Annotated in this window: 111 protein-coding genes and 4 tRNA genes (1 of these 115 only partly in view); 96 read left to right on the top strand and 19 right to left on the bottom strand. The window is 68.7% G+C overall.

From position 1 onward, the window contains the following. The 3 genes from ACO0LV_RS03000 to ACO0LV_RS02990 all read left to right on the top strand — a co-directional run. Positions 1-514 carry the end of an acetoin utilization protein AcuC gene (locus ACO0LV_RS03000; protein ID WP_424786384.1) on the top strand. It extends 668 nt beyond the left edge of the window, so only the last 514 of its 1,182 coding nucleotides appear in the window; its start codon lies beyond the left edge, outside the window; the stop codon is at positions 512-514. 180 nt (positions 515-694) lie between these two features. Continuing rightward, positions 695-907 (top strand): helix-turn-helix domain-containing protein, encoded by a 213-nt coding sequence (locus tag ACO0LV_RS02995; protein WP_424786383.1) that lies wholly within the window; start codon positions 695-697, stop codon positions 905-907. A gap of 103 nt (positions 908-1,010) precedes the next feature. After that, positions 1,011-1,109 carry a 30S ribosomal protein bS22 gene (locus tag ACO0LV_RS02990; protein WP_005504750.1) on the top strand — a complete coding sequence of 33 codons (99 nt, stop codon included), beginning with the start codon at positions 1,011-1,013 and terminating at the stop codon, positions 1,107-1,109. 33 nt (positions 1,110-1,142) lie between these two features. Here ACO0LV_RS02990 and ACO0LV_RS02985 read toward each other — a convergent pair whose 3' ends face one another. Next, a complete protein-coding gene (locus ACO0LV_RS02985) occupies positions 1,143-1,940 on the bottom strand; it encodes an HAD family hydrolase (protein ID WP_424786382.1) in 798 nt (265 codons plus the stop codon). A 174-nt stretch (positions 1,941-2,114) separates the two neighbouring features. Here ACO0LV_RS02985 and ACO0LV_RS02980 point away from each other — a divergent pair, with 174 nt between their 5' ends. Beyond that, positions 2,115-2,420, top strand: a complete 306-nt coding sequence (locus ACO0LV_RS02980; protein WP_424786381.1) for a glutaredoxin family protein — start codon at positions 2,115-2,117, stop codon at positions 2,418-2,420. Positions 2,421-2,535: 115 nt separating this feature from the next. On the opposite strand, the gene ACO0LV_RS02975 is transcribed toward ACO0LV_RS02980, so the two are convergent. Continuing rightward, positions 2,536-3,072: a YceI family protein gene (locus ACO0LV_RS02975; protein WP_424786380.1), complete on the bottom strand. Its 537-nt coding sequence runs from the start codon at positions 3,070-3,072 to the stop codon at positions 2,536-2,538. An 83-nt stretch (positions 3,073-3,155) separates the two neighbouring features. Between ACO0LV_RS02975 and ACO0LV_RS02970 the strand changes: the two genes are divergently transcribed. From ACO0LV_RS02970 to ACO0LV_RS02940, 7 genes are all read left to right on the top strand, one after another. After that, on the top strand, positions 3,156-3,677 hold the full coding sequence (locus ACO0LV_RS02970; protein ID WP_424786379.1) for a MarR family winged helix-turn-helix transcriptional regulator: 522 nt from the start codon (positions 3,156-3,158) through the stop codon (positions 3,675-3,677). A gap of 49 nt (positions 3,678-3,726) precedes the next feature. Further along, the gene (locus ACO0LV_RS02965; RefSeq protein WP_424786378.1) at positions 3,727-4,371 is read left to right on the top strand and encodes a histidine phosphatase family protein; all 645 of its coding nucleotides are present in this window, start codon (positions 3,727-3,729) and stop codon (positions 4,369-4,371) included. 16 nt (positions 4,372-4,387) lie between these two features. Continuing rightward, complete coding sequence (locus ACO0LV_RS02960; protein ID WP_424786377.1) at positions 4,388-4,972, top strand: TlpA family protein disulfide reductase; 585 nt, start codon at positions 4,388-4,390, stop codon at positions 4,970-4,972. Next, a complete protein-coding gene (locus tag ACO0LV_RS02955) occupies positions 4,972-5,751 on the top strand; it encodes a cytochrome c biogenesis CcdA family protein (protein ID WP_424786652.1) in 780 nt (259 codons plus the stop codon). Before ACO0LV_RS02960 ends, ACO0LV_RS02955 begins: the two co-directional genes overlap by 1 nt. Then, positions 5,751-7,478, top strand: a complete 1,728-nt coding sequence (gene resB, locus ACO0LV_RS02950; RefSeq protein WP_424786376.1) for a cytochrome c biogenesis protein ResB — start codon at positions 5,751-5,753, stop codon at positions 7,476-7,478. The genes ACO0LV_RS02955 and resB overlap by 1 nt, the downstream gene beginning before the upstream one ends. Further along, a complete protein-coding gene (ccsB, locus tag ACO0LV_RS02945; RefSeq protein ID WP_424786375.1) occupies positions 7,478-8,551 on the top strand; it encodes a c-type cytochrome biogenesis protein CcsB in 1,074 nt (357 codons plus the stop codon). The genes resB and ccsB overlap by 1 nt, the downstream gene beginning before the upstream one ends. 155 nt (positions 8,552-8,706) lie before the next feature. Next, positions 8,707-9,234 carry a DUF2087 domain-containing protein gene (locus tag ACO0LV_RS02940; RefSeq protein WP_424786374.1) on the top strand — a complete coding sequence of 176 codons (528 nt, stop codon included), beginning with the start codon at positions 8,707-8,709 and terminating at the stop codon, positions 9,232-9,234. Positions 9,235-9,265: 31 nt separating this feature from the next. On the opposite strand, the gene ACO0LV_RS02935 is transcribed toward ACO0LV_RS02940, so the two are convergent. Continuing rightward, complete coding sequence (locus ACO0LV_RS02935; RefSeq protein WP_424786373.1) at positions 9,266-9,934, bottom strand: PLDc N-terminal domain-containing protein; 669 nt, start codon at positions 9,932-9,934, stop codon at positions 9,266-9,268. A gap of 23 nt (positions 9,935-9,957) precedes the next feature. Between ACO0LV_RS02935 and ACO0LV_RS02930 the strand changes: the two genes are divergently transcribed. Beyond that, a complete protein-coding gene (locus ACO0LV_RS02930; protein ID WP_424786372.1) occupies positions 9,958-10,368 on the top strand; it encodes a DUF4229 domain-containing protein in 411 nt (136 codons plus the stop codon). A 65-nt stretch (positions 10,369-10,433) separates the two neighbouring features. Here the strand turns inward: ACO0LV_RS02930 and ACO0LV_RS02925 are convergent, their stop codons facing one another. Together ACO0LV_RS02925 and menE are read right to left on the bottom strand one after the other, a co-directional pair. Beyond that, complete coding sequence (locus ACO0LV_RS02925; protein ID WP_424786371.1) at positions 10,434-11,309, bottom strand: 1,4-dihydroxy-2-naphthoate polyprenyltransferase; 876 nt, start codon at positions 11,307-11,309, stop codon at positions 10,434-10,436. A 164-nt stretch (positions 11,310-11,473) separates the two neighbouring features. Further along, on the bottom strand, positions 11,474-12,619 hold the full coding sequence (gene menE / locus ACO0LV_RS02920) for an o-succinylbenzoate--CoA ligase (RefSeq protein ID WP_424786370.1): 1,146 nt from the start codon (positions 12,617-12,619) through the stop codon (positions 11,474-11,476). 33 nt (positions 12,620-12,652) lie between these two features. On the opposite strand from menE, the gene ACO0LV_RS02915 reads away from it, so the two are divergent. Both ACO0LV_RS02915 and ACO0LV_RS02910 read left to right on the top strand, forming a co-directional pair. Further along, a complete protein-coding gene (locus ACO0LV_RS02915; protein ID WP_424786369.1) occupies positions 12,653-13,714 on the top strand; it encodes a DUF3048 domain-containing protein in 1,062 nt (353 codons plus the stop codon). Between the two features lie 137 nt (positions 13,715-13,851). After that, positions 13,852-14,064, top strand: a complete 213-nt coding sequence (locus tag ACO0LV_RS02910) for a hypothetical protein (RefSeq protein WP_424786368.1) — start codon at positions 13,852-13,854, stop codon at positions 14,062-14,064. 16 nt (positions 14,065-14,080) lie between these two features. Here the strand turns inward: ACO0LV_RS02910 and ACO0LV_RS02905 are convergent, their stop codons facing one another. Then, complete coding sequence (locus ACO0LV_RS02905) at positions 14,081-15,043, bottom strand: 1,4-dihydroxy-2-naphthoyl-CoA synthase (protein ID WP_424786367.1); 963 nt, start codon at positions 15,041-15,043, stop codon at positions 14,081-14,083. A 152-nt stretch (positions 15,044-15,195) separates the two neighbouring features. On the opposite strand from ACO0LV_RS02905, the gene ACO0LV_RS02900 reads away from it, so the two are divergent. The 4 genes from ACO0LV_RS02900 (at position 15,196) to ACO0LV_RS02885 (ending at position 20,519) form a co-directional block, all read left to right on the top strand. Then, entirely contained in the window at positions 15,196-16,155 is a 960-nt protein-coding gene (locus ACO0LV_RS02900; RefSeq protein WP_424786366.1) for an o-succinylbenzoate synthase, read from the top strand. Beyond that, positions 16,152-17,828 carry a 2-succinyl-5-enolpyruvyl-6-hydroxy-3-cyclohexene-1-carboxylic-acid synthase gene (gene menD, locus ACO0LV_RS02895; protein ID WP_424786365.1) on the top strand — a complete coding sequence of 559 codons (1,677 nt, stop codon included), beginning with the start codon at positions 16,152-16,154 and terminating at the stop codon, positions 17,826-17,828. Before ACO0LV_RS02900 ends, menD begins: the two co-directional genes overlap by 4 nt. A gap of 59 nt (positions 17,829-17,887) precedes the next feature. Beyond that, a complete protein-coding gene (locus ACO0LV_RS02890; RefSeq protein ID WP_424786364.1) occupies positions 17,888-19,279 on the top strand; it encodes a UTP--glucose-1-phosphate uridylyltransferase in 1,392 nt (463 codons plus the stop codon). 334 nt (positions 19,280-19,613) lie between these two features. Continuing rightward, the gene (locus ACO0LV_RS02885; RefSeq protein WP_424786363.1) at positions 19,614-20,519 is read left to right on the top strand and encodes an endonuclease domain-containing protein; all 906 of its coding nucleotides are present in this window, start codon (positions 19,614-19,616) and stop codon (positions 20,517-20,519) included. A 150-nt stretch (positions 20,520-20,669) separates the two neighbouring features. On the opposite strand, the gene ACO0LV_RS02880 is transcribed toward ACO0LV_RS02885, so the two are convergent. Next, positions 20,670-22,016, bottom strand: a complete 1,347-nt coding sequence (locus ACO0LV_RS02880; RefSeq protein WP_424786362.1) for an isochorismate synthase — start codon at positions 22,014-22,016, stop codon at positions 20,670-20,672. 99 nt (positions 22,017-22,115) lie between these two features. Here ACO0LV_RS02880 and ACO0LV_RS02875 point away from each other — a divergent pair, with 99 nt between their 5' ends. The 17 genes from ACO0LV_RS02875 to ACO0LV_RS02795 all read left to right on the top strand — a co-directional run bounded on the left by ACO0LV_RS02875 (position 22,116) and on the right by ACO0LV_RS02795 (position 41,982). Further along, a complete protein-coding gene (locus ACO0LV_RS02875) occupies positions 22,116-22,811 on the top strand; it encodes a demethylmenaquinone methyltransferase (protein WP_424786361.1) in 696 nt (231 codons plus the stop codon). Positions 22,812-23,234: 423 nt separating this feature from the next. Next, positions 23,235-24,545, top strand: a complete 1,311-nt coding sequence (locus tag ACO0LV_RS02870) for a geranylgeranyl reductase family protein (RefSeq protein ID WP_424786360.1) — start codon at positions 23,235-23,237, stop codon at positions 24,543-24,545. Positions 24,546-24,558: 13 nt separating this feature from the next. After that, on the top strand, positions 24,559-24,921 hold the full coding sequence (locus tag ACO0LV_RS02865) for an NADH-quinone oxidoreductase subunit A (protein ID WP_424786359.1): 363 nt from the start codon (positions 24,559-24,561) through the stop codon (positions 24,919-24,921). 12 nt (positions 24,922-24,933) lie between these two features. Continuing rightward, entirely contained in the window at positions 24,934-25,491 is a 558-nt protein-coding gene (locus ACO0LV_RS02860) for an NADH-quinone oxidoreductase subunit B (protein ID WP_424786358.1), read from the top strand. Then, positions 25,488-26,312, top strand: a complete 825-nt coding sequence (locus ACO0LV_RS02855; protein ID WP_424786357.1) for an NADH-quinone oxidoreductase subunit C — start codon at positions 25,488-25,490, stop codon at positions 26,310-26,312. The genes ACO0LV_RS02860 and ACO0LV_RS02855 overlap by 4 nt, the downstream gene beginning before the upstream one ends. Continuing rightward, complete coding sequence (locus ACO0LV_RS02850) at positions 26,312-27,658, top strand: NADH-quinone oxidoreductase subunit D (protein ID WP_424786356.1); 1,347 nt, start codon at positions 26,312-26,314, stop codon at positions 27,656-27,658. Before ACO0LV_RS02855 ends, ACO0LV_RS02850 begins: the two co-directional genes overlap by 1 nt. Continuing rightward, positions 27,658-28,560, top strand: coding sequence for an NADH-quinone oxidoreductase subunit NuoE (nuoE, locus tag ACO0LV_RS02845; protein ID WP_424786355.1), 903 nt, complete (start codon positions 27,658-27,660; stop codon positions 28,558-28,560). The genes ACO0LV_RS02850 and nuoE overlap by 1 nt, the downstream gene beginning before the upstream one ends. Then, on the top strand, positions 28,557-29,864 hold the full coding sequence (gene nuoF / locus ACO0LV_RS02840; protein WP_424786354.1) for an NADH-quinone oxidoreductase subunit NuoF: 1,308 nt from the start codon (positions 28,557-28,559) through the stop codon (positions 29,862-29,864). Before nuoE ends, nuoF begins: the two co-directional genes overlap by 4 nt. Then, positions 29,861-32,533, top strand: a complete 2,673-nt coding sequence (locus ACO0LV_RS02835; RefSeq protein WP_424786353.1) for an NADH-quinone oxidoreductase subunit G — start codon at positions 29,861-29,863, stop codon at positions 32,531-32,533. Before nuoF ends, ACO0LV_RS02835 begins: the two co-directional genes overlap by 4 nt. Then, complete coding sequence (gene nuoH / locus ACO0LV_RS02830) at positions 32,530-33,993, top strand: NADH-quinone oxidoreductase subunit NuoH (protein WP_424786352.1); 1,464 nt, start codon at positions 32,530-32,532, stop codon at positions 33,991-33,993. The genes ACO0LV_RS02835 and nuoH overlap by 4 nt, the downstream gene beginning before the upstream one ends. Continuing rightward, positions 33,986-34,768, top strand: a complete 783-nt coding sequence (nuoI, locus tag ACO0LV_RS02825; protein ID WP_424786351.1) for an NADH-quinone oxidoreductase subunit NuoI — start codon at positions 33,986-33,988, stop codon at positions 34,766-34,768. The genes nuoH and nuoI overlap by 8 nt, the downstream gene beginning before the upstream one ends. Further along, positions 34,765-35,577, top strand: coding sequence for an NADH-quinone oxidoreductase subunit J (locus ACO0LV_RS02820; protein ID WP_424786350.1), 813 nt, complete (start codon positions 34,765-34,767; stop codon positions 35,575-35,577). The genes nuoI and ACO0LV_RS02820 overlap by 4 nt, the downstream gene beginning before the upstream one ends. Beyond that, complete coding sequence (gene nuoK, locus ACO0LV_RS02815) at positions 35,574-35,873, top strand: NADH-quinone oxidoreductase subunit NuoK (protein ID WP_424786349.1); 300 nt, start codon at positions 35,574-35,576, stop codon at positions 35,871-35,873. Before ACO0LV_RS02820 ends, nuoK begins: the two co-directional genes overlap by 4 nt. A 12-nt stretch (positions 35,874-35,885) precedes the next feature. Then, a complete protein-coding gene (gene nuoL, locus ACO0LV_RS02810) occupies positions 35,886-37,796 on the top strand; it encodes an NADH-quinone oxidoreductase subunit L (RefSeq protein WP_424786348.1) in 1,911 nt (636 codons plus the stop codon). A 15-nt stretch (positions 37,797-37,811) separates the two neighbouring features. Continuing rightward, positions 37,812-39,416 carry an NADH-quinone oxidoreductase subunit M gene (locus ACO0LV_RS02805; RefSeq protein ID WP_424786347.1) on the top strand — a complete coding sequence of 535 codons (1,605 nt, stop codon included), beginning with the start codon at positions 37,812-37,814 and terminating at the stop codon, positions 39,414-39,416. After that, complete coding sequence (gene nuoN, locus ACO0LV_RS02800) at positions 39,416-40,987, top strand: NADH-quinone oxidoreductase subunit NuoN (protein WP_424786346.1); 1,572 nt, start codon at positions 39,416-39,418, stop codon at positions 40,985-40,987. Before ACO0LV_RS02805 ends, nuoN begins: the two co-directional genes overlap by 1 nt. Beyond that, positions 40,984-41,982 (top strand): polyprenyl synthetase family protein, encoded by a 999-nt coding sequence (locus ACO0LV_RS02795; RefSeq protein ID WP_424786345.1) that lies wholly within the window; start codon positions 40,984-40,986, stop codon positions 41,980-41,982. The genes nuoN and ACO0LV_RS02795 overlap by 4 nt, the downstream gene beginning before the upstream one ends. 65 nt (positions 41,983-42,047) lie before the next feature. On the opposite strand, the gene eccCa is transcribed toward ACO0LV_RS02795, so the two are convergent. Next, positions 42,048-46,028, bottom strand: a complete 3,981-nt coding sequence (eccCa, locus tag ACO0LV_RS02790) for a type VII secretion protein EccCa (RefSeq protein WP_424786344.1) — start codon at positions 46,026-46,028, stop codon at positions 42,048-42,050. Positions 46,029-46,121: 93 nt separating this feature from the next. On the opposite strand from eccCa, the gene ACO0LV_RS02785 reads away from it, so the two are divergent. Together ACO0LV_RS02785 and ACO0LV_RS02780 are read left to right on the top strand one after the other, a co-directional pair. After that, a complete protein-coding gene (locus tag ACO0LV_RS02785) occupies positions 46,122-47,603 on the top strand; it encodes a hypothetical protein (RefSeq protein ID WP_424786343.1) in 1,482 nt (493 codons plus the stop codon). A 45-nt stretch (positions 47,604-47,648) separates the two neighbouring features. Beyond that, the gene (locus tag ACO0LV_RS02780; protein WP_424786342.1) at positions 47,649-49,109 is read left to right on the top strand and encodes an RDD family protein; all 1,461 of its coding nucleotides are present in this window, start codon (positions 47,649-47,651) and stop codon (positions 49,107-49,109) included. A gap of 133 nt (positions 49,110-49,242) precedes the next feature. On the opposite strand, the gene ACO0LV_RS02775 is transcribed toward ACO0LV_RS02780, so the two are convergent. The 4 genes from ACO0LV_RS02775 to ACO0LV_RS02760 form a co-directional block, all read right to left on the bottom strand. Beyond that, entirely contained in the window at positions 49,243-50,730 is a 1,488-nt protein-coding gene (locus ACO0LV_RS02775; protein ID WP_424786341.1) for a hypothetical protein, read from the bottom strand. A 13-nt stretch (positions 50,731-50,743) separates the two neighbouring features. Continuing rightward, entirely contained in the window at positions 50,744-51,127 is a 384-nt protein-coding gene (locus ACO0LV_RS02770) for a hypothetical protein (protein ID WP_424786340.1), read from the bottom strand. 115 nt (positions 51,128-51,242) lie between these two features. Next, positions 51,243-51,524 (bottom strand): WXG100 family type VII secretion target, encoded by a 282-nt coding sequence (locus ACO0LV_RS02765; protein WP_424786339.1) that lies wholly within the window; start codon positions 51,522-51,524, stop codon positions 51,243-51,245. A gap of 15 nt (positions 51,525-51,539) precedes the next feature. Continuing rightward, entirely contained in the window at positions 51,540-51,980 is a 441-nt protein-coding gene (locus ACO0LV_RS02760) for a WXG100 family type VII secretion target (protein ID WP_424786338.1), read from the bottom strand. Between the two features lie 65 nt (positions 51,981-52,045). Here ACO0LV_RS02760 and ACO0LV_RS02755 point away from each other — a divergent pair, with 65 nt between their 5' ends. From ACO0LV_RS02755 to ACO0LV_RS02740, 4 genes are all read left to right on the top strand, one after another. Further along, entirely contained in the window at positions 52,046-52,924 is an 879-nt protein-coding gene (locus ACO0LV_RS02755) for a hypothetical protein (protein WP_424786337.1), read from the top strand. 142 nt (positions 52,925-53,066) lie between these two features. Next, positions 53,067-54,422, top strand: coding sequence for an EsaB/YukD family protein (locus ACO0LV_RS02750; RefSeq protein WP_424786336.1), 1,356 nt, complete (start codon positions 53,067-53,069; stop codon positions 54,420-54,422). Positions 54,423-54,425: 3 nt separating this feature from the next. Next, complete coding sequence (gene eccB / locus ACO0LV_RS02745) at positions 54,426-55,844, top strand: type VII secretion protein EccB (RefSeq protein ID WP_424786335.1); 1,419 nt, start codon at positions 54,426-54,428, stop codon at positions 55,842-55,844. A gap of 20 nt (positions 55,845-55,864) precedes the next feature. Then, complete coding sequence (locus ACO0LV_RS02740) at positions 55,865-57,109, top strand: S8 family serine peptidase (RefSeq protein WP_424786334.1); 1,245 nt, start codon at positions 55,865-55,867, stop codon at positions 57,107-57,109. A gap of 64 nt (positions 57,110-57,173) precedes the next feature. On the opposite strand, the gene rarD is transcribed toward ACO0LV_RS02740, so the two are convergent. Then, positions 57,174-58,127 (bottom strand): EamA family transporter RarD, encoded by a 954-nt coding sequence (gene rarD, locus ACO0LV_RS02735; RefSeq protein ID WP_424786333.1) that lies wholly within the window; start codon positions 58,125-58,127, stop codon positions 57,174-57,176. A 133-nt stretch (positions 58,128-58,260) separates the two neighbouring features. Here rarD and ACO0LV_RS02730 point away from each other — a divergent pair, with 133 nt between their 5' ends. Then, positions 58,261-59,676 carry an FAD-dependent oxidoreductase gene (locus ACO0LV_RS02730; protein WP_424786651.1) on the top strand — a complete coding sequence of 472 codons (1,416 nt, stop codon included), beginning with the start codon at positions 58,261-58,263 and terminating at the stop codon, positions 59,674-59,676. A gap of 12 nt (positions 59,677-59,688) precedes the next feature. Further along, positions 59,689-60,570 (top strand): zinc metalloprotease HtpX, encoded by an 882-nt coding sequence (htpX, locus tag ACO0LV_RS02725; protein WP_424786332.1) that lies wholly within the window; start codon positions 59,689-59,691, stop codon positions 60,568-60,570. A gap of 143 nt (positions 60,571-60,713) precedes the next feature. On the opposite strand, the gene ACO0LV_RS02720 is transcribed toward htpX, so the two are convergent. After that, positions 60,714-60,798, bottom strand: a tRNA-Tyr gene (locus tag ACO0LV_RS02720). Between the two features lie 111 nt (positions 60,799-60,909). On the opposite strand from ACO0LV_RS02720, the gene ACO0LV_RS02715 reads away from it, so the two are divergent. The 7 genes from ACO0LV_RS02715 (at position 60,910) to ACO0LV_RS02685 (ending at position 63,880) form a co-directional block, all read left to right on the top strand. Next, a complete protein-coding gene (locus ACO0LV_RS02715; protein ID WP_424786331.1) occupies positions 60,910-61,413 on the top strand; it encodes a YajQ family cyclic di-GMP-binding protein in 504 nt (167 codons plus the stop codon). 81 nt (positions 61,414-61,494) lie between these two features. Next, positions 61,495-61,567, top strand: a tRNA-Thr gene (locus ACO0LV_RS02710). Between the two features lie 42 nt (positions 61,568-61,609). Beyond that, a tRNA-Met gene (locus ACO0LV_RS02705) sits at positions 61,610-61,683 on the top strand. Between the two features lie 70 nt (positions 61,684-61,753). Beyond that, a complete protein-coding gene (gene rpmG, locus ACO0LV_RS02700; RefSeq protein ID WP_424786330.1) occupies positions 61,754-61,924 on the top strand; it encodes a 50S ribosomal protein L33 in 171 nt (56 codons plus the stop codon). Positions 61,925-61,945: 21 nt separating this feature from the next. Continuing rightward, entirely contained in the window at positions 61,946-62,398 is a 453-nt protein-coding gene (locus tag ACO0LV_RS02695) for an FAS1-like dehydratase domain-containing protein (protein WP_424786329.1), read from the top strand. Beyond that, positions 62,395-62,811: a MaoC/PaaZ C-terminal domain-containing protein gene (locus ACO0LV_RS02690; RefSeq protein WP_424786328.1), complete on the top strand. Its 417-nt coding sequence runs from the start codon at positions 62,395-62,397 to the stop codon at positions 62,809-62,811. The genes ACO0LV_RS02695 and ACO0LV_RS02690 overlap by 4 nt, the downstream gene beginning before the upstream one ends. Position 62,812: 1 nt before the next feature. After that, positions 62,813-63,880, top strand: a complete 1,068-nt coding sequence (locus ACO0LV_RS02685; protein WP_424786327.1) for a UDP-N-acetylmuramate dehydrogenase — start codon at positions 62,813-62,815, stop codon at positions 63,878-63,880. A gap of 61 nt (positions 63,881-63,941) precedes the next feature. Here ACO0LV_RS02685 and ACO0LV_RS02680 read toward each other — a convergent pair whose 3' ends face one another. After that, positions 63,942-64,976: an adenosine deaminase gene (locus tag ACO0LV_RS02680; protein WP_424786326.1), complete on the bottom strand. Its 1,035-nt coding sequence runs from the start codon at positions 64,974-64,976 to the stop codon at positions 63,942-63,944. 189 nt (positions 64,977-65,165) lie between these two features. On the opposite strand from ACO0LV_RS02680, the gene ACO0LV_RS02675 reads away from it, so the two are divergent. Both ACO0LV_RS02675 and ACO0LV_RS02670 read left to right on the top strand, forming a co-directional pair. Continuing rightward, positions 65,166-66,518 carry a phosphotransferase gene (locus ACO0LV_RS02675; RefSeq protein ID WP_424786325.1) on the top strand — a complete coding sequence of 451 codons (1,353 nt, stop codon included), beginning with the start codon at positions 65,166-65,168 and terminating at the stop codon, positions 66,516-66,518. Beyond that, complete coding sequence (locus ACO0LV_RS02670; protein ID WP_424786324.1) at positions 66,518-66,934, top strand: hypothetical protein; 417 nt, start codon at positions 66,518-66,520, stop codon at positions 66,932-66,934. Before ACO0LV_RS02675 ends, ACO0LV_RS02670 begins: the two co-directional genes overlap by 1 nt. Positions 66,935-66,961: 27 nt before the next feature. On the opposite strand, the gene ACO0LV_RS02665 is transcribed toward ACO0LV_RS02670, so the two are convergent. Beyond that, a complete protein-coding gene (locus tag ACO0LV_RS02665) occupies positions 66,962-67,627 on the bottom strand; it encodes a response regulator transcription factor (RefSeq protein WP_424786323.1) in 666 nt (221 codons plus the stop codon). Beyond that, positions 67,624-69,105, bottom strand: a complete 1,482-nt coding sequence (locus ACO0LV_RS02660; RefSeq protein WP_424786322.1) for a sensor histidine kinase — start codon at positions 69,103-69,105, stop codon at positions 67,624-67,626. The genes ACO0LV_RS02665 and ACO0LV_RS02660 overlap by 4 nt, the downstream gene beginning before the upstream one ends. A 203-nt stretch (positions 69,106-69,308) precedes the next feature. On the opposite strand from ACO0LV_RS02660, the gene ACO0LV_RS02655 reads away from it, so the two are divergent. From ACO0LV_RS02655 to ACO0LV_RS02615, 9 genes are all read left to right on the top strand, one after another. After that, positions 69,309-69,381: transfer RNA gene (locus tag ACO0LV_RS02655), tRNA-Trp, on the top strand. A gap of 94 nt (positions 69,382-69,475) precedes the next feature. Then, positions 69,476-69,988 (top strand): preprotein translocase subunit SecE, encoded by a 513-nt coding sequence (gene secE, locus ACO0LV_RS02650; protein WP_424786321.1) that lies wholly within the window; start codon positions 69,476-69,478, stop codon positions 69,986-69,988. A gap of 57 nt (positions 69,989-70,045) precedes the next feature. Next, positions 70,046-70,891, top strand: coding sequence for a transcription termination/antitermination protein NusG (nusG, locus tag ACO0LV_RS02645; protein ID WP_424786320.1), 846 nt, complete (start codon positions 70,046-70,048; stop codon positions 70,889-70,891). Positions 70,892-70,999: 108 nt separating this feature from the next. After that, positions 71,000-71,431 carry a 50S ribosomal protein L11 gene (gene rplK, locus ACO0LV_RS02640; RefSeq protein WP_424786319.1) on the top strand — a complete coding sequence of 144 codons (432 nt, stop codon included), beginning with the start codon at positions 71,000-71,002 and terminating at the stop codon, positions 71,429-71,431. 64 nt (positions 71,432-71,495) lie between these two features. Beyond that, positions 71,496-72,209: a 50S ribosomal protein L1 gene (gene rplA, locus ACO0LV_RS02635; protein WP_424786318.1), complete on the top strand. Its 714-nt coding sequence runs from the start codon at positions 71,496-71,498 to the stop codon at positions 72,207-72,209. Between the two features lie 308 nt (positions 72,210-72,517). Beyond that, positions 72,518-73,054, top strand: coding sequence for a 50S ribosomal protein L10 (gene rplJ, locus ACO0LV_RS02630; RefSeq protein ID WP_424786317.1), 537 nt, complete (start codon positions 72,518-72,520; stop codon positions 73,052-73,054). 68 nt (positions 73,055-73,122) lie between these two features. Then, complete coding sequence (gene rplL / locus ACO0LV_RS02625; protein ID WP_424786316.1) at positions 73,123-73,512, top strand: 50S ribosomal protein L7/L12; 390 nt, start codon at positions 73,123-73,125, stop codon at positions 73,510-73,512. Between the two features lie 378 nt (positions 73,513-73,890). Next, a complete protein-coding gene (gene rpoB, locus ACO0LV_RS02620) occupies positions 73,891-77,394 on the top strand; it encodes a DNA-directed RNA polymerase subunit beta (protein ID WP_424786315.1) in 3,504 nt (1,167 codons plus the stop codon). Positions 77,395-77,492: 98 nt separating this feature from the next. Continuing rightward, on the top strand, positions 77,493-81,383 hold the full coding sequence (locus tag ACO0LV_RS02615; protein ID WP_424786314.1) for a DNA-directed RNA polymerase subunit beta': 3,891 nt from the start codon (positions 77,493-77,495) through the stop codon (positions 81,381-81,383). 77 nt (positions 81,384-81,460) lie between these two features. On the opposite strand, the gene ACO0LV_RS02610 is transcribed toward ACO0LV_RS02615, so the two are convergent. Together ACO0LV_RS02610 and ACO0LV_RS02605 are read right to left on the bottom strand one after the other, a co-directional pair. Next, the gene (locus ACO0LV_RS02610) at positions 81,461-82,384 is read right to left on the bottom strand and encodes a ChbG/HpnK family deacetylase (RefSeq protein WP_424786313.1); all 924 of its coding nucleotides are present in this window, start codon (positions 82,382-82,384) and stop codon (positions 81,461-81,463) included. Further along, the gene (locus ACO0LV_RS02605) at positions 82,381-83,811 is read right to left on the bottom strand and encodes an MFS transporter (protein ID WP_424786312.1); all 1,431 of its coding nucleotides are present in this window, start codon (positions 83,809-83,811) and stop codon (positions 82,381-82,383) included. Before ACO0LV_RS02605 ends, ACO0LV_RS02610 begins: the two co-directional genes overlap by 4 nt. 557 nt (positions 83,812-84,368) lie before the next feature. On the opposite strand from ACO0LV_RS02605, the gene rpsL reads away from it, so the two are divergent. The 35 genes from rpsL to ACO0LV_RS02430 all read left to right on the top strand — a co-directional run. Continuing rightward, positions 84,369-84,743, top strand: coding sequence for a 30S ribosomal protein S12 (gene rpsL, locus ACO0LV_RS02600; RefSeq protein WP_424786311.1), 375 nt, complete (start codon positions 84,369-84,371; stop codon positions 84,741-84,743). Further along, positions 84,743-85,213 (top strand): 30S ribosomal protein S7, encoded by a 471-nt coding sequence (gene rpsG / locus ACO0LV_RS02595; protein WP_424786310.1) that lies wholly within the window; start codon positions 84,743-84,745, stop codon positions 85,211-85,213. Before rpsL ends, rpsG begins: the two co-directional genes overlap by 1 nt. A gap of 72 nt (positions 85,214-85,285) precedes the next feature. Further along, positions 85,286-87,388, top strand: coding sequence for an elongation factor G (gene fusA / locus ACO0LV_RS02590; RefSeq protein WP_424786309.1), 2,103 nt, complete (start codon positions 85,286-85,288; stop codon positions 87,386-87,388). Positions 87,389-87,510: 122 nt separating this feature from the next. Beyond that, positions 87,511-88,701: an elongation factor Tu gene (gene tuf / locus ACO0LV_RS02585; RefSeq protein WP_424786308.1), complete on the top strand. Its 1,191-nt coding sequence runs from the start codon at positions 87,511-87,513 to the stop codon at positions 88,699-88,701. A 150-nt stretch (positions 88,702-88,851) separates the two neighbouring features. After that, positions 88,852-89,220 carry a hypothetical protein gene (locus tag ACO0LV_RS02580; protein ID WP_424786307.1) on the top strand — a complete coding sequence of 123 codons (369 nt, stop codon included), beginning with the start codon at positions 88,852-88,854 and terminating at the stop codon, positions 89,218-89,220. 338 nt (positions 89,221-89,558) lie between these two features. Then, positions 89,559-89,867 carry a 30S ribosomal protein S10 gene (gene rpsJ / locus ACO0LV_RS02575; protein WP_424786306.1) on the top strand — a complete coding sequence of 103 codons (309 nt, stop codon included), beginning with the start codon at positions 89,559-89,561 and terminating at the stop codon, positions 89,865-89,867. A gap of 10 nt (positions 89,868-89,877) precedes the next feature. Next, positions 89,878-90,543, top strand: a complete 666-nt coding sequence (gene rplC / locus ACO0LV_RS02570; protein WP_424786305.1) for a 50S ribosomal protein L3 — start codon at positions 89,878-89,880, stop codon at positions 90,541-90,543. Between the two features lie 5 nt (positions 90,544-90,548). Then, on the top strand, positions 90,549-91,232 hold the full coding sequence (rplD, locus tag ACO0LV_RS02565; protein ID WP_424786304.1) for a 50S ribosomal protein L4: 684 nt from the start codon (positions 90,549-90,551) through the stop codon (positions 91,230-91,232). Positions 91,233-91,243: 11 nt separating this feature from the next. Further along, positions 91,244-91,534: a 50S ribosomal protein L23 gene (gene rplW / locus ACO0LV_RS02560; RefSeq protein WP_424786650.1), complete on the top strand. Its 291-nt coding sequence runs from the start codon at positions 91,244-91,246 to the stop codon at positions 91,532-91,534. A 39-nt stretch (positions 91,535-91,573) separates the two neighbouring features. Continuing rightward, positions 91,574-92,410, top strand: coding sequence for a 50S ribosomal protein L2 (gene rplB, locus ACO0LV_RS02555; protein ID WP_424786303.1), 837 nt, complete (start codon positions 91,574-91,576; stop codon positions 92,408-92,410). Positions 92,411-92,425: 15 nt separating this feature from the next. Beyond that, positions 92,426-92,707, top strand: a complete 282-nt coding sequence (rpsS, locus tag ACO0LV_RS02550) for a 30S ribosomal protein S19 (RefSeq protein ID WP_424786302.1) — start codon at positions 92,426-92,428, stop codon at positions 92,705-92,707. A gap of 52 nt (positions 92,708-92,759) precedes the next feature. Next, positions 92,760-93,131: a 50S ribosomal protein L22 gene (gene rplV, locus ACO0LV_RS02545; protein WP_424786301.1), complete on the top strand. Its 372-nt coding sequence runs from the start codon at positions 92,760-92,762 to the stop codon at positions 93,129-93,131. After that, a complete protein-coding gene (gene rpsC / locus ACO0LV_RS02540) occupies positions 93,131-93,988 on the top strand; it encodes a 30S ribosomal protein S3 (protein ID WP_424786300.1) in 858 nt (285 codons plus the stop codon). The genes rplV and rpsC overlap by 1 nt, the downstream gene beginning before the upstream one ends. Before the next feature lie 3 nt (positions 93,989-93,991). After that, entirely contained in the window at positions 93,992-94,411 is a 420-nt protein-coding gene (rplP, locus tag ACO0LV_RS02535; RefSeq protein ID WP_424786299.1) for a 50S ribosomal protein L16, read from the top strand. Beyond that, complete coding sequence (gene rpmC, locus ACO0LV_RS02530; protein WP_424786298.1) at positions 94,411-94,653, top strand: 50S ribosomal protein L29; 243 nt, start codon at positions 94,411-94,413, stop codon at positions 94,651-94,653. Before rplP ends, rpmC begins: the two co-directional genes overlap by 1 nt. 14 nt (positions 94,654-94,667) lie before the next feature. Next, on the top strand, positions 94,668-94,976 hold the full coding sequence (gene rpsQ / locus ACO0LV_RS02525) for a 30S ribosomal protein S17 (RefSeq protein WP_424786297.1): 309 nt from the start codon (positions 94,668-94,670) through the stop codon (positions 94,974-94,976). A gap of 91 nt (positions 94,977-95,067) precedes the next feature. Continuing rightward, complete coding sequence (gene rplN, locus ACO0LV_RS02520; protein ID WP_424786296.1) at positions 95,068-95,436, top strand: 50S ribosomal protein L14; 369 nt, start codon at positions 95,068-95,070, stop codon at positions 95,434-95,436. A 3-nt stretch (positions 95,437-95,439) separates the two neighbouring features. After that, the gene (rplX, locus tag ACO0LV_RS02515) at positions 95,440-95,787 is read left to right on the top strand and encodes a 50S ribosomal protein L24 (protein ID WP_424786295.1); all 348 of its coding nucleotides are present in this window, start codon (positions 95,440-95,442) and stop codon (positions 95,785-95,787) included. Further along, the gene (gene rplE / locus ACO0LV_RS02510; RefSeq protein WP_424786294.1) at positions 95,784-96,368 is read left to right on the top strand and encodes a 50S ribosomal protein L5; all 585 of its coding nucleotides are present in this window, start codon (positions 95,784-95,786) and stop codon (positions 96,366-96,368) included. The genes rplX and rplE overlap by 4 nt, the downstream gene beginning before the upstream one ends. Before the next feature lies 1 nt (position 96,369). Continuing rightward, entirely contained in the window at positions 96,370-96,555 is a 186-nt protein-coding gene (locus ACO0LV_RS02505; RefSeq protein WP_424786293.1) for a type Z 30S ribosomal protein S14, read from the top strand. A 56-nt stretch (positions 96,556-96,611) separates the two neighbouring features. Then, positions 96,612-97,010 carry a 30S ribosomal protein S8 gene (rpsH, locus tag ACO0LV_RS02500; protein ID WP_424786292.1) on the top strand — a complete coding sequence of 133 codons (399 nt, stop codon included), beginning with the start codon at positions 96,612-96,614 and terminating at the stop codon, positions 97,008-97,010. Positions 97,011-97,026: 16 nt separating this feature from the next. Beyond that, complete coding sequence (gene rplF, locus ACO0LV_RS02495) at positions 97,027-97,566, top strand: 50S ribosomal protein L6 (protein WP_424786291.1); 540 nt, start codon at positions 97,027-97,029, stop codon at positions 97,564-97,566. 3 nt (positions 97,567-97,569) lie between these two features. Further along, positions 97,570-97,941, top strand: coding sequence for a 50S ribosomal protein L18 (rplR, locus tag ACO0LV_RS02490; protein WP_424786290.1), 372 nt, complete (start codon positions 97,570-97,572; stop codon positions 97,939-97,941). Between the two features lie 37 nt (positions 97,942-97,978). Continuing rightward, positions 97,979-98,707: a 30S ribosomal protein S5 gene (gene rpsE, locus ACO0LV_RS02485; RefSeq protein ID WP_424786289.1), complete on the top strand. Its 729-nt coding sequence runs from the start codon at positions 97,979-97,981 to the stop codon at positions 98,705-98,707. Then, complete coding sequence (gene rpmD, locus ACO0LV_RS02480; protein ID WP_424786288.1) at positions 98,704-98,886, top strand: 50S ribosomal protein L30; 183 nt, start codon at positions 98,704-98,706, stop codon at positions 98,884-98,886. The genes rpsE and rpmD overlap by 4 nt, the downstream gene beginning before the upstream one ends. 3 nt (positions 98,887-98,889) lie before the next feature. Continuing rightward, positions 98,890-99,384 (top strand): 50S ribosomal protein L15, encoded by a 495-nt coding sequence (rplO, locus tag ACO0LV_RS02475; protein ID WP_424786287.1) that lies wholly within the window; start codon positions 98,890-98,892, stop codon positions 99,382-99,384. Positions 99,385-99,566: 182 nt separating this feature from the next. Further along, positions 99,567-100,871, top strand: a complete 1,305-nt coding sequence (secY, locus tag ACO0LV_RS02470) for a preprotein translocase subunit SecY (protein ID WP_424786286.1) — start codon at positions 99,567-99,569, stop codon at positions 100,869-100,871. Then, on the top strand, positions 100,868-101,482 hold the full coding sequence (locus ACO0LV_RS02465) for an adenylate kinase (RefSeq protein ID WP_424786285.1): 615 nt from the start codon (positions 100,868-100,870) through the stop codon (positions 101,480-101,482). Before secY ends, ACO0LV_RS02465 begins: the two co-directional genes overlap by 4 nt. Before the next feature lie 11 nt (positions 101,483-101,493). Further along, a complete protein-coding gene (map, locus tag ACO0LV_RS02460) occupies positions 101,494-102,336 on the top strand; it encodes a type I methionyl aminopeptidase (protein ID WP_424786284.1) in 843 nt (280 codons plus the stop codon). 636 nt (positions 102,337-102,972) lie between these two features. After that, positions 102,973-104,409, top strand: coding sequence for a sugar transferase (locus tag ACO0LV_RS02455; RefSeq protein ID WP_424786283.1), 1,437 nt, complete (start codon positions 102,973-102,975; stop codon positions 104,407-104,409). A 123-nt stretch (positions 104,410-104,532) separates the two neighbouring features. Then, positions 104,533-104,964 carry an adenylyltransferase/cytidyltransferase family protein gene (locus tag ACO0LV_RS02450; RefSeq protein ID WP_424786282.1) on the top strand — a complete coding sequence of 144 codons (432 nt, stop codon included), beginning with the start codon at positions 104,533-104,535 and terminating at the stop codon, positions 104,962-104,964. A 155-nt stretch (positions 104,965-105,119) separates the two neighbouring features. Further along, positions 105,120-105,788: a hypothetical protein gene (locus ACO0LV_RS02445; RefSeq protein ID WP_424786281.1), complete on the top strand. Its 669-nt coding sequence runs from the start codon at positions 105,120-105,122 to the stop codon at positions 105,786-105,788. 9 nt (positions 105,789-105,797) lie between these two features. Next, positions 105,798-111,944 (top strand): PKD domain-containing protein, encoded by a 6,147-nt coding sequence (locus ACO0LV_RS02440; protein ID WP_424786280.1) that lies wholly within the window; start codon positions 105,798-105,800, stop codon positions 111,942-111,944. Then, entirely contained in the window at positions 111,941-113,236 is a 1,296-nt protein-coding gene (locus tag ACO0LV_RS02435) for a hypothetical protein (RefSeq protein WP_424786279.1), read from the top strand. Before ACO0LV_RS02440 ends, ACO0LV_RS02435 begins: the two co-directional genes overlap by 4 nt. 206 nt (positions 113,237-113,442) lie before the next feature. Then, positions 113,443-114,078: transposase family protein (locus ACO0LV_RS02430; protein WP_424786278.1), on the top strand; the 636-nt coding region annotated here is incomplete at its 3' end.

The raw sequence follows: 114,078 nt of genomic DNA, 5'->3' as shown, positions 1-114,078 counted from the left end.
AGGGGTCGATGACAAGCCGTGGTTGCGGGCCGTGGAGGCGGTACTGGTACCCGTGGCCAAGGAGTTCGGGCCCCAGGTGATCGTCAGTCAGCACGGGGCCGATGCCCACCGGCACGACCCGCTGACGCAGATGGACGTCTCGGTCGACGCCCAGGTTGCGGCCGCGCAGATGATCGCGCAGGTGGCTGCTGAGCACGCCCAGGACCGGTGGGTGGCCACCGGCGGTGGCGGATACGACGTGGCCGCCACGGTGCCGCGGGTGTGGGCCCGGTTGGTGGCTGCGGCAGCCGGGGTGGACATTCGCGCCGATACACCCACGCCGCAGGCCTGGCGGGACCTGGTCGCCGAGCTGGGGCTGGGCCCGGCACCGGAGACGATGGGTGAGGGCATGGACACCGGCATCCGCTCCTGGGTGGATGGATACGACCCTGCCGACTCGGTGGACCGGGCCATCATGGCCACCCGCCGCAGCGCGTTCCCGGCACTGGGGCTGGACCCGCTGACCGCCTGGTGAACACCGGGCCGAGCCGCAGGTGGCACGGGATCAGAGCAACCGGGATCTCGATCGTCACACCGTCCACTTCCTTCCCAGGCCGTTCTCCCATAGGATGCTGAACTGTCCGGCACCGCGACAACGATGACGGATGCCTCGATACCCGACCCCATGGCGGGTCCGAACCGGAAGGAACAGCCGATGGCAGATGCCCAGGCACCAAAGTTCCTGACGGTGGCCGAGGTCGCCGACATGGCTCGGGTCTCCCGGATGACCGTGTACCGGATGGTGCACTCCGGTGAGTTGCCGGCGGTCCGGGTGGGCAAGTCCTACCGGGTACCCCAGGCCGCGGTCGAGGAGATGCTGTCCGAGGGCCTGGACTGGCCCGGATCGGCATCGGCGTCCGGTCGCTGATCGAGCGCGTAGACTACCTCCGCAGTACCCACCGCCGCTGCGGCTGACGCAGGGGTGGTGCGCTTTGAACCTGTTTCTGTCTGTTCCAACTGTGTGAGGTCCCGTGGGCTCGGTAATCAAGAAGCGTCGCAAGCGGATGTCGAAGAAGAAGCACCGCAAACTGCTCCGCAAGACGCGCCACCAGCGCCGCAACAAGAAGTAGCCACCGACTGGGGGCCCGCCCCGGTGCGGTCCCTCAGCCCTGGCGGTGGCCCACGAGCCGGCGCAGCAGTGCCCTGCTCAGGGCGCGCAGACCGGTGGCCACGGCCCAGACGGCACCGGCCTGGCCCGCGGTGCGTAGCCCACTTCGCACGTTGCGGCGCCGCCGGCGGAAGTCCCGTACCGGCCAGCCGATATCGGCGGCGAACAGGCGCAGCCGTGGGTCGGGATTGATCGCGCACGGCTCACCCACGGTGCGCAGCATCGGGATGTCGTGGCTGGAGTCGCCGTAGGCGGCGCACTCGGCCAGGTCCAGCCCCTCCCGTTCGGCGATCTCGCGTACTGCGGCGGCCTTGTGCTGCCCGTGCATCATGTCTCCGACCAGCCGCCCGGTGTAGACCCCGTCCTGCTCCTCGGCCACCGTTCCCAGCACCCCGGTCAGGTTCAGCCGCCTGGCCACCAGTTCGCCCACCTCTCGGGGTGCGGCGGTGACGATCCAGACCTGGTCGCCCTGCGCCAGGTGATCGTTGAGCAGGTCCCGGGCGCCCGGGAAGATGCGGTGGGTCAGGACCTGTTCGTAGAGTTCTTCGGCCACCGCGAGCATCTCGGCCACCGAGTGCCCCTCGATGGTGGCCAGCGCGCGGGCCCGGACCCTGGCGATGTGCTTCTTGTTCTCCCCGAACAGGAAGTAGTAGAAGGCGTGCGCGGCGAAGAAGACGATGTCACGGCGCCGGAACATGCCCCGGCGATGCAGTTCTCTGGCCAGGTGGTAGGAGGACGCGCCCCGGACGATCGTGTTGTCGACGTCGAAGAACGCTGCGGACCCGGATGTCACGGGCCCACCCTAACCATGCCCGCCGCGTTCCCACGAACACTCACGGCCCGGAGCCGCGGAGATTTCCGGACGCGGCGGGGCGCGCCAACGCGGCCGGTCCCGGTGCGCGCCGGCCGCGTGGACCGGTGCCGCGGCGGCCGGAAGGGTACCGGCGCGGGCCGGTATCGTGAATGCGTGGATGAGTCGATGGTGCGGGTCGAACTCGTGGTGCGGGAGCAGTGCCACCTGTGTGAGCAGGCGCGCCGGGTGGTGCGCTCGGTCTGTGAGCCGGCGGCCGTGGACTGGGTCGAGGTGGATGTCGACGAGGACCATGCACGGCAGCGTCGGTACGGCGAACTCGTGCCGGTGGTGCTGGTCGACGGGGTTCAGGTGGACTACTGGCAGATCGACCCGGGCCGGCTGCGGGCGGCCGTGCAGGGAGCGGGCACACCCGGGCGGCGTGGGCTTCGCGATCTGCTGCGCCGGCGCCGGCAGCAGTAGCGGCAGCCCGCCGGGCCCATGACGGGCGGGCAGGCGGGGGAGCGAGCGAGCGCCCGGGCCGCGGCCCGGGCGCTCGCCTTCGGTCTGGGCAGCGATGCTGCCGGCAGTGCCGGTGTCAGCCCTGCAGGATGCCCACGACCTCCAACTCGATGGCGACCTTGTCGCCCACCAGGACGCCGCCGCCCTCGAGGGCCACGTTCCAGGTCAGCTCGAAGTCCTTGCGGGAGATCGAGGTGGTCCCGGAGAACGCGGCACGGGTCTCCTGCTCCGGGCCGGTGCCCACGCCGTCGAGTGCGGCGTTCAGGGTGACCGGCTTCGTGACGCCATTGATGGTCAGGTCGCCGGAGACCTCCAGGTCGTCGGCGGTGCCGCTGACCGAGGTGGAGGTGAAGTTCCAGGTCGGGTTCTGCTCGGCGTTCCAGAAGTCAGGGCTGGTCAGGTGCTGGTCTCGCTGCTCGTTGCCGGTGTCCACGCTGGCTGCGTCGATCTGCACGCTCGCCGAGGACTCGGTGATCGGATCGCCGACGGTCAGTGAGCCGGAGAAGACGGCCATCGAGCCGCGCACCTTGGCGATGCCGGCGTGGCGGACCGAGAAGCCCAGGTTGGAGTGGGCGGCATCGATCTCGTAGGTACCGGGGGTGAGGGTGGACATGCAGTGGCTCCTTGAGTGGTAGGTAGTTCAACGTTCAAGGATGTAGTTGAACATAGAACTACCCGTGTGTCAAGATGGTGCCCATGAACGAGTCCGGAACCCGCTGGCTGACCCCGCATCAGCAGCAGCAGTGGCGCGCGATCCAACGCGGTATGGCATTGGTCACCGATCACCTCGACCGTGACCTGGTGGCGGCCGAGGGGCTGAGCCTGCATGAGTACGAGGTGATGGTGCGCCTGTCGGAGGTCCCGGATCGCCGGCTGCGGATGTCCACGCTGGCCGATCAGCTTGTCCACTCCCGCTCGCGCCTGACCCACACCGTGGGCCGGATGGAGGCCAAGGGCCTGGTCAGCCGGTGCAAGGCGGACGGCGACGGGCGGGGGGTGCAGTGCGTGCTGACCGACGCCGGATTCGAGCGGCTGGCCGCAGCAGCACCCACCCACGTTGCTTCGGTCCGGCGGCGTCTGGTCGATGTGCTCGACGACGACCAGCTGGACGCACTCGGCGCTGCCTTCACCCGGATCGCCGCGGTGATCGAGGAGTCGACGACGACGCAGCCCAAGCCCGCCCTGGCGGCACCGGCCGAAGGGGTCGCCCGGGGCTGAGCCGGCACCGCTGGCGCAGAAGGCCGTGGAAGTTTGCGAGACTGGTGCCATGCGTCGAACCGTCGTCCATCTCCTGCGTCATGGTGAGGTCTACAATCCGGCCGGGGTCCTCTACGGCCGTGCCCCCGGCTACCACCTGTCCGAGCGCGGAGAGGCGATGGCCGAGCGGATCGCACAGACCTTCATCGACCGGGGGGCCGACGTCACCCACGTGGTGGCCTCACCGCTGTTGCGGGCCCAGCAGACCGCGACGCCGCTGGCCCGGGCCTACGACCTGGGCATCCACACCGATGCGCGCGTGATCGAGGCGCGTAACCACTTCGAGGGGCTGGCGCTGAACTCCAACCCTCGCGAACTGCTCAAGCCGGTGCACTGGCCGTTCCTGCTCAACCCGTTCCGGCCTTCCTGGGGCGAGCCCTACACCTCCCAGGTTCGCCGGATGTTCGCCGCGATCCGCCAGGCCCGCAGCGCAGCCGTCGGCCATGAGGCGGTCATCACCGCGCACCAGCTCCCCATCTGGCTGACCCGCCTCGAGGTGGAGGGCCGGCCCAAGTATCACGACCCGCGCAAGCGCGAGTGCGCGCTTGCCTCCCTGACCAGCCTCACCTTCGACGGCGCCACCCTGGTGGACCTGACGTATACCGAGCCGGCTGCCGACCTGCTCGACCCCGCCTCGGCGAGCGTCGGTGCGTGAGAGCGAGCGTGGGCGCATGAGGAGGACCGTCCAGGCCGCCGTGGCGGCCCTTGCCGCGTTGGCGCTGCTGGCCGGCTGCGCAGGGTCCGACGGCGGCGCTGGCGCCACCGCGGACGTGCCGGGGTCCGGATATGTCTCCGGGGACGGCAGCGTGGAGACGTGGGCGCCGAGTGAGCGGGGTGAGGCGGTCGAACTGGCCGGAGCCTCCTACGGCGGGGAGGACATCGATCTGGCCGACCTGCACGGCCAGGTGGTGGTGGTCAACTTCTGGTACGCCAACTGTCCGCCGTGCCGTAAGGAGGCCCCGGACCTGGCGGCACTGTCGGAGCAGTATGGGCCCGATGGCGTGCAGTTCCTGGGGGTCAACCACACCGACGCTCCGGGCACGGCACAGGCCTTCGAACGCCGCTTCGGCATCCCCTACCCCTCGTTGCACGATCGCGAGTCCGCCGGGGTGGCGGCGTTCCAAGGGGTGGTGCCGTTGCGCGCGATGCCCACGACCGTGGTGCTGGACACGGAGGGACGCGTCGCCGCGCGGGTCCTGGGACTGGCCGAGCGCAGCATGCTGTCCACCTTGATCGACGAGACCCTCGCCGAGTGATGGGCTGGCTGGAGCAGGTGGGCGAGAGTTTCGCCCAGGCCATCTACAGCGGCCCGATGCTGGCTGCGTTGCCGATCGCACTGCTGGCGGGGTTCATCTCGTTCGCCTCGCCGTGTGTGCTGCCCCTGGTGCCCGGCTACCTCGGCTACATCTCCGCCATGAGCGGGGCCGACGCCGGCGGCAAGGGTGCCGCACGCGGATCGCGGCTACGACTGGTCGCGGGCGTGGGATTGTTCATCCTGGGCTTCACTGCGGTGTTCGTGCTGCTGACCATGGCGCTCAGTACCGCCGGGTTGTTCCTGGTGCGATGGCAGGACCTGATCACCCGGCTGCTCGGCGTGCTGGTCGTGGTGCTCGGTCTGGCCTTCATCGGGCGGATCCCGTTCCTGCAGCGCCAGCGCCGTCTGCAGGTCAACCCGAAGGCCGGGGTGTTCGGCGCGCCGGTGTTGGGTGTGGTGTTCGGCTTGGGCTGGACCCCGTGCATCGGCCCGACCCTGGCTGCTGTCCTCGCCCTGGCGCACGAGGCCGCTGCCCCGGGCCGGGCGCTGGCGTTGGTGATCGCCTACTGCCTGGGGCTGGGGGTGCCGTTCATCATGGTGGCCATGGGGCTGAAGTCCTCCGAGCGCATGATGGGCTTCCTGCGCCGCCACCGGGTGGTCATCATGCGGATCGGCGGGGTGATGCTCGTGCTGATCGGTCTGGCCCTGGTCACCGGCCTGTGGGGTGCCCTCACCCAGTGGATGCAGGGCTACATCGCCGACTTCGAGACCATCATCTGATGGCTCGGTACACCCCCGAGGGGTTGCGCGGTGCGCAGGAAGACGACGCCGGCACTGCTGCCGGTCCCGGAAGTGCAGCGGGCCGGAAACAGCCCGCTGCGGCAGTGGGCGCGGCGGGCAACAGGGGCGTTGCGTCGTCCTCGGGCCCGACCAAGGGGCTGGGCGTGCGCGGTTGGGCGCGCTGGATGTGGCGCCAGCTGACGAGCATGCGGGTGGCACTGCTGCTGCTCCTGCTGCTATCCGTGGTCGCGATGCCGGGGGCGTTCTTCCCCCAGCGCCGGGTGAACCCGCACCTGGTGGCCCAGTACTACGAGGACAACCCCACCATGGCGCCCTGGCTGGACCGGGCGTACATGTTCGACGTGTTCTCCTCCCCGTGGTTCTCCGCCGTCTACCTGCTGCTGTTCACCTCCCTGATCGGGTGCATAGTGCCGCGCACGATCACCCACGTACGGGGCCTGCGTGCCCAGCCCACCCGGGTCCCCTCCCGGTTCACCCGGTTCCCGGTGCGCTCCGAGCGTCCGGTACGAGCCCCCGCCGCCAAGGTGGCCCAACGCCTGCACACCTCGTTCGGGTGGCGGTACCGCACCACCGCGGCCACCGAGGAGGGGCGGGGGGCGGGCAGTGCCGGGGAGGCCGTGCACACCATCTCCGCCGAGCGCGGCTACGGCAAGGAGACCGGCAACATCGTCTTCCACCTGGCCCTGGTGGGGCTGTTGGTGGTCACCGCCTGGGGCGAACTGGTGCATTACCGCGGGCAGGCCATGGTCATCGAGGGCACCACGTTCGTCAACTCCGCCCTGGACTACGACTCGTTCGAGTCCGGATCGCTGTTCGATGCGGACTCGGTGGACCCCTACCGGATCCGGCTGGATGAGTTCGTACCGGATTTCACCGCCGACGCCCAGCCCCGTGACTTCACCGCCCACGTGACCTTGATGCAGACCGATGGGACCACCACCGACGAGACGATCAGGGTGAACCATCCCCTCGGGGTATCGGGATCCCGGGTGTACCTGATGGGCAACGGCTTCGCGCCGGATCTGACCATCACCGACGCAGCCGGCGAGATCGCGCACGACGGCCCGGTGCCGTTCCTGCCGGCCGACAATGACCCCGGATACACCTCCACCGGGGTGGTGATGGTGCCGGATGCCAATGAGGGACAGCCGCAGTTGGCCTTCAACGGCTCCCTGCTGCCCACCGCACTGGAGGGGGAGGACGGGACCTACCTGGGCTCGGCGTACCCCCAGCCGCTGGACCCGGTGATGATCCTGCAGATGTACGTCGGTGACCTGGGCCTGGACGAGGGCTTCCCCCGCAGCCAGTTCGTGCTCGACACCACCGGCCTGGACCAGGCCACCACCACCGGGGAGGACGGCCAGGAGCGCCCGGTGCAGTTGGAACTGCGTCCCGGAGAGAGCGTGGACCTGCCCGACGGGCACGGCACGCTGACCTTCAACGGGTTGCCGCGGTTCGTGGCACTGGATCTGCGATACGATCCCGCACCGATCTGGCAGGGCCTGTTCGCCACGTTGGCCTTCGGCGGCCTGATCGCCTCCTTGTTCCTGCCCCGGCGGCGGGTCTGGGTGCGTGTGGTTCCCGGCTCCGACGGGACTAGTGTGGTGCACGCTGCGGCGCTGGCCCGTCACGACGATCCCGGGTTGCGCTCCGAGCTGGATCGCATCCTGGGTGTGCTGCCCGACCCGGGCTCGAAGGAGAAATGATGTACGAACTGGAGACCCTCAGCACGCTGCTGGTCTACGGCACAATCGTCAGTTACGTCGTGGCCATGGTGTCCTTCGCCATCGACCTGTCCGGCTTCGGCAGGGATGCCGATCCGAACCGTTCCCGGCGCGCGGCCGGTATCGCGATGAGCACCAGTTGGATGGGCCTGGTCTTCCATGTGCTGGCCGTGCTGCTGCGCGGGATCGCCGCCGAGCGGGTCCCGTGGGCGAACATGTACGAGTTCACGCTGATGTCCACCATGTTCACCATGGCGGTGTTCCTGGTCATCAACCGGTTCACCGACATCCGTTACCTCGGGGTGCTGATCAGCCTGGTCAACGTGACCGGCCTGTTCGTGGCGATCCTGTTGCTGTACGTGGGGGCCGAGGGCGTGCAGCCGGCACTGCAGTCCTACTGGCTCGTGGTCCACGTCTCGGTCGCCACGCTGGCGACCGGGCTGTTCTGCGTCGCCGCGGCGTTGTCGGTGCTGCAGTTGGTACGCGGTCGCGACGAGGCGCAGCGCACGGCAGCCGCGGACCGGACGGCGGAGCCGGACGGCCCCGGTCCCGAGCCCGGTTCCGGGGGTGCGGGCGTCGCGGATGAGGCATCCGGCGACACACTGGTGGCGGCGCCGGCAGCGAAACGGACGGAGGTCGAGGCGCAATCCCAGGATGGCGTTGCGGTGGACCTGGACGTCCAGGAGCCGGCGATGCCCCCGGCGCGGGACACGTTCTTCTCCCGGTTGCTCGATGCCTTCCCGTCCGCCCAGTCCCTGGAGCGGCTGTCCTACCGGCTCAACGCGGTGGCGTTGGTGGGATGGACCTTCGTGCTGATCACCGGGTCGATCTGGGCCGAGTACGCCTGGGGCCGTGCCTGGAACTGGGACCCCAAGGAAGTGGTCACGCTGGTGGTCTGGCTGATCTACGCCGCCTACTGCCACGTGCGCCTGACCACCGGCTGGGACAAGAAGACGTTCGCCTACTTCTCCCTGGCCGGGTTCGCGGCGCTGATGTTCAACTACTACGGCGTGAACATCTTCATCAACTCCCTGCACTCCTACTCCGGCATCTAAGGGGTACCGCCCAAGGACCGGCGCGCCGAAGGCATCCAGCATCCGGGTTCGTGCATCGCCGAGCCCATCGCTCCGCGCGCCGGGTGCGCCCAGGGCGCCGGATGTGTCATGAAAATCTCGTGCCCCCGGTCAGGGACGACGACTAGCCTGCTCTGGTGGATGACAGGCATGACCACCTCGACTGGCGGCCAGTGGTGGCGGCGTTGGCCAATCCGCACAGCCGCCGGATGTTCGCTCACATCGTCCTGGGTGACGATCCCGCAGCAGCCGGTCGCGAACTGAGCCCCTCACGCAGGAGCCACGCGCTCGAGGTGCTGCGCCGCGCGGGCCTCATTCGGGCAGTCGACGGCGGCTACATCGAGCAGAGCGACGTCTTCGGGCGGCTGCTGGCCGCAGCGCCCGGGCCGGAGCGCCCCAAGGGCGTGGAGCGCTTCCTCACCGGGGCGGGAAAGATCGATCGGTATCCCTCGGACGCCCAGGAGCGCCGGGAACTGCTGGAACTCCTCGCGCGGCGCGCCGTCGAAGAGGGAGAAGTCGTACCCGAAGCCGTCCTCAACGACCGGCTCAGCGCGTTCAGCGACGACACCGCGACGCTCCGGCGCTACCTGGTGGACCTTGAGATTCTCGAGCGCACCCCATCCGGCTCGGAGTACGCCCGAGTCGTAGGCAACCGTGCGGGTTGAACCGGAACTGCGCCGAGCCGGGTGAGGCGCCTCAGCGGCGCCCGTTCTCGTCCTCCTCGGGATGGCGTTTCTCCGCCCTGCTCCCGGAGCGCCCGTCCCGCTCGGGGGTCTCGTCCTCATCCGCCGGGCCGGGGTCGTCGTCCTGACCATCACCGGATCCGCTGCGGTCGTGGTCGCCGCCGGCCGGGTGATCCTCGCCGAGCAGGTCCGGCACCTGGAACTCCTCGGGAACATACAACGGTTCGTCGTCGCCGCCGGCCCCGGAAGACACCGGCCGGTCAGCCCCGGGCGTGCTACCACCCGCGCCGCGATCGCCGTCGGCCGCTCCTGGCTCATCGGTCGGCTCCGGGTCCGGGGTCCCGGAGTCCGCGGGCCGGGGAGGCGCAGCGTCGCGTCGCTGCTGGGCCCGGCGCCGGTCCCGTTCCAGGCGGAACAAGAAGTCCGGGTCATCGTCGGGCGCGAGCGGACCCCGGGGGCGGCGTTGCGGGCCCGAGGAGGGACCGTCGTCGTACTTCCGTCGCATCACCGCGGACACGATCAGCCAGGTCAGGGCACCGGCAAAGGGCAACAGGATGATGATGGCCACCCAGAACCAGTGCGGCAGCCCGAGCCGGATCCGGCTGTCCTGGGTACGCACAGAGTCGATGACGGCGTACGTCATCATCCCGATAGTGATCAGACCGAGGAGTACGTAACGCATTCAAAGAGCCTACGCTGGGAATCATGCCGCTGCTCACTTACACGTTGCTCCGCGTCGCCCTGGTGGTGGGCGCCGGGGCGCTGCTCTATGTGCTGGGTGTGCGGAGCTGGCTGTTGGTGGTCCTCGCGGTGCTCATCGGTGCCGGGCTCTCCTATGTGCTGCTGGCCGGGCCGCGGCAGGAAGCGGCCGACGACCTGGAACGGCGCACCGGTGGGCGCCCCACCAATCTGGAGAAGTCGTTGGCCCGCGACGGTGACGACGAGGACGCCCAGTTCGACGCCCTGGGGCAGGACTACGCCTCCGTGGTCGAGGGCGAGGAGGCGGAGGCGGATGCCGCCCCGCAGGATGCTGAGCACACCGATCGAGGCGCCGCCGAGCACGGCGGTGCCCCTACCGGGGACGACACCGACGGTCCGGCCTCTCCCCGCGTGTGACCGGGCTCGGACGCGGGGGAGCGGGGCTCGGATGTGATGAGCGCACAGATGTGACCAAGACCACGTCAGGCCAGCGTCAACACCCCGCCGAGGAGCAGACCCATGCCCAGCACCACGAAGCCGCTGTCGCGCAGCGTGAGGATCAACGCACCTGTCTGCGCCCCGCGCACCACCCGGCGGGACAGCGCCACCGCCGGCCCTGCCAATACGGTCACCAGCAGCGCCCACGGCTCCCAGAGGGCCACCGTCACGCCGGAGAGCACACCCAGTGCCATCATCGCGGCGTAGGCACGCCGTGCCCACACCTGGCCCAGGCGCACCGCCAGGGTGCGTTTGCCGGCCGGGGCGTCGGTGCCGATGTCCCGGATGTTGTTCACCATCAGGATCGCGCAACTGAGCAGGCCCACCGCGAACGCACCCAGCACGGCGGGGGCGTTGATCGCCCCGGCCTGTGTGTAGGTGGTGCCGAGCGTGGCCACCAGACCGAAGAACACCAGCACGGCCACCTCGCCCAGCCCGGCGTAACCGTAGGGGGAGGAGCCGCCGGTGTAGTACCAGGCCGCGAGTACGGCTACCGCTCCCACCCCGATCAACCACCAGGCTCCGGCCAGCGCGCACAGCACCAGGCCCAGGACCGCGGCCACCGCGAAGGAGGCGAATGCGGCCCGCTTGACCGTGGCCGGTCGAACGGCCCCGGTGGCGGTCAGTCGCATCGGTCCCACCCGCTGGTCGTCGGTGCCGCGGACGCCGTCAGAGTAGTCGTTGGAGAAGTTCACCCCGATCTGCAGGGCCAGGGCCACGCCGGTGGCGAGCAGCGCACGGGGCACCGAGGCCGCGCCGGCCCAGGCGGCGGCCCCGGTCCCGATCAGCACCGGGGCGATCGCTGCCGGCAGGGTCCGGACCCTGGCGCCGTGCACCCACGCTGCGAGTGTGGTGGCCATGGTTCTCCGTTCCGACTGACGCGGCGCGACGCGTCGCGGCGAGGCTGGCTGGCGCAAGAGCGTGCGTTCCGAGCGATCCGATCGGCGGGATCGGATCTGCCGGGCGCTCCTGAGCAGCGGGACCGATCGAGGATACCCCCGCCCCTCCGGTGCACCCGGCCGTCTCAGTCGGGGTGGCGCTGCCCCGCGCCGCGGGCCAGGGCCGCGGCGGCCCCGCGGGCCACCGCTCGCCGGTCCACCTTGCCCGGTCCGCGCAGGGGCACCTCATCCAGCGCCACGGCCGCTCGCGGCACCTGCGGCCCGGACCCGAGTTCGGCGGCCACCACCGAGCGGATCTCGGCCAGATCAGGTGCCTGCGGGCCGGGGCCGTGCAGCACCGCGGTCACCAGCTGCCCCCACTGCGGGTCATCCACCCCGACGACGGCCACCTCGGTGCCGTGGGCCCAGGTGCTCAGCACCCGCTCGATGGGCCCGGGGTGGACATTCACCCCGCCGGTGACGATCACCTCATCCAGACGGCCCAGGACCCGCAACCGGCCCTCGGTGAGGGTTCCGGCGTCCGGGGTGCGCAGCCACCGCACCCCTCCGGCGAGCACGAACGGATCGTCCTGTCCCGGTTCCTCGCCCAGGTACCCGGTGGCCAGGACGGGCCCGGCGATCAGCACCCGCCCCTCCTCGATCCGTACCTGCACCCCGTTCAACGGCACCCCGTCATAGACGCACCCACCGCTGGTCTCGGTCATGCCGTAGGTGCGCACCACACGGATCCCGGCGCCAGTGGCCTCGCGGAGCAGGGCCGGCGGTAGCGCGGCCCCGCCCACCAGGATCGCACTGCAGGTGGCCAGCGCGGCTCTGACCTGCGGCCCGGCCGTCATCGCGCGGTGCAACTGGGTGGGCACCAGGGACAGGTAGCGCGGCACGTCAGCGCGCATCGAGTCGATCGCCCGCGCCAGCGCATGGGGGTCGAAGTGTCCCGGCGCCAGCACCACCGGATCGTGCCCGGCCAGGATCGAGCGGACCAGCACCTGCAGGCCGGCGATGTGTGCACCCGGCACCGCCAGCAGCCACTGCCCCGGGCCGCCCAGTCGCTCGTGGGTGGCCGTGGCCGAATGCCGCAGCGCCGCCGCCGCCAGGGCCACCGCCCGTCCGGTCCCGGTGGTGCTGCCCGAGGTGCGCACCACCACCGCGGTGCCCGGTGGAGCCGGCGCCGGGCGCGCGGCGCCGGTCAGGTCCAACCGCACCGGCTCCCCGCCGGCCAGGGCGGTGCGCAGCCGGGCCAGCAGGCTCATCGCGGTGCCCGGGTTCGTCATGACGATAAGGGTAGTTCGCCTAGAGTGGGCCGGGTGAGGTTGAGGTTCCGGGCGTCCCGCAGCGCCGTCGTCGTGCTCGCCGCCGCAGCGATCGGCCTGGCCGGGTGTGCCGGGTCCGAGCCGGAGCCGCTCGAGCCCGAGGTCGTCACCGAAACCCCCGAGCAGTCGGTGGACAAGACACACGCCCCCGACCCGCAGATCGAGGAGGCCTGGCCACTGACCGGGGTCGCCGGTGAGGTCGCCGCCCGGGACGTGATGTCGGTGAAGGTGGAGAACTCGGTGGCCGCCCGGCCGCAGACGGGCCTGCAGAGCGCCGACATCGTGTGGGAGGAGATGATCGAGGGCGGGGAGACCCGGTTACTGGCGGTGTACCACTCCACGGTGCCGGAGACCATCGGCCCGATCCGCTCCCTGCGCCCGATGGACATCCCGCTGGCCACCCCGTTCGGGGGGCAGCTGATCTTCTCCGGTGCCCAGCGCGCGTTCCTCGACGCCGCGCACGCCTCCCCGCTGCAGATCCTGACCAACGATGCCGGTGCGGCCGGCTTCTACAGGTCCGCGGACCGGCGTGCCCCCCACAACGTCTACGGCAACACCGCCGACTTCATCGCCCAGGGCTCGGGGGACGAGGACGTGGAGGCAGCGTTCTCCTATGCCCCCGAACCCGAGTTCGCCACCGCCGTGGCCGAGGGCGAGCCCACCGGGTCGCTGCAGTTGAGTTTCCCGAACACCTCACCGAGTTGGACCTGGGCCACCGATGCCGATGCCTGGCTTCGCAGTGAGGCCGGGGCCGATGCGATGACCACCGACGAGGGCAGGGTGTCCGCGGTGAACGTGCTGGTGCTGCGGGTGGAGGTGCGCACCACCTCCTACACCGACCCCTCCGGCTCCCCGGTGCCCGAGTCCGTTGTGACCGGTTCGGGCGAGGCGATCATCGCCACCGGCGGGCACACCGTCAGCGGCACCTGGAGCAAGGACGCCGACGATGCCCATGTCCAACTGCGCACCGAGGATGGCGATGAGGTGCTGCTCGCCGCGGGTAACACCTGGGTGGAACTGCTGCCCGTCTCGGGCTCCTCGGTCTCCCTGAACTGACGGTGCCGCTGCGGCTTCGGCCCCGCCGGACTGCGACCAGGGTCTGACCCGGCGCACCCCCGTAGGTGGAACCCGGCACCCCGGCTCGATCCCGTCGGGGGACGCGGCGGGAGGCTGCCGCGGCGCACGATCGGGGTATGACCACTCCTACCCCACCACAGCAGAGCACCGCGCATGGAATCGCCATCCCGCCCGGCCGGGCAACCCTGGGTCGGGCCGGCCGCGACTCGCTGCGGCACGACCTGGTGCCGGCCGCGGTGGCCATGCTGATCGTGGTCGTGGTGGTGAGTGCGATCGGGATGGGACTGACCGCGCTGATCACCGGGGTGGCAGGCTTCTTCGGCGGATGAGTCCGTCGTTGCGGACTCAGTAGTAGTACGGGAAGGCGGACCAATCCGGCTCGCGGCGCTGCAGGAACGCATCGCGTCCCTCGACGGCCTCATCGGTCATGTACGCCAAGCGCGTCGCTTCCCCGGCGAACACCTGTTGCCCGGCCAGGCCGTCGTCGGCGAGGTTGAAGGCGAACTTCAGCATCCGGATCGCCTGCGGGGACTTGGTGGCGATGATCCGGGCGTACTCCAGTGCCCGGTCCTCCAGTTCGGCGTGCGGGACCGCCTCGTTGATCGCTCCCCAGGACTCGGCCTGCGCGGCGGAGTACTCCCGGGCCAGGAAGAAGATCTCCCGGGCCCGTTTGTCCCCGACCTGGCGGGCCAGCAGCGCCGAACCGTACCCGCCGTCGAAGGAGCCGACGTTGGCATCGGTCTGCATGAACTTGGCGTGCTCCGCCGAGGCGATGGTCAGGTCCGCCACCACGTGCAGGCTGTGCCCGCCGCCGGCGGCCCACCCCGGGACGACGGCGATGATCACCTTGGGCATGGTGCGCATCAGTCGCTGCACCTCCAGGATGTGCAGCCGGCCGGCCCGGGCCGGATCCACGGTCTCCGCGCCCGCGCCGTCGGCGTAGCGATAGCCGTCCCGGCCTCGGATGCGCTGGTCCCCGCCGGAGCAGAACGCCCAGCCGCCGTCGGAGGGGCTGGGTCCGTTCCCGGTCAGGAGCACGGCGGCCACGTCCGGGCTCATCCGGGCGTGGTCCAGGGCGCGGTAGAGCTCATCGACGGTGTGCGGGCGGAAGGCGTTGCGCACTTCCGGCCGGTCGAACGCGATGCGCACCACGGGCAGCTCCGCGGTGTGCTCGCCGCTGCGGTCCACGCCCCGGTGGTAGGTGATGTCGGTGAAATCCATCCCCGGCACCTCGCGCCAGCGGGCGGGGTCGAAGGTCTGGGAGACCTGGCGGGGCAGTTCGGCACTGGCACGGGGCTGATCGTTCACGCCGTCCACCCTACGGCGCCCCGCGTCATCCTGCGGCGGCGCGCGCCCCCCGGACCGTCAGCACCGGCGTACGTCTGATCGGGCCCTGCCGATGCCTGCCCGGCGAGCGGGCTCGGGGGAGCGGGTACGCACGGCGGGCCTATCCTGGCCAGGTGCCTACGCCGTCGCCCTTCACCTACTCCGTGGGCCTGCGAACCCGTTTCCGCGGTCTGACTGTTCGAGACGGCGTGCTGCTGCGCGGCGAGGCGGGGTGGGCGGAGTTCTCCCCGTTCTGGGACTACGACGACGACGAGGCCCGTACGTGGTGGCGCGCCGCCCGCGCCAGTGCCGACGACCCGTGGCCGGAGCCACGGCGGCACTGGATCCCGATCAACGTGACCGTGCCTGCGGTCGGCCCCGAACGCGCCGCTCAGATCGTGCGCGAGGGCGGGGGGTGCCGCACCGCGAAGGTGAAGGTGGCCGAGCCCGGCCAGGGGGTGGAAGCCGAGCAGGCCCGGCTGGAGGCGGTCCGCGACGCCCTGGGCCCCACCGGGCGGATCCGCATCGACGCCAACGGCGCCTGGGACGTGCCCACCGCACTGGACCGGCTACGACTGCTGGATCGGGCCGCCGGGGGGCTGGAGTACGTTGAGCAGCCCTGTGCCACCGTGCCCGACCTGGCCACGGTGCGCCGACGCAGCAACGTCCCGGTGGCGGCCGATGAGTCGATCCGCCGGGCCGCGGACCCGATGCAGGTGGCCCGGGCCGGCGCCGCCGATGTGGTGGTGCTCAAGGTGCAGCCCCTCGGCGGCGTGAGCGCGGCGCTGCGCATCGCGGAGGACGTGGGCCTGCCGGTGGTGGTCTCCTCGGCATTGGAGACCTCGGTCGGAATCGCGGCCGGGCTGGCGCTCGCGGCCGCCCTACCGGACCTGCCCTACGCCTGCGGTCTGGGCACGGTGAACCTGTTCACCGAGGATGTGGCGGCCCGGCCGCTGATCCCCACTGACGGGGTGCTGCCCGTGGGCCGGGTGGAACCGGATCCGGACCGTCTGGCACGTTGCGGCGCCGATGAGCCGACAAGGCGCCGGTGGCAGGGGAGAATGGCGGCCATGGACGAATCGGCACCGGAGTGAACCTACCCGACCATCCAGCGGCGCTGACCGCCCGGGAGATCGTACGCGCCCTGGTCGCGGCCGGGGTGGATGAGGTGGTCCTGGCGCCCGGTTCGCGCAGCGCCCCGCTGGCGTATGCCCTGCACAGTGCCGAGGCGGCCGGCTGGTTGAACATGACCGTCTGCGTCGATGAGCGCAGTGCCGCCTTCGTGGCCGTGGGCATCGCCCGGCACCGTCCCGTCGCGGTGGTGACCACGTCCGGCACGGCGGTGGCGAACCTGCACCCGGCGGTATTGGAGGCCTCCCACGCAGGGTTGCCGCTGGTGGTCCTCAGCGCCGACAGGCCGCATGAGTTGCGCGGCGTGGGAGCGAACCAGACCACGAACCAGGTGGGCATCTTCGCCACGGCGGTGCGCTGGCAGGGGGAGATCCCGGCGGCGGACACCGCGACCTCGGCGGTCGTGGGCGTGAACGTCGCGGTGCTGCGTGCGGTCACCGCCGCGCGCGGCTCACGAAGCGCCCATCCCGGGCCGGTCCACCTGAACGTGGCGTTCCGCGACCCACTCGTTCCGGCCGCGGTGTGGGAGCCGGAAGACCGGCCGGTGGATCAGGTGGTCTCCACCGGTGACGGCACCGAGGTGATGCCGACCCTGCTGCCCCGTGGGCCCCGCACCGTGATCGTGGCCGGGGACGGCGCGGGCGCGGCGGCGGTGGAACTGGCGCGGGCCGGGGGTTGGCCGGTGCTGGCCGAACCCACCTCCGGGGCCCGGTCCGCGGCGCAGGCCGTAGCCGCACCCGCTGTGCTCGCTGAGATCCTGGGCGATGAGGTCCAGCGGGTGGTGGTGCTGGGACGGCCCACGCTGAGCCGGCAGGTCAGCGCCCTGCTGGCGCGCCGGGAGGTGGAGGTCGTGGTGGCCGCACCCGGGCCGGACTGGGTGGATGTGGCCGGCTCGGCCGCGCTGGTCACCCGGGCCGTGACGGTGCTGGATGAGCCGGAGGCGAGCGAGGTCGCCTGGTTGGACCGGTGGCTCCGCGCCTCCGACCAGGCGCACCAGGTGCTGGAGACCCTGGCTGCCGAGCGCCTCGGCGGCCCGCAGGTGGCGAGGGCTCTGCTCGGTCCGCGCAACACGGCCGGCACCGTGGTGCTGGGGTCCTCGATGTCGGTGCGCGATGCTGATCTGGCCGCCGGCGTGGGGGCTGGATTCACCCGCGTTCCGGTGCTCGCCAACCGGGGGCTGAGCGGGATCGACGGCACGATCTCCACCGCGACGGGCGTGGCGGTGGCCACCGGTGAACCGGTGCGCGCGCTGATCGGTGACCTGAGCTTCCAGCACGATGTGGGCGGCTTGGCCCGGGGCCGGCTGGAACGGGAGGTGAACGCGCAGGTGATCGTGCTCAACGACGACGGCGGGTCGATCTTCGCCACCCTCGAGCACGGTCGTCCCGAGCTCGCCGAGATCTATCCCAGGGTGTTCGGCACCCCGCAGGGACTGGACATCGAGGCCCTCGCCCGCGGGTTCGGCGCTGCGTATCGCAGCGTGGAGGATGCCGGGGAGCTGGCGGCGGTGCTGGCCGAGCCGGTGCGCGGGCGCTCGGTGGTGGAGGTCAGGCTCGACGGTGCCGCGGCACGCGAGCGGGCCCTGGACCTGCAGGCCCGGATCCGGGACCACGTGGTGGGCGCCGGCGACGGTTGAGGTCACCGGGCCGGTGGTCGCGGAATGCCGCTTCGTCCTCGACCAGTACCGTTGGATCCATGAGTCTCGAGGATGCCCAGCAGAAGATGCGCGACGCCGGCGTGCACGATCGCGCAATCGATGTCTTCACGCACTACTACGGCGAACTGGCCTCCGGTTCGACCGGCATGATCGCCGAGGCCGACATCGCACCCCTGACCGACGTGCCCCGGATTGATTCGGTCGAGGTCGCCGCCGAACCGGCCCGCGACGCGCTCGCGCACACGGCGATGATCAAGTTGAACGGCGGGCTCGGCACCTCGATGGGCATGGACCGGGCCAAGTCGCTGCTGCCGGTGCGTCCGAAGATGAGCTTTCTGGACGTGATCGTGGGACAGGTTCGCCACGCCCGGAAGCGCTACGACGTGCCGCTGCCGCTGTTGTTCATGAACTCCTTCCGCACCCGGGCCGACACCCTCGCGGCGCTCGCGGCCTACCCGGACCTGGAGGTTGGGGATCTGGGCCTGGACTTCCTGCAGAACCAGGAGCCGAAACTGCTGGTGGAGGACCTGTCCCCGGTGAGCTGGCCGGCCGATCCTGCTCTGGAGTGGTGCCCGCCCGGGCACGGAGACCTGTACACCGCCCTGGAGGTCTCCGGAACACTCGAACGCCTGCTCGCTGCCGGGTTCCGATACGCGGCGATCTCCAACTCCGACAACCTCGGCTCGGCGCCTGATGCCCGCATCGCGGGCTGGTTCGCCGCTTCCGGGGCCCCGTACGCCGCCGAGGTGTGCCGGCGCACGCCGGCCGACGTCAAGGGTGGTTACCTGGTGCGCCGGCGCAGTGACGACCGGTTGGTGCTGCGCGAGACGGCGCAGACGCGTGAGGAGGACCTGGCCGAGGCGATGGACATCGGCAAGCACGCCTACTTCCACACCAACAACCTCTGGTTCGACCTGCGGGTGCTGCAGCGCACGCTGACCGAGCGTCAGGGGGTGCTCGGTCTCCCGCTGATCCGCAACCTCAAGACAGTTGACCCCACGGACAAGACCTCGCCGCGGGTGTACCAGATCGAAACGGCGATGGGTGCGGCGGTGCAGGTGTTCGAGGGCGCCCGATCCATCGAGGTCGAGCGCAGCCGGTTCCGTCCGGTCAAGACCACCAACGATCTGCTCGTGCTCCGCTCCGACACCTACGAGTTGGGCGAGGACTTCGTCCTCACCGACCGTGCCGAGACCCCACTGGTGAATCTCGACGAGGAGTACTACAAGAAGATCGCCGACTTCGATGCGCGCATTCCTGATGCGCCCTCCCTGGTCGGTGCCGAGGCCCTGACCGTGACCGGGGACTGGACGTTCGAACCGGACGTGACCGTGCGCGGGCGGGTGCACCTGCGCGGTGATGCCGAACCACGCACCATCCCCTCCGGCACGGTGTACGACGACGTGGACCTGGACGCCACCGCGGACTGACGCCCGCGGCTCACCCCCGCCCGCCCCGCCGCTCCCGCTCCCGCTCCCGCTCCCGGCCCCGCCGCTCCCACTCCCGCGCCGGCCCCGCCGCTCCCACTCCCGCCGCTCCCGCGCCGGCCCCGCCGCGCCGGAACCATCCAATTGGATGATTCGGGCGCGATTGGCCGGTTGGGCCCCGCCCGAACCAACCAATTGAACCCTTCGGGCGAATTGGTCGAGCGTGGTAGGTGGGCAGGGGCAGGTGGCTGGTGCCGACCCGGCACCTGGTGAGCGGAGCGGTCGCGGCTGTGGATAAGTCCGGGGTCGCGCGTCCGCGGTCTGCCAGGGTCGTGTCATGGCCAGCCTCGACCGGACACGTCCGTTCACGGTCCGCCAGGCCCTGGCGGCAGGGGTCACGCCTGCGAGTCTGAAGAACCCGCGCCACTACCGGAGGCTGTTCCGGGGTGTGTATGTCGGCGCAGAGGCGAACGTGGACCTGCAGACTCGCGCTCGCGCCGCGCTCCTGTTGCACCCATCCGGAGCGGTCGCCTCGCACACCACGGCAGCCGCGTTGCAGCGGATCCCGGTGCCGATCGACGCCGATGTCCATGTGACTGTCCTCAAGGAGTCGCATCGGCGCCGTCGCCCGGGCTTGCACAGCCACCTCCGGACGGAAGCGCGCGGACGCGTCGTCGACGGTGTCCCATGTTCCTGGGGTGCCCAACTGTTCACCGAACTCGCCCAGAAACTGCAACTCGTCGACCTGGTGATCGCAGGCGATGCCATGGTCAGGATCGAACGTGTTGCGCCGTCAGTCTTGGTGCCGGCAACCGGTCCGGGCCTGGGGCGGGCCCGCCGTGCGGCAGCCCTGGTGCGTTCCGGGGTGGAGTCCCCGATGGAGACCAGAGTGCGGTTGCTCCTGATCTGGGCCGGCTTTCCGGAGCCGATGATCAATCTGGCACTCAGGCACAGTGCAGGCACCTACCGTCCCGACCTGTGCTGGCCGGACCTCCGACTGGCCGTGGAGTACGACGGGCAGCACCACCGCACCGATCTCGACCAGTGGGAGTCCGACATCCGCCGGCGGGAATGGTTTCAGAGTCAGGGTTGGACGATCCTGACCCTGATTTCGCGGGATGTGTTCCGGCAGCAACAGGAGACGATCCATCGGGTCCACGAGGCGTGGAAAGCGTGCGGCGGCGCGCCCTTCGCGCTCCAGGCGCACTGGCAGGTGCCTTTCGGGCTGGCTGCCGTCGCCTGAACACCGCCGAAACCATCCAATTGGTGCGCTTCAGCGAGGTCAGAGGTCGCAGCCCCGCCGGAATTGTCCAATTGGATGGTTAGGGCGCGTGGGGCTGGGGGTGAGGGGGCGGACGGGACGGATCAGTGCGGGCAGGGCGAACCGCGCGGGTCAGATCCGCAGCGCTGCGCGCATCGGGGCCAGCTTCGCCTCCGCCTCGCCCAGTTCCGCCACCGGGTCGGACGCCGCGACGATGCCGCAGCCGGCAAACAACCGCAACTCCCGCCCGGACGGCTCCACCTGCGCACACCGCAGCGCGATCCCCCACTCGCCGTCGCCGTCGGCGCCGATCCATCCGACCGGGCCGGCATAGCGACCCCGGTCCATCTGCTCGTGCTCGGCGATCATCTCGGCGGCTTCGGGCGTCGGGGTGCCGCACACCGCGGCTGTGGGGTGCAGGCGCGCGGCGAGATCGAGAGAACTGAGGTCGGCGTGCTCGGTGGCCAGGACCGCAGTGACGTCGGTGGCCAGGTGCATCACGTTCGGAAGGTGCAGGACGAACGGCGCGTCCTGGGCATTGGTGGAGGCAGCCACCGGGCGCAGGGAGTCCATCAGCGACTGCACCGCGAACTCGTGCTCCTCCAGGTCTTTGGAGGAGCGGGCCAGGGACGCCGCATGGGTCAGATCCGCCTCATCATCCCCGGTGCGCGGGATCGTGCCGGCCAGTACCCGGGACGAGACCAGGCCACGCTCACGGCGGACCAGCAACTCCGGGGTCGCCCCGATCAGACCGTCGACGGCGAAGGTCCAGGTAGTGGGATAGGCGTGCGCCAGTTGTGTCAGCACCGGGCGGATGTCCAACTCCTCGGCGACCTGGACGTGCTCCTCCCGAGCCATCACCACCTTGGCCACCTCCCCACCGCGGATCCGGGCGATCACGCGCTCGACCTGTTCCACCCACTCATCGGGGTCCAGCGCGCCGGGCAGGATCTGGACACCCCGGTGCGGTCGCAACGGACTGACCTGCTCGCGCAACTGCGCCAGCGTCGGAGCCGGGCCGAGCGGGGGCAGCGAGGGCTCCTCATCCACCGGGTCCACCGGGCTCACCGTGGTGATCCAGGTGCGCCCGTCCCGCGAACCCAGCACCACCTCCGGAACCAGCAGCACGCTCGGGGCGCTGGTGGCGGGCGCGAACGTGAACGCCCCGAACGCCACCGGCCCGCTACCGGGCAGGCCCACCTCATCACGGACCACCAGGTGCTCGGTGAACTCGCGCCAGGCGCCCATCGCGTCGGCGAACCGGTCCGGCCCACTGGAGGTGAATCGGGCAACCTGCCCCCAGCCCACCAGACCCGCACCGCGCCGCAACCACAGGTGCGCGGCGTCGGCGCGGGGGCGGGGCAACAGCCCGATCAGATCCCCGTCCGACAGCGTCTCACCGCCGGTGTCGAGTTCACGGGTGCGGACCAACAGCGATGGGGAACCCTTGGAAGCGGGCTGCGGAACGGAGGCGGACATCCCGGTCACCTTAATGTGCCCGGCCATGATTCAGCGCATCGGAGCAGATCGCCCTCCGGGCGTTCCCCGCGCGGCCCGGAGTGCGCGAGGATGGTCCCCATGTCACGCGCATCCCTGGCCAAGGACCCACGCGACGTTGCAGGAATGTTCGACGGCGTCGCACGCAACTACGACCTGACCAACGACGTGTTGTCGATGGGGATGGACCGGTTGTGGCGCCGCTCCACGTTCCGGGCGGTCGGCGCCGGACCGGGTCAGCGGGTGCTCGACCTGGCCGCCGGCACCGGCACCTCCAGCGAGGACTACGCCGACGCCGGGATCGACGTGGTCTCCTGCGACTTCTCGCCCGGCATGGTCGCCGTAGGAAAGGCCCGCCGCCCGGATCTGGCGTTCGTGGTGGCCGACGCCCTCCAGTTGCCCTTCGTTGATGCCAGTTTCGATGCGGTGACGATCTCGTTCGCGCTGCGCAACCTCGTGGACCCGGTGGCCGGCATGCGGGAGATGGCCCGCGTGACCCGGCCCGGCGGGCGGCTGGTGGTGTGCGAGTTCTCCACCCCGCCCAATGTGGCCTGGCGGGGCCTCTACGGGTTCTACCGCGATCAGGTGCTCCCCCGGATGGCGCAGGTGGTGGGCTCCAACAGCGAGGCGTATGAGTACCTCTCGGAGTCGATCGCGGACTGGCCCGACCAGGACGCGCTGGCCGTGCTGATGCACCAGGCAGGGTGGCGCAGTGTGGCCTACCGCAACCTGTCCGGTGGGATCGTGGCCCTGCATCGGGCGACCAAGCCGGTATAGCAACGAGCATGCGGCCCGGGCGCTGGTGATGTCTGTCACAGGGGGTGGCGGCAGGTGGGGCCGGCCGACGACGACGCCGGCCCGGCCGGGCCGGGCGCGCGGCCTGCGGCGGGGCTCGGCGGACAGTGGGAACGCGCATAACCGCTTGCCGGTGACGGTTGAGACCGCCTCGTCCAAATGGCGACAAGCACCATGAATTAAGCAAGCCGCCCGTCATAGAAATTAGCGGATTTGCACCGCATTCCGGCGCAGGGCAGGCTTGCGATTACCGACCGCCCCGGGCGGGGTAGCCTACCTGTGGGAGCGATCCGCGAACGCGCGGCACTAGTTTGGACAAGGACGAGGAAGAGTCCCGGAACCGACCGGGAGCCATCGCAACCCCACCCCGAACCCCAGACCCTGAGAACGAGGAAGCCGAAAGCCGTGGCCACCGTGGCATACACCCCCGATGCGGACGCCATCGTTGTCGGTGCCGGACCAGCGGGATCTGCCACGGCGCACTACCTGGCCAGTGCGGGCCTGGAAGTACGGCTGCTGGAGAAGGCCACCTTCCCGCGGGACAAGATCTGCGGGGACGGTCTGACGCCGCGTGCGGTCAGCGAACTCGTGCGCATGGGCGTGCCCACCCCGGCCCAGGACGGCTGGATGCGTAACAAGGGCTTGCGGGTGCACGGAGGCGGGCACGTGGTGCACCTGCCCTGGCCCGAGATCCAGCGCTACCCCAACTTCGGCATGGCCAAAGCCCGCGGCTCCCTCGATATGACCCTGGCCCATCACGCCCGCGCCACCGGGGCCAAACTGATGGAGGGCATGAACGTCACCGGCCCGGTGCTGCACGAACGCACCGGCCGGATCATCGGGGTGCGCGTGCGCCAGGTGGACGCGAAGGGCAAGCGACTCCCGGAGGAGGCGGGGGCCGAACGAGTCCTGCACGCTCCCGTCGTCGTCGCAGCGGACGGGGTCTCCTCCCGCCTGGCCACCCAGATGGGTCTGGCCAAGCGTGACGACCGGCCCATGGGAGTGGCGGTGCGCACCTACTTCCGCACACCCCGTCACGACGACGAGTGGATGGAATCGCACCTGGAACTGTGGGAAGGGGAACCGAACGCCTCCCCGCTGCTGCCCGGGTACGGGTGGGTCTTCCCCCTTGGTGACGGCACCGCGAACGTGGGGCTCGGATCGGTCTCCTCCACCGGACGCGCGACCAAACTCGACTACCGCTCCCTGATGGCCACCTGGATGAAGAACGCGCCGGCCGAGTGGGAGTTCACCAAGGAGAACCAGATCGGGCCAGTGCGTGGTGCGGCGCTGCCGATGGCGTTCAACCGGGCGCCGATGTACTACCGCGGGATGCTCATCGTGGGTGATGCGGGCGGCATGGTCTCCCCGTTCAACGGGGAGGGCATCGCCTACGGGCTCCAGGCCGGCCGGATCGCGGCCGACGTGATCGCCCAGGCCCACGTGCGCACCAACGACCTCGCCCGCGAACGCACCCTGGCCAGTTACGCCAGCCGCATGCGAGAGGATCTGGGCGGGTACTTCACGCTGGGCCGGGCGTTCGTCAGCCTGATCGAGCGTCCCGAGATCATGCGCATCTGCACCAAGTACGGTCTGCCCAGGCCATTGTTGATGCAGTTCGTGCTGAAGTTGCTATCGGACAGTTACGACACCCGTGGCGGGGACGCCATGGATCGTGTCATCACCGCTCTGACCCGTATCGTCCGGGCTGCGTGAGAGAAGGTCGACTATGTACAGCCCCTTTATCCCGATCCTGATCATGGCGGGCCTGGCAGTGCTGCTGGGTTTGGGTGGTCTGCTCGCCAGCCGGGTCATCGGGCCGCAGCGTTACAACAAGATCAAGGTCGACGCCTACGAGTGCGGCATCCAGCCGACCGAGAACGCGCGCGGGACGGGCCGGTTCCCGGTGAAGTACTACCTGGTGGCGATGACCTTCATCATCTTCGACATCGAGGTGGTGTTCCTGTACCCGTGGGCCGTGGCGTTCAGTGAACTCGCGGTGTTCGGACTGATCGCGATGATCACGTTCGTGTTCCTCATCACGGTGCCCTTCATCTACGAGTGGCGCCGCGGCGGACTGGATTGGGACTGAGAGGCGATACACATGGGACTTGAAGAGAAACTTCCCGCCGGCTACGGCCTGGGCAAGGTGGAAGACCTCGTCGGGTGGGTGCGCTCCTCGTCGATGTGGCCGGTCACGATGGGACTGGCCTGTTGCGCGATCGAGATGATGGCCGCCGGTACGCCACGCTTCGACATCGCCCGGTGGGGCATGGAGGTGTTCCGCGCCTCCCCGCGCCAGGCGGACCTGATGATCGTCTCCGGCCGGGTCAGCCAGAAGATGGCGCCGGTGCTGCGTACGGTCTACGACCAGATGTCGGACCCCAAGTGGGTGATCTCCATGGGCGTGTGCGCCTCCTCGGGCGGGATGTTCAACAACTACGCGATCGTCCAGGGCGTGGACCACATCCTGCCGGTGGACATCTACCTGCCCGGCTGCCCCCCGCGCCCGGAGATGTTGATCAACTCGATCCTGGAACTGCACAACCAGGTGATCAAGGGGGCCCCGCTGGGCGCGCACCGCGCCGAGACCGTCCGCAAGGTGGAGGAGGCGGCGCTGAACGCGGTGCCCACCGAGGAGATGAAGGGGTTGTTGGCGTGAGCGACAGCACCGAGGCCGGCAAGCCGGACAGCGACAGCACCGAGGCCGGCACCCCGGACAGCGGCACCACCGGCGCCGGCACCGAGGCCACCCGGCACGTGGCGCACGAGGCCCAGGAGGCCGGTGCCCAGCAGGTGGTCCAGCCGGAGGGCCGGACCCCGCTCGATGTGATCAAGGTCCGCGAGGGACTGTTCGGTGTCACCGGCTCGGGGGACACCTCCGGTTTCGGGCGGCTGGTGCGCCCGGTGTTCATGCCGGGACCGACCGAACGGCCCTACGGGTCCTATTTCGATGAGATCGTGGACATCCTCACCGAGGTCCTGGCCGAGGCCGGAGTGGACTTCGACGACGCGATCGAGAAGGTCGTCGTCTTCCGCGCCGAGCTGACCCTGTACACCCGCCGCGAGTACCTGCATCTGGTCGCCAGGAGCCTGCGCGATGACCAGGACCTGAGGTTCGAGATCTGCCACGGCGTCTCCGGCGTGCACTACCCGGAGGACACCGGGCGGGAACTGCACGCGGTCTACCCGTTGTACTCCATCACCCACAACCGCACCATGCGCCTGGAGGTGGCGGTGGCCGACGCGGACCCGCACATCCCCTCGCTGACGGCGATCTACCCGGCCAACGATTGGCACGAGCGGGAGGCATGGGACCTGCTCGGCATCATCTTCGACGGACACCCGGGCCTGTCCCGGATCCAGATGCCCGACGACTGGCCCGGGCACCCGCAGCGCAAGGACTACCCGCTGGGCGGGATCGAAGTCGAGTACAAGGGCGCGACAATCCCGGCCCCGGACGAGCGGAGGGCGTACAACTGATGTCTGCGACAGCAACGGGAGCGGCCTCCGACTTCGCCGAGGACGCCCGCGAGTACTCCGCCTCCGGTGGCGACTGGGACGAGATCGTCGATGCGGCCCAGCGCGCCGGGGACGAGCGGATCGTGGTCAACATGGGCCCGCAGCACCCCTCCACACACGGCGTGCTGCGGCTCGTCCTGGAGATCGAGGGGGAGACGGTCACCGAGATCCGCGGTGGGATCGGATTCCTGCACACCGGGATCGAGAAGAACATGGAGTTCCGCACCTGGACCCAGGGCGTGACCTTCTGCACCCGGATGGACTACGTGGCCCCGTTCTTCCAGGAGGTGGGCTACTGCCTGGCGGTGGAGAAGCTCCTGGGTATCACCGACCAGGTCCCGGAGCGGGCGAGCCTGATCCGGGTCCTGCTGATGGAACTGAACCGGGTGGCTTCCCACCTGATCGCGATCGGCACCGGCGGTAACGAACTGGGCGCCACCACGATGATGACCGTCGGCTTCCGGGGCCGGGAGGAGATCCTGCGGATCTTCGAGGCGATCACCGGCCTGCGGATGAACCACGCCTACGTGCGTCCCGGCGGCGTGGTCCAGGACCTGCCCGGCGGACTGCCCGCCCTGGTGCGGGAGAAGATCCCCGAGATCCACCGCTCGATCGCCGAGCAGGAGAAACTGGTCCTGAAGAACCCGATCTTCATCGGCCGTTCCCAGGGCGTGGGTGTGCTGCCGCTGGCCGGCGCCGTCGCGCTGGGCACCACCGGGCCGCTGCTGCGCTCGGCCGGTGTGCCCTTCGACCTGCGCCGGGCCCAGCCCTACTGCGGATACGAGACCTACGACTTCGAGGTCCCCACCTCCACCGACGCCGACGCCTACTCCCGCACGGTGCTGCGGTTCGCCGAGATGCGCGAGTCGCTGAAGATCGTCCAGCAGGTCCTGGACCGTCTGGAGGCCCAGGACCGCCAGGGCAAGCACCCGGTGATGGTGGCGGACAAGAAGATCGCCTGGCCCGCCCAGCTCTCCGTCGGCAGTGACGGGCAGGGCAACTCCATGGATCACATTCGCCACATCATGGGCACCTCGATGGAGGCCCTGATCCACCACTTCAAACTGGTCACCGAGGGCTTCCGGGTCCCAGCCGGTCAGGTGTACAGCCAGATCGAGCACCCCAAGGGCACCCTGGGCGTGCATCTGGTCTCCGACGGCGGCACCCGGCCCTACCGGGCGCACTTCCGTGATCCCTCGTTCAACAACCTGCAGGCGCTGGGCATGATGTGCGAAGGCGGCAGCATCGCCGACGTCGTCATCGCGGTGGCCTCCATCGACCCCGTGATGGGAGGGGTGGACCGTTGATGACTCCGCACAAGGGTGAGTACCCCGCGGACGTGCGGGCGCGGCTGGACGCCGACGCACGCGAGATCGTCTCGCGCTATCCGCAGGCCCGCTCCGCGCTGCTCCCGCTGCTGCACCTGGTGCAGTCCGAGGACGGCTACATCAGCCCGGCCGGCATCCACTTCTGCGCCGAGGTGCTGGGCCTGGCCCAGTCGTCGGTCTCGGCCGTGGCCACGTTCTACTCCCAGTACAAGCGCCGTCCCAACGGCGACTACACCGTCGGGGTGTGCACCAACACGCTGTGCGCGGTGATGGGTGGGGACATCATCTTCGACCGGCTCTCGGAGCACCTGGACATCGGTCACGACGAGACCACCGAGGACGGCAAGATCACGCTGGAGCGCCTGGAGTGCAATGCCGCGTGCGACTTCGCCCCGGTGATGATGATCAACTGGGAGTTCTTCGACAACCAGACACCAGCCTCGGCGGTGGAGGTCGTCGACGCGATCCTGGCCGGTGAGGACGTACGCCCCACCCGCGGCTCCGACCGGGTGGCCACCTTCAAGGAGACCTCCCGGGTGCTGGCCGGTTTCGACGACGGTCGCGCCAACGAGGGCACTGCGGGCGGCCCGGCCACGATGGTCGGCCTGGAACTCGCCCGTAGCGAGGGTTGGCACGCCCCCGGTTACAGCGCCAGCGGAGGGACGAGGCGGCCGGAGACCGACGACGGCGAGCCCGACGTGGGCGAGGCCGGCTCCAGTGCGGATCGCCCCCCGGTGTCCGCAGGCGACGTCAGCGCCAGCGGTCCTGGCGACCCGGAACCCCGCGGTGCCGGTGCGGACCTGGACGACGGCGCGGTGGAACCGGCGGCCGACGGGCGGAGCCCGGAACGTGACCAGGCTCAGGAGGGAACAGAACAATGACCACTCTCGCCCCCGTCCTCTCCGACATCTGGGACGCCGAACGCCCCTGGACGATGAACTCCTACAACGAGAACGCTCATGGCTACGAGGCCTGGCGCACCGCGTTGAAGACCGATCCGGCCGACCTGATCAGCATGGTCAAGGACTCCGGCCTGCGTGGTCGCGGTGGTGCCGGATTCCCCACCGGTATGAAGTGGGGCTTCCTGCCCGAGCCCGATGGCGGCCCTCGCTACCTGGTGGTCAACGCCGACGAGTCCGAGCCGGGCACCTGCAAGGACATCCCGTTGATGATGGCCAACCCGCACTCCCTGATCGAGGGAGTGGCGATCACCTCCTTCGCCATCGGGTGCCATCACGCCTTCATCTACGTCCGTGGTGAGGTGGTCCACGTGTACCGCCGCCTGATGGCTGCCGTGGCCGAGGCTCGCGCGGCCGGGCTGCTCGGCACGAACATCCTGGGCACGGGCTTCGACTTGGAGGTCACCGTGCACGCCGGTGCCGGCGCCTACATCTGTGGTGAGGAGACCGCGCTGCTGGACTCCCTGGAAGGCCGTCGCGGTCAGCCCCGGCTGAAGCCCCCGTTCCCCGCCGTGGCCGGTCTGTACGCGCGTCCCACGGTGGTCAACAACGTGGAGTCGATCGCCTCGGTGCCCGGGATCGTGCGTAACGGTGGCGACTGGTTCGCCTCGATGGGAACCGAGCGCTCCAAGGGGCACGGCCTGTTCTCCCTGTCCGGTCACGTCACGAGACCCGGCCAGTACGAGGCGCCGCTGGGTATCACGCTGCGGGAACTGCTGGAGATGGCCGGCGGTATCCGGGACGGGCACAGGTTGAAGTTCTGGACCCCCGGGGGATCCTCCACGCCGATCCTCACCGATGAGCACCTCGACATCCCACTGGACTTCGAGGAGGTCGGTGGGGCCGGGTCGATGCTGGGTACCCGGGCGTTGATGATCTTCGACGAGACCACCTCGGTGGTCCGGGCGGTGTCGCGCTGGACCGACTTCTACGCCCACGAGTCGTGCGGCAAGTGCACCCCGTGCCGCGAGGGCACCTTCTGGATGAAGGCCATCCTGCACCGTCTCGAGGCCGGTCAGGGCACCGAGGCCGACGTGGACACCCTGCTCGATGTGGCCCACGAGATCGACGGCCGGTCCTTCTGCGCCCTGGGTGACGGTGCCGCGCAACCGATCAAGAGCGGGATCAAGTACTTCCGCGAGGAGTTCGAGCAGGGGGTGCACACCCCCGCCTGGGAGTTGTTCCCCTACGAAGCCAACGCTGTGTTCTCAGGAGTCACCCGATGACGGCAACCACGTCCAGTTCCGCCTCCGGCGACGTTGCTCCGGAGCCGGAGGTCACCTTCACCATCGACGGTGTCGAGGTCGGTGTGCCCAAGGGCACCCTGGTGATCCGCGCCGCTGAGCAGGTGGGGATCCAGATCCCCCGGTTCTGCGACCACCCGCTGCTCAAGCCTGCCGGCGCCTGCCGCCAGTGCCTGGTGGAGGTCTCGGCGCCGGACCGGGAGGGCAACCTGCGGCCGATGCCCAAGCCGCAGACCTCCTGCACCCTGGAGGCCACGCCCGGCATGGTGGTCTCCACCCAGCACTCCTCCCCGGTGGCGGACAAGGCCCAGCACGCCCAGATCGAGTTCCTGCTGGTCAACCACCCGCTGGACTGCCCGGTCTGTGACAAGGGCGGTGAGTGCCCGCTGCAGAACCAGGCGATGAGCAACGGAGCGCCGGAGTCGCGGTTCCTGGACATCAAGCGCACATTCCCCAAGCCGATCAAGATCTCCACCGAGATCCTGTTGGACCGGGACCGGTGCATCCTGTGCCAGCGGTGCACCCGGTTCCAGGACGAGATCGCCGGCGACCCCTTCATCGAACTGCAGGGCCGCGGCGGCGGTGCACCCGGGATGGAAGTGCACTCGCTGCACGGACAGCAGATCGGCACCTTCGACGAGGCCGTGCTCGGGTTCATCCCGCGCGGTGAGGATGAGGCACCGGACTACGCCGACGGCACCGATCTGGCCGGACCCGGCGGGGCCGCGGGCGTTCGCGGTGGAGCGGTGCGGTCGGTGGGCGCTGCGGCGACCGATGTCTCCGGCCGACCCTTCTCCTCCTACTTCTCCGGCAACACCATCCAGATCTGCCCGGTGGGTGCGCTGACCTCAGCCACCTACCGGTTCCGTTCGCGCCCATTCGACCTGGTCTCGAGCCCTTCGATCGGTGAGCACGACGCGTGTGGTTCGGCGATCCGGGTCGACCATCGGCGTGGCGTGGTGCTACGCCGTCTCGCCGGTGATGACCCGGTGGTGAACGAGGAGTGGATCACCGACAAGGACCGCTTCGCCTTCACCTGGCAGAACGCCCCGGACGTGCTCGAGGCACCGATGGTGCGCGATGAGGAGACCGGGGAACTGGTCGCCACCAGTTGGTCCGAGGCGCTGGCGGTAGCCGCCGAAGGGCTGCAGCGTGCCCGCAGCGCCGGGGGCGTGGGCGTACTGCCCGGCGGTCGGCTGACCCTCGAGGACGGCTACGCCTGGTCCAAGTTCGCCCGGGTGGTGCTGGGCACCAACGATGTGGACTTCCGCGCCCGCGTGCACAGCGACGAAGAGGTACAGTTCCTCGGCCACCACGTGGCGGGCTCGGAGATGGACGTGACCTTCTCCGACCTGGAGCGCGTACCCAGGGTGCTGCTGGTGGGTCTGGAGCCGGAGGACGAGGCCGGCACCATCTTCCTGCGCCTGCGCAAGGGAATGCTGGCCGGGAGGGTCCACGTGACCACTATCGCGCCGCTGGCCTCCCGCGGTACCACGAAGATGCGCGCCGACCTGATCTCCACCACTCCCGGTGGGGAGGCTCAGGTGCTCGACGCCCTGGCCGGTACCGTCGGCCTCGATGAGGCCGGTTCGGAGATCCCCGCCGATCTCGCCGAGGCCCTGGCCGAGCCGGGCGTGGTGGTCCTGGCGGGTGAACGACTCGCCGCGAGCCCCGGTGCACTGAGTGCGCTGCTGCGTTACTCCCGGGCGCGTCAGGCCCGGCTGGCCTGGGTGCCACGGCGTGCAGGTGACCGTGCGGCTGTCGAGGCGGGCCTCCTGCCCACACTGCTGCCGGGGGGGCGTCCGGTGACCGACGCCGAGGCCCGGGTCGACCTGGCCGCGCTGTGGGGGTCGGACTCCCTGCCCCAGACCCTCGGACGTGACCACACCCAGATCCTTGCCGCCGCCGGTTCCGGCGAACTGGGCGGCCTGCTGGTCGGGGGCGTGGACCTGTCCGACCTGCCCGATCCTGCCGGGTCGGAGCGAGCCATCCGGGACGCCGGTTTCGTCGTCCAGCTCGAGGTCCGGCACTCCCTGGTGACCCCCCACGCCGATGTGGTGCTGCCGGTGGCGCCGCCGACGCGCAAGTCCGGCACCTTCCTGACCTGGGAAGGCCGCCCGCGTCCGTTCGAGGAGGTCTTCACCTCTCACGACATCTCTGATGCCCGGGCGCTGGACCTGCTGGCCCGCCACTACGGTGTCGAACTCGGCACCGGATCGGTGACCGAGATCCACCATGAACTCGCCGAACTCGGAGGCTGGTCCGGAGCCCGGATCCCGGCTCCGGACACCGCGGCCGACACCACGCGGGTGCCGGGCGCCGGTAACGAGGTTGTCCTGGCCACCTGGCGGTTGATGCTCGACGCCGCTCGCGGTCAGGACGGCGAGCCGCACCTGGCCGGAACGGCCCACCGGCCGGTGGTGCGGATGTCGGCCCGGACCGCCGAGGCCGCAGGTGTGGCCGGAGCGGGCAAGGTGACGGTAGCCGGCCCGAAGGGGTCGATCACGCTGCCACTGGTCATCACACCGATGCCGGACCAGGTGCTGTGGTTGCCGCAGCATTCCCCGGGTTCCTCGGTACACCGGATGCTCGGCGTGACCGCCGGTCAGTCGGTCACCGTCAGTGCCGTTACTGCGGAGGTCAGGTCATGAGCCCCGTCCAACTCCTCGCCCAGTCCGCGCCGGCGGCCCCGGCGTCGGACTTCAGCAACGACTCGATCGGGCTGATGATCGGCAAGGCCGTGGCGATCCTGCTGTTCCTGCTGCTCTCGGTGCTCTTCGCGCTGTGGTTCGAGCGCCGCGTCATCGCCCGTATGCAGCAGCGCCTGGGCCCGAACGTGCGCGGGCCCTGGGGCCTGGTGCAGTCCATCCCGGACGCGCTGAAGCTGGTGCTGAAGGAGGACATCACCGTCAAGGGCGCAGACAAGGTGATCTACTTCATCGCGCCGCTGATCTCGGTGGTCACCGCGTTCCTGGTCTTCGCCGTGATCCCCTTCGGGCCCGAGGCGCGGATCCCGTTCACCGACATCGTCACCCCGCTCCAGTTGACCGACCTGCCGGTCGCGGTGCTGTACTTCTTGGGCGTGACGGCCCTGGGTGTGTACGGCATCGTGCTGGGCGGCTGGTCGTCCGGGTCGACCTACCCGCTGCTGGGCTCGGTGCGCTCCACCGCCCAGGTGATCTCGTACGAACTGAGCATGTCGCTGGCCCTGGTCAGCGTGCTGATCGTGTCCGGTTCGATGGCCACCTCCCAGATCGTGGCCGCGCAGGAGACCACCTGGTGGGCCTTCGCCCTGCTGCCCGCCTTCGTCGTGTACTTCATCTCGATGGTCGGCGAGGTCAACCGGCTACCGTTCGACCTGCCCGAGGCCGAGGGGGAACTGGTCGCCGGTTACCAGACCGAGTACTCCTCGATGAAGTTCGCCTGGTTCTACCTGGCCGAGTACATCAACATGCTGAACGTCTCGGCAATCATGGTCACCGTCTTCTTCGGGGGCTGGCGGGCGCCCTGGCCGCTCTCCCAGATCAACGACGGCATGTTCAACGAGGGCTGGTGGCCGGTCCTGACCTTCGTCATCAAACTGTGGATGGCGATGTTCGTGTTCGTGTGGCTGCGCGGGACACTGCTGCGCTTCCGGTACGACCAGTTCATGCACTTCGGCTGGAAGGTGCTGATCCCGGTCTCCCTCGTCTGGGTGATCGTGGTCGCCGTGTGGCAGGCCGTCCAGCAGTTCACCGTGGTGGGCACCTACGACCTGCGCACCTGGTTGTTCGCCGGAGCCGGCGTGCTGCTGGCGATCGCGCTGGTCCTGGCGCTGCTGCCGGAGAAGAAGAAGGACGAGGAGGACTCCTCCGGTCCCGAACTCACCGACGCCGCGCGGCGCAAGCAGGTAGCCACCACCGCTGAGGGCGAGACGGAGGGGGAGTACTTCGACGCGTTCGCCGGGGGCTTCCCGGTGCCGCCGCTGCCCGGGCAGAAACTCCCGCCGTCGCCACGCAAGATCAAGGTCGCCACGCCGGCCGGTGAGACCGACGGTGGCGCGCAAGCCTCCACCGCCGGCACGGACCCGGACGACCAAGCCCCCGACAGCAAGGAGAGCAACGATGGCTGAGCAGGGCAAGGACAAGGAAGTTGCACGGGATGAAGCGGCCGGACGCGGTCAGGACGTGGACCGCGCGGGCGGCAAACCGGCGGCGCAGCAGTTCGACGTCGACGCCGACCTGGACAAGAACGCCCTCCAGGAGCTGTTCGCCCCCGTGGCCGGCTTCGGGGTCAGCCTGTCGACCATCTTCCGTCCCACCGCTACCGAGCAGTACCCGTTCGAGAAGGTCGGCACCTTCCCGCGGTACCACGGCCGCCACCAGTTGAACCGGTACGCCGACGGACTGGAGAAGTGCATCGGGTGCGAACTGTGTGCCTGGGCCTGCCCGGCGGACGCGATCTACGTCGAGGCCGCCAACAACGCACCCGGCGCCCAGTACTCGCCCGGGGAACGGTACGGGCGGGTCTACCAGATCAACTACCTGCGCTGCATCTTCTGCGGCTACTGCATCGAGGCCTGCCCCACCCGGGCGCTGACCATGACGAACGAGTTCGAACTGGCCAGCACCAACCGGGCGGACATGATCTACGAACGTCAGGACCTGCTCGCACCGGTGGCCGACGGGATGCTCTCCGCGCCGCACCCGATGGCACCCGGCACCACCGACGTCGACTACTACCAGGAGAAGATCACCGGACCCACCACCGAACAGGTGGACTGGGTCCGGGAGCACCGGCCCGACGACCCGTCGCTGGAGGGCGCCGCCAAAGCCGCCGGCGCGGGGACCGGCGAACGGGACGAGGACCCCGCCGCCAGCCGCTCGAAGAAGGGATCCGGGCGATGAACCTGATCGCACAGACCGGGCTGGAGATCTCCACCGGTGAGGCTGTGCTGTTCTGGGTGCTGGGTCCGTTCTCGGTGCTGGCTGCCCTGAGCCTGGTGTTCAGCCGCCGCCCCGTGCGGATCGCGGTGGCGATGGCCGGGGTGCTGGTCAGCCTGGCCATCTTCTACATCATGAACGAGGCGTTCTTCCTGGGCGTGGCCCAGATCGTGGTCTACACCGGCGCCATCATGATGCTGTTCCTGTTCGTGATCATGCTCGTGGGTGTGGACGCCTCGGAATCGCGCAAGGAACCGCTGGTCGGTCAGCGCTGGATGGCCGGGGCGGTCGCGCTGGGCCTGCTCCTGCTGCTGGTGGCGATCGGCGCCCGGGTCGCGATTCCCGCCGGCGCCGGGTTGGCCGAGGCCAACGCCGAGACGAACGCGGTGGGCGTGGCCAAGTTGATCTTCGGACAGTACGTCTACGTCTTCGAGCTCACCGCGGCGCTGCTCATCACCGCCGCGGTCGGGGCGATCATCTACACCCACCGGCAGCGCGTGGAGCCCAAGGTCGGACAGGCCGAGCTCGCCGAGCGTCGCCTGGCCGCCTTCGCCGCGGGCACTGGTACGGTCGCACCGCGGCCGTCGCCGGGTGTCTACGCACGCCACAACTCTGCGGACATGCCGGCACTGGATGCCAGCGGTGAGCCGATCGAGGACTCGGTGACCACGGTGCTGCGCATCCGCGGCCAGAGCGCACAGGTCGACATCTCCGAGATGGATGAGATCGAGGCCACGGCGGAGACCACCAGCACCAGGGAGATTGACGGATGAGCCTGACCCATTACCTGGTCCTGGCCGGGATCCTGTTCGTCGTCGGCGGTGTGGCCGTGATGGTTCGCCGCAACGCCTTGGTGGCGTTCATGGGCGTGGAGTTGATGCTCAACGCCGGAAACCTGGTCCTGGTCACCTTCGCCCGGATGCACGGCAACCTGCACGGACAGGTGTTGGCATTCTTCGTCATGGTCGTAGCCGCCGCCGAGGTGGTCATCGGGTTGGCGATCATCGTGGCCATCTTCCGAACACGCGGGTCGGCGTCGATCGATGACGCCGCCCTGCTGAAGAACTAAGGGGTCTGCGGCGTGGACATTCTGAACCTTGCCTGGCTGCTGGTGGCGATCCCGCTGGTCAGCTCCACTGTGCTGCTGCTCCTGGGGCGCCGGTCCGACGGCTGGGGCCACTGGTTGGGCGTGCTGTCCTCAGCGGTTCCGGCGGTGCTGGCGATCTGGATGCTGGCGGAGATGCTGGGCGCCTCGGCGACCGAGCGCAGTACCCGCGTGCACCTGTTCGACTGGATCAACGCCGGGGACTTCACCGTGCAGGCCGGGTTGCTGGTCGACCCGCTCTCGGTGACCTTCGCCCTGCTGATCACCTTCGTGGGCACCCTGATCCACATCTACTCGGTGGGCTACATGGCCGCCGACCCCGATCGGCGGCGCTTCTTCGCCTACCTGAACCTGTTCATCGCCGCGATGCTGCTGCTGGTCCTCGGGGACTCCTTCGCCCTGCTCTTCGTGGGCTGGGAGGGCGTGGGCCTGGCCTCCTACCTGCTCATCGGCTTCTGGAACGCCCGCACCGAGTACGCGGTCGCGGCGAAGAAGGCCTTCGTGATGAACCGCGTGGGTGACATGGGCCTCCTGGTGGCGATGATGGCGATGTTCGCCACCTTCGGCTCGGTGGACTATGAGACGGTCTTCGGCGCCGTGGAGGGCGCGAACGAGGGTGTGCTGACCGCGATCGGGCTGCTGCTGCTGCTGGGCGCTTGCGGCAAGTCCGCACAGGTTCCGCTGCAGGCCTGGCTCGGGGACGCGATGGCCGGCCCCACCCCGGTGTCGGCGTTGATTCACGCCGCCACCATGGTCACCGCCGGTGTGTACCTGATCGTGCGCGCCGGGGCGATCTTCGAGGCCGCCCCCGTCGCCCAACTCGTCGTGGTCATCGTGGGTGCCGTCACGCTCCTCTTCGGAGCGATCGTCGGTTGCGCCAAGGACGACATCAAGAAGGTCCTGGCGGCCTCCACGATGTCCCAGATCGGGTACATGATGCTGGCGGCCGGACTGGGCCCGGTGGGGTACGCGTTCGCGATCTTCCACCTCATCACGCACGGATTCTTCAAGGCCGGGCTGTTCCTGGGCGCCGGGTCGGTCATGCACGGCATGAACGACGACGTGAACATGCGTCACTTCGGTGCGTTGCGCACCTCGATGAAGATCACCTGGGCCACCTTCGCGCTGGGCTGGCTGGCCATTCTCGGCATCCCGCCGTTCTCCGGCTTCTGGTCCAAGGACAAGATCATCGAGGCTGCGTTCACCGGATCGGGCTGGCAGCCCTGGGTGTTCGGCATCGTGACGTTGCTCGGGGCCGGGATCACCGCCTTCTACATGTCCCGGTTGTACTTCATGACCTTCCACGGCAAGGGTCGCTGGCACGAGCCCGGGCAGGACGGCCCGGGCCCCGAGCGGAAGCCGCACGAGTCCGGTGCGCTGATGACGGTGCCGATGATCATCCTGGCCGCTGGGTCGGTGGGCCTGGGCCTGGCGCTGTACCAGGGCGTGCCGTTCCTGGAGTTCCTGGCGCCCGTGACCTCCGACCCGGGTCACCTGGAGCCGGTGCTGCCGGTATGGCTGCTGATCACGCTCACCCTGGTGCTGGTCGCGGTCGGTGTGGCGATCGCCTGGTTGCAGTTCGGTGCCCGGGACGTCCCGCTCGAGGCGCCGGAGGGTTCGGTGCTCACCCGCGCGGCCCGGGCAGACCTGTACGGCGACGCGATCAACGAGACCCTGGCGATGCGCCCCGGCCAGGCACTGACCCGCACCTTGGTGGCGACCGACCGGGACGTCATCGACGGTGCGGTGCACCGCCTTGCCGGCGACACCACCGGGCTGGGGCAGTGGTTGCGACGGTTGCAGAGCGGTTACGCGCGCAGTTACGCCGTCACCATGACGATCGGTGTGATCGTGGTCCTTGTCCTCGTCCTCGCCACGCGAGTCTGAGCCGGAGGAAGATACATGTTCGGACTTGAAGACTTCCCCTGGCTGACGGCGATGATCGCCGTGCCGGCGGTGGCAGGTGTGGCGGTGTGGCTGCTCAAGCCGCTGCGCCGGATCGCCCGCCCGATCGGCCTGGTGGTCAGCCTGGCGGTGCTCGGGGGTGGGGTGGTGATGGCCACCGGCTTCGATGTCGGCTCGGCCGACCAGGTGCAGATGAGCACCACCGCCTCGTGGATCCCGGCGCTGGGGATCAGTTACGACGTCGGCGTGAACGGGATGGGCCTGTCCCTGGTGCTGCTGGCGGCCCTGCTGGTGCCCATCGTGCTGGTGGCCGCCTGGAACGAGGTACGCGCACCCGAACGGGTGGCCGTGACCACTTCCGGCGGCGACTCCGTCGAGGCGACCGGGGATGCGGTCGACACCGAGGCGCTGGAGAGCCGGCAGGCCACGTTCGTCGGCCTGATCCTGATCCTGCTCGCGCTGATGGTGCTGGTGTTCGCCGCGCGTGACCTGTTCCTGTTCTATCTCGCCTTCGAGGCGATGCTGATCCCGGTGTACTTCCTGATCGGCGTCTTCGGTGGCCCCGACCGCCGTGCGGCGGCGGTGAAGTTCCTCATCTACTCCCTGGCCGGTGGGCTGATCATGCTCGCCGGGTTGGTCGTGGTCTTCGCCCAGACCTGGGGTGACGCCGAGGGGATGCGGATGGACAACCTCTCCGACGTCTTCGCGGACAACCCGACGATGGGCATGTGGGTCTTCCTGTCCTTCTTCGTGGCCTTCGCCGTCAAGGCGCCGATGGTGCCGGTGCACACGTGGCTGCCCGACTCGGCCGCGCAGGCGACGCCGGGGACCTCCACCCTGCTGGTCGGTGTACTCGACAAGGTCGGGACCTTCGGGATGATCGCGATCCTGCTGCCGATTTTCCCCGGTGCAGCCGCCCAGGCGGCGCCGGTGATCATGGTGCTGGCGGTGATCTCGATCATCTACGGCGCGTTGCTGGCCCTGGGGCAGAACGACCTGATGCGGATGATCGCCTTCACCTCGGTGTCTCACTTCGGGTTCATCGTGCTGGGCATCTTCGCCGGCACCCAGACCGCCATGGTCGGTTCGATGCTCTACATGCTCGCGCACGGGCTGTCCACAGCCGCGATGTTCCTCATCGCCGGGTTCCTCATCCAGCGCGGCTACAGCGCGGACATGCGGACCTACTCCGGGATGCAGCGCGTCACCCCGGTCCTGGCCGGTACCTTCCTGTTCGCCGGGCTGAGCACCTTGGCCCTGCCGGGACTGAGCGGGTTCATCCCCGAGTACCTGGTGCTGATCGGCAGCTACGAGGCACACCCGGCCTGGGGTGCCGCAGCGGTGATCGGTGTGGTCCTGGCTGCGCTGTACATCCTGATGGCCTACCAGCGCGTGTTCACCGGCCCGATTCCCGGACCGCCCGCGGGCCGGACCCTCGGGCTGCCGGCGCGGGCCGGCCTGAGCGACCTGGTGGCTCGGGAGAAGTGGCTGCTGGTGCCCCTGGGCCTGGCCATCGTGTTCCTGGGCGTGTATCCCGCCCCGGTGCTGGACCTGTTGTCCGGCGTCGCTGATTCGTTCGCCTCGATCCTCGGGAGCGCCTGATGAACCCCTTCGAACCGCCGGTCGTGCAGTGGGGCGGGATCACCCCGGTCCTGATCGTGTTCGGCGCCGCCGTGCTCGGCGTACTGCTGGAGGGGTTCCTGCCCCGCAAGGTCCGCCGGGTCGTGCAGGTGGTGCTGGCGATCGGTTCGCTCGGTGCGGCGCTGGTGGCGGTGGGCTGGCGCTGGAGTGTCGTCCAGGCCACCGGCCCCAGTGAGCTCATCGGTGGCGCGGTCATCGAGGACGGCCCGGCCCTGGCCACCCAGGCGGTGCTGCTGGTGTGCGCACTGGTCGGTGTGCTGGTGATGGCCGACCGCGCCGGTGGTGAGGACGCCTTCACCGCCTCCGCATCCGCGGCCCCCGGCAGCCGGTACGAAGCACTCACCCGGACCAAGGGTCTGGTGCAGACCGAGGTGTTCCCGCTGACGTTGCTGGCGGTGACCGGGATGCTGGTCTTCCCGTCCTCGGGCACGCTGCTGACGCTGTTCATCGCCCTGGAAGTGCTGTCCCTGCCGCTGTACCTGCTCGCCGGGCTGGCCCGTCGGCGTCGGCTGCTGTCCCAGGAAGCGGCCCTGAAGTACTTCCTGCTCGGTGCCTTCGCCACAGCCTTCGTGCTGATGGGTATCGCCCTGCTGTACGGCTACTCCGGGTCGTTGCGCCTGGACGAGATCGCTGCAGCGGTTCCGGCGATGGCGGGTATGGACGGATTCCTCCTGGCCGGGATCACCCTGGTGCTGGTGGGGCTGCTGTTCAAGATCGGCGCGGTGCCCTTCCACAACTGGGTGCCGGACGTGTACCAGGGCGCGCCCACCCCGGTTACCGGATTCATGGCCGCCTGCACGAAGATCGCCGCGCTCATGATCATGATGCGCCTGGTCTACGTCGTGGCGCCGGGGCTGGCCTGGGACCTGGGACCGATGCTCTGGGCGGTCGCGATCGCCACCATGGTGCTGGGCACCGTGCTGGCGTTGGTGCAGAGCGACGTCAAGCGGATGCTCGCCTACTCCTCCGTGGCGCACGCCGGGTTCCTGCTGCTTGGCGTCATCGCGCTGGACGCCTACGCCGTACCGGCGGTGTTGTTCTACCTGCTGGCCTACGGCCTGGCCACCGTCGGCGCGTTCGCCCTGGTGACCCTGGTGCGCGAGCGTGATGCGGACGGCAACGTGACCGGTGAGGCCCTCTCGATGAACCAGTGGGCCGGGCTGGGGCGCACCAATCCGTGGTTGGCCGCGAGCATGGGCCTGTTCCTGCTGTCCTTCGCCGGCATCCCGCTGACGGGTGGGTTCATCGGCAAGTTCACCGTGTTCTACGCCGCCGTCGCCGGTGGGGCGTGGCCGCTGGTGGTGATCGCGGTGCTGGCCAGCGCGGCCGCGGCGTTCTTCTACGTCCGGTTGATCGTGGCGATGTTCTTCACCGACCCGGGCCCGGAGACCGGGCGTAGCACCGTGGTCGTGCCCAGCGAGGGAATGACGGTGGTGGCCGTGGGGATCGCCGCGGTGGGGACGGTCCTGTTGGGTGTGCTGCCCGGACCGGTGCTGGACGTGCTGGGCGACGCCGCTATGTTCCTACTGTGACCACCACACCCCTCCCGCTCGGCGATCCCGACGTGGACGCCACGATCGGGGCCGAGCTGGCCGCCATCGAGGAGCGGCTGATCGAGATGGCTCAGTACAACGAGCCACTGATCGAGCAGGCCTCGGAGCACCTGATCGCCGCCGGCGGGAAGCGGATGCGCCCGGCGCTGGTGCTGTTGACCTCGCTACTGGGAGAGGGCGTCGACGACCGCGTCCGGCAGGCCGCGCTGGCCACCGAACTCACCCACCTGGCCACGCTCTACCACGATGACGTGATGGACTCCGCACCGCTGCGCCGCGGTGCCCCGAGTGCCCACGAGGTGTGGGGCAACACGATGGCGATCCTGACCGGGGACCTGCTGTTCGCCCGCGCCTCCCGGCTGGTCTCCGAACTCGGCCCGGTTGCGGTGCGGATCCAGGCCGACGCCTTCGAACGGCTGGTACTGGGCCAGATGCACGAGACCCTAGGCCCGCGGGAGGGCCAGGACCCGATCGAGCACTACCTGGGCGTGCTGGCGGACAAGACCGGATCTTTGATCGCGGCTGCGGCCCGGTACGGCACCTACTTCTCCGGCGCCGACGAGCAGGTGCAGGCCGCCGCCGTGGCATACGGGGAGAAGGTCGGGGTGGCGTTCCAGCTCGCCGACGACGTGATCGACCTGTCCGCGGACGCCGACACCACCGGGAAGACTCCGGGCACGGACCTGCGCGAGGGTGTGGCCACGATGCCGGTCCTGCTACTCCAGGCCAGAGGGGAAGGCCTGGACGCCGAGGGCCGGGCGATCCTGACCGCACTGCAGGGTGACCTCTCCGACGACGACGCCCTCGATGAGGTGGTGCAGCGGCTGCGTACCCACGAGGTGACCGAGGAGGTGCGCGTCCTGGCCCGGCGGTGGGCTGCCGACGCGGTCGCCGACCTGGAGCCGGTCGCGGACTCCACCGCCCGGCGGGCCCTGGAGACCTTCGCCACCCTGCTGGTGGACCGCCTCGCCTGAGCCGGCTACCCGGGCTGACCCGTCGCCGCAGTGCCGTTCCCGGCTCAGTGCTGGGACTTCCCGGCTCAGTGCTGGGAAGGGTTGTGGGAGAGTTGGACCACCTGGACGCCCTTTGCCCGGGTGACCAACTGGCCACGACCGGGCGGGCCGGGCTGGGGCTTGGCGGTACCGATCAGGGCCCCCTCGTCCTTGCTGCCCGAGAGCACCACCCCGGGGGCGGCCAGGTCCTTCAGGGACTGGATGATCGGCTCGAACATCGCCCTGCTGGCACCACCGGTACGCCGGGTCAGGATCAGGTGCAGGCCCACGTCGGAGGCTTGGGCCAGCAGCGGTTGCAGGGAGGCCACCGGGTTCCCGCTCGAGGTCGCCACCAGGTCGTAGTCGTCCACCAGCACGTACACCTCCGCGCCGCTCCACCAGGATCGTGCCCGCAACTGTGCGGGGGTCACGTCCGGGCCGGGCAGCCGGGTCCGCAGGTACTGCGCCACCGCAGCCAGTTCCTCCGTCGCCTGCTCTGCGGTGGTGAAGTACCCGGCCAGGTACTCCTCGGGGATCTCCGCGAGCATCGAGCGGCGGAAGTCCACCACGAAGATCTGCGCCTCCTTCGGGGTATGCAGGCGCTGAACCTCCTTGGCCACCCCGCGCAGGAACGAGGACTTGCCCGAACCGGAGTCGCCGAACAGATACAGGTGGGAGTCGCTGCGCGGGTCGAAAGCGACCGGTGCCAGGGCGGCCTCGTCGATGCCGAGCAGGATCTTGGCACGCTCGGTCTCACCGGCCAGATCCAGGACCTCCTCGGCGGTGATCACCTCCGGTAGCAGCCGCAACTTCGGCGCCCGGGGCCCGGTCCAGGCCTCGTTCACCCGGGCGATGAGTTGTTCCACGCCTTCACCGAGGGTCTCGGCGTCCCCGGAGCCGTCGATCCGGGGCAGCGGAGTCAGCACGTGATGCTTGCTCACCACCAACCCGCGACCTGGCCGGTTCTTCGGCACGTTCTGGGCCACCCGGCGATCGAACTCCGAATCCATCGGATCACCCAGTCGCAGCTCCACCCGGGTGCCGAACAGGTCCTTGACCTGGGTGCGGAAATCCATCCAGCGTCCGGTCGCGGCGACCAGGTGCATGCCGAAGGTCAACCCCCGGGCCGCGACCGCCTGGATCTCCATCTCCAGCCCGTCGAACTCCGATCGCAGGGTCGGCCAGCCGTCCACGATGAGGAAGATGTCCCCGTAGCCGTCGTCGGCCCGGCCCTGGCGGCGGCGTTGCCGGTAGGTCTCCATCGAGTCGATCCCGTTCTCCCGGAAGTACACCTCCCGGTCGTTGACGAGCCCGACGATCTCGGCCAGGATCCGGCGCACCACGTCCGGTTCGGACCGGGTGGCCACTCCGGCCACGTGCGCCATGCCGGCCATCGGGGTGAACGTCCCGCCCCCGAAGTCCATCACGAAGAACTGCACTTCCAGCGGGCTGTGCGTCAGCGCCAACCCGGTCAGCACGCTGCGGGCCACGGTGGACTTACCACTGCGCGGTCCGCCCACGATCGCCATGTGGCCACCGGCACCGGACAGGGAGATGGACAGGGTGTCCCGGCGCTGTTCCAGTGGGCGGTCCACGATGCCCAGCGGGAAGGTCAGCGCACCGGAGTTGCGCCAGGACGGCGAGATGAGGCCGAGGTCGGCGTCGGTGGTCAGATCCGGCATCATCTGGTCGTAGGTGGAGGGGGTCACCAGCGGCGGCAACCACACCTGGTGGGCCGGGGGGCCCTGCCCCTTCATCCGTTGCACCGCGATGTCGAACGTGACGCGCTTCTCCTCCGGCTCGTTGCTTCCGACCGGTTCGGGTTCGTCCTGGGTCTCGGGCAGCAACACCGGCGCAGCGGTGTAGGGCTCCAACCGGATCTGCTGGGGTGCCGCCGCGGTGCGCGCCCGCCCGGCCCCCCGCCGTCGGGTCTTCGGCGGCGCGGACACGTACGCGGCCCTGAACTGGATCAGGGTGGAGGCGTCGGGCTTGAGGAACCCGTGGCCGCCGCCGCCGGGTAGTTCGAACGCGTCGGGCACCCCGATCACCGCCCGGGAGTCCGCCCCGGAGAACGTCTTCAGCCCGATCCGGTAGGACAGGTGCGACTCCAGGCCCCGCAGGCGGCCCTCCTCCAGCCTCTGGGTGGACAGCAGCATGTGCATCTGCAGCGAACGCCCCAGCCGGCCGATCGCCACGAACAGTTCGGTGAACTCGGGTTTGGCGGCCAACAACTCGGAGAACTCGTCGGCCACGATCAGCAGGGCGGGCAGCGGCTCCAGGTCGGTGCGCCCACCCTTGCGAGCCTTCTCGTAGTCGGCCACATTCGCGAAGTTGCCCGCCGAGCGCAGCAGTTCCTGACGGCGCACCATCTCACCCTTGAGGGCGTCCTGCATACGATCCACCAGCGTCAGCTCCTCGCCGAGGTTGGTGATGATCGCCGAGACGTGCGGCATGTCCGCCATGCCGGCGAAGGTGGCCCCACCCTTGAAGTCCACCAGCACGAAGTTCAGGTCCTCGGAGGAGTGCGTCATCGCCAGGGCCAGCACCATGGTGCGCAGCACCTCGGACTTGCCCGAACCGGTGGCTCCGATCAGCAAGCCGTGCGGGCCCATTCCCTGCTGCGCCGACTCCTTGATGTCCAGGGCCAGCGGCTGCCCGTGGCTGGTCAGGCCGATCGGCACCCGGAGCCGGTCGCGGGGCAGGCGTGGTTTCCAGGCCACCTTCGGGTCGAAGTCGCGTACGTCGGGTTGGCCGAGCAGATCGGTCAGTTCGGCCGAGACCGACTGTTTGGAGGTGGACTCCTCGCCGCCGGAGACCAGCATCGGCATCAGTCGGCGAGCGGTGGCCTCGGCCTGCGGGATGGACATCTCATCGGCCAGGCCCCGCACCGGGGGGTGGCCCCGGTGCAGCACCTGCAACGGCACCCGTCCACGATCGGGGCCGCTCGCGATCCGGGGGTGCAGCAGCAACCGCAACGTGTTCCAGTCGGTCAGTTCCTCCCAGGTCTCCGGCAGTTCCAGCACCGTGATCCCGCTGACCCCCTCCTCGGTGATGAGGGCGTTACCGGCCGGGACGTGCCCGCCGTCGAGCACGATCACCACGTGCGGTTCGGCCGTGGCACCACCGCGCTGGAACCGGGGGCGATCCGGCAGTCCCGCGGGCAGCAGGGACTCCACCTCCGCCAGGGACTCACCCACCATCCGGGCCGCCCCCACACCGTCCCGCTCGGCCCCGGAATGGGCGTGCGGCAGCCACTTGACCCACTCCCAGTCGGCTTGCACCGCCGCGGCGGCCACCACCGCGATCTGCAGTTGCGCAGGCTCGACGAACGTGGCCAGATGCATGAGCATCGCCCTGGCCTGGGCGCGTGCGCTCTGTTCGTCCCCGGCGATCTGCACCCGCGCGACATCGCGCAGGTCGATCGAGTCCGGTAGACCCGGCTGCTCGGCGTGGGTGAGCAGGAACCTGTGCGCGGCGCTGGCGGCGACCGGGTCGAGTTGGGACACCGGTGAACTCTGCGGTGCCTCCAGCGTCATCGCCAGGGGCTGGGTGGAGCGGCCCACGCGCACCCGGAGCAGATCGGCGTCGCCGCTGTCCCGTTCCCAGACCCGGGTGCGGTCCTCGGCGAGCATCACCAGCGCATCGGGTTCGGGCAGGAACCATTGCAGGAACCGGCGCTGCCGGCGGGCGGCGGAACGGACCGTGGCGCGCATCTCGGCCAGGTAGGCCAGGTACTCCCGCCGCATGTCGGTGACCTCGCGGGCGTGCTGGCTCTTCTGCCGCCAGATGTTCATTCCCACCATGGACAACGCCATGAACAGGAACATCCCACCCATCAGGTAGATCCGGTTGCCGGTTCCCTGGCTGAAGGAGATCATCGCGATCGAGCCCATCGACCCGACCATCGGCAACGCGGTCATCAGCGTGTTCGAGGCACCTTCGGGCTTGATCAGTTCCGGTGGGGGCTGGAGCTGGAGGTGTCCGGTGGGTGCCTTGGGCGGGCTGAGGCGCTCTGCTTGTGCAGTCACCGTCACGACCTCCATCCCCTCGGGACAACCTCGGTCAAGACTAGTATGGGAACGGCCGGTTTCAGGCATGTCCAGCGCTGAGTGGGGGGTCAGGTGAGTACGTCGACGGCGTTGCTGCGCGTGGCGCTGCTGACCGGGTCGGGCAGGTTGGATCTGGCCGTGACGCCCGAGGCCCGCCTGGCCGATATCCTGCACAGCGCCGGGATCGACGCCGAGGCCACGATGGTCACCTCGACCGCCGGTACCGAGATCGACCTGCAGGCCCCGATCGCGGGGGAGATCTCCGACGGCGCCGTGCTCAGTGTGGTCGCCGACGACCGCACCACGCCTGCCCGGCCCGGGCGCGCCGCCGCTACGCCCTCCCGGTTCCGGCGGTTGCCGGCCGGTCTGGCCGGTTGGGTCGTGTGCGGGCTCGGGCTCGCGCTGTGCGCGGTGATCGTGGCCTCCCACGCGGCGAACCTGCTCGCCGGGGCTGCGCCGTACCCCCGTTGGTTGGGGGTGGGCGCCCCGGTTCTGCTCGGCGCAACCGGGGTGCTGCTCGCCGTCCGCCGGCTGCCACTGGACGGTGGTGCCGCCCGCAGCGGGGCGGGGCCCGACGGCCCCCCGGCGCGGGAACCGGGGCGATCCGACGGCGCCGCAACCGGTGACCTGAGCGGCCGGGCCGACCATGGGCTGCTGGATGAGACGGTGCTGGCCCCGGTGTTCGGTTTCGCGTCGGGGTTCCTGGTCGCCGAGCCCGGACAGTACGGGGCGCTGCGCCTGGGTCTGGTGCTGGCGCTGCTCAGCGCCTCGGTGCTGGCGGTGCTGCGATACGCCGTCAGCCGGCGCGAGATGGCCCCCTCCCACGGGATCGCCGCGGTGCTGGCCGCGGTATGGACGGCGGTCGCGGCCCTGTTCGCCCTGGCGCTGCTGCTGGACCTTCCTGCCTATGTGGTGCCTGCGCTCATCCTCGGCGCGGCCCCACTGATGATCCGGTCGATGCCGAGCGCGGCGTTGGACATCCCGGAGGAGCAGGCGCTGGACATGCCCTTCCTGGCCCGGACCGCGATGTCGGTGCGGGGAGTGCTGCCGCGTTCCCCGGCCCGAGTGCGCATCGACCACGTCTCCCGCCGGATCCGTCAGGCCGAGCACCGGGAGCGTGCCGGGATGATCTCGGCCAGTGTGCTGGTGGCCGCGATGATCCCGGTGGTGCTGGCCGGTTACGAACCCGGCGGTCTGCGCGGCTGGGGCACGGTGGCCCTGGTGGCGTTGCTGGTGCTGTTCCTGACGTTGGCGCCACGCTCCTTCCGGCGGCCGGCGGACAAACTCCCCCCGCGTCTGGCCCTGTTCAGCGTGTTGGTCCAGTTGGCGGTGGGGGTGCACAGGTTCCCCGACGCGCTGGCCTGGGGACTCGTGTTGATCGTGGCTGCGGTGGGGTTCGCGTTCCTGGCGGTTCCGCTGGCCCGCGGGTACCGCTCCGTGCGCTTTTCCAGGATGGGCGACATCCTCGAGGCGATCACGGTGGGGCTGGTGCTCCCGGCGGCGTTGCTGGCGGCCGGTGCGGTGGAGGGATTGCAGACGTTGACTGCCCGGTAGCGGCATTAGACTCCACACCAGCGAGCAGGACAGGGGTTAGTGCGAATGAGCGTGCAGGTGGCGTCCGCGCCGCAGGTGAACAGGGGTCGTGCCGCAGCCCCCTTGCCGGCATGCGGTCCGGGCCGGCGCATTCTGGCCCACGGCATCGACCTGGCCGCGGTCGGCGCGGTGACCGCGGCGGCCTACCTGCCCACCGGAAGTGTGCTGCTCGGGGCGGTGCTGCTGCTGGAGGCGGCCCTGGGGCTGGCGGTCTGGGAAGCGCGATCCGGCCGCACCCTGGGCAAGCACCTACTCGGTGTCCGTGCCGCACAGGCCCGGTCGGACTACGCCCCCGGCCTACGCCGCGGCATGGTGCGCTCACTGCTGCTCGGAGCCTCCCACGCGGTGGTCCTGGTGGGTCAGTTCCTCCTGATCGCCACCACGGTGCTGGACCGCACGGGAAGGGGCCAGGCCTGGCACGACCGCGTGGCGGGCACCCGGGTGGTGAACGTGCGTCCCGATGCCCACCGGAAGGCACCGGCGCCCCGATACGCACCCGCCGTCCCGGCCGCCCCGCCCGGCCCGTACGGCACCGGCGCATCCGGCTATGCCGGAGGTCAGGGCGCTGGACACCCTCACCCTGCGGCGGCGCCCTCTGGTCAGCTGCCCCACGCTGCCGGTTACGGACAAGGATCCGGTGGTGCGGGCCCGCACTCATACGGTCCCCCTCCCGGCGGACCCGTCCCGCAGGCGCCGGCTGCGCCCCCGGCTGGTCAGGCGCCAGCAGCGGGAGGACCGCCACCTCCCGGACCGGACGCGGCGCCCGACGGGCAGCACAGCGCGCCGGGACCGGCGGGCCCGGTCGCTGACCTCCCGCAGGGTCAGGGGCTGCCCGGGCCACCGACCGGTGCGGTCGCCCCCGCGCACCCCTGGAGCGGCGATCTCCCGGGCACGCCGGGGCACCAGTACGGCGGTGCCGGTTCCGGTACCGCCGGAACAGAACAGGCCCGCCCGGTTGCGCCGCTCCCCCCGCCGGTCCCGGGCCGGTCTGCGCCCGGTGCGTCCACGCAGGCCGGTCTGCCCGAGCACACCTTCGATCCCGCACAGCCAGGAGCCACCCCCGCAGACCCGCGCACCCTGCACCCCACCGAACTGCCGGACCTGGAGGACGTGCGCGACTCCGGGGCCAGTGCGGTGTTCGTGCTCACCGTGGACGACGGCGTGTCGGTGACGGTCAGCGGAAACGGACTGATCGGGCGCCGCCCGCAGGCCGGCCCCGGTGAACGAGTCGCGCACCTGGTCGCCGTGGATGACCCCGGCCGTTCGCTGTCGCGCACGCACGCCGCCTTCGGTATCGACGGCGATGAACTGTGGGTGCAGGACCGCGGATCGGCGAACGGCACCGTGGTCGTCAGCGCGGACGGGACCACCACACGGGCGTTCCCGGGCACGCGGGTACCGGTGCCCGAGGACGGTCGCATCGAGGCCGGTGAACGCTCCATCACGGTGCAGCGCTGGCGGTCCTGACCGCGTGCCGACAGTCCTCATCGTGCTGCCGGCACTACTGATCGGCCTGCGGGTTTCTCCAGGCGGGGGGATGAGGGACCGGCGAGGTGGCCCGCACCGGGGCGGGTGCCGGTGGGCACTCACCCTTCGTCAGTCACCACTCGTCGTTCTCATCGTCGGGTGCGGGGGCCGGTGCCACGCTCCCGCGGGAGCCGGCGTCGGCGCCGGTGCCCAGCGACACGGTGGCGGCGTCCTCCTCCAGGGAGTCGGCCAGCAGTCCTTGGGCGGTATTGCGCCGCTTCTTCTTCTCACCCTTGCTGCCGGGGCCGCCCATCAGTCCGGCACCACCGGCACCGCGCCCTCCGGCTCCGGCACCTGGGCCGCGACCGGCACCGGGCGTGCTAGCGCCCCGCCCGCCACTACCGGCAGCACCGGGAACCATGCCGCCGACCATCGGCCGCCCGCCGCCCCCCGCAGTACCGGCACCCGGACCACCGAGCGTTCCGGCCGCTCTCGGGCCACCGCCAGCCGCCGAGAGCGCACCACGGGCAGCGCCGCCCGCTACGCCCAGGCCGGCACCGATCGCGCCGGGACCTCCGAACGCCCCTGCACCGGGGCCCCCGACCCCTCCCGCACCGGGACCACCGGTGCCACCAATCCCGGCGCCGGGGCCGCCCGGTCCCACGATGCCACCGCCGGGACCATCGATCGAGGTATCCGGTGGGGTGGGGCCAGGGCCGCCGGTGCCGTACTCCGGCGGCTCGACGCCTGGGCCGTACCCGGGCGGGTGACCGATACCCGGCGGGTCGAGCTCCCCGGGCGGCACGGGACTGACCCCACCGGGAGGCGGGGTGCCGGGCTGCGGGCCCGTCCCCGGGGGCGGGTAGGGGTGGCTTCCGCCGGGGGGCGTGGAGGTCCCACCGGGCGGGGAGTTGATGCCGGGCCCCGGACCACCACCCTCACCGGGCGCGGTGCTGCTCGGCGGGGGCGTGCCGGGCTCCCCCTGGTCTCCGGGCCCACCGGCGCCGGGCCCACCGGAACCGTCCGGGAGGCCGGGCACTCCGGGCCCGCCCGGGCCGCCGGGACCACCGCCGGAGGCGGGCACGTCGGCGACCGGGACCAGTGCGGCCTCAGCCTCGGCCATCCGCCGGTCCAGTTCGGTCATCGACTCGCGCGCCTGCTGCTCGCGGAGCCCGTCCTTCTGGTCCCACCAGAAGGAGGTGGCTTCGCCGAGCGGCACGGACCTGCCGAGCTCGGCGACGTAGATGTTCTGCTCGCCGTACTGCTGGTGCATACGGACGGAGTCCTGCTGGTTGGCGTCCAGGCCACGGGGCGGCAGGGCCTCGTAATGCACACCACCGTCGCGCAGGACCCCGAGGGCGAGTTCGGCGCCGACCGGAATCGCACCGATCTGCTCGGAGGCCCCGTTGAGTTCCCCGATCAAGGTGTTCATCGCCGTCCAGGCCGCAGCCCCGGAGCGGCCCGCGATCCCGGTCTCCGATCCGATCCGGCCGATCCGCTGGGCGATCTCCTGCAGGTTCTCCGACCAGGTGCGCACCTCGTCGGCGTCCTTCTGGATCAGGTCGAGGGTGGACTCGGTGCGCTCGTGGTACATCTTCAGGCACTCGACGTTGTCGGTCATTCCAGGCCTCCCGTCATACCGCCGTGTGCTGGTGGCCGCCCCCGGCGGGCACGCGTCGCTCGGGGACGTCCCCGAGCAACTCGTCAAGGTTGTTCAACTCACTCTCGATGGTGCCCTCGAGCAGGTTGAACGACTCCGCGGTCGCCCGCAGTTCATCGGACATGTCCTGGACGCGGCTGCGTAGACTCCGCAGGGCGTCCTCGGCGTCGGTGAGTCTGGTCCGGTAGGTCTGCACGAACTGCTGGGCAGCCGTGTTGGTCGTCCAGCGGCCGCTGTGCTGGCGGACCGGTAGGAACCACGAGCCGTCCAGCATCTCGTCGATATCGGCGACGATCTCACGGAGTTGGATGATCCGACGTTCGAGGACCGGTGCTGTGATCTCCACACCGTGACTCATGGCTTGTATCCCCCAGGTAAGTGCGGGGTGGACCGGGTTCCTCCGAGAGGCGGACAAATGGCGGCACGTGCCGAAACCGCTGGCTTCGGCACGACCGTCACGTGTTCGCGCGGGCTCAGGCGAACCGGTTCGCGTTCTGGCTGTCGGTGGTCTGGTAGTCCTGACCGCTCTGGGTGACAGCGGCGCCGATCTCGGCGAGCAACTGCTTCATCTCGTTGATGGTCTGGGTCCAGGTGGCCCGGGCCTGCTCGTAGGCGTCCGATGCCGCACCGGTCCAGTCCGACTGCAACGGACGCAACTGGGTGTCCATGTCGTTGAGCTGCTGCTCGATCTTGTTGGCGCCGTTGACGATGTCCGCTCCGGCCGTGCTGATGCTTTCGAAATTAGCCTTGAACATGTGGGTTCCTCCCGATCAGCCGAGCCGGCCCTGAAGATTGGTCATCGCCTGTGAGGCGGCGTCGTCGGACGCGGTGTACGTGGTCTGGGACTGCTTGAGGTTCTCCTCGAAGTTCTCGAGGCTGTTGATGATCCTGTTGGACTTCTCCCGCCACTGCGCCATCACATTGGCAAACGCTGCAGAACCGGAGCCCTGCCACTGTGCCCCGATGCCGGAGAGTCGTCCTTCGAGGGAGGCGAGCTCCCCATGCAGTGCGGCCTTCGACTCGGCCACGATGTTCGCACCCCGCTGGAGTGCGCCGTCTGCTGCTGAGACTTCGTGTCCCACAGTCACCTCCTGTGTTGTGGCCCCCTCGGGCCGCCTTACTACCACCATCAGGGTGGGCTCACCGTGTGCGGTGAATACCTGCCACTGTACGAACTCACCCCCGGTGCGTACATGGGCAGAGGTCCCCATCGGGGCCACCGAGCGACGTGCCCATGGTGTCCCCATCGGCTTGGCGCGCCCTTTACAGTGACGACATGAACCCAACTCGGACGCGCCGAACGGGCCTGCGCACGGGACCCGTCGCGCTCGTGGCGCTCGCCGTCGGCCTGGCCCTGGCCGGGTGCAGTGACGAGGAGCCGCACGAGGAGCCGAGGACGCCGGAGGAGTCGGTGGCCGGTGCCGCCCCCGAGGAGACCGAACCGGAACCGGACGCCGAGGCCGCGTCCGAGCCGGAGCCGGACCTCCCGCGCGTCGAGGTGGGCGAGACAGTCCAGACGGTGGAGGGTGGCCCGGGAGAGTGGGAGGGCACCCTGGTAGTCGCCGAACGCGGCGTGGTAATTCTGGAATCGGTGGCCGGAACGCGGAACTCACGCACCGAACTGACACTGACCGGGCCGGACGGGCAGGTGTACGCCGACAAGGTCGGCAGCCGGGACCCGGGCGAGGCGCGCTTCAGCGATGCCTCCCAGATCGATCCGCTGGTGATCCGGACGCTGGACGCGGGGGAGTACCGGGTGCACGTCCGTGGCTTCGACGAGCGAGCCTCCACCGACTTCGAGGACGGGGCGCAGTTGCGATCGTGGGTGCCCGACCGGGTCGAGATCGGCTCGACCACGGAGATCGACTTCGCCGAGGGCTTCGGGGGTGGCTGGCACGGGGCGGTGACGATCCCGGAAGGCGGTGAGTACACGTTCACCGCATCCCGCACCGATGAGCACTCCCAGCCGGTGCTGCTGGTGGTGCAGGCATGGGAGGGATCGGAGCCGGACCAGGACCTGCCGGACCTGTACGACGTGCACGTCGATGGCGTGGCGCAGTTGCAACATGAGCTCCCGGCGGGGGAGTACGTGGTCATGGTCGCCGAGGGGCTGGAAACGTCCGGGGCGGCGACGATCGAGATCGCGGGGCCGTAAGTATCGCCGGGGTGCGGACCGGTGCTGGGCGCCCGGGCGAAGCGGAACGGGCCGGTGCGATGCGGGAGCGTGGCAAGGTAGTTCATGGATGGGGTAGTAGTAACTCGGACTGTGCTGAGCCGAGGATTCGGGCGGGGATGAGATGAGTGAGACCACCAGCACCGAGCGCGCTGTGGGCCAACGTGTGCGGGTGTCCGTCGTGGCGGGCGACCGCCGGATGGACATCGCCGCACCCGCCGGCGTCCCGGTCGTGGAGATCACCCCGGGCCTGGCCCGGCACCTGAACATGCTCGAGGCCGGCACCGCCTACGCCGGATACCGGCTGACCCGCGCCGACGGCCACGAGTTGGACGACGACCGTAGCCTGCAGGCCCAGGGCGTGGTCGATGGTGACGTGCTCACCCTGGCGTCGGGGGTGGACAGCGCCGAACTACGGGTTTACGACGACATCGTCGAGGCCGTGGCCGACGTGGTCGAGAGTGAACAGAAGCCGTGGTCGCCCCAGGACGCTGCCACCACGGCGGTGCTGGCCGCGGTGACGCTGCTGACCACCGTGGCGATCATGCTCACCGGAGCGGGGGTGGGCGGCGCATCGGCGCTGGTGACGGTCGCAGCCGCCCTGACCTCGGTGATCCTGCTGGTCTCGGCGGCGGTGATCGGGCGCATCGGCGGGCCACCGGCGGCACCTGTGGCGCTGGTCCAGGTGGCCGCCCTGTACGCAGCCGTGGCCGGATTCACCCTCACCGCGGCCGAATCGTTGTGGGGAGCCCCGGCACTGTACGCCGGTGCCGGGGCCGCAGTGACCGGAGTGCTGGGCCTGTTGCTGCTGCGCGACAACCGCGAGTTCACGCTGGTCCCGGCGATCCTGGGCGCCGCAGTGGCGGCCGTCGGGGCGATCGTGGAGTTCACGGGTTTCGAACCCGGCCATGTGCTGGCCATCGCCGTGGCGGTGGCCGGCCTGGCCGGCATCGGTATCCCGTGGCTGGCACTGTCGGCCACCCCGTTACGGGTGGCCACCGCAAGCGCCGATGAGGAGATCCTGGCCGACCCCGAGGAGTTGGATGCCGAGGAGGTGGCGGGGCTGTGGCATCGCGGGCACCGGATCCAGGTGTCCCTGCGCATCGCGGTCGCACTGCTCACTCTGATCGCCACCCCGATGGTGCTGGGCACCGGGCTGTTCGGACTGGTCCTGCTGTTGCTTGCCTACGCCGGGATGATCCTGAGCGTGCGTGAGTCCTACGCCCGCTTCGACGTCGGCGCGATGATGTCGCTGGCGGTGCTGGGATTGGCGCTGACCGGGGTGGTCGGTGCGCTGCTGCACCCGACCTGGCGTATCGGTGTCACGCTCGGGGTCGGCATCGTGGCCGCCGCCATTGTGGGCCTGTCCCTGGTGGCACCCAAGCAGCGGCTCTGGCTGGGTCGGCTGGCCGACGCCGCCGAGCTGGCCTGCCTGGCGCTGTTGCTCCCCGCCGCGATCGTGGCCGCCGGGCTGGTGTAGCCGATGGCCTCGAAGAAGGAACTCCTGCAGGCCCAGACGTTCTCCCGGCGCCGGCTCCTCACGGCCTTCGTCTCCGGGGCGCCCGGGGGGCGCGAACTCGAACCGGCCAAGCCGCTGCGCGGGGTGATCACCGGGATCGTGCTCAGTGTGCTGGTGGTAGGCGGCAGCCTGATCGCCGGGCTGTTCACCGGGGAACAGGATGAGGACTGGAAGGTCAACTCCCTGGTGGTGGTCAGCGAGACGGGGGCGCGGTACGTGGCCGTCAACGGCGAGCTATACCCGGTGCACAACATCACGAGTGCCCGGCTGCTCGCCTTCGCCGAGACCTTCCGGGTGGTCAACCTCAGCGAGACACAGCTCAGCGATGTACCGCGCGGCACGATGACCGTGGGAATCCCGGGGGCACCGGATGCCCTGCCACCACCGGAGAACCTGATCAACAACCAGTGGCTCTCCTGTGCCGTCGGTCCGGAGCGGGAATGGACCTCGCTGAATCCGGACCGCGCTGTACCGGAAGAAGGCAACGCGGCACTGGTGAGCGTCAACGGGCAAACCCACTACGTGCACGACGGGCACCGCTACCGGATCGCCGATGACGACCTGAACGCGGTCAGCCATGCCCTGGAGTTCCACCCGGACAACGTCTCGGCGGTCGGGGGGCGCTGGCTGAACATCTTCACCGAGGGCACCCCGCTGGCCCCGTTCACCATGGAGGGCCTCGGGTCCACCCCACCCGGGCCGGCCGCCCAACTGGACGTGGACCTGAGGGTCGGCACGGTCACCCTGCTGCGCAACGCGCAGGGCGAGACCGGCGCACCCCACGTGCTCACCGACGAGGGAGTGCTGGTCGAGCTCAGCCCCCTGGCGGTAACGCTGTACTACCTGGGTACCGGCCTGGGGCCCGACGACGTGGTGACCCTGGACTACTCCGAGCGCCAGAGCCTGCAGGTCGACCCGGCTTCGGACCTGGTGCCCTCCGACTGGCCCGAGGAGGTACCCGCGGCGCTGGAGTCGGAAGCGACCCCGTGCGTGCAATTGGACCGCGCCGAACCGGAGGACAACGACGACGCCCCGTCGGCCACGCACCTGCACGTGGTCGGCACCGAGGAGGAGGTGGGATCCGAGCCGGTGGACGTTGCCGCCGGGCACGGCGCCGTGGTGCGCCAGGACGGGGGCGGCGACCTCGGCGCCTGGATGGTGATCGATGAACGCGGCACCATGTACCAGGTCCCGCCCGGGCACGAACAGGTGCTGGGGCTGCTGGGCTACGACGAACTCGAGCCGCCCCCGGTCCCGGGGTCCTGGGCCGGGTTGTTCCGGCCGGGCCCGACGCTCACGGTCGAGGCGGCCCGCTCCGGGCTTCCGGCCGAGGCGGTGCAGGGCATGGACGAACACGTCCCTGAGCCCGCGGAGGAGGAGTGACCCAGCGCGGTGGTGCACCGGTGACGTGGTGTCGCATCCTCGCGGCGGCGCTGGCCGGCGCCCTGACCGTGGGTCTGGTCGCGGTGTCGGTCTCCGGACCAGGCGCCGCACCGGCGAGGGCGCTGGCCCCCGGACAGGAGTGTGATCCGGAGGATCCACAGTTCGTCACCCAGGCACCGCCCGCCTTCGACGCGCTCGGCATCCCCAGGGCACATCAGTACTCCCGGGGAGCGGGTGTGACGGTGGCCGTGGTGGACTCCGGGGTGCACGCACAGAACGAGCACCTGCGCGAGGTGGTGGTCGACGGGGTGAACGTGGTCGAGGACGACCCCCACGACCGGGATGCCTTCGAGCACGGCACCGTGGTGGCCGGCATCATCGCCGCCCGCCACGTGGACGGATCGGCGGTGCTGGGGGTGGCGCCGGAGGCGATGCTGCAGTCGGTGCGGGTCTACTACGCCGACTCCGAGCGCGCAGAAGAAGAGGATGTGCACCCCACACCGCAGCGGATCGCGGACGGGATCGCCTGGGCGGCGCAGAACGGCGCGCAGATCATCAACGTCTCGATGAGTACCACCGAGGACCACCCGGATCTGCGTGCAGCGGTTCAGGCTGCCTCCGACAACGGCGTGCTGGTGGTGGCCAGCACCGGCAACCGCGGGACCGCCCAGGTGCAGGAAGCCGTGCCCCGTTACCCCGCCGCCTACGACGGCGTGCTCGGGGTCTCCGGGGTGGACCGGGCCGGGATCTGGCATGCGGTCGCCTCCTTCGAGAGCGAGCACGTGGATGTCGTCGCCCCGGGCCAGCATGTGCCCTCGGCCTACCTGTTCGGCGGGGACTGCATCTTCTCCCCGGGGGACTCGGCGCCCTCGTCCAGCTGGGCGACCGCCTACGTCTCCGGGGCCGCGGCTCTGGTGGCGGCGCGGTATCCCGACGAGACGCCGCAGCAGTGGGCCCACCGCCTGCAGGCCACCGCAACCCGGGCCAGCACCGCCGAGCGCGACGACCGGATGGGCTGGGGCCTCATCCAGCCGGTCGCAGCCCTGCAGTTCATCGATGACGGCACCGCACCCGGGCCGGCCTCACCGGTCCACGGGCCCGCGCAGCCACTGCCCGACCCGGCGGCGGATCTGGACCTGGTCGCCTACCCGGATCCGATGGCCCCCGCGCAACAACTGACCCGGGCCTGGCTCGTCGGTGCCGCTGCGCTGATCGTGCTGGCGCTGCTGTACTCGCGCATGCCGCGACGTCCTCGGCCGCGCTGATCGCCGGACCCGCCCGACGACGGCGGGCACGACGCGCCCCGGAGCGCCCTGCCGAACGCGCGCCTCAGGACCGGGTGAGGCTTCGCCGTCGCCGGCTCCTGGCCTGCTGCCCCTCCACTCCCAACAGCACCAAGCCCACCCAGACCAGCACGAACCCGGCCAGGCGCGCCGGTGGCATCTCCTCACCCAGCACCAGCACGCCCAGTGCGAACTGCATGATCGGTGCGATGAACTGCAGCAATCCGACGGTGCTCAGCGGTAACCGGCCCACGGCTGTGGCGAACAGCATCAGCGGCACCGCGGTGGCGATCCCGGCGCCCATCAGGACCAGGCTGTGCCAGGGCTGTCCCAGTGCCGTGCCGGCAGAACTGACGGCGAAGGTGCCGGTACCCAAGCCCGCCAGCAACAGCAGGTACAGCAGCGCCACCGGGGTCAGCGCCGCAGTCTCCACGACCAGCCCCGGCAGTGCCGGCACGGTTCGGCCCAGCCGGTTCTTGGCGAGCCCGTACAGGCCGAAGCTACTCGCCAGCACCACCGCGATCCAGGGCACCGTCCCGTACCCGATCGCGATCACCACCACCCCGATCGCGGCCACGCCCACCGCCGCCCACTGGCCGGGACGCAGCCGCTCGCGCAACACGACAACCCCCAGCAGGATGGTGACCAGCGGGTTGACGAAGTAGCCAAGGGCGGCATCGACCACCCGGTCGGTGAACACCGCATAAAGGAACGTCACCCAGTTCGTGGCCAGCAGCACCGCGGCCACCGACAACCCCACCAGCACCCGACGGTCGGCCAGCAGCGTGCGGACCTGGCCCAGTTTGCGCACCAGCATCAGCAGCCCGGCGCACAACACCAACGACCAGAGCACCCGGTGCGCACCGATCTCCCACACCCCGGCCCCGTCCATCAGCGGGAAGTACAGGGGCAGCAGGCCCCACAGGGCGTAAGCGCTCACCCCGGCGATCAGCCCGGAACGCGAGGTCGGCTCGGCCTGCGGCCGGGGGGTGAGGGGCACAGCGTGAACCTATCCCTCCTTGCGCGGAACAGGCACATCGGTGAGACCAGCCACACACGACCCGCACTGCCCGCCGTGGCGCGGGTTGCCTACACTGGCAGGTAAGACTTCCTTCTTCTCGAAAGGCAACACCATTCCCACTCCACAGTTGCGGGTCGCCATCGTGGGAGCCGGGCCGGCCGGCATCTACGCCGCCGATATCCTCGCCAAGACCGATCTGGACGTGGCGATCGACCTGTTCGAGCGACTGCCCGCGCCCTACGGACTGGTGCGCTACGGCGTGGCCCCGGACCACCCCCGGATCAAGGGCATCGTGAACGCGCTGTACAAGGTGCTGCAGCGTGGGGATATCCGCCTGATCGGCAACGTGGACGTCGGCACCGACCTGACCGTGCCGCAACTGCGGGAGTACTACGACGCCATCGTCTTCTCCACCGGCGCGATCCGGGACGCGGACCTGAACATCCCCGGGGTGGACCTGCCCGGCAGTTACGGTGCCGCCGACTTCGTCTCGTGGTTCGACGGCCATCCCGATGTCCCGCGAACCTGGCCGCTGGAAGCCGAGAAGGTCGCCGTGATCGGCAACGGTAACGTGGCGCTGGATGTGGCCCGGATGCTGGCCAAACATGTCCCGGACCTGATGGGCACCGAGATCCCGCAGAACGTGATCGACGGCTTGGCCGCCAACCCCGTGACCGATGTGCACGTCTTCGGACGTCGGGGCCCGGCCCAGGCCAAGTTCACCCCGTTGGAGTTGCGCGAGCTGGGCAAGGTGCCCGGTGTGGACGTGGTGGTCTACCCCGAGGACTTCGAGTTCGATGAGGGTTCGGAGGAGGCGCTGGTGGCCAGCAACCAGACCCGGCAGGTGGTCAAGACCCTCACCGACTGGACCATGCGCGATCCCGCCGAGATGACCGCGTCGCGACGAATCCACCTGCACTTCCTGCACCGGCCCGTGGAGGTCCTGGGCACCGATGCCGTCACCGGGCTGCGCACCGAGCGCACCGAACTGACCGGGGACGGTTCGGTCCGGGGGACCGGCCGGTTCGAGGAGTTCGAGGTCCAGGCGATCTACCGCGCGGTGGGCTACTTCGGCTCCTCCGTGCCGCAGGTGCCCTTCGACCCGGTGGCCGGAGTGATCCCGAACGAGACCGGCCGAGTGCTGGATGACGACGGTGAGCACGTACGCGGTTTGTATGCCACCGGGTGGATCAAGCGGGGGCCGGTGGGACTGATCGGGCACACCAAGTCCGATGCGCAGGAGACCATCGCCAACCTGATCCAGGACGTCCAGGCGGACCTGCGGGCCGGCGTGTTGCCGGGAGCACCGAAAGCTGACCCGGAGGCGATCCTGGAGCGGTTGCGGGCCGACGGTGTGCCCTATACCTCCTGGACCGGCTGGGAGTTGCTGGACGCCCATGAGCGTGCCCTGGGCGAGAAGCAGGGGCGCGAGCGCGTCAAGGTGGTCCCTCGCGAGGAGATGACGGAGATCTCCCGCGGGGGTATGTTCGTCGAGGCTGGTGCGGGCGGCGCACCCCCGGTGGCTTAGGAGGTCACCACCATGGGAACCGGTGTGGGCAACACGGTCAAGACCGCAGGCCTGTTCGCGGTGATGTGGGCGGTGACGATGGCCCTGGGCGCCCTGGTGGCGGCCGGGACCGGGAACTCCTCATTGATCTGGGTCTTCGCCGGCGTGGGCGTGGTGATGACCTTCGTGAGTTTCTGGAACTCGGACAAGATCGCCATCCGGGCGATGAAGGCCCAGCCGGTGACTGAGGCCCAGGCCCCGCAGATGCACCGAATCGTGCGCGAACTGGCCGCCAGGGCCGAACAGCCGATGCCGCGGCTGTACATCTCGCCGACCCGGTCCCCGAACGCCTTCGCCACCGGCCGCAACCCCCGCAATGCCGCGGTGTGCTGCACCGTGGGCATCCTGGAACTGCTGGATGAACGGGAACTGCGCGGGGTGCTCGGGCACGAGTTGATGCACGTGTACAACCGGGACATCCTCACCTCCTCGGTCGCCGCGGCCATGGCCGGTGTGATCACCTCGGTGGCCCAGTTCCTGCTGTTCACCGGTGGCGCCGGCCGGCAGCGTACCGGGGGAGCGCTGGCACTGGTCGGGATGCTCGCGATGGCCCTGCTGGCCCCGTTCGCCGCCGGACTGATCCGGATGGCCATCTCGCGCACGCGTGAGTACGACGCCGACGCCTCCGGGGCCGATCTCACCGGTGACCCGTTGGCGCTGGCCTCCGCGCTGCGGAAACTGGAGCGGGGCACCGCCGCCCGGCCGCTGAAGCCGGCCGGCGACCTGGCCGATGTCTCGCACCTGATGATCGCCAATCCGTTCCGGGCCGAGGCGGTCTCCAGACTCTTCGCCACCCACCCGCCGATGAGCGAGCGGATCGAACGCCTGGAGCGCAGGGCGACCGGGCAGCGCTGACCTGCTCTCCTCGGCCGCCCGGCCCGTCGGCCCGGCGGCTCGCCCCTCCGGTCCGGGCGGAGGCGATGCGCTACCCCCTACCGCCTATCGATGCCTGCGCACGCAACGGAGCCCGGACCCTCGTGTGGGTCCGGGCTCCGTGGTGGTGGCGGGTGCAGGATTCGAACCTGCGAAGCGTGACGCGGCTGATTTACAGTCAGCTCCCTTTGGCCGCTCGGGCAACCCGCCGTATGGTCGGCACTAGCGCCGGATGGCAGAATACCAAGTTCGCGGCGCGGCTGTGACCATCGGGTCGCCAACGTCACATCCCCAGTTCCCCCAGCACCAAGGAGGGCCACCGTGGCCAGCGTTGCCTCGTTCGACGTCGTCAGCAAGATCGACCGCCAGGAGGTGGACAACGCGCTGAACCAGGCCGCCAAGGAGGTCTCCCAGCGTTACGACTTCCGGGGCGTGGGCGCCGGGATCGAATGGTCCGGCACCGAGGCGGTGGTCCTGACCGCTAACTCCGCCGAACGCGTGTTGGCGGTGCTGGACGTGTTCCAGAGCAAGCTGGTCCGCCGGGGCGTCTCGCTCAAGGCCCTGGACACCGGTGAGGGGGAGCCGCAGCCCTCCGGCAAGGAGTACCGCCTCGTGGCCACCCTCAAGGAGGGCCTGTCGAGTGAGAACGCCAAGAAGATCACCAAACTGATCCGCGAGGACGGGCCCAAGGGCGTCAAGACCCAGATCACCGGGGACGAGGTGCGGGTGAGCGACAAGTCCCGGGATCATCTGCAGGCCGTGATCGCGATGCTCAAGGAGGCAGATGACATCGATGCGGCCCTGCAGTTCGTGAACTTCCGCTGAACTGGCTGCGATGAGACGTGGTCATTGTCACGTCCCGACGATTTCGCTGAACGGGCACTGACGTTGTAGCCTCGATGCGCCGCCCCGATAGCTCAGTCGGCAGAGCGTCTCCATGGTAAGGAGAAGGTCAAGGGTTCGATTCCCTTTCGGGGCTCTGGTTCATCGCGCGGGCTCTGTGGCACCATGCGTTGAGCACGGCGGGGTAGCTCAGACGGTAAGAGCGCACGACTCATAATCGTGAGGTCGCGGGTTCGATCCCCGCCCCCGCTACTCGGAGAATCACCAGCACCACCACCTGCCGGAACCGTCGCGGCAGGACCTGCGAGCGTAAGGAAGACCAGTGGCCAGCAAGTCCGCGGACGTCCGCCCCAAGATCACCCTTGCCTGTGAGGTGTGCAAGGAGCGCAACTACATCACCAAGAAGAACCGTCGGAACAACCCCGACCGGTTGGAACTGGCCAAGTACTGCTCCCGCTGCAACGCCAAGACCAACCACAAGGAGACGCGCTGAATCGGCGCTAGCATGAACGGCATGGCCCAGGTCGATGCCGACTACCTAGGGCGGGTGTTCACCGGAACCCCGCCCTACGTCGTCTCCGAAGTCAAACTCGCCGAGTTCGCCGACGCCGTCGGCGCGACCTCCCCGTTGCACACCGATCCCGAGGCGGCGCGCGCCCGCGGCTACCGCCACGTGATCGCGCCGGCGACCTTCGCCGTCGTCGTCGCGCAGCGCGCCGAGGCAGAGTACATCTCCGATCCCGGTGCCGGGATCGACTTCTCCCGCGTGGTCCACGCCGAGCAGGCCTTCGACCACCACCGCCCGATCACCGCCGGGGACCGGCTGCACACCGCTGTGCACGTGGCCGGCATCACCGAACGCGCCGGCATCACGATGGTCACCACTCGTACCGAGATCGCCGACGACGACGGCGCACCGGTCTGTGCGGTCACCTCCACCCTGGCCGTGCGCGGGGAGGGGCGATGAACCCGCTACGCGCCGGCGTCGAGCCCGGCACCGAACTGTTCACCGTCACCACCGAGGTGGATCGTGACCGCCTGGTGCGCTACGCCGGTGCCAGCGGTGACTTCAACCCGATCCACTACAACGACCGCATCGCCACCGAGGTCGGCCTGCCCGGGGTGATCGCCCACGGGATGCTGACCATGGGCCTGGCTGCCTCCGCCCTGAGTGATCACCTGGGCGATCCCGGGGACGTGCTGGGCTTGGCCACCCGGTTCACCCGTCCCGTCCCGGTACCGGACCCCGGTCAGGTGCAGGTACGCATCAGCGCCACCGTGCGCAGCGTTGAGGGCGACGTCGCGCTCGTGGACCTGGCCGTGAAGGTCGAGGACCGGGCGGTGCTGGGCAAGGCGCGGGCGAAGGTCCGGCTGCACTGAGATGACCGGTACCCCCTCGCTGGCGGAGTTGACCACCCTGCGCGTGGGTGGGCCGGTGCACACGTTCGTGGCCGCAGCCGACCAGGCGACGATCATCGAGACCGTGCGGGGCGCCGACGCCGACTCTCGCCCACTGCTGGTGCTCGGTGGCGGGTCGAACATCCTGGCACCGGATGCCGGATTCGACGGGATCGTGGTCCAGGACCAGCGCACCGGGGTGTCGGTGCAGGAGTCCGGGACCGGCCAGGGCGTGACCGTCACCGTCCCCGCCGGCCAGGACTGGGACGGGTTCGTCGCCCGGGCGGTAGCCGAGGGGTGGCAGGGGGTGGAGGCGCTGTCCGGAATCCCCGGGTCCACCGGCGCCACCCCGATGCAGAACGTGGGCGCCTACGGTCAGGAGGTCAGCGAGGTGATCGTCGCGGTGCGCACCTGGGACCGGGCCGAGAGACGGATCCGCACCCTGTCCCGGACCGACCTGGCCTTCGACTACCGCAACTCGGTGCTGAAGGAGTCGCTGTACGCCCCGGACTCGCCGTGGTTCCCCACACCCAGGTACGTGGTGCTGCAGGTGCAGTTCCAGATGGTGCGGGCTGACGCCTCCGCACCGATCCGGTACGCCGAACTGGCCAGGACGCTCGGGGTGGCCGTGGGCGAGCGGGTGCCGTCGGCGCAGGTGCGCGAGGCGGTGCTGGCCCTGCGGCGCGGTAAGGGCATGGTGCTGGACGCCGATGATCACGACACCTGGAGCGCCGGGTCCTTCTTCACCAACCCGATCCTGGACGCCACCCGGGCCGCGGGGCTGCCGCCGCAGGCGCCACGGTTCGACGCCGGGCAGGGCCGGGTGAAGACCTCGGCTGCATGGCTGATCGCCCAGGCCGGATTCGACAAGGGGTACGGGCTGCCCGGAGCGGCCGCGTTGTCCACCAAGCACACCCTGGCGCTGACCAACCGTGGCGGCGCGCGCGCAGCCGATCTGGTCGCCCTGGCGCGCACGGTCCGCGCCGGCGTGCAGGAGCGCTTCGGGGTGGAACTGGTCCCGGAGCCGGTTGTGCTGGGCGGGAGGCTGTAGCGCCGACGCTCTCGCGGTGTGGCGTATCCGCCCCTGACCGGTGGCCCGGAGGTACCTGCCGTCAGTCTCCGGCGAGCCAGTCGTCCACACCGGTCAGCAACCGTCGGCGCACTGAGTCGGAGGCCAGGCTTGCGCGGATCGAGGAGCGTGCCAACTCGGCCAGTTCGGCGTCTGTGAACCCGTGCACCTCCCGGGCGGTGCGGTACTGGTCGGTGAGCCGGGAGCCGAAGAGCAGCGGGTCGTCGGCGCCTAGCGCCACCTGCGCTCCGGCGCCCACCAGTGTGCGCAGCGGAACCTCATCCGAGCCCGGGTAGACACCCAGGGAGACGTTCGAGCCCGGGCACACCTCCAGAGCGATCCCGGCATCCACCACCCGGTCCAGCACGCGGGGATCCTCCGCCGCCCGGACCCCGTGGCCGAGCCGATCCGGTCGCAGGGTGCCCAGGACCTCCTCGATATGGTCCGGACCGAGGAGTTCCCCGCCGTGGGGTACCAGGGCCAGCCCGGCCCGGGCCGCGATCGCGAAGGCAGGGCCGAACTCGCTGGTGTCACCGCGCCGTTCGTCATTGCTCAGCCCGAACCCGACCACACCGCCCGGGGAGTCCGAGGCATACCGGGCCGCCAGTCGGGCCAGCACGCGGGCATCCAGGGGGTGGCGCACCCGGGAGGCGGCCACCACGACGCCGATATCCACTCCGGTGGCCGTGCTGGTCTGCTCGGCCTCATCCAGGACCACCTCCAGGGCCGGGGTCAGGCCGCCCACGAACGGGGCGTACGAGGTGGGGTCGACCTGGAGCTCCAGGCGACCGGAGCCCTCCTCGGCATCAGCCTGTGCGGCCTCGCGCACGATCCGGCGCATGGCCGACTCCGAGCGGACCGCTGCCCGGGCGGCGTCGTACAGGCGCTGGAAGCGGAACCAGCCGCGCTCGTTGGCCGGCAGCCGCAGTGGGTCCAGCCCGGCGGCATGCTCCCGCAGGCTCTGCGGCAACCTGATGCCCGCCTCGTCAGCCAGGTCCGACAACGTCTGAGGGTGCATCGAGCCGGTGAAGTGCAGATGCAGATGCGCCTTGGGCAAGGAGGAGAGATCGCGAGGCACGGTCCTACCCTAGGACCCCTCCGGCACTGCCCCGGGCCGGTGCTGCGGCCGGTAACGGGTCCCCGACGTGATGGGCACCACCTCGCCGCCGGGCCGCTGCGGTCGCCTAACCGCTGCCAGCGCGCGAGGATGAGAGGGTTCTCATCCGGGGTTCATCCGATCGTCATCGTGTTGGAGTGTGGTGCCACAATGACCTCCTCCGGGGCCACGTCCCGCACCGATGCCGACTCCGAGCACGCCGACCTCGCACTCCTGCGCGGTTCCGGCCGCACCGCCATGGTCGAGGCGGCCCTGACCGGCTCGAAGCAGTTCGATCCGGGAACCGACACCGACCTGCAGGTCAGCGTGCACCAGGTGCACCACCGGCCGGGCGCCGGCGTCAGCGTGGGCTACTCGGTGAGTTTCCTCTCCCGGGGGCGTCGGGTGCACGACTACGTGGTGGCGTCCACGTCCCCTGCGGCGACCGGTGGGGAGGGGGTGGCACTGCTGGACGACGGCGTGCGTCAGGTCCGGATGTGGCGCCGCCCGTTCGACCCGCTGCTGCCCGGGCTGCGCTCGGCAAGCGACCCCGAGGTGGTGAGTTCCTGGCTGGCGGCGATCGGGTTGGGCAGTGCCGGTGCGGTGACCATGCGAACGGTCAGTTACCGGCCGACCCGTCGAGCGGTGCTGCGGGTGGAGAGCGCTGCGGGCACGGTGTTCGTCAAGGTGCTGCCCGAGCGGAGGAGTGCCGACCTGATCGCTCGGCACCAGTTGCTCGAATCTGCCGGGGTACCGGTCCCGCGAGTCCTGGCCACTCCCGTGCCGGGCGTGTGCGTGCTCAGCGCGGCTCGCGGCTCGCCGTTGGCTCAGGCGATCGCCGGTGCCGACACCCATCCCGAGAACCTGCCCGAGCCTGCGGAACTGGTGCGCTGGCTGGATCTGCTGCCCGAGCAGACCCTGACGCTGCCCCGGAGACCGTCCTGGTCGGATCGGCTGGACTTCCACACCGCAGCGGCCGCCGCAGCACTTCCGGAGCAGGCCGATGAGGTGGTGGACCTGGGCGCCCGCCTGGCCGAGGCGTTGACCGCGGTACCCGAGGAGGAGGTGCCCACCCACGGGGACTACTACGAGGCCAACGTGTTCACCAGTGGTGGCGCGGTCAGCGATGTGATCGACATCGACTCCCTCGGGCCCGGCCGGCGCAGTGATGATCTGGCGACGATGCTAGGGCACGTGGCGGTCCTGCCGGACCTGGCTCCCCGGGTCTACGCCCACACGCCCGAGGTTCTGCAGCGGATGCGGCAGGACTTCGAAACCCGGGTCGGTGCGCACGCGTTGCGCGTGCGCACCGCCGCCGTGGTGCTGTCCCTGATCGCCGGTGCCACCCCGGAGCAGGCCCGGGCAAGGCTGCGGATCGCCACCCAGTGGGCGCGCGCCTCGGTCCGCACCCGGCGCGGGGCGAACTCCAATCTGAGAGACCTCTCATCTGCATCTCCGGTCCCTCTCATGCACGCCACCGATGATGAAGCCTTCGCGAACTCGCTCGAACAGAAGGACGGATGATGAGTAGACGTACATGGACGGCCGCCGGCGCACTGGGTGTGCTGGGCGTGGCCGGTGGCGGCATCGTGGCCATGGCCGATGCCCCGAACGACGCGAGCCTCGAGGGGGTGTCCCTGGCCGGTCAGAACGCGGACCAGAGCGCGGTGGAACGCAGCGGGACCGCGGTGAGCCAGGTACGCGCCGCTTCCGGTCTGACCAAGACCGAGCCGGGGAACGTGAGCTTCTCCGCACCCTCACTGACCAGCCCGGTGAGCCCGGACAGCCCCGCGACGCCGCCGAGCCCGAACTCCCCGCCCTCGCCGGTGAGCCCGCCCAGCCCGAACACACCGCCGTCTCCGCCCAGCCCCGCCAGCCCGCCCAGCGCCGAGTCCCCGGATTCGCCGGACTCCCCGCCGTCGGCTGACTCCGGCGACTGAGGCAGCCGGTCTCCACCGGTGGCGGCCTCAGGGCGAACTGAGTCGGTAGCCCATTCCGCGCACGGTCTCGAAGTGCTCAGCGCCGAGTTTCTTGCGTAGGTAGCGCACGTACACATCCACCACGTTGGAACCCGGGTCGAAGTCGTAACCCCACACCCGGGAGAGCAACTGCTCGCGGCTGAGGACCTGGCCGGGGTTGCGCAAGAACGTCTCAGCAAGGGCGAACTCGCGTGCGGACAGGTCAACGGCCTTGTCACCCACGTGAGCCTTACGGGTGCGCAGGTCCAGGGACAACCCTCCATGGCGCAGCACGGTCGTCTCGCCGGAACTGCCATCGGTGCGCAGCCGCAACCGCACCCGGGCGAGCAGTTCCTCGAACTGGAATGGCTTGGCCATGTAGTCATCCGCGCCTCCCTCCAGCCCGGCCACGGTGTCGGAGACCGAGGAGCGAGCGGTCAGGATGATCACCGGCATCATGCTCTGCATCGCCCGGATGCGCTTGAGCGCGGTGAAGCCGTCCTGGTCCGGCAGGCCCAGATCCAGTATGAGCAGGTCGAACTCTCCGGTGACGGCGAGGTCCACCGTCTCCCTGGCGGTGCCCACCACGGTCGGCGAGTAGCCGGCAGCGCGTAGCCCCTTGGCCACGAACGAGGCGATTCGTGGTTCATCCTCGGCGATGAGGATCTGACTCATGCTGGCTGCTCCGTCCTGTCGAGCTGATCGGTGAGGCCGTACAGGGGCAGGACCAGGGTGACCGTGGTGCCTTGTCCGAGCGCGGACCGGATGGTGACGTGCCCTCCGTGGGCCTCGGTGATGGATCGCACGATCGGCAGGCCCAGCCCGGAGCCCTCGATCGCCGGATCCAGCCGCTCGAACCGCCCGAAGATCTTCTCGAAGTTCTCCTCGGCGATCCCGCTGCCCTCGTCGCGGACCCACAGGTGCAGGGCGGACTGCTCAACGCGGGACCCGACCGCGATCCGGCTCCCGGGCTCGGAGAAGCGCACGGCGTTGACGCACAACTGCAACAGGGCCTGGGTCAGCCGCTGGGGGTCCACCGGGGCGGTCACGTCGGCCAGGGAGTCCAGGCTCCACTGACGCTCCCCGAGCAGGCGTGCCTTGCCCAGCACCTCGTCGGTCAACATCGCGATGTCGGTGGGGCGCGCGGCCACGAAGTCCGGTCGGCGGGCGCGTGCCAGCGTCATCAGGTCGTCCACCAGGCGGTTCATCCGGCCGATCTCGTCCAGCAACACGTCCTTGGTGGCCCGGGCGTCCTCGGGGTCGCTGGGGTCCATCAGTTCCAGGTGTCCCTGCACGATCGTCAGCGGCGTGCGCAGTTCGTGGCCGGCGTCGTCGAGCAGTTGGCGCTGGGAGGCGAAGGCCTGCTCCAGGCGTTCCAGCATCTGGTTGAACGTGCCCGTCAGTGCGGCCAGGTCGTCATTGCCCACCACCGGTATCCGCAGCGACAGGTCGGTGGAGGAGATCGACTCGGCAGTCTCACCCAGCAACCGGATCGGGCGCAGCACCCGGCCCACGGTGAACCAGCCGATCGCACTGATCACCAGCAGGGAAACCACACCCACCAGGGCGTAGAGCTGGTAGGTATCGGCCATGGCCGTGTGCTCGGCGCCCCGGTCGAAGGCCATCACCAGCGTGCCCAGACTCTCGTCGCCCTCGATGCGCACCGGCACTACCGCCGCGCGGTAGGTGGTCTCGGAGGTCTCGATCATGGTGAGCCGGCCCTGCGGGGTGGTGCCGGCGGCGCCTGCGGCGGCCTGGGCGGTGAGGATCTCACCCAGAGCCGCCATCAACTCCGGATCGTCCTCCAGCCGGAGCTCGACGGTAGTGGGCGCGGTGTTTCGGAGTTCGCCCTCCAAGAAGGCCAGGCTGCCCTCGTTCGGGGACATCGCGATGCGTTGCAGGCCAGTGCGCAGCAACGCCGCGACCGAGTCGAAGGGCGCACCGGTGCGCGGGTCCAGTCCCTGATCTGCCAGGGTGTGGAACTCGCTCACGTTGCGTTCCAGCGCGTCGTCGATCTGGGCGTCCACCCGCTCGCGCTCGAAGTAGAACGCCGTCAGCCCGGCCACCGCCAGCGCGAGCATCGCCATGAACACAAGGCTGCCCAGTACGCGCGTACGCACGCTGATCCCGTGGCGTCCTGCCTTGGTGTTCACCCGGCAAGTATGACCCGTCCACCCGTGGCCGAGGCGCATCGTCCGCCCGGGCCACGCGACAGCTGAACGGCTGCTGACGTGATCTTGGCGACGGTGGTTCGACCTCGGGGTCGGATGCGCGTACACTCGAGGCCGGTGGTTGACGTGCACCAGGCTGGTGTGTGCCCTGAATCAGGGATTCCCGGTCGTCACGACAGCATCGAAGGGCAGTGGCGCAATTGGTAGCGCACCGGTCTCCAAAACCGGCGGTTGTGGGTTCGAGTCCCGCCTGCCCTGCAGAGCAGGTCGTCCCAGGGACGACCGGCCGAGCACCTTCGCGAGTTGCGTTGAGTGCACCACCTGGACACCCATGGAGTAGGGGAAGACTGTTGTGAGCACATCCACGAACGCGCCCGGTGATCCCGGACGCGACCGGGATGATGACGCCGCCGATCCCGACGGCGCTCAGGCGCAACCTGCCGAGGGTGTCGACAAGGCCCGGGCGAACCCGGCTTCCGCGGGTGAGGATGCCGGCGCCGGCGCGGAGGGCACCGCAGTATCCAGTGGCCGCGATGTGACCAAAAAGGTACGCCAGGAGGCCCGCAGGTCCGAGGCGGCGGCACGCAAGACCGGGGGCGCCGAGGGCAAGCGGCCTGCGCGCAAGCCGGCCCCGAAGACCTCCGCCGTTCCCGGTCGGGAGGGTGAGGACCTGGGGTTCTTCGCCAGGATCGTCTTGTTCGTGCGTCAGGTCATCACCGAGATCCGCAAGGTGGTCACCCCTACCCGCAACGAACTCGTCACCTTCTCCGTGGTGGTCGTCGTGTTCATCCTGGCGATGATGGCCTATGTGGGCGTGCTGGACTACGCCATCGGCCGGCTCGTGCTGTGGGTGTTCGGCAACTAGTTCTATGACCGGGTTGTGCCACCCGGCCCCAATCAAGTGAGGAAAGCAGGACAGGACGTGTCTGAGGAGACCCCCGACGTGCACGAGCGGACCGACGACGCCGTCGGCGACGGCGCGGCCCCGGCCGAGACCGCCGAGCAGGAGGCGACCGAGGCGCCTGTGACGACGACGCCAGAGTCCACCGAGCAGGACGCGACCGAGGACCAGGCGCCAGAGTCCACCGAGGTGGACGAGAGCGCTGCGGCCGGACCGAGCGAAGGCGACGCGAACGGCGACGGCGCGGCCGCCGCCGTGGAGGACGAGGACCCGGTGGAGGCATTCCGCAGGGAACTGCGGACCCTGCCCGGCGAGTGGTACGTGATCCACTCCTACGCGGGGTACGAGAACCGGGTGAAGGTCAACCTGGAGTCGCGGATCCAGTCCTTGAACATGGAGGACTACATCTTCCAGGTCGAGGTGCCGATGGAGGAGGTCGTGGAGATCAAGAACTCCGTCCGCAAGGTCGTCAAGCGCGTCCGGGTGCCAAGTTACGTGTTGGTGCGTATGGATCTGACCGATGAGTCCTGGGGAGCGGTCCGCCACACCCCTGGGGTGACCGGCTTCGTCGGGCACGCCCACGCCCCGGTGCCGCTGACCCAGAACGAAGTGGTCTCCATGCTCTCGCCGATGATCGAGCAGAAGGCCCCGGTGCAGCGCGCCGGTGCCGCCGCCTCCGGCGCACCCGCAGTGCAGGTGGACTTCACCGTCGGGGAGTCGGTCACCGTCACCGACGGCCCCTTCGACACTCTCCCGGCTACGATCTCGGAGATCAACGCCGAGGGCCAGAAGCTCAAGGTGCTGGTGTCGATCTTCGGCCGGGAGACCCCGGTGGAGTTGTCGTTCAACCAGGTCGCCAAGATCTAGTCGGGGAACGAATCAGATGTGGGGGATCCACCCCCGAACCGGGAGCGCCGCTCTCGGATGCAACCGGGTCATCGCCCATGGCGTGGGCCCACAACACAGGAGAGAAACATGCCCCCCAAGAAGAAGGTCGCAGGCCTGATCAAACTCCAGATCCAGGCTGGTGCCGCTAACCCCGCGCCGCCGATCGGCCCCGCGCTGGGTCAGCACGGCGTGAACATCATGGAGTTCTGCAAGGCCTACAACGCCGCCACCGAATCTCAGCGCGGGAACGTGGTCCCGGTGGAGATCACGGTGTACGAGGACCGCTCGTTCACCTTCATCACCAAGACCCCGCCGGCCTCCGAACTGATCAAGAAGGCCGCCGGTGTGGCCAAGGGGTCGGGCACCCCGCACACCTCCAAGGTCGGGTCGCTGACGGCGGACCAGGTCAAGGAGATCGCCCAGACCAAGATGGAAGACCTCAATGCCCGGGACGTGGACGCGGCGGCGAAGATCATCGCAGGCACCGCCCGCTCGATGGGCATCACGGTCCAGAACTGATCAACCGATCACCCCAGTGGGAGGGCCGGCGCGGCCCGCACCACGACTGCACAAGGAGAAGCAGATGACACAGCGCAGCAAGACCTACCGCAAGGCGGCCGAGAAGGTCGACCGTTCCCGCACGCATAGCCCGATCGAGGCGATCCGGCTGGCCAAGGACGGCTCGGGCACCAAGTTCAACGCCACCGTGGACCTGGCCCTTCGCCTGGGCGTGGACCCTCGCAAGGCCGATCAGATGGTGCGTGGCACCGTGAACCTGCCCCACGGCACCGGTAAGACCGCCCGCGTGGTGGTATTCGCCGTCGGCGAGCGCGCCGAGCAGGCCCTGGCCGCAGGTGCCGACGAGGTCGGCGGTGACGAGCTGATCGAGAAGGTCGCCGGCGGGTACACCAACTTCGACGCCGCCGTGGCCACCCCGGACCTGATGGGTAAGGTCGGTCGGCTGGGCCGGGTGCTGGGCCCCCGTGGCCTGATGCCCAACCCCAAGACCGGGACCGTGACGATGGACGTGGCCAAGGCCGTCACCGACATCAAGGGCGGACGCATCGACTTCCGCGTGGACAAGCACGCCAACCTGCACCTGATCATCGGCAAGACCTCCTTCTCCGAGACCCAGCTCGCGGAGAACTACGGTGCGGCCATGGAGGAGATCCAGCGGCTCAAGCCCGCCTCCGCCAAGGGCCGCTACATCAGCAAGGCGACGCTGAGCACCACGATGGGTCCGGGCATTCCGGTCGACCCGACCCGCACCCGGAACTTCACCGAGGAGGATGAGTGAGTCACTGACTCACCTCCGCCTGCGACGGCCCGGTACCCACGCGGGTACCGGGCCGTCGGCCTGCCAGGCCTGTGGTGGTGTTCACAGTGCCCGGACTTGGAGCCGCGGATCGACCGCGCTACAGTGGAGGTTGCCCAAGACCGCAGGTCGCCCGTCACCCGACGGGGCTAAGCCCGCATGACGCGGGGCCGGCGCAGGTGATCGAGTTCGGCCCGGAGTTTGCCTCCGGTCCACGAGCCCCGTCACGTGCGCGGGGCTTTTGTCATGTCAGGCCCGGCTCGCGGCAAGCAACGCGAATAGGAGGGCCCATGGCACGCCCTGACAAGGCAGCCGCGGTTGCCGAACTGACGGAGCGCTTCCGGCAGTCCGACGCCGTTGTGCTGACCGAGTACCGCGGGCTGACGGTGTCCCAGCTCAACGAGTTGCGTAACTCCCTCGGTGCCACCACCACCTACCGGGTGACGAAGAACACCTTGACCGCGATCGCGGCCAAGGAAGCCGGTGTCACGGCCTTCGACGACCAGCTAAACGGTCCCACTGCGATCGCCTTCATCGACGGCGACCCCGTCGAGGCGACCAAGGGTCTGCGCGACTTCGCCAAGGACAACCCGAGCCTGGTGATCAAGGCCGGTGTCCTGGACGGACGCTCGCTCAGCGCCGAGGAGATCAACAAGATCGCCGACCTGGAGTCGCGCGAGGTGCTGCTGGCCAAGTTGGCCGGGGCCCTCAAAGCGACCCTGCACCAGGCGGCCTATGTCTTCAACGCCCCGGCGGCGAAGGCAGTGCGCACCATCGAAGCCCTGCGTGAGAAGCAGGACAACCCAGAGAACTCTGCCGCGGCCTGACCGCCCGGAGACTCACCATCCCCACTGCTTCTCCCGCAAGCAGTACCAACCAGGAAGGAACGCCAACCATGGCGAAGCTCAGCACCGAAGAGCTCATTGACGCTTTCAAGGAACTGACCCTGCTCGAGCTCTCCGAGTTCGTCAAGCAGTTCGAGGAGACCTTCGAGGTCACCGCTGCCGCCCCGGTCGCCGCTGCTGCTGCCGGTCCGGCCGCTGGTGGCGGCGAGGCCGAGGCTGCCGAGGAGCAGTCCGAGTTCGACGTCGTCCTCGAGTCCGTCGGGGACAAGAAGATCCAGGTCATCAAGGAGGTGCGCGCGCTGACCAGCCTGGGCCTGAAGGAGGCCAAGGACCTGGTCGACGGTGCACCCAAGCCGGTCCTGGAGGGGGTCGACAAGGAGGCCGCGGACAAGGCCAAGGAGGCCCTCGAGGGCGCCGGAGCCACCGTCAACCTCAAGTGATCCTGCACACGGGCAGGTTGTCCACCAGCCTGCCCGTGTGATCTCGGCCGAGGCCGAGGCGAGGCCCGCATCCCTGCGAATCAGCGGATGCGGGCCTCGCCCGACCGGCCGCCGCTCTCCTCACGGCCCGGACCGGGGATGTGAACCCCTCGGATCACCTCCCCGACCCGTCGCCGCACCAGTCACGCTGTTGGACAAGACTCGCGTCAACGGCTATGCTGTCGCTTTGCGCTGTCGTATGCCCCTGGCGGCCCCCACCGGACACCCGCGCAAGTCACGAATCCATACCGATTCGTCGTGTGCCCGGGCCGGAACCCGGGAAGTCGCCACCGGGATCTAGCAGCGCGCGTGCTCACGATCTGCAGGGAAGGACCCCTCTTGGCTGCCTCGCGCACCCCTTCTGCTCCCACCACCGAAGCTATCGAACAACGAACCGCTTCCCGTCGCGTTTCCTTCGCCAGGATCCACGAACCCCTCCAGGCCCCGGACCTGCTCGGTCTGCAGACCAACAGTTTCGACTGGCTGCTGGGTAACGACCGATGGCTGGCCCGCCTGGAGAAGGATGGCGACCCGGCCACCAACTCCGGTCTGGAGGAGATCTTCGAGGAGATCTCCCCGATCGAGGACTTCGGCGGCACCATGTCCCTGTCCTTCCGCGACCACCGCTTCGAGCCCCCGAAGTACAGCGCGGAGGAGTGCAAGGAGAAGGACTTCACCTACTCGGCGCCACTGTTCGTCACCGCTGAGTTCGTCAACTACACCACCGGTGAGATCAAGTCCCAGACGGTCTTCATGGGCGAGTTCCCGTTGATGACCGATCGCGGCACCTTCATCATCAACGGCACCGAGCGCGTCGTCGTCTCCCAGTTGGTGCGGTCCCCGGGGGTGTACTTCGAACGTAGCCCGGACAAGACCAGCGACAAGGACATCTTCACTGCCAAGGTGATCCCCTCCCGGGGCGCCTGGCTCGAGTTCGAGATCGACAAGCGCGACGCCGTGGGCGTGCGGGTGGACCGTAAAAGAAAGCAGTCGGTCACCGTCTTCCTCAAGGCTCTGGGGATGACCGAGTCCGAGATCCGCGAGGAGTTCGCCGACTACCCGGCCGTGCTGGACACCCTGGAGAAGGACACCGTCTCCACCCAGGACGAGGCACTGCTGGACATCTACCGCAAGATCCGGCCGGGCGAGCCGCCCACGGTCGAGGCGGGCCAGGCGCTCCTGGACAACTTCTACTTCAACGCCAAGCGCTACGACCTGGCCAAGGTGGGCCGCTACAAGCTGAACAAGAAGCTCGGTCTGGACGCCCCGCTGTCGGACTCGGTGCTCTCCCGTGCAGACGTGGTCGCCACGATCCGGTACATGGCCGGCCTGCACAAGGGCGATCGGTCCATGGAGGGCGTGCGTGCCGGGGAGCCGATCGAGTTGCCGGTGGAGACCGACGACATCGACCACTTCGGTAACCGGCGCATCCGCGCCGTGGGTGAGCTGATCCAGAACCAGGTGCGCACCGGGCTGTCCCGGATGGAGCGTGTGGTCCGGGAGCGGATGACCACCCAGGACGTGGAGGCGATCACACCGCAGACGCTGATCAACATCCGTCCGGTGGTGGCCTCGATCAAGGAGTTCTTCGGCACCAGCCAGCTCTCCCAGTTCATGGACCAGAACAACCCCCTGGCCGGGTTGACGCACAAGCGTCGTCTGTCCGCGCTGGGCCCGGGTGGCCTGTCCCGTGACAGGGCCGGCATGGAGGTGCGCGACGTGCACCCCTCGCACTACGGCCGGATGTGTCCGATCGAGACCCCTGAGGGTCCCAACATCGGACTGATCGGCTCGCTGGCGACCTACGCCCGGATCAACCCCTTCGGCTTCGTCGAGACCCCCTACCGCAAGGTCGTCAAGGGTGTCGTCACCGATGATGTGGAGTACCTGACGGCCGACGACGAGGACCGCTTCGTCATCGCCCAGGCCAACGCCGCGGTCGATGAGAAGGGCCGGTTCACCGAGGAGACCGTGCTGGTCCGCACGCGTGGCGGTGAGGCGATCGACGTGCCCGCCGACCAGGTGGACTACATGGACGTCTCGGCCCGCCAGATGGTCTCGGTTGCCACCGCGATGATCCCGTTCCTGGAGCACGACGACGCCAACCGCGCCCTGATGGGTGCGAACATGCAGCGTCAGGCGGTGCCGTTGTTGCGCTCGGAGGCCCCGTTGGTGGGTACCGGGATGGAGCGGCGCGCAGCGGTGGACGCCGGCGACGTGATCGTGGCCTCCAAACCCGGTGTGGTGACCGAGGTCTCCGCCGACGCCATCGTGGTGGCGCTGGACGACGGGGGCACCCAGACCTACCGGGTGGCCAAGTTCAACCGCTCCAACCAGGGCACCTCCTACAACCAGCGGGTGCTGGTGGACGAGGGCCAGCGCATCGAGGTCGGCTCGGTGCTGGCTGACGGCCCGGCCACCGATGAGGGCGAACTGGCACTGGGCAAGAACCTGCTGGCGGCCTTCATGTCCTGGGAGGGGCACAACTTCGAGGACGCCATCATCCTGTCCCAGCGACTGGTGCAGGACGACATCCTCTCCTCCATCCACATCGAGGAACACGAGGTCGACGCCCGCGACACCAAGTTGGGCCCGGAGGAGATCACCCGGGACATCCCGAACGTCTCCGACGAGGTGCTGGCCGACCTGGACGAGCGCGGCATCATCCGGATCGGCGCCGAGGTCGGAGCCGGCGATGTGCTGGTCGGCAAGGTCACACCCAAGGGTGAGACCGAACTGACCCCCGAGGAGCGGCTGCTGCGCGCGATCTTCGGTGAGAAGGCGCGCGAAGTGCGCGACACCTCCCTGAAGGTTCCGCACGGCGAGTCCGGAACCGTGATCGCGGTGCGGGAGTTCAACCGGGACGACGGCGACGAGTTGCCCCCCGGCGTGAACCAGCTCGTGCGGGTCTACATCGCCCAGCGACGCAAGATCACCGATGGTGACAAGCTCGCCGGGCGGCACGGGAACAAGGGTGTGATCGCCAAGATCCTGCCCGTGGAGGACATGCCGTTCCTGCCCGACGGCACCCCCGTCGACATCATCCTGAACCCCCTGGGCGTGCCCCGGCGGATGAACGTGGGCCAGGTGCTCGAGACGCACCTGGGCTGGGTGGCCAAGCACGGCTGGGACGTCGGCGTGGAGCAGGCCAAGAGCGGCAAACTGCCCGCGTGGGCCGAGCACTTCGCACCTGAGGCCCTCAGGGGCGATCCGGAGAGCCCGGTGGCATCGCCGGTGTTCGACGGGTTGCATGAGGAGGAGGTACGCGGCCTGCTGGCCTCGACCAACCTCACCCGCGACGGTGAGCAGTTGGTGGACTCCTCCGGCAAGGCGGTGCTGTTCGACGGCCGTTCCGGAGAGCCCTACCCCGAGCCGGTCTCGGTGGGCTACATGTACATCTTGAAACTCCACCACCTGGTGGACGACAAGATCCACGCCCGCTCAACCGGCCCGTACTCGATGATCACCCAGCAGCCACTGGGCGGTAAGGCACAGTTCGGTGGCCAGCGGTTCGGGGAGATGGAGGTCTGGGCCCTGGAGGCCTACGGCGCCGCCTACACCCTGCAGGAGCTGCTGACCATCAAGTCCGACGACGTGCCGGGCCGGGTCAAGGTGTATGAGGCCATCGTCAAGGGTGAGAACATCCCCGACTCGGGCATCCCGGAGTCGTTCAAGGTGCTGCTGAAGGAGATGCAGTCCCTGTGCCTGAACGTGGAGGTGCTCTCCTCCGACGGAACCTCCATCGAGATGCGTGAAACCGATGAGGAGGTCTACCGGGCTGCAGAGGAACTCGGTATCGACCTGTCTCGTCGTCCCGACGCCAGCAGCGTCGAAGAGATCTGAGGCGCCGCCCTGCCCGGTCCGCGCACGCGCGATCCGGGCAGGGCGAAGCGGCCCATCGCAAAGTTCCACACGGTGATCCACCGAAGGAAGTAGGAAAAGTGCTCGACGTCAACGTCTTCGACGAGCTCCGTATCGGCCTGGCTACAGCGGACGAGGTGCGCGCCTGGTCCCACGGCGAGGTGAAGAAGCCCGAGACCATCAACTACCGGACCCTCAAGCCGGAGAAGGACGGGCTGTTCTGCGAGAAGATCTTCGGTCCCACCCGGGACTGGGAGTGCTACTGCGGAAAGTACAAGCGGGTTCGTTTCAAGGGCATCATCTGCGAACGGTGTGGTGTCGAGGTCACCCGCTCCAAGGTGCGCCGCGAGCGGATGGGCCATGTCGAGCTCGCCGCCCCGGTGACCCACATCTGGTACTTCAAGGGTGTGCCCTCCCGCCTGGGCTACCTGCTGGACCTGGCCCCGAAGGACCTGGAGAAGGTCATCTACTTCGCGGCGTACATGATCACCTGGGTCGACGAGGAGGGCCGGCACGAGGACCTGCCCAGCCTGCAGAACGAGATCGACCTGGAGGCCGAGCAGATCACCAAGCAGCGTGATCTGAACATCGCCCAGCGCGGTGAGAAGCTCGAGGCCGACCTGGCCGAGCTCGAGGCCGAGGGCGCCAAGGCCGACGCACGCCGCAAGGTCAAGGACTCCGCCGAGCGGGAGATGGCCCAGATCCGCAAGCGCGCCGACGCCGAGCTGGAGCGCCTGGAGCAGATCTGGGACCGGTTCAAGAACCTCAAGGTCGCCGACCTCGAAGGTGACGAACTGCTCTACCGCGAGCTGCAGAGCCGCTACGGCACGTACTTCGAGGGCTCGATGGGCGCCGGTGCTATCCAGAAGCGCCTGCAGTCCTTCGACCTGGAGGCCGAGTCCGAGGCACTGCGTGAGGTGATCCGCACCGGGAAGGGCCAGCGCAAGACCCGGGCCCTGAAGCGACTGAAGGTCGTCAACGCGTTCCTGACCACCACCAACTCGCCCGAAGGCATGGTGCTGGACTGCATCCCGGTGATCCCGCCGGACCTGCGCCCGATGGTCCAGCTCGACGGTGGCCGGTTCGCCACCTCGGACCTGAACGACCTGTACCGCCGGGTGATCAACCGGAACAACCGGCTCAAGCGGCTGCTGGACCTGGGTGCCCCGGAGATCATCGTCAACAACGAGAAGCGGATGCTGCAGGAAGCCGTGGACTCGCTGTTCGACAACGGTCGCCGTGGCCGGCCGGTCACCGGACCGGGGAACCGCCCCCTGAAGTCCATCTCGGACATGCTCAAGGGCAAGCAGGGCCGGTTCCGGCAGAACCTGCTCGGCAAGCGCGTGGACTACTCCGGCCGGAGCGTCATCGTGGTGGGTCCGCAGCTCAAGTTGCACCAGTGCGGCCTGCCCAAGCAGATGGCCCTGGAACTGTTCAAGCCGTTCGTGATGAAGCGGCTGGTAGACCTCAACCATGCCCAGAACATCAAGTCCGCCAAGCGGATGGTCGAGCGTGCCCGCTCGGTCGTGTGGGACGTGCTGGAGGAGGTCATCACCGAGCATCCGGTGCTGCTGAACCGTGCACCCACCCTGCACCGCCTGGGCATCCAGGCGTTCGAACCGCAACTGGTCGAGGGTAAAGCGATCCACCTGCACCCGCTCGTGTGCGCGGCCTTCAACGCCGACTTCGACGGTGACCAGATGGCGGTGCACCTGCCGCTGTCCGCCGAGGCTCAGGCCGAGGCCCGGATCCTGATGCTGTCCAGCAACAACATCCTCAAGCCCTCGGACGGACGTCCGGTGACCATGCCCTCGCACGAGATGATCGTCGGGCTGTTCCACCTGACCACCGCCCAGCCCGAGGGTGTGGGTGCCGGCCGCACCTTCTCCTCCATCGCCGAGGCGATCATGGCATTCGACGCCGGTGATCTGGCACTGGGTGCCCCGATCGGCATCCGGATGACGGACCTGGTGCCCCCGACCAGCGGTTGGGACGCACCGGAGGGGTGGAGCGAGGGCGACTCGGTCACCTTCCCCACCACCCTGGGCCGGGCGCTGTTCAACGAGGCGCTACCGGTGGACTTCCCGTACGTGAACTCCCTGGTGAACAAGCGGCTGCTGTCCTCGATCGTGAACGACCTGGCCGAGCGCTACCCGAAGGTGGCCGTCGGGGCCAGCCTGGACGCGCTCATGGACGCCGGGTTCTACTGGGCCACCCGTTCGGGTGTCACCATCGCGATCTCCGACGTGGTCGCCCCGCCGACCAAGAACGAGATCCTGGCGGCCTACGACGAGAAGGCCGCCAAGGTCCAGGCCCAGTACAACCGCGGTCTGATCACCGACGACGAGCGTCGTCAGGAACTGATCGAGATCTGGACCCAGGCGACCAACGAGGTGGACGAGGCGATGCGGGTGCACTTCCCGCAACTGAACCCCGTGTACCGGATGGTCGACTCCGGCGCCGCCGGTAACTGGATGCAGGTGCGTCAGGTCGCCGGTATGCGTGGGTTGGTGGCCAACCCCAAGGGTGAGATCATCCCGCGTCCGATCAAGTCCAACTACCGTGACGGACTGTCGGTGCTGGAGTACTTCGTGGCCACCCACGGTGCCCGGAAGGGCATGGCCGACACCGCGCTGCGGACGGCTGACTCGGGGTACCTGACCCGGCGCCTGGTGGACGTCTCCCAGGACGTCATCATCCGCGAGCACGACTGCGGCACCGAGCGTGGGTTGACGCTGAAGATTCTGGAGACCGCACCGGACGGCGCCACCTGGCTGGCCGACACCGTGGAGACCTCGGTGTACGGGCGCTCCCTGGCCGGCCAGGTCACCTCCGCCGACGGCCAGGTGCTGGGTGAGAACGGTGACGACGTCGGTGACGTCCTGATCAGCAAGCTGCACGCCGTCGGGGTCACCGACCTCAAGGTCCGCTCCGTGCTGACCTGTGAGTCCCGCGTGGGCACCTGCGCTACCTGCTACGGACGCTCGCTGGCCACCGGTAAGCTGGTCGACATCGGTGAGGCCGTCGGCATCATCGCCGCCCAGTCCATCGGTGAGCCCGGTACCCAGTTGACCATGCGTACCTTCCACACCGGTGGTGCGGTCAGCACCGAGGACATCACCCAGGGTCTGCCCCGTGTGACCGAGTTGTTCGAGGCCCGCACCCCCAAGGGTGAGGCACCGATCAGCGAGGTCGCCGGACGAGTGGCGATCGAGGAGACCGAACGCTCCCGCAAACTCGTCGTCACCCCCGACGACGGCAGCGAGGAGATGTCCTACCCGGTCACCAAGCGTTCGCGTCTGCTGGTCGCCGACGGCGATCACGTGGCCGTCGGACAGCAACTCGTGGTCGGTGCGGTGGACCCGAAGAAGGTGCTGCGCATCCTCGGCCCCCGTGCGGTGCAGAAGCACCTGGTGGACGAGGTGCAGGAGGTCTACCGCTCCCAGGGCGTGGACATCCACGACAAGCACATCGAGGTCATCGTGCGCCAGATGCTGCGCCGGGTGACCGTGCTGGACTCCGGGGACTCCAGGCTCCTGCCCGGCGAGCTCTCCGAGCGCACCGTGTTCGAGGACGAGAATCGCCGGACCGTTTCCGAAGGTGGCCAGCCCGCCTCCGGACGGCCCGAGTTGATGGGGATCACCAAGGCCTCCCTGGCCACCGATTCCTGGTTGTCCGCGGCCTCCTTCCAGGAGACCACCAAGGTCCTCACCGAAGCCGCGATGAGCGGACGCTCGGACTCCCTGCGTGGCCTGAAGGAGAACGTCATCCTCGGTAAGCTCATCCCCGCCGGCACCGGACTGCCCCGCTACCACAACGTGCGGGTCGAGCCCACCGAGGCGGCCAAGGCCGAGTTGTACCCGAGCTTCGGTTACGACGAGATCGACTACGGTCCGGCCGGCGACGGCGGCGAGTCCATCGCGCTGGAGGAACTGGATCTCGGGCAGGGGTACGAGGCGCCGTACCGCTGACCTCCTGCTCGACACTGAACGGCCCGGCACCGACACAGGTGCCGGGCCGTTCGTTGTTCGCCGCCGGTAGCGGCTCCTCAGGTCCGGATGTTCGCCGCCGCCAGGTCGTGGTGCAGGTCGCCGGAGACCAGCAACTGATACTCCCAGACGCGTTTGCGTGAGTCCGCAGCGCCGGAACCGGGGTGAGTCGCGCCGTCGCGGCCATGCTCGCCCGAACGAGACGTCCCGACCGGAGTGCGCCCGCCCGGGTGGGACCCGCTGCGGTGCGCCCGACCGCCGGGGCGGGTTCCGCCGTCGGGGGCCCGGCCGCCGGGGCGGGCCCCGTCGTCGCCGGCTCGGCTGCCCGGGTGAGTCCCGTCGTCGTCGGACTCGGTCCCGGAAGGGACAGCAGGGTGCAGGAAGACCTCGCTGCGGCCGGCCGGCAACTGGGCCATCAGGGCCCGGTAGTGGGCGCGCAGGTCGCCGTAGCCGGAAATCTCCTGCCCCGGCCGGAAGTCGGTGCAGATCGCCTCGGGCAGGACGACCCCGGCCTCGTCCGCCGCTGCCAGGAGCGCCGCGTGTCCCTCGGTGCCGTCGGCGAACCCCGGGGGCAGCACGCGGGGCAGCCGCAGCGGCACCCGGTGCGCGGCCGCCACCGCCAGCGCCTCGACGAGTACCCCGCCCGGACGCAACGCCTCCGCGCCCACCCCGTACAACGCGGCCGTGTGCAGGTCCAGGTGCGACGGTGTGCGGCCGTGGCGGACCATCCGGTCCCACTGGCGCTCGATCTCGGCGTGGATCTGCTCGCCGGTGGCCCCGGCAAGCATGGCCGGCGCCAGGGCCACGTGAAGACCGACGGCGATCGGCACCTGGGCTTCGAGGGCCGCCGCGGCATGGGGTGCCTCCACCAGCACCGAGGCGGCGTGCAGCCGACCGGAGACGCCCAGTTCGATGATCGCGGCGTTGATGGCGGGGTCGAGGCCGAAGTCGTCGGCGGTGATGGTCACGGAGCGGGCCGTCATCGGCTGCTCGGGTCCGTTCCGGTACGGGGAGTGGCCGGCTCCTCGACGGCCTGCTCCGACGGGCGCGCGCCGGCCTGCTCCGGTCCGGGCACCAGCGCTACCTCGGAGATTGCGGGGCGTTGGAACCGGACGAACACCGACAGCACCACGGCCGCCGACACCGCTAGGGCCGGCATGTAGGAGATCAGGAAACGGGCCGCGTCGCCGGGCCGCTCGCCGGGGACATCCCCGCTGATGAACCCGTACCGAGCCTCCACCAGCAGGAACGCCAAGCCGATGAAGGCGGCATTGAGCCGGTTGAAGAACCCGAACGCGGCCAGGAACATCCCTTCGCGGCGCTGCCCGGTGCGGGCGGTGTCCTCATCCAGCAGCCGGGCCACGATCAGGTCCATCGTGGCCATCACCCCGGAGTAGCCCAGCCCGACGCCCAGCCCGTAGGCGATCGCCGTGGCCAGGGATTCGGCCCGGGACAGGTTCAGCAGCGCCAGCGCCAGCGTGAGCAGCGCGATCCGCCAGACGAGTTCGGGTCCGAAGCGCCGCACCAGCAGCGTCCAGAGCGCCAGGCACAGCACCGAGGAGCCGATCACCGCAGCGAGCAGATAGGTGGCGTAGGCCAGATCCAGGTCCAGGGTGAAGGTGACGAAGAAGGACACCGCGGCCAGCACCAGTGCCATCCCGGAGGAGTAGGCCCCCGAGGTGAGCGCGATCAGCCAGAACTTGCCGTTGCTCGCCATCGCCTTGATGGAGGCGACGATCCTGGGGCGGTCGGTGCCCAGTGCGGCCGGGTCCTCCCGGGCACCGAGTGCGGAGAAGGTGATCACCACGGCGGCCACGACCCCGAACACCACCGCCACGCTCACGTAGCCGAAAGCGTCGACCAGCATCGGGGAGGCGGCCACCGAGATGATCATCGCGAGCAACTGGAAGCCCTGGCGCATCCCGTTCGCCAGCGCACGGCGCTTCTCGTTCCGGAACAGTTCGGGCAGCAGCGCGCCGTAGTTGGCGTTGATCATCGAGTCGGTGGTGCCGGTGATGATGGTGAAGACGGCGAACCAGACCACCAGAGCAGTGCCGGTGAGGGCATCGGGGGGCCAGAAGAAGCAGATCAATCCGATCGCCAGGGCCGGAGTGGCCAGGACGATCCACGGCTTGCGGCGTCCGAAGCGGGTGCGGGTCCGGTCCGACAGGAAGCCGTACACCGGGTTGTCCAGGGCGTCGATGGCGGCGTAGACGCCCATGGCCGCAGCGAAGGCCCTGCCGTCCATGCCCAGGGCCACCACGTAGAAGTAGGTACCCAGGGTGTTGAACATGTTGATCGGGATGGAGGTGCCGAACATCCCGACGGCGTAGCGGGCCGGGGAGGTGGCACGCACGCCCGGTCCAGGGGCGCCGGCGCCGTCGGGAGCCGGCCCGCTCGGTCGCGCCATGGTGATCCTCACCTCGGTGGGTGCGCCCGCTGCGAACCCGTCCAGAGCACGATAGCCCGCCGGGTCGTCGCCGGCGGAGGGGTTGGGGCATGCGGTGCGGCGCGTTGCGCCGCACCGCAGCGGTGGAGCCACTAAGGTGTTGTCTGTCGCCGCCGAACGACCGTGGCGAACGACCGGGTACGGTTCCCGTCGCCCGGGCGTCGAGGTCGTTCACCGGCGCGCCACAGGGCGGGAAGTGGTCAAGACCACAGCCCGCAGGCACGATGACGCCTTTGACCATGCCGGGCGCGGGGAGTACTCTTGTCGCCAGTGCCCGCTTCGTCGGGCCTTTGCGTGCGTGCGCAGGCATGTGTGGATGAGCCATTCATCCACCGAGTCGGCCGCCAGGTATGTCGCACCTGCCGACACCCACCGGGATCGTTCTCACGGTGGCGCTGTGGTGCCGGGGCTCGACACACCCGAGCGCGGGGGTCCAACGGGGTGGAATGCCGGAACCGCCGGCAACGATCGGCAGATCACCCCCCACGAAGCAACCGAATTTTCGAGACGGAGATTAAGTGCCCACCATCCAGCAGTTGGTCCGCAAGGGCCGCAGCACCAGGACCGGTCACGGCAAGACGCCGGCCCTGAAGGGAAGCCCGCAGCGACGTGGCGTGTGCACGCGTGTGTACACCACCACCCCGAAGAAGCCGAACTCCGCGCTGCGTAAGGTCGCGCGTGTGAAGCTCTCCAGCGGTATCGAGGTCACCGCCTACATCCCGGGCGTGGGTCACAACCTGCAGGAGCACTCCATCGTGCTGGTCCGTGGCGGTCGTGTGCGTGACCTGCCGGGTGTGCGCTACAAGATCGTGCGCGGTGCGCTGGACACCCAGGGTGTGCGCGGCCGTCAGCAGGCTCGTAGCCAGTACGGCGCCAAGAAGGAGAAGAAGTAATGCCTCGTAAGGGCCCAGCGCCGAAGCGGCCGGTCGTCGCCGACCCGGTCTATGACTCCCCGACCGTGACCCAGTTGGTCAACCGGGTCCTGGTGGACGGTAAGAAGTACACCGCCCAGCAGATCGTCTACGGGGCGCTCGACGGCGTCCGGGACAAGACCCAGACCGAGCCGACCGTGGTGCTCAAGCGGGCACTGGAGAACGTGCGCCCCACCCTGGAGGTGCGTTCGCGCCGCGTGGGTGGTGCGACCTACCAGGTGCCGGTCGAGGTCCGCGCGAGCCGCCAGACCAACCTGGCGCTGCGCTGGCTGGTCGACTACGCCCGGGCGCGCCGGGAGAAGACCATGACCGAGCGTCTGATGAACGAGATCCTGGATGCCTCCAACGGACTGGGTGCCGCGGTGAAGCGCCGTGAGGACACCCACCGCATGGCCGAGTCCAACAAGGCGTTCGCCCACTACCGCTGGTAGACGCCACTTCCGGGGCCGGTCCGCCGGCACCGATGATTGACCTGAGCTCAGACGACTAAGAAGAGAGCAAACGTGGCACTCGACGTGCTGACCGACCTGAAGAAGGTCCGCAACATCGGCATCATGGCCCACATCGATGCCGGTAAGACCACCACCACCGAGCGCATCCTGTTCTACACCGGGGTGAACTACAAGATGGGTGAGACGCACGATGGTGCGTCCACCACCGACTGGATGGACCAGGAGAAGGAACGCGGCATCACGATCACCTCGGCCGCGGTGACCAGCTTCTGGGACGGCACCCAGATCAACATCATCGACACCCCCGGGCACGTGGACTTCACCGTTGAGGTGGAGCGCTCCCTGCGGGTGCTCGACGGCGCGGTGACGGTCTTCGACGGTAAGGAGGGCGTGGAGCCCCAGTCGGAGACGGTGTGGCGTCAGGCGGACAAGTACGACGTGCCGCGCATCTGCTTCGTCAACAAGATGGACAAGCTCGGTGCGGACTTCTACTACACCGTGCAGACGATCGTTGACCGCCTCAAGGCCAAGCCGCTGGTCATCCAGTTGCCGATCGGTGCCGAGAGCGACTTCGAGGGCGTCGTGGACCTGGTGAAGGAGCGCGCGCTGACCTGGCGCGGGGAGACCTCCCTGGGTGAGGCCTACGAGGTCGAGGATATCCCGGCGCACCTGGCCGACAAGGTCGAGAAGTACCGCAGTGAACTGATCGAGGCGGTGGCCGAGTCCGATGAGGAACTCCTCGAGAAGTACCTCAACGGCGAAGAGCTCACCGTGGCCGAGATCAAGGCAGGTATCCGCAGGCTCACCCTGGCCGGCGAGGCCTACCCGGTGCTGTGCGGCTCTGCGTTCAAGAACAAGGGCGTGCAGCCGATGCTGGACGCGGTCGTGGACTACCTTCCCTCGCCCCTGGACGTGCCCGCCATCGAGGGGCACGCCGCCGGGGACCCCGACAAGGTCATCGAGCGCCACGCCGACGCCACCGAGCCGTTCTCGGCGCTGGCGTTCAAGGTTGCCTCGCACCCCTTCTTCGGCAAGCTGACCTACATCCGGGTGTACTCGGGCACGATCGCCTCGGGCCAGCCGGTGATGAACTCCACCAAGGGCAAGCGGGAGCGGCTGGGCAAGCTCTTCCAGATGCACTCCAACAAGGAGAACCCGGTGGACTCGGTCTCGGCCGGACACATCTACGCCGTCATCGGCCTGAAGGACACCACCACCGGCGACACCCTCTCGGCGATGGACTCACAGGTGGTGCTGGAGTCGATGACCTTCCCCGAGCCGGTGATCTCGGTGGCCATCGAGCCCAAGACCAAGAGCGACCAGGAGAAACTCTCCGAGGCGATCCAGAAGCTCGCCGAGGAAGACCCCACCTTCCAGGTGCGCCTGGATGAGGAGACCGGCCAGACCGTGATCGCCGGAATGGGCGAGTTGCACCTGGACATCCTGGTGGACCGGATGCGGCGGGAGTTCAAGGTCGAGGCGAACGTGGGTAAGCCCCAGGTCGCCTACCGCGAGACCATCCGCAAGACCGTGGAGAAGGTCGACTACACCCACAAGAAGCAGACCGGTGGCTCCGGCCAGTTCGCGAAGGTGCAGGTCACCTTCGCGCCGCTGGACACCGAGTCCGGTGAGATTTACGAGTTCGAGAACAAGGTCACCGGTGGTCGCATCCCGCGGGAGTACATCCCCAGCGTCGACGCCGGTATCCAGGACGCCATGCAGGTCGGTGTCGTGGCCGGCTACCCGATGGTGGGCGTGAAGGCGACCCTCCTGGATGGTCAGTTCCACGACGTCGACTCTTCGGAGATGGCGTTCAAGATCGCTGGTTCCATGGTCTTCAAGGAAGGCGTCAGGCTGGCCAGCCCGGTGCTGTTGGAGCCAGTGATGGATGTCGAGGTACGCACACCCGAGGAGTACATGGGTGAAGTGATCGGCGACCTGAACTCCCGTCGCGGCCAGATCCAGTCAATGGAGGACGCGAGTGGCGTCAAGGTTGTTCGAGCCTTGGTGCCGTTGTCGGAGATGTTCGGATACATCGGTGACCTGAGGTCGAAGACCCAGGGTCGCGCGGTGTACGCGATGCAGTTCTCCAACTACGCCGAAGTTCCTCGGAGTGTTGCCGAGGAGATCGTGGCAAAGACCCGGGGCGAGTAGTCCCACTGGTCGACCTGTAACACAACAACCCAAACCGACCCGTAGGATCTGCGAAGCCGGAAAGATCGAGAACCTCGATCCGCAAGCTGCGTACAACTACCCGAGTTCCAGGAGGAACCACAGTGGCGAAGGCCAAGTTCGAGCGGACCAAGCCGCACGTCAACATCGGCACCATCGGTCACGTTGACCACGGCAAGACCACCCTGACGGCTGCCATCTCCAAGGTGCTGGCCGACAAGTACCCCGACCTGAACGAGTTCCAGTCGTACGATCAGGTCGACAACGCTCCGGAGGAGCGTCAGCGTGGGATCACCATCAACGTCTCCCACGTGGAGTACCAGACCGAGAAGCGCCACTACGCGCACGTCGATGCCCCCGGTCACGCTGACTACATCAAGAACATGATCACCGGTGCCGCCCAGATGGACGGCGCGATCCTGGTGGTCGCCGCGACCGACGGCCCGATGGCCCAGACCCGTGAGCACGTGCTGCTCGCCCGTCAGGTGGGCGTGCCCTACCTGCTGGTCGCCCTGAACAAGGCCGACATGGTCGACGACGAGGAGATCCTCGAACTCGTCGAGATGGAGGTCCGTGAACTGCTCTCCAGCCAGGACTTCGACGGCGACAACGTGCCCGTCATCAAGGTCTCCGGCCTGAAGGCCCTGGAGGGTGACGAGAAGTGGGTCAAGTCCATCGAGGAACTGATGGAGGCGGTGGACGAGTCCGTGCCGGACCCGGTGCGTGACACCGACAAGCCGTTCCTAATGCCCGTCGAGGACGTCTTCACCATCACCGGCCGCGGCACCGTGGTGACCGGCCGGGTGGAGCGCGGGACCCTGAACGTGAACGACGAGATCGAGATTCTCGGCATCCGGGCACCGCAGAAGACCACCGTCACCGGTGTGGAGATGTTCCGGAAGTTCATGGACTACGCCGAGGCCGGCGAGAACGTGGGTCTGCTGCTGCGCGGCACCAAGCGTGAGGACGTCGAGCGTGGGCAGGTCATCGCCAAGCCGGGTTCGATCACCCCGCACACCGACTTCGAGGCCCAGGTCTACATCCTGGCCAAGGACGAGGGTGGACGGCACAACCCGTTCTACTCCAACTACCGTCCGCAGTTCTACTTCCGCACCACCGACGTGACCGGCGTGATCACCCTGCCCGAGGGCACCGACATGGTGATGCCCGGTGACAACACCGAGATGTCCGTGGAACTGATCCAGCCGATCGCGATGGAAGAGGGCCTCGGCTTCGCCATCCGCGAGGGCGGGCGCACCGTCGGCTCCGGCCGGGTCACCAAGATCACCAAGTGATCCAGCGCTGGGCGCTCCGCCTGGCACAGTGAGTCCCACAGGGCCCGTCAGCCTCGGCTGGCGGGCCCTGACTCATGCCCGTCCCGTGCCTGCCACGGCGTCGTCGGCAAGCAGGTTGGCGCGGGTGCTGTGAGCACTAGGATCGCTCCCATGTCATGGTTCACCACCGGCAAGCAGGTCAGCCCCACGGCCGCAGAGGCGGAGGCGCTCTGGGATGACGAGCCGCCCGCACCGGGACGGGACACCGGGGTGCTGCGTCTGGTCGGCGCCTTCCAGGTGGCCGGTCAGCCGGTTGTCTTCACCGGCTGGGTGGAGAACGGCACCTTCCGTAAGGGGCAGGGTGTGCTGATCCACGGCAGGTCCGGCTTCGCGCGGGGGGTTCTGGGCGATATCGCCGACGGCCCCAGGAAGGTCAGCGAGATCAGTGCCCGGGCCTACGTGAGTGTGCAGGTGCGCAACTTCAGTGTTCGCCTGGAGATCCTGGGCCTGGACGAGGGGTGTCGGATCACCGGTATCTGACGAACCTCGGCCTGGTCTGGGTCAGGTGTGGCCTATCCCACGGCGGTCAATCCGATCTGCGGCTTGGGTTCTCCACCGTGCTGTGGCAAACTAATCAAGTTGCCTCGTCGCGGGTGATTGATTCGGTGTGCATCTGATGTGAGTCGGTGCGTTCGGGTCCGGAACCGACGAGTAACCAACCAGAAGATCGGCCGACTGCCCTCCGGTAGGCGGACGAACTTCACCAGTCATCTCCGACCATCACCTTTATGGTGCCTGCCGGTGTGGAGTGTTGCGAGAGCGACACGCCCGAGCGCGGGGGTCGGTCAAGCGGTACGAGAGAGAGAGTCAGACGACGCATGGCGGGACAGAAGATCCGCATCCGGCTCAAGTCCTACGACCACGAGGTCATCGACAGTTCGGCGCGCAAAATCGTCGACACGGTGACCCGCGCTGGTGCGACGGTCGTGGGCCCGGTGCCGCTGCCAACCGAGAAGAACGTGTTCGTTGTCATCCGTTCACCGCACAAGTACAAGGACAGCCGCGAGCAGTTCGAGATGCGGACCCACAAGCGGTTGATCGACATCGTGGACCCGACGCCCAAGGCTGTGGACTCGCTAATGCGCCTGGACCTGCCTGCGGACGTCAACATCGAGATCAAGCTCTGAGGACGCACCCATGACTTCACTTCCCCAGGCTTCCGAGCGCCCCATCAAGGCGGTGCTCGGCACCAAACTCGGCATGACGCAGGTGTGGGACGACGAAGGTCGTCTGCACCCGGTCACCGTGGTGCGGGTGGACACCAACGTGGTGACCCAGGTCCGCACCCCGGAGCGGGACGGGTACTCAGCGGTTCAGATCGGCTACGGCCAGATCGACCCGCGCAAGGTGACCCAGCCGCTGCGCGTGCGTGCCGAGAAGTCCGACCTGACTCCTCGTCGCCACGCCGCCGAGTTCCGCACCTCCGACGCCGCTGAGTACAGCGTCGGCCAGGAACTGACCGCGGAGACCTTCGAGACCGGCCAGTTGGTCGACGTCGTGGGCACCACCAAGGGCAAGGGCACGGCCGGTGTGATGAAGCGGCACGGCTTCGCCGGTGCGGTGGCCTCCCACGGTGCGCACCGCAACCACCGCAAGGCCGGCTCCATCGGTGGCGCCGCCACCCCGGGCCGGGTCTTCAAGGGCCTGCGTATGGCCGGGCGGATGGGCCACGAGCGCCAGACCACACAGAACCTGACCGTCCAGGCCGTGGATGCCGACAAGGGCTTGCTGCTGATCACCGGCGCGGTTCCCGGCCCCAAGGGCGGCCTGGTCATGGTCCGTACCGCTGCGAAGGGTGCGTGAACGCCTTGACTACCCAAACTGCTTCCCGAACGGTGGACGTGCTGGACGCCACCGGCAAGGCAACCGGCTCCGCCGAATTGCCCGCCGCCATCTTCGATGCGGCTGCCAACGTCCCGCTGATCCACCAGGTCGTGGTGGCCCAACTGGCCGCAGCCCGCCAGGGCACCCACGCCACCAAGTCCCGCGCCGACGTGCGCGGCGGTGGTCGTAAGCCCTGGCGTCAGAAGGGAACCGGCCGCGCCCGGCAGGGCTCGATCCGGTCCCCGCAATTCACCGGTGGTGGCATCGTGCACGGCCCGGTGCCGCGTGACTACAGCCAGCGCACCCCGAAGAAGATGAAGGCCGCCGCCCTGCGCGGGGCCCTGTCGGATCGGGCCCGCGGGGGTCGTGTGCACGTGGTGAGCGCCTTCGCCGAGACCGATGTGCCCGCAACCAGCACCGCGGTGAGCCTGCTGAACCAGGTGGCCCCCAGCCGGCACGTGCTGGTTGTTCTGGCCCGCGGGGACGACCTGACCTGGAAGTCGCTGCGGAATGCACCCACTGTGCACCTGATCCACCCCGATCAGCTCAACACCTACGACGTCCTGGTCTCCGATGACGTGGTCTTCACCACCGAGGCACTGGAGGCCTTCGTCTCCGGCCGGGCCCCCGGCGCCGGCTCGACGGACACCACTGAGGAGGACCAGTGAGCACGCCGACCATGAACAAGGACCCCCGGGACGTGATCCTGGCCCCGGTGGTCTCGGAGAAGAGTTACAACCTGCTCGATGAGGGCAAGTACACCTTCCTCGTCGACCCGCGTGCGAACAAGACCGAGATCAAGGTCGCGATCGAGAAGATCTTCGACGTCAAGGTCGACAGCGTCAACACCGCGAACCGACTGGGCAAGACCCGCCGGACCCGGTTCGGGATGGGTAAGCGTAAGGACACCAAGCGCGCGATCGTGACGCTGCGCGAGGGCACCATCGACATCTTCGGCGGCGCGGTCTGAGAAGGCCGGCAGCCAGTAAGAGATTGAGGAAGACACTTCATGGCCATCCGTAAGTACAAGCCGACGACACCGGGCCGACGCGGCTCCTCCGTCGCCGACTTCGTCGAGGTCACCCGAACCACGCCGGAGAAGTCGCTGGTCCGACCGCTGAGCAAGAGCGGTGGGCGCAACTCCTCCGGGCGGATCACCGCCCGGCACATCGGCGGCGGTCACAAGCGGGCCTACCGCGTGATCGACTTCCGTCGCAACGACAAGGACGGCGTGCCCGCGAAGGTCGCACACATCGAGTACGACCCGAACCGGACCGCACGCATCGCGCTGCTGCACTACGCAGACGGGGCCAAGCGCTACATCGTGGCGCCGGTCAAGCTCAAGCAGGGCGACATGGTCGAGTCCGGTCCCGGTTCGGACATCAAGCCCGGCAACAACCTGCCGCTGCGGAACATCCCGGTCGGCACCGTGATCCACGCGGTCGAACTCAAGCCCGGCGGAGGCGCCAAGATCGCCCGCTCGGCCGGTTCCTCGGTGCAGTTGGTGGCCCGTGAGGGCGGCAACGCCCAGTTGCGGATGCCGTCCGGGGAGATCCGCAACGTGGACGCCCGCTGCCGCGCCACCGTTGGTGAGGTCGGCAACGCCGAACAGGCCAACATCAGTTGGGGCAAGGCCGGTCGGATGCGGTGGAAGGGGAAGCGTCCCACCGTGCGCGGCGTGGCGATGAACCCAGTGGACCACCCCCACGGTGGTGGTGAGGGCAAGACCTCCGGTGGTCGCCACCCGGTCAGTCCCTGGGGCCAGAAAGAGGGCCGAACCCGCCGTCCGAACAAGCCGAGCGACAGCCAGATCGTGCGCCGTCGTCGCACTGGCAAGAAGCGCTGATAGGGAGCCACGATCATGCCTCGTAGTCTGAAGAAGGGCCCGTTCGTCGACGACCACCTGCAGAAGAAGGTGGACGCACAGAACGAGGCCAACACGAAGAACGTCATCAAGACCTGGTCCCGTCGGTCGGTCATCACCCCCGACTTCCTTGGCCACACCTTCGCGGTGCACGACGGTCGCAAGCACGTCCCGGTGTTCGTCACCGAGTCGATGGTCGGCCACAAGTTGGGCGAGTTCGCCCCGACCCGTACCTACCGAGGGCACGACAAGGACGACCGTAGGGCGCGGCGTCGCTGAGAGGCGCGCCCGAGGACACCGAACACTTGTGATTGAGAAAGCAGGACTAACGATGGAAGCCAAGGCGCAGGCGCGATACGTGCGCGTCACGCCCCAGAAGGCTCGGCGGGTCGTGGACATCATCCGCGGCAAGCAGACCGATGAGGCCCTCGACGTTCTTCGCTTTGCCCCGCAGGCAGTGGCGCAGGACGTGCGCAAGATCGTGGAGAGCGCGATCGCCAACGCCCGCGTCAAGGCGGATGAGCAGTCGGTGGCGTTCAACGCCGGCGACCTGGTCATCTCCCAGGCGTACGTGGATGAGGGCCCGACCCTCAAGCGCTTCCGCCCCCGCGCGCAGGGGCGAGCGAACCGCATCCTCAAGCGCACCAGCCACATCACCGTGATCGTGGCCGATGAGCGTCAGATCAAGGGAGGGCCTCGCTGATGGGCCAGAAGGTACACCCCACCGGATTCCGCCTGGGCATCACCACCGACCACCGGTCGCGCTGGTTCGCTGACTCCACCACCAAGGGCCAGCGCTACCGCGACTACGTGAACGAGGATGTCCAGATCCGCAAGCTGATGGCCTCCGGGCTGGAGCGCGCCGGGATCTCCAAGGTCGACATCGTCCGTACCCGCGACCGGGTGCAGGTGGACCTGCACACCGCTCGCCCGGGCATCGTGATCGGGCGCCGTGGCGCCGAGGCCGACCGCCTGCGCGGTGAGTTGGAGAAGCTCACCGGCAAGCAGGTGCAGTTGAACATCCTCGAGGTCAAGAACCCCGAGATCGACGCCCAGCTCGTGGCCCAGGGTATCGCCGAGCAACTCGCCTCGCGCGTGTCCTTCCGTCGTGCGATGCGCAAGGGCATGCAGTCCGCTCAGCGGGCCGGCGCCAAGGGCATCCGGGTGCAGGTTTCCGGTCGGCTCGGTGGCGCCGAGATGAGCCGGAGCGAGTTCTACCGCGAGGGCCGGGTGCCCCTGCACACGCTGCGCGCGTTCGTGGACTTCGGCTTCTTCGAGGCCCGCACCACGTTCGGTCGTATCGGCGTGAAGGTGTGGATCTACAAGGGCGACCAGACCGAGAAGGAGTTCGCCGCCGCGCAGGCCTCGGCAGCGCCCGCGCGTGGACGCGGCCGTGACCGTGACCGTGGCGAGCGCGGGGGCCGTGGCCGCCGCCCTCGTGAGGGCGCACCGGCATCCCAGCCCGCGCCCGGATCGCAGCCCAGCGAGACTGCGGGCGCTCCAGCCACCGGCCAGGCGGCACCGGCCGCCACCGAGACAGCCACTGAGACGGAGGCCTGAGCCATGCTCATCCCCCGGCGCACCAAGCACCGTAAACAGCACCACCCCAAGCGCTCCGGCGTGGCCAAGGGTGGCACCTCGATCGCCTTCGGTGATTACGGCATCCAGGCCCTGGAGCCTGCGTACGTGACCAACCGCCAGATCGAGGCCGCCCGTATCGCCATGACCCGGCACATCAAGCGTGGCGGAAAGGTGTGGATCAACATCTTCCCCGACCGGCCGCTGACCAAGAAGCCTGCCGAGACCCGCATGGGTTCCGGTAAGGGTTCCCCGGAGTGGTGGGTCGCAAACGTCAAGCCCGGACGCGTGCTCTTCGAGCTCGCCGGTGTTGACGAGGACCTTGCTCGCGAGGCGCTCCGCCGCGCGCAGCACAAGCTCCCGATGAAGACGCGGTTCCTGAGCCGCGAGGGTGGTGACGTCTGATGGCGATCGGTTCCAAGGACCTGATGCCCGATCAGCTCGATGGCATGGACTCCGAGATCCTGCTGGGTGAGCTCAAGAAGGCCAAGCAGGAGTTGTTCAACCTCCGCTTCTCCTCTGCCACCGGGCAGTTGGAGGACCACGGGCGGCTGAAGACCGTGCGGCGCGACATCGCCCGCATCTACACGATCCTGCGGGAGCGCGAACTGGGTATCCGGACCGCGCCGACCGCTGACGCGAAGTGAACGAAGAGGCGACGATGAGCGAAGTCACAGAGACCGCGACGCCACAGGCGCCGGCAGAGGACGCAACCACCGCGCGCGGGTACCGCAAGACCCGTCGTGGCTACGTGGTCAGCGACAAGATGGACAAGACCGTGGTGGTCGAGGTGGAGGACCGGGTCAAGCACCCGTTGTACGGCAAGGTCATCCGCCGCTCCACCCGCGTCAAGGCCCACGACGAGGCGAACGAGGCGGGCGTCGGTGACCTGGTCCGGATCATGGAGACCCGCCCGCTGTCCGCCACCAAGCGCTGGCGGATCGTGTCCATCGTCGAAAAGGCCAAGTGACCACCAGGGATTGATCCCGCTAAGTCCACCAATCCGTTCGGCCAGGCTCGAGGAGTAGTCGAGAACCGGCACGACGACAGGAGTAGAACGAATGATCCAGCAGGAGTCGCGACTCAAGGTCGCCGACAACACCGGTGCCAAGGAGATCTTGTGCATCCGGGTGGTCGGTGGTTCCGGGCGTCGCTACGCCGGCATCGGCGACGTCATCGTCGCCACCGTGAAGGACGCGATCCCCGGCGGGAACGTCAAGAAGGGCGAGGTCGTCAAAGCGGTTGTGGTGCGCACCCGTAAGGAGCGCCGCCGCAACGACGGTTCCTACATCCGCTTCGACGAGAACGCCGCCGTCATCCTGCGGGCCGACGGCGAGCCGCGCGGAACCCGAATCTTCGGCCCGGTAGGCCGTGAGTTGCGGGACAAGCGGTTCATGCGCATCGTCTCGCTCGCCCCGGAGGTGCTGTAAGCAATGGCAAAGATCAAGAAGGGCGACCTCGTCGTCGTCATCTCAGGACGGGACAAGGGTCAGACCGGCCGGGTACTGGAAGTCCAGGCCGAGACCGGACGCCTGGTGGTCGAGGGTGTGCAGCGCGTGAAGCGCCACTCCAAGGTCACCGAGGCCGGCCGCGGCGGCTCGACCGCCGGTGGTATCGAGACCATCGAGGCGCCGATCCACATCAGCAACGTGATGCTGGTCGACCCGGAGACCAAGAAGGGCACCCGGGTCGGCTATCGCAGCGAGCAAGTCGAGCGCGACGGCCGCACGCGTACCGCCCGGGTCCGCGTCGCCAAGCGTTCCGGTAAGGACATCTCATGAGCACCAGTACCGACTCCGCCACCCAGAGCGCAGCCGTGCTGCCGCGGTTGAAGAGCAAGTACCGCCAGGAGATCCTGGGCGAACTGCAGACCGAGTTCGGTTACGGCAACGTCAACCAGGTGCCCGGTCTGGTCAAGATCGTGGTGAACATGGGCGTGGGGGACGCGGCCCGCGACTCCAAGGTGATCGAGGGCGCGATCAGCGACCTCACCCAGATCACCGGCCAGAAGCCTCGTGTGAACCGGGCCCGCAAGTCCATCGCCCAGTTCAAGCTCCGCGAGGGCCAGGCCATCGGCGCCAGCGTCACGCTGCGCGGTGACCGGATGTGGGAGTTCCTGGATCGGCTGCTGACGCTGGCCCTGCCCCGGATCCGCGACTTCCGCGGGCTGCCGCCCAAGCAGTTCGACGGGCACGGCAACTACACCTTCGGGCTGAACGAACAGTCGGTCTTCCTGGAGATCGACCCCGACAAGATCGACCGGGTCCGCGGCATGGACATCACGGTTGTGACCACCGCCGACACCGACGACGAGGGACACTCGCTGTTGCGTCGTCTCGGCTTCCCGTTCAAGGAGAACTGACGTGGCCAAGACTGCACTGATCAACAAGGCCAACCGCAAGCCCAAGTACGGCGTGCGCGCCTACACCCGATGCACCAGGTGCGGCCGTCCGCGCTCGGTGTACCGCAAGTTCGGCCTGTGCCGTATCTGCCTGCGGGAGATGGCCCTGAAGGGCCAGCTCCCCGGCGTGACCAAGAGCAGCTGGTAAGACGACTACGTCGAAGGTCCGGGTAGGAAACCACGACGAGGAAGGGCGCAGAGCCCATGACTATGACAGACCCCATCGCCGACATGTTGACGCGGTTGCGCAACGCCAACTCGGCGTACCACGAGTCGGCTGCGATGCCGTACTCCAAACTCAAGGCCCACATCGCCGAGATCTTGCAGGCGGAGGGTTACATCAGCGACTGGAGCGTCGAGGACGCCGAGGTCGGCAAGACCCTCACCCTGAACTTGAAGTTCGGGCCGAACCGGGAGCGCTCGCTCGCCGGTGTGCGGCGCGTGTCCAAGCCGGGTCTGCGGGTGTACGCGAAGTCCAACAACCTGCCCAAGGTGCTCGGCGGCCTGGGCGTGGCGATCCTGTCCACGTCCTCGGGTCTGCTCACCGACAAGCAGGCCGAGAAGAAGGGCGTGGGTGGGGAAGTCCTCGCCTACGTCTGGTGACGGGAGGGATCGAAACATGTCACGCATTGGAAAGGTCCCAGTAGCCGTGCCCGGCGGCGTCGATGTCAGCATCGACGGCGCTGCGGTCACCGTCAAGGGCCCCAAGGGCACCCTGAACCACACCGTGCCGGACCCGATCACCGTGGTCCGGGACGATGACGGCGCCCTGGTGGTGTCCCGCCCGGACGAGGAGCGGGAGTCCCGCGCCCTGCACGGCCTGACCCGGACCCTGCTGGCCAACCTGGTCCAGGGGGTCACGCAGGGGTACGAGAAGAAACTGGAGATCGTCGGTACCGGTTACCGCGTCGTGGCCAAGGGCTCCACCCTGGAGTTCGCGCTCGGCTTCTCCCACCCCATCACGGTCACCGCCCCCGAGGGCATCACGTTCACGGTGGAATCGCCCACCAAGTTCTCCGTCTCCGGCATCGACAAGCAACAGGTCGGTGAGGTCGCCGCGAACATTCGTAAGCTGCGCAAGCCCGAGCCCTACAAGGGCAAGGGTGTGCGGTACGAGGGCGAGCAGGTCCGCCGCAAGGTCGGAAAGGCTGGTAAGTAAGCCATGGCTGTCTCCATCAAGGGAACCGGGAAGCGGAACGCCCGCGCCCGCCGGCACCTGCGGGTGCGCAAGCGCATCAGTGGCACGCCGCAGCGTCCCCGCCTGGTGGTCAACCGCTCGGCGCGCCACATGGTGGCCCAGTTGGTCGACGACACCACCGGCACCACGCTGGCCTCGGCTTCCACCCTGGAAGCCGACCTGCGCGCCGCGGACGGGGTCAAGACCGACAAGGCCCGCAAGGTCGGCGAACTGATCGCCGAGCGCGCCAAGTCCGCCGGCGTCGAGACCGCGGTGTTCGATCGCGGCGGTAACCGCTACCACGGCCGTGTGGCCGCGCTCGCGGAGGGCGCACGTGAAGGAGGTCTGTCCCTGTGACCGACCGAATCCGCACCGACAAGCAAAGGAATCGATGATGGCTGCACCGCAGCGCAGTAGGAACGAGCGCAGTAGCAGTGGGAGCGCCGACAACCGATCCGAGCGCACTGACTCCCGTGGCGCCGACTCCCGCAGCGGGGGTCGGCGCGACCGCCGCGGTGGCGATGGCCGCCGTGGTGGGAACGAGGAGAAGAACTACGTCGAGCGCGTCGTGACCATCAACCGCGTGTCCAAGGTCGTCAAGGGTGGCCGCCGGTTCAGCTTCACCGCACTGGTCGTCGTCGGCGACGGCGACGGCACCGTGGGTGTGGGCTACGGCAAGGCCAAGGAAGTGCCTGCGGCGATCGCCAAGGGCGTGGACGAGGCGAAGAAGAACTTCTTCCCCGTGCCCCGGATCAAGAACACCATCCCGCACAAGGTGCAGGGTGAGGACGCCGCCGGTGTGGTGCTGCTGCGCCCGGCGTCCCCGGGTACCGGAGTCATCGCCGGTGGTCCGGTCCGCGCCGTGCTGGACTGCGCCGGGATCCACGACGTGCTGTCCAAGTCCCTGGGCTCGACCAACGCGATCAACATCGTGCACGCCACGGTGGCGGCGCTGAAGTCCCTGGAGCAGCCCGAGGCTGTCGCGGCACGCCGTGGCCTGCCCCTGGACCACGTCGCGCCGGCCGCATTGCTGCGCGCCCAGGCCGAGGGCCGTGGGCAGAACGCCGATGATGCGGCCTCGGGTGAAGGTTCGACCGACGCCTCCGCGAGCGTGGCGTCATGAGTGAACTGAAGGTCACCCAGAAGAAGTCCGCGATCGGCGGGCGACAGAGCCAGCGCGACACGCTGCGGAGCCTGGGCCTCAAGCACATCGGTGACACGGTGGTGCAGGAGGATCGTCCGGAGATCCGCGGGATGGTCGACAAGGTGGCCCACCTGGTCACCGTTGAGGAGGTCGAGTAAGCCATGGCCGAGCAGAACGACAAGCAGGCGGGCGAGTCCACCGAGTCGGCGGCGCCGGCGCTGAAGGTGCATCACCTGCGTCCCGCACCCGGCGCCAGGACCCGCAAGCAGCGGGTGGGACGTGGGGACGGCTCCGGTCGCGGCACCACCGCCGGCCGTGGCACCAAGGGCACCAAGGCCCGTAACCAGGTTCCGGCCCGGTTCGAGGGTGGGCAGACCCCGCTGCACATGCGCCTGCCGAAACTGCGCGGGTTCAACAACCCGTTCAAGACCGAGTATCAGGTGGTCAACCTCGACCGGTTGTCCGCCCTGTACCCCGACGGCGGCACAGTGACCGTGGAGGACCTGGTGGCCAAGGGCGCCGTGCGCGGCGGTCACCCGGTCAAGCTCCTCGGTTCGGGCGAGATCAGCGTCAAGATCGCCATCACCGTGGACGCGGCCTCGGCCTCGGCCAAGGAGAAGATCGAGGCGGCCGGCGGCAGCGTCGAGCAGGCTTGAGACGATGCGTGAAGGCGGCGGCATCGGGAGTCATATCCCGAGCCGCCGCGTTCGGCGTCCCGAGGCCCGCTGCCGACCCGGCCAACCCATCATTGCCGATGCGTGATGCCCGGTAGGGTCGTAGTGGAGCACACCGCCACGCCCGGACCGGGCCGTGCGCGGCCGATGTAGCAGGAGGACCATTGCTCAGCCCATTCGTGCGGGCTTTCCGCACACCCGATCTGCGGCGGAAGTTGCTGTTCACGCTGTGGATCATGGCGCTCTTCCGCCTTGGTTCCTTCATCCCCACCCCGGGGGTCGATTACGGCAACGTGCAGGTCTGCATCGCCGGTCAACCCACCGAGGGCGGGGACGTGCTGGGGCTGATCAACCTGTTCAGCGGGGGCGCCCTGCTGCAGTTGAGCGTGTTCGCGCTGGGGATCATGCCCTACATCACCGCGAGCATCATCGTGCAACTGCTGCGGGTCGTGATCCCGCGGTTCGAGGAACTGCACAAGGAGGGCCAGTCGGGCACGGCGGTGCTGACCCAGTACACCCGCTACCTGACCATCTTCCTGGCCGTGCTGCAGGCCACCACGATCATCACCGTGGCCCGCACCGGGAACCTGTTCCCGGGCTGTGAGGTCCCGATCATTCCGGACGACAACTGGTCCACCCTGGTCCTGATGATCCTGACCATGACCGCCGGGACCGGGCTGATCATGTGGCTGGGTGAACTGGTCACCGAGCGCGGCGTCGGCAACGGCATGTCCCTACTGATCTTCACCTCCATCGCGGCCAGCTTCCCCAGTGCGGTCCAGCAGATCGCGGCCGCCGAGGACGGCGTGCTGAACGTGGTGCTGTTCCTGCTGATCTGTGCGGTGGTGATCGTGCTGATCGTGTTCGTGGAGCAGTCCCAGCGCCGGATCCCGGTGCAGTACGCCAAGCGGATGGTGGGCCGGCGGATGTACGGCGGTTCCTCCACCTACATCCCGATCAAGATCAACATGTCCGGTGTGATCCCGGTGATCTTCGCGTCCTCGCTGCTGGCACTGCCGACGCTGGCGGTGCAGTTCGCCGAGGATCAGACCACCGGCTGGGTGCAGTGGGTCCTCGAGAACCTGCAGGACCCTGCGGCGAACATCCACATCGCCATCTACACCCTGCTCATCATCTTCTTCGCGTTCTTCTACACCTCGATCACGTTCAACCCCGACGACGTGGCGGACAACATGAAGCGTTACGGCGGCTTCATCCCAGGTATCCGCGCCGGCCGGCCCACCGCGGAGTACCTGCGGTACGTGATCACCAGGATCACCACGGTGGGCGCGATCTACCTGGCCATCGTGGCGCTGATCCCCACCATCGCGTTCAAACTGATGGGTGTCAGTTCCAACATCCCCTTCGGTGGGGTCTCACTCCTGATCCTGGTTAGCGTCGGCCTCGATACGGTCAAGAAGATCGACGCACAACTCCAGCAGCGTCACTACGAAGGGTTCCTGCGATGAGCAAGTGCATCATCCTGCTCGGCCCGCCCGGAGCGGGCAAGGGCACCCAGGCGGCCCGCCTGGCCGAGCAGCTCAACATCCCGGCCGTCTCCACCGGCGATATTTTCCGGGCCAACGTGGCCGAGCGCACCGAACTCGGCCAGCGCGCCCAGCGGTACATGGACGCCGGCGAGTACGTACCCGATGAGGTCACCAACGCGATGGTGGCCGACCGCCTGGCCCAGCCCGACGCCGCCGAGGGCTTCCTCCTGGACGGCTACCCGCGCACCGCTGTGCAGGTGGCCGAACTGGACCGGATGCTCAACGAGGCGGGCAAGAGCCTGGATGCGGTGGTCGAACTTACTGCGGGCACCGATGAGGTGATCGCCCGGCTGCTGGGCCGTGCCGCCGAGCAGGGCCGTAGCGACGACACCGAGGACGTGATCCGCCGCCGGATGCAGGTCTACGCCGAGCAGACCGCGCCGCTGACCACCGTCTACGAAGAGCGTGGGCTGCTGGTGCAGGTGGACGGTCTGGGCGCGGTCGATGAGGTGACCGAGCGGATCCTGGCGGCATTGAACCCGCGGCTGGGCCAGGCTGCCGGCCACGACGACGCTGCCCCCCAGGAGTAGGCGCCAGGCGGTTGTTCTCGAAGATCGAGTACAAGACCACCGATCAGATCCGTCGGATGCGCAAGGCGGGCCTGGTGGTGGCCGATATCCATGCGGCGATCCGCGCGGCGGCGGTGCCCGGAGTGCGCACCGCAGAGTTGGATGCCGTCGCTGCCGGAGTGCTCGAGCGCGCCAGTGCTACCTCGAACTTCCTCGGCTACCACGGCTACCCCGCGCACGTGTGCCTGTCGGTCAACGATGAGGTGGTGCACGGCATCCCCGGTGAGCGGGTCCTGGAAGCAGGCGACGTGCTCTCGGCCGACTGTGGTGCCGTGGTGGAGGGCTGGCACGGCGACGCCGCGTTCACCGTCGTGGTGGGAGCCGGTGACGGCGATCCCGGAGATCCGGGTGACCACCTGCTGAGCCAGGTGACGCAATCGGCCATGTGGGCCGGGATCGCTGCGCTTGCCAAGGGGCAGCGCCTGGGCGTCGTCGGCGACGCGATCCAGGACGAGATCGAGCGCGCCGCGGCCCGGGAGAACACGACGCTGGGCATCGTGGCCGAGTATGTGGGCCATGGCATCGGGTCGGCGATGCACCAGCCTCCCGACGTGCTGAACATCCGCTCCACCCACCGTGGACCCAAGGTCCGCTCCGGCCTGTGCGTGGCGATCGAGCCGATGATCACCCGTGGCGGCGCCGAGACAAAGGTGCTGGCCGATGACTGGACCGTGGTCACCACCGACGGGTCCCGCGCCGCCCACTGGGAACACACCGTCGCGGTGCACGACGGCGGGATATGGGTGCTGACCGCACCCGATGGGGGAGCAGCCGAACTGGCCGCCCGCGGCGTCGCCGTCGCACCGCTGGACTGACACTCGTGCTGAGGGCAGCCACCACGCACTGACCGGGGCCGACCAGCCCACCCCCGCCCACGTCATCGGGCATGCCCTGGGCGGGCCGGACGGGCCGGACTTCCCCCCGTCCACGCCGTCGGGCATGCTCCACGGGTGACCCGCGCGGGCTGAACGTACCCGAGCGACGTCGTCGGACCCGCCCGAGCGACGTCGTCGCGCCCGCCCGCGGCCGACATGTCCGTCCCCGGCCCCGCCACATCGAGGACGGCGGTACCCCGCACACGACCGGTGCGGGTGAGCCGGGGGTGAGGCGGGTTCACCCGCCCGTTCCGCGGAGATTCGCCTTGCCGTGGACCCGTGTTCGGCTCCCGTTCATGCTTCTGGTCACCCTGAACCCTCACCCCGCATCGTCCTGCGGTGACGTCGGAGCCTCGCGCGGCTCACCCGACGTCCGGGCGGAATCATCCGGTCCCGTCATGGATCCACGGCACCGATGAGGGGTTGACTCAGCAGTGTTCGGGGGAGCGCCCTCTCGGTATCGGATCCGGGGCAGCAGGGCCCTCCAGTAGGAATCGGAGGGATCGCGATGGTCGTATCGACGCGCCTGTCCCTTCGCACCTTTGGCCCCCGGACCGCACCTACCGGGACAAGCGTATGAGCGTCTACTCGGCGGTTCTGGATCGCTTCGACCTGGTCAACCGGCGCACCGGATGGCTGCGGGAGACGCTGCGGCCCCAGGCCTCGGTGCTCACCGTCGGGATGGCCACAGCGGACCTGATGGCCGTCTCGATCGCCGTCGCCGTCGTCACCGGGCTGACGTACTCCCCGTTGCACGCCCTGGCCGCCGGATTCTGTGCCGGCGCGGTGATCACCGTTGTGGTCGCCCTGCGCGGAGGGTACCGGCGCGACCACTGGGGCCTGGCCCGCCAGGACCTGCGGGCACTGCTCAACGGGATCCTCGTGGCAGTGGCCGTCGCGATGGGCCTGGCCTACTTCGGCGTGGTGGAGATCCCGCAACCACTGCTCCTGCACTCCGTGAGCGTCAGCGTCGCAATGGCGGCCCTGATGCGCGGGGTGCACCAGTTGGTGATCCGGCGCCTGCGCCGGGACGGCGATCTGGACCGGCGGGTGCTCATGATCGGGGCAGCCGACTCCTTCGGTGGGCTCGCTGGTCTGATGCGCGAGCCCGGCGGTCAGGGAGTGACCATCCTGGGCCGGTGCCGGCCCGGGGGCGCACTGGGCAAGGACGACGACGTGCTCGGCGGCGTAGCCGAGGCGCCCGGACTGGTGCGGCAACTCGGTGCGGACACGGTGCTGGTGGCCGCGGACGCCCTCACCGCGGAGGAACTGCGGCAGTTGAGCTGGCGGCTCGAACCGCTCGGTGTGAACCTCCTGGTGGCGCCGGACGTCGCCGAGGTCGCCTCACACCGCACCGAACTGGTCTCGGTCAAGGGCACCCCGATGGTCCGAATCGCGCTGGGCCCCTCCCGGGTCACAATGTTGCTGAAGGCGGCGATGGACCGCGGTCTGGGCCTGGTGCTGACCGTGATGGCGATGGCCGTCTTGGCGCCGGCGATGCTGGCGGTCAAGGTGACCAGTCCCGGCGCGGTGTTCTTCCGTCAGACCCGGGTCGGTGAGGACGGAGTGCCTTTTACGATGCTGAAGTTGCGCACCATGTACGTCGACGCCGAGGAGCGCCTGGCCCAACTGGTCCAGCAGAGCGATGGCAACGGCGTGCTGTTCAAGATGCGCGAGGACCCCAGGGTCACACCCGTGGGCCGGATCCTGCGCCGCTTCTCCATCGACGAGTTGCCCCAATTGTGGAACGTCGTGCGGGGCGACATGTCCCTGGTGGGGCCGCGTCCGCCGCTGCCGCGCGAGGTCGCCGAGTATGACGACCGCGCCTACCACCGGCTGCTGGCCAAGCCCGGGCTGACCGGCCTGTGGCAGGTCTCGGGGCGCTCTGATCTTGACTGGAACGAATCGGTCCAACTGGACCTTCGGTACGTGGACAACCGCAGTGTGCGGGCCGACCTGAAGATCCTCGCCCGCACCGCGGGCGCGGTGGTCGGAGGTCGAGGTGCGTACTGACATCACAAACTGCCGTGCGCTCGCGCCGGCTGGAGGAGGTGCGCCCTCGGACCCCCGACGGGGGCGTACCTCCGCTTGCCGGCGTGAGCACCATGGTTTCGGAATCGATCGGGGAAGACGCTGATGACTGTTGTGGGATATGTGCCCGGAGGTTTCGACCTGTTCCATATCGGACACTTGAACGTGCTGCGAGCCGCCCGTGAGCGCTGCGACTATCTGATCGCGGGTGTGGCCACGGATGAGTCTCTGGAGGCGATGAAGAACCGGTCACCGGTCATCCCGTTCAGTGAGCGGCTGGACATCGTCGCCAATCTGCGCCTGGTGGACCGCGCGGTCGCGGACCACTCCCAGGACAAGCGACTCGCCTGGCACGACAACAGGTTCGACGTGCTCTTCAAGGGCGATGACTGGCAGGGGACCGTCAAGGGGCTCCTGCTCGAGCAGGAGATGGCTGAGGTCGGCGCCCAGGTCGTCTACTTCCCCTATACCGCTCGAACTTCTTCGACTTCGTTGCGGGAGTTCATACACGCCGCGAATACAGCCGCACGGCTGTAACTGACTGAAGGACATCGGGGATGAGAAGCAAGGTCGTAGGGTCAGGCAGTCCAGGCAGTCCAGGCGATTCCGGCCGGGGTGGGCGTGATGGCCACGCCGGGCCACGGCGTCGCAGGATCCGCTGCGTCGCCGCACTAATGCTCATGGTGCTGGTGGTGGCTGGCTGTTCCAGCGAGAGTCAGGAACCCGCCGCACCACAAGAGTCACCGAGCTCGGCCCCTGATGGGGCAGCCGGGCAGGACGATCCGGAGCAGGACCAGGATGCCCCTGGTGCCGGTGCCGACGACGCCGGCTCCGATGCCGACGACTCGGGTGATCCGGCCGACTCGGCTGATCCGGACGACCAACCCACCCCCGGTGGGCCGAGCAGTCCCGCCGCCGCACCCGGGGGCGGGGACATCTATACCGAGGTCGCCGTCGAGGATCAGGAGTTCCTGCCGGCCGTAGACCTCGGGACCGAAACCGAGGTCGGGGACGTGGCAACCGTCACCGTTCTCGACCTGGCCCGGGCCGACGTCGAGGCCCGGACGGCCGGTGAGATCAGCGGTCCGGGGATCATCGTCTCGGTACGCCTCTCCAATGACACCGAGGAGCAACTCGACCTCGGCTGGGTCACAGTCAATGCCGAGGACGCTGACGACGTGCCTTTGAGCCCGATGGGTGGCCCGCCAGCCGATCCCTTCTTCGGTCCGTTGGCCGTCGGCGACAGCGCCGAGGCCACCTACGTCTTCCGGCTCCCGGAGGACGTCGCCACCCCGATCACTGTCACGGTCAACCCGGTCCCGGATGTTGCGGTCGCAGTCTTCACCGGCGATCCCTCCTAAGGAGATCTGATGTCTCGGAAAACCGCTTCTCCTCGTCGTCGACTTGCGGCGGCCCTGGTCCTGGCCCTTGGCCTGGGGACCGGTCTCCTCGCACTGACCGGGTCCGAGCGCGCCGAAGCGGCGGTCAGCCCGTTGCTGCCGCGACCCGGCGAGGTGGTCACCGCTGACGCGCTCCCCACCGCGCAGATCAACGGTGTGGCGTGGGACCAGGAGGTCGTCGGCAACACCGTGTTCGTGGGCGGGAGTTTCACGCACGCACGTCCCGCCGGCGCAAGTGCCGGGACGAACCAGAGTCCGCGTCCGAATCTCATGTCCTACACCCTGAGCACCGGGGTGATGACCTCGTGGAACCCGACGGTGAACGGCCAGGTACGGGTGGTGAAGGCCTCACCCGACGGGAGCCGGATCTACATCGGCGGAGACTTCACGCAGGTGAACGGACAACCTCGGGGACGCATCGCGGCGTTCGATGCCGCCACGGGTGCGCTCATCTCGAACTTTGCCCCGAATATCACATCGACCGTACGGGGCATCGCGGTCAGCGGGAACACGGTCTACGCCGGCGGTTCCTTCTCGAGCGTCGGTGGCCAGGCACGCCAGAACCTTGCCGCGTTCAACGCCGGCAACGGCGCGCTGCTCGGGTGGCAGCCTCGTGCGAACCGGCCGGTGCACGCCCTGGATGTCACAGAGGACGGCGGGTACGTCATCGCCGGCGGGCACTTCGAGACGATCAACGAGGCCTCCGCCCGTGGTCTGGCGAAGATCGATGCCGCCGATGGCACCGTGGTGCCGTGGCCCGTCGTGATCAGCAACGCCGGCCCGGACTCGGCGATCGACAGTGTGAAGATCGCGAACGGCACGGTCTACGGTTCGGGCTGGCACTTCGGGCCCGGTGGCAACCAGGAGGGCCCCTGGCGGTTAGACGTGGAGACCGGTGACCTGGTGTGGGTGGCGGACTGTCACGGCGACACCTACGACGTCTACCCCGGCACGCATGCGCTCTACGCGGCCGGGCACGCCCATTACTGCGGCAACACCTCCCTCGGGTTCCCGCAGTACAACCCGTGGCGCTTCCAGCACAACATGGCCTGGACCCATGAGGCCACCGGAACCAACATCCGTGAGGTGCACGGTTATGCGAACTGGGACGGCCAGCCCAGTCCCTCCATCCTGCACTGGCTGCCCACCACCTCGATGGGGTCCTACACGGGCATGTCCCAGGCATCCTGGACGGTCGAGGGCAACGACACCTACGTCGTCCTGGGCGGTGAGTTCCCCCGCGTCAACGGCTCCCTCCAGCAGGGCCTGGTGCGTTTCGCCACCCAGCCGATCGCTCCAGGCAATCGGGGCCCGGCCGTGCACGGCAACCAGTTGGTGCCGGACCTGATGCCGGTGGCGCCCGGAGCGGTCAAGGTGAGTTGGACGGCCGGCTGGGACCCGGACGACCAGGAGTTGCGTTACGAGGTCCGGCGGACACCAGGCGGGGTCGTTGCCAGTTTCGATGCGGCCTCGAATTGGTGGCATACCCCGGGACTGGCCCACGTCGACACCGGTTTGAACCCGGGGCAGACGTACACGTACCAGATCACGATCGATGACTCCACGGGCAACCGGGTGTGGGGCTCCAGCCGCCAGGTAACCGTCCCGACATCGTATGAGCGCCACGACTACGGCCAGGCCGTGCTGGCCGACGACCCGAAGATCTACTGGCCGTTGAACGATGCACCGGGATCGTCGACGATCGCCGACCACGCCGGCGGCTACCACGGCGTACCGGGCAGCGCCGTCACGTTCAACGTGCCGAACGGCCCGATCGCCGAGAATCCGGCGGTGAGCGTGAACGGAACCAACAACGGGCGGATCTACGCCTTCGGCACCGACGCTGCACCGACCGAGTTCTCCACCGAGGTCTGGTTCCGGACCGGGGCCAGTAGCGGACGGTTGCTCGGCTTCGGGGACCTGCAGGTCGGCAACTCCGCACACCGGGACCGCCAGATCTACCTCGCCAACAGCGGGCGGGTGCACTTCGGCCTTCGCTCGGACGGCGCGAAGGTGCTCAGTAGCCAGAGTCAGCACAACAACAACCAGTGGACCCAGGCGGTGGCGACCCTGTCAGGTTCCACGGCGCGGCTGTACGTCAACGGAACGCTCGTTGCCCAGCGCCACGACATCACCAACCCCGAGGAGTACATCGGTCACTGGCGCCTCGGTGGTGACAGCCAGAGTGGCTGGCCGAGCGCCGGCACGGCGAACTTCAACGGCTCGATCGCGCACATGTCGGTCTACGAGCACGCCCTGACTCCCGAACAAGTCAACGACCATTACGTGGCCTCCGGACGCGCCTCAGCGCTACCGACACCGCCGGAGGACCCCTACGGCCAAGCGGTCTTCGCCCAGGAGCCGGACCTGTACTGGCGTCTCGGCGAATCGTCGGGGTCAACGGCCAACGACTCCGGCTGGATGAACAACAGCGGAACCTACTACGGCGGCCACACCAAGGGCGAGACGGGTGCGGTGCTCGGAACGACCGACACCGCAGTAGCGTTCAACGGCTCGACCGGCTACGTCGCCTCGGTCAACACCTTCAACAACCCGCAGGTGTTCACGACCGAGGCGTGGTTCCGCACCACCAGTACTGCGGGTGGAAAGATCATCGGATTCGGGAATCAGCGGACCTCTCTGTCCAACAATTACGACCGGCATACCTACATGCTCAACACGGGACAACTCACGTTCGGTGTGTACCCGGGCGCGGAGGTGCGGGTCACCTCCCCGGACTCGTACAACGACGGCGAGTGGCACCACGTGGTCTCCACCCTCTCGGACGCGGGAATGCGGCTCTATGTCGACGGCGTATTGGTGGACAGCGACCCGAACACCGCAGCGGAGAGTTTCACCGGCCACTGGCGCGCAGGTGGCGACCGAGTCTGGTCCGGAGCCTCCAGCAACTACCTCAACGGGACGATCGATGAGGTGGCGGTCTACGCCCGCGCATTGGAGGCCGAGGACGTCCTGGACCACTACACCCTCGGCAGCGGCAACGTCCCGAACGTTCCGCCGGTGGCGGAGTTTGATCATGTGGTCGAGGGCTTGCAGGTGGCCTTCGATGCGTCGGGGTCTTCGGATTCTGATGGTGCGATTGTGTCTTATGAGTGGGATTTCGGTGATGGGGATACCGGTTCTGGGGTGAGTCCGAGTCACACGTACGCCGAGTCGGGGACGTATCAGGTGACCTTGACGGTGACTGATGATGATGGTGCGTCTGCGGAGTTGACCCGGGAGGTGAGTGTGGTTGAGCCGCCGGTGAATGTGCCGCCGGTGGCTGAGTTCGAGGTGTCGGTGACCGATTTGATGGTCTCGGTTGATGCCTCGGAGTCTTCCGATCCCGATGGTGAGATTGTGGCCTACGACTGGGACTTCGGTGACGGTAGTAGTGGTGAGGGTCTGATTGCGAACCACACGTATACCGAGGCTGGGGAGTACACGGTTACGTTGACGGTGACTGATGATGATGGTGAGGCCGATAGTGCCTCGCGTGAGGTGACGGTCATCGAACCTCCGGCCAATGCGGCGCCGACGGCGGCGTTCATGGCGGTGACCAACGATCTGACTGTGAGTGTGGACGGGTCGGATTCGACTGACTCCGATGGCACGATCGAGTCTTGGGAGTGGGACTTCGGTGACGGTGGCACGGGGGCCGGGGTGAGTGCGCAGCACACCTATGCGGAGCCGGGAACATTTGAGGTCACCTTGACGGTGACCGATGATGATGGCGCGCAGGGCACCTATAGCGAGTCGGTGACGGTGACTGCGCCGCCGGTGAACCAAGCACCCGAGGCCTCCTTTACCTCCTCGGTCTCGGGGTTGACCGTGACCTTGGATGGGAGTGGTTCCAGTGATCCCGATGGGGCGATCGAGTCCTATGAATGGGTCTTGGGTGATGGCTCCACGGCAACCGGGCAAGTGGTGGTGCATACCTACGCTGAGGCTGGTTCCTACGATGTGACGTTGACGGTGGCTGATGGTGAGGGGGCCGAGGGCAGCGACACCCAGGCCGTGGTGGTGCAGGCTCCGCCGACGGAGAATGAGCCGCCCGTGGCTGCGTTCACCGCGACGGTCAATGGGCTGGGGGTGAGCCTGGATGGTTCGGATTCGTTCGATCCGGACGGGTCGATCACCAGTTACGCGTGGGAGTTCGGGGATGGCAACTCCGGCTCGGGCAGTACCACGTCCCACACTTACGCGGCGGCTGGGACCTACACGGTCAGGCTGACCGTGGTCGATGATGATGGTGCGGAGCACTCGGTGATCGAGGAGGTCGACGTCACCGGTTCGCCGGCGCCGGTGACCCACGCCACTGACACCTTCGACCGGAGCGTTACTAATGGGTGGGGTGCTGCCGACCTCGGCGGAAACTGGTCGAGCACGAATACCGCCAGTTTGTTCTCGGTCGGTTCGGGCGCTGGTCAGATCCGGGTGCCGGGGGCGGGTTCGGGGCCGGCGATCTGGCTGAACGCGGTCTCGGCGCAGGATGTTGATGCCACCGTTGATGTGGCGATGGATCAGGCCGCCACCGGTGGTGGGGCCTACAACTACCTAGCCGTGCGGCGGACAGGCAATAACGACTACCGGCTGATCGCACGCTCGATGCCCACCGGGACGCAGGTGCTGTTGACCGCCACGGTCAATGGTGCCGATCAGTTCCTGGACAACGTCACGATCCCACTGGACTACGAACCCGGTCAGGCCCTGCGGCTGCGGTTGATCGCCGAAGGGACCACCCCGACGGAACTGCACGGCAAGGTCTGGCGCGTGGGTGACCCTGAGCCGGCGAACTGGCAGGTCAACGCCTCGGACTCGGTGCCGGAACTGCAAGGCGCGGGCGGGATTGGACTGCGCACCTACCTGTCCGGCTCGACCACGAACGCCCCGGTTGTCAGTTCCTTCGACAACCTGCACGTGGGCGCCGTGGGTGGGCAACCGGTGAACCAAGCCCCGGTGGCCGCCTTCACCAGCCTCATCGAGGAGTCGACCGTGGCCTTCGATGCCTCGGGGTCGACTGATCCCGATGGGACGGTGGAGGAGTTCTCCTGGGACTTCGGTGATGGGAACACTGGTGAGGGGGAGCAGGTCAGCCACACTTACGCCGAACCTGGGACCTATCAGGTGACCCTGACGGTCACCGATGATGAGGGCGCCACCCACGCAGTCACCCACGAGGTGGACATCGCCGACACCGAAGACCCCCCGGACAACGAAGCGCCGGTGGCGGAGTTTGATCATGTGGTCGAGGGCTTGCAGGTGGGCTTCGATGCCTCGGGGTCGACTGATCCCGATGGGACGGTGGAGGAGTTCTCCTGGGACTTCGGTGATGGGAACACTGGTGAGGGGGAGCAGGTCAGCCACACTTACGCCGAACCTGGGACCTATCAGGTGACCCTGACGGTCACCGATGATGAGGGCGCCACCCACAGCGTGAGTTACGAGGTTAGCGTGGAGAGTCCGCCTGCTGGAGAGGTCCTCCTGGCTGCCGACGCGTTCGATCGAACCGTGGCCGGTGCCTGGGGGCAAGCGGACGTCGGGGGCAATTGGCAACCGACTGGAGCCGCTTCCAACTTCCGGGTGGAGGACGGGCACGGCGTCATTCGGATGGCTAGTGCGGGTACAGGACCACGGATCCAACTCGGAGACCTCGGCGCGTTGGACTCCGATACCGCCCTCACGCTGTCACTGGACAAGCCGCCCTCCGGCGGGGATACGTACATCTCCGTCGATTCACGCCGAGTGGGGAATGAAAGTTACCGCATGAAGATCCGGTTCCAGCCGAACCAGACCATGCTTCTTCTCACCAGGACAGTGAACGGCACGGAGACGAACCTCAGTCATGTCGTCGTTCCCGGCGCCACCTATCAAGCAGGCGATGTGTTCAACGTGAGGTTCCAGGCCGAGGGAGAGGACGCGACTACGTTGCGTGCCAGGATCTGGCGCACGACCGACGAAGAGCCGACAGATTGGCAGGTCACCACCACCGACTCGACACCCGAACTACAGCGTCCCGGCGGTCTGGCGCTGGTGACCTACCTGAGCGGATCGGTGGACAACGCTCCGGTGGAGGCAAGGTTCACGGATCTCCGGACAACCACGATCCCCGAATGACTCAAGCATCTGCAGTGGCTGAAGTGTCGGTCCGCAACACCCGAGACCGGTTGGCAGGACTCGGTCGCAGTTGGGGTGCGCTCGGCGGAATCGCAGCACAATGCTCGCAGGCCGGTGCCAGTTTTGTCCTGCAGATCTTGGCGGTGCGGCTCCTCGGGTTGGAAGGACTCGGTGTCTTCGCGGCTCTCTACGGGCTCGTCATCGTGGTAACGGGTGTGTCGACGGGTTTCGTCGGTGACTCTCTGACAGTCCTCGATCGGCAGGCTGCAACAGTGCGTGCGGGGCTGCAGACGTGGTGGCTCGGTCTATCTTTCGGGTTGGGCCTTGTCGTTGCCGCCGGTGCTTGGGCCGCGGGCATGACAGGTGGGGTGACAGCCATTGCGTTTGGCGCCGCAACAGTGTTCTTCCTGCTGGAGGACGCCCTTCGCCGGCTGCTAATGGCCAACTTGCGGTTCTGGCGGATCGTCCTGGTGGACATGGCCGGGTTGCTCACCGTGGTGCTGACCATCCTCGCTGTGCTCAATAAGGGAGACCTAGAACTCGTTCATCTGCTGTTTGCGTTGGCGGTCGGACAAGCAGTCGCAGCACTGGTCGCGATTGTCCTTCTGCCCCGGTCTGATCGCTACCTCGCCCCGTGGCGGGGGGCTGACGTCGGGCTCGTTGGGAGTTATGGCACGAACCGTGCTGTTCAGTTGTCGCTTCGACCGGGGCTTCAGGCAGCGACCCGGTTGCTCGGTCTCGCATTGGTCTCGGCAGCGGCCGTCGGCGAGTTGGAGGCTTCTCGCGTCTACATGGCGCCGACGCTGATCGTGATCGGGGGGCTCGTTTCGGTGCTGTTCGCACAGTATGCGGCAGCGAAACATGTACCGCTGGAACGTCAGGTCAGGACTGCAGACCGCCACGCGTGGTTCCTGGCAGCCGGCTCTGCCTTGCTCTGTGGCACCTTCTTCCTCATACTGCCGTGGCTCGGGCCGATTCTCACCGGGGGGGAGTTCGCCCTCTCCACGGTTGGCTTGATCGGATGGGCGGTTCGTTCAGTAATCTTCGCAGGGTCGATGCCCTTCATGTCCCTCGCCGCGGTGCGGGGTATGCAGCGAACAACCCTGATGATCACCCTGGTCGAGTTCGTGATGGTCCTGGCTGCGGTGGTGCTCCTATTGACGCTCGGAGGATCGATTCTTTGGGTTCCCGTAGCATTGGCCGGCGGATCAGCCGTGACCGGTTTCATCGTCCGGGTGTGGGTTCTGCCTCAGGGTTGTGCGCGCGAAAGGGCGCTCGTGAGACCGAACTGAAACCGGCTCTTCCGGTTTGAGGGTGCGTTGAGGGGCTGATCAGGCGGCGTGGTGGGCCTGGGAGCAGGTGGGCCTTGGGTGAGGATTGGAGGTGCTAACCAGTCCGATCCAAACACCCAAGGCCCGCGATGAAATCTACCTGCTCTGCCGCTGTTTCTGGTTGCCCTGTTGCTGATGTCATCTGTCGCACCGCGGAGTTGGACCTGATGATCACCGGGGCCAGCATCGACGCCGCAGACGTCACCATCATCCAGGCCCGACCGCGCCAGGGGTTGCCGTTCTGCCCGTCCTGCGGGGCCGAAGGGGTCCTGCGGGATCACGTGGTGCGGGTGCTGACCGACGTACCGGTGGCCGGCCATCCCACCAGGTTGCACGTGCGCCTGCCTCGCTATCGGTGCACCGGGACCCAGTGCCCGCAGCGGATCTTCCAGCAACGGCTGGACTGCGCCGCGGTGGGGGCCAAGACCACCAACCGGTGCACCCGGTGGATCCTGCAGCGCTTGGCGATCGACAAGATGAGCATCAGCGCCGTGGCCCGGGCCCTGGGACTGGGATGGGACCTGGTCAATAACCTCGCGGTCGATGCCGCCCGCACCCTGGTCTATGACGACCCGACCCACCTGCAAGGGGTGCGGATCTTGGGGGTCGATGAGCACAAGTGGAAACACGTGCGCGGCGGCGGTGAGGACTCGTATGTCACGATCCTGGTAGATCTGACCCCCACGATCGAGGGCACCGGGCCGGCGCGGCTGCTGGATGTGCAAGCAGGCCGTTCGGCGAAGGTACTCACCGACTGGTTGGCCGAGCACACCCAGGAGTTCCGCGACCGCATCGAGGTGGTC

This window comes from Pseudactinotalea sp. Z1739 (assembly GCF_049725055.1).
GTDB lineage: Bacteria > Actinomycetota > Actinomycetes > Actinomycetales > Beutenbergiaceae > CALKWS01.
This window is presented reverse-complemented; position numbering and strand designations above follow the sequence as displayed.

Excerpts from the sequence above, each read along its gene's own strand:
- ACO0LV_RS02995 (WP_424786383.1), top strand. The coding sequence starts at position 695 with ATGGCAGATGCCCAGGCACCAAAGTTCCTGACGGTGGCCGAGGTCGCC.
- ACO0LV_RS02975 (WP_424786380.1), bottom strand. The coding sequence starts at position 3,072 with ATGTCCACCCTCACCCCCGGTACCTACGAGATCGATGCCGCCCACTCC.
- ACO0LV_RS02970 (WP_424786379.1), top strand. The coding sequence starts at position 3,156 with ATGAACGAGTCCGGAACCCGCTGGCTGACCCCGCATCAGCAGCAGCAG.
- ACO0LV_RS02965 (WP_424786378.1), top strand. The coding sequence starts at position 3,727 with ATGCGTCGAACCGTCGTCCATCTCCTGCGTCATGGTGAGGTCTACAAT.
- ACO0LV_RS02960 (WP_424786377.1), top strand. The coding sequence starts at position 4,388 with ATGAGGAGGACCGTCCAGGCCGCCGTGGCGGCCCTTGCCGCGTTGGCG.
- ACO0LV_RS02955 (WP_424786652.1), top strand. The coding sequence starts at position 4,972 with ATGGGCTGGCTGGAGCAGGTGGGCGAGAGTTTCGCCCAGGCCATCTAC.
- resB (WP_424786376.1), top strand. The coding sequence starts at position 5,751 with ATGGCTCGGTACACCCCCGAGGGGTTGCGCGGTGCGCAGGAAGACGAC.
- ccsB (WP_424786375.1), top strand. The coding sequence starts at position 7,478 with ATGTACGAACTGGAGACCCTCAGCACGCTGCTGGTCTACGGCACAATC.
- ACO0LV_RS02935 (WP_424786373.1), bottom strand. The coding sequence starts at position 9,934 with ATGCGTTACGTACTCCTCGGTCTGATCACTATCGGGATGATGACGTAC.
- ACO0LV_RS02930 (WP_424786372.1), top strand. The coding sequence starts at position 9,958 with ATGCCGCTGCTCACTTACACGTTGCTCCGCGTCGCCCTGGTGGTGGGC.
- ACO0LV_RS02925 (WP_424786371.1), bottom strand. The coding sequence starts at position 11,309 with ATGGCCACCACACTCGCAGCGTGGGTGCACGGCGCCAGGGTCCGGACC.
- menE (WP_424786370.1), bottom strand. The coding sequence starts at position 12,619 with ATGACGAACCCGGGCACCGCGATGAGCCTGCTGGCCCGGCTGCGCACC.
- ACO0LV_RS02910 (WP_424786368.1), top strand. The coding sequence starts at position 13,852 with ATGACCACTCCTACCCCACCACAGCAGAGCACCGCGCATGGAATCGCC.
- ACO0LV_RS02890 (WP_424786364.1), top strand. The coding sequence starts at position 17,888 with ATGAGTCTCGAGGATGCCCAGCAGAAGATGCGCGACGCCGGCGTGCAC.
- ACO0LV_RS02885 (WP_424786363.1), top strand. The coding sequence starts at position 19,614 with ATGGCCAGCCTCGACCGGACACGTCCGTTCACGGTCCGCCAGGCCCTG.
- ACO0LV_RS02880 (WP_424786362.1), bottom strand. The coding sequence starts at position 22,016 with ATGTCCGCCTCCGTTCCGCAGCCCGCTTCCAAGGGTTCCCCATCGCTG.
- ACO0LV_RS02875 (WP_424786361.1), top strand. The coding sequence starts at position 22,116 with ATGTCACGCGCATCCCTGGCCAAGGACCCACGCGACGTTGCAGGAATG.
- ACO0LV_RS02865 (WP_424786359.1), top strand. The coding sequence starts at position 24,559 with ATGTACAGCCCCTTTATCCCGATCCTGATCATGGCGGGCCTGGCAGTG.
- ACO0LV_RS02860 (WP_424786358.1), top strand. The coding sequence starts at position 24,934 with ATGGGACTTGAAGAGAAACTTCCCGCCGGCTACGGCCTGGGCAAGGTG.
- ACO0LV_RS02850 (WP_424786356.1), top strand. The coding sequence starts at position 26,312 with ATGTCTGCGACAGCAACGGGAGCGGCCTCCGACTTCGCCGAGGACGCC.
- nuoE (WP_424786355.1), top strand. The coding sequence starts at position 27,658 with ATGACTCCGCACAAGGGTGAGTACCCCGCGGACGTGCGGGCGCGGCTG.
- nuoF (WP_424786354.1), top strand. The coding sequence starts at position 28,557 with ATGACCACTCTCGCCCCCGTCCTCTCCGACATCTGGGACGCCGAACGC.
- ACO0LV_RS02835 (WP_424786353.1), top strand. The coding sequence starts at position 29,861 with ATGACGGCAACCACGTCCAGTTCCGCCTCCGGCGACGTTGCTCCGGAG.
- nuoH (WP_424786352.1), top strand. The coding sequence starts at position 32,530 with ATGAGCCCCGTCCAACTCCTCGCCCAGTCCGCGCCGGCGGCCCCGGCG.
- nuoI (WP_424786351.1), top strand. The coding sequence starts at position 33,986 with ATGGCTGAGCAGGGCAAGGACAAGGAAGTTGCACGGGATGAAGCGGCC.
- ACO0LV_RS02820 (WP_424786350.1), top strand. The coding sequence starts at position 34,765 with ATGAACCTGATCGCACAGACCGGGCTGGAGATCTCCACCGGTGAGGCT.
- nuoK (WP_424786349.1), top strand. The coding sequence starts at position 35,574 with ATGAGCCTGACCCATTACCTGGTCCTGGCCGGGATCCTGTTCGTCGTC.
- ACO0LV_RS02805 (WP_424786347.1), top strand. The coding sequence starts at position 37,812 with ATGTTCGGACTTGAAGACTTCCCCTGGCTGACGGCGATGATCGCCGTG.
- nuoN (WP_424786346.1), top strand. The coding sequence starts at position 39,416 with ATGAACCCCTTCGAACCGCCGGTCGTGCAGTGGGGCGGGATCACCCCG.
- ACO0LV_RS02780 (WP_424786342.1), top strand. The coding sequence starts at position 47,649 with ATGAGCGTGCAGGTGGCGTCCGCGCCGCAGGTGAACAGGGGTCGTGCC.
- ACO0LV_RS02775 (WP_424786341.1), bottom strand. The coding sequence starts at position 50,730 with ATGACCGACAACGTCGAGTGCCTGAAGATGTACCACGAGCGCACCGAG.
- ACO0LV_RS02770 (WP_424786340.1), bottom strand. The coding sequence starts at position 51,127 with ATGAGTCACGGTGTGGAGATCACAGCACCGGTCCTCGAACGTCGGATC.
- ACO0LV_RS02765 (WP_424786339.1), bottom strand. The coding sequence starts at position 51,524 with ATGTTCAAGGCTAATTTCGAAAGCATCAGCACGGCCGGAGCGGACATC.
- ACO0LV_RS02760 (WP_424786338.1), bottom strand. The coding sequence starts at position 51,980 with ATGGGGACCTCTGCCCATGTACGCACCGGGGGTGAGTTCGTACAGTGG.
- ACO0LV_RS02755 (WP_424786337.1), top strand. The coding sequence starts at position 52,046 with ATGAACCCAACTCGGACGCGCCGAACGGGCCTGCGCACGGGACCCGTC.
- ACO0LV_RS02750 (WP_424786336.1), top strand. The coding sequence starts at position 53,067 with ATGAGTGAGACCACCAGCACCGAGCGCGCTGTGGGCCAACGTGTGCGG.
- eccB (WP_424786335.1), top strand. The coding sequence starts at position 54,426 with ATGGCCTCGAAGAAGGAACTCCTGCAGGCCCAGACGTTCTCCCGGCGC.
- htpX (WP_424786332.1), top strand. The coding sequence starts at position 59,689 with ATGGGAACCGGTGTGGGCAACACGGTCAAGACCGCAGGCCTGTTCGCG.
- ACO0LV_RS02695 (WP_424786329.1), top strand. The coding sequence starts at position 61,946 with ATGGCCCAGGTCGATGCCGACTACCTAGGGCGGGTGTTCACCGGAACC.
- ACO0LV_RS02690 (WP_424786328.1), top strand. The coding sequence starts at position 62,395 with ATGAACCCGCTACGCGCCGGCGTCGAGCCCGGCACCGAACTGTTCACC.
- ACO0LV_RS02685 (WP_424786327.1), top strand. The coding sequence starts at position 62,813 with ATGACCGGTACCCCCTCGCTGGCGGAGTTGACCACCCTGCGCGTGGGT.
- ACO0LV_RS02675 (WP_424786325.1), top strand. The coding sequence starts at position 65,166 with ATGACCTCCTCCGGGGCCACGTCCCGCACCGATGCCGACTCCGAGCAC.
- ACO0LV_RS02670 (WP_424786324.1), top strand. The coding sequence starts at position 66,518 with ATGAGTAGACGTACATGGACGGCCGCCGGCGCACTGGGTGTGCTGGGC.
- ACO0LV_RS02665 (WP_424786323.1), bottom strand. The coding sequence starts at position 67,627 with ATGAGTCAGATCCTCATCGCCGAGGATGAACCACGAATCGCCTCGTTC.
- rplK (WP_424786319.1), top strand. The coding sequence starts at position 71,000 with ATGCCCCCCAAGAAGAAGGTCGCAGGCCTGATCAAACTCCAGATCCAG.
- rplA (WP_424786318.1), top strand. The coding sequence starts at position 71,496 with ATGACACAGCGCAGCAAGACCTACCGCAAGGCGGCCGAGAAGGTCGAC.
- rplJ (WP_424786317.1), top strand. The coding sequence starts at position 72,518 with ATGGCACGCCCTGACAAGGCAGCCGCGGTTGCCGAACTGACGGAGCGC.
- rplL (WP_424786316.1), top strand. The coding sequence starts at position 73,123 with ATGGCGAAGCTCAGCACCGAAGAGCTCATTGACGCTTTCAAGGAACTG.
- ACO0LV_RS02610 (WP_424786313.1), bottom strand. The coding sequence starts at position 82,384 with ATGACGGCCCGCTCCGTGACCATCACCGCCGACGACTTCGGCCTCGAC.
- ACO0LV_RS02605 (WP_424786312.1), bottom strand. The coding sequence starts at position 83,811 with ATGGCGCGACCGAGCGGGCCGGCTCCCGACGGCGCCGGCGCCCCTGGA.
- rpsG (WP_424786310.1), top strand. The coding sequence starts at position 84,743 with ATGCCTCGTAAGGGCCCAGCGCCGAAGCGGCCGGTCGTCGCCGACCCG.
- ACO0LV_RS02580 (WP_424786307.1), top strand. The coding sequence starts at position 88,852 with ATGTCATGGTTCACCACCGGCAAGCAGGTCAGCCCCACGGCCGCAGAG.
- rpsJ (WP_424786306.1), top strand. The coding sequence starts at position 89,559 with ATGGCGGGACAGAAGATCCGCATCCGGCTCAAGTCCTACGACCACGAG.
- rplC (WP_424786305.1), top strand. The coding sequence starts at position 89,878 with ATGACTTCACTTCCCCAGGCTTCCGAGCGCCCCATCAAGGCGGTGCTC.
- rplW (WP_424786650.1), top strand. The coding sequence starts at position 91,244 with ATGAACAAGGACCCCCGGGACGTGATCCTGGCCCCGGTGGTCTCGGAG.
- rplB (WP_424786303.1), top strand. The coding sequence starts at position 91,574 with ATGGCCATCCGTAAGTACAAGCCGACGACACCGGGCCGACGCGGCTCC.
- rpsS (WP_424786302.1), top strand. The coding sequence starts at position 92,426 with ATGCCTCGTAGTCTGAAGAAGGGCCCGTTCGTCGACGACCACCTGCAG.
- rplV (WP_424786301.1), top strand. The coding sequence starts at position 92,760 with ATGGAAGCCAAGGCGCAGGCGCGATACGTGCGCGTCACGCCCCAGAAG.
- rpsC (WP_424786300.1), top strand. The coding sequence starts at position 93,131 with ATGGGCCAGAAGGTACACCCCACCGGATTCCGCCTGGGCATCACCACC.
- rplP (WP_424786299.1), top strand. The coding sequence starts at position 93,992 with ATGCTCATCCCCCGGCGCACCAAGCACCGTAAACAGCACCACCCCAAG.
- rpmC (WP_424786298.1), top strand. The coding sequence starts at position 94,411 with ATGGCGATCGGTTCCAAGGACCTGATGCCCGATCAGCTCGATGGCATG.
- rpsQ (WP_424786297.1), top strand. The coding sequence starts at position 94,668 with ATGAGCGAAGTCACAGAGACCGCGACGCCACAGGCGCCGGCAGAGGAC.
- rplN (WP_424786296.1), top strand. The coding sequence starts at position 95,068 with ATGATCCAGCAGGAGTCGCGACTCAAGGTCGCCGACAACACCGGTGCC.
- rplX (WP_424786295.1), top strand. The coding sequence starts at position 95,440 with ATGGCAAAGATCAAGAAGGGCGACCTCGTCGTCGTCATCTCAGGACGG.
- rplE (WP_424786294.1), top strand. The coding sequence starts at position 95,784 with ATGAGCACCAGTACCGACTCCGCCACCCAGAGCGCAGCCGTGCTGCCG.
- rpsH (WP_424786292.1), top strand. The coding sequence starts at position 96,612 with ATGACTATGACAGACCCCATCGCCGACATGTTGACGCGGTTGCGCAAC.
- rplF (WP_424786291.1), top strand. The coding sequence starts at position 97,027 with ATGTCACGCATTGGAAAGGTCCCAGTAGCCGTGCCCGGCGGCGTCGAT.
- rplR (WP_424786290.1), top strand. The coding sequence starts at position 97,570 with ATGGCTGTCTCCATCAAGGGAACCGGGAAGCGGAACGCCCGCGCCCGC.
- rpsE (WP_424786289.1), top strand. The coding sequence starts at position 97,979 with ATGGCTGCACCGCAGCGCAGTAGGAACGAGCGCAGTAGCAGTGGGAGC.
- rpmD (WP_424786288.1), top strand. The coding sequence starts at position 98,704 with ATGAGTGAACTGAAGGTCACCCAGAAGAAGTCCGCGATCGGCGGGCGA.
- rplO (WP_424786287.1), top strand. The coding sequence starts at position 98,890 with ATGGCCGAGCAGAACGACAAGCAGGCGGGCGAGTCCACCGAGTCGGCG.
- ACO0LV_RS02465 (WP_424786285.1), top strand. The coding sequence starts at position 100,868 with ATGAGCAAGTGCATCATCCTGCTCGGCCCGCCCGGAGCGGGCAAGGGC.
- ACO0LV_RS02455 (WP_424786283.1), top strand. The coding sequence starts at position 102,973 with ATGAGCGTCTACTCGGCGGTTCTGGATCGCTTCGACCTGGTCAACCGG.
- ACO0LV_RS02450 (WP_424786282.1), top strand. The coding sequence starts at position 104,533 with ATGACTGTTGTGGGATATGTGCCCGGAGGTTTCGACCTGTTCCATATC.
- ACO0LV_RS02440 (WP_424786280.1), top strand. The coding sequence starts at position 105,798 with ATGTCTCGGAAAACCGCTTCTCCTCGTCGTCGACTTGCGGCGGCCCTG.
- ACO0LV_RS02435 (WP_424786279.1), top strand. The coding sequence starts at position 111,941 with ATGACTCAAGCATCTGCAGTGGCTGAAGTGTCGGTCCGCAACACCCGA.